This window comes from Pacificimonas pallii, assembly GCF_019204005.1.
Lineage (GTDB): Bacteria > Pseudomonadota > Alphaproteobacteria > Sphingomonadales > Sphingomonadaceae > Pacificimonas > Pacificimonas pallii.
In genome coordinates this window covers 1-113,699 of record NZ_JAGSPA010000004.1, presented here as the reverse complement: position 1 = coordinate 113,699, position 113,699 = coordinate 1, and the positions used below count along the sequence as shown (strand labels likewise).

Genomic DNA, 113,699 nt, shown 5'->3' with positions numbered 1-113,699 from the left:
GGCCGAAGGCGTTGGTGTTGGCGACCGCTTTCTTGGCCATATCGAACGCTGCCGCGTGCTGCTGCACCTTGTCGACGCGGCGGAGAATGACCCGGCGGCGGCCTATCGCACCGTTCGCACGGAACTTGCCGCTTATGGCGACGGCCTCGATGAAAAGCCGGAAATCGTCGCCCTGACAAAATGCGATACGCTGGATGCCGAACTGATCGCAGCGCAGCGCGCGGAGCTTGAGGCCGTTTGCGGGCAGGCCGTATTCGATGTCTCCGCCGTCTCGGGACATGGCATGGACATATTGATGGACGCCCTGTGGGAGATGGCGCTGGGCGCGCGCGACGAGGAACTGGGGGTCAGCGAGGAGCCAGAAGCATGGACTCCCTGAAGCGCGCGCAGGCGCGGTTTTTCTCTCTTCCTTCAGGGAGGCGAAAAGCGCATGCCGGATAACATTCCCGATTCCCTGGTGGTCAAACTCGGGTCGGCATTGCTTATTGATGATCGCGGCGACGTCCGCAGCACCTGGCTGGCGTCCCTGATCGACGACGTCGCCGCACTTCGCGCTGGCGGCACGCATATCATTATCGTCTCCTCGGGCGCCATTGCCCTTGGCGCGCGGCGTCTTGGCCTCGCCGATGGCGGCCGCGCGAGCCTTGACGACGCGCAGGCCGCCGCGGCGGCAGGCCAGATCGTGCTGTCCGGTCTCTACGCGGATCTGCTGTCCGCCAAGGGCCTCGCGGCGGCGCAGATGCTCGTCACGCTCGGCGACCTGGCCGACAGGCGGCGTTATCTGAACGCCAGCGCCACCCTGTCGCGCCTGCTGGCGCTGGGCGCGGTGCCGATCATCAACGAGAATGATTCCGTCGCCACGGAAGAAATCCGCTTTGGCGACAATGACCGTCTGGCGGCCCGTATCGCGCAGGCGGCGGGGGCGGAACTTGTCGTCCTCCTTTCCAATGTCGCCGGGCTGTATGACGGGGATCCGGCGCAGGCGGGCGCACGCCGCATTGGCAGTGTCGAGCAGGGCGCAGACATCACCGCCGTCCTCGGTCCTTCGACCGGCCCGGGCTCTGGCGGCATGGCCGCGAAGGTCGAGGCCGGGCGGATCGCCGCGGCGAGCGGCATCGCGCTCGCCATCGCCGATGGGCGCGGCCCGAACCCGCTGAAACAATATCTGGATAGCGGCACCGGTACACTGTTCGCGCCAGCCGATGCGCCCGCCGCCCGCAAGGCGTGGCTGCTTGGTCATCTCGACATGCGCGGCAGTGTCACCATCGACGCCGGTGCGCGCGACGCGCTGTCATCGGGCCGCAGCCTGCTCGCCGCCGGTATCACACGCATTGAGGGCGATTTTGTCCGCGGCGATGCCATTGAGGTGGTGGGCGAGAATGGCGCGAAAGTCGCGCGCGGCCTTGCCAGCTATGACGCGGATGATATGCGCAGGATCGCCGGACGCAGAACGAACGAGCAGGCCGTCCTGCTCGGCTACACCCCCCGCGCCGCCGTGGTGCACCGAAACGATATGGTCCTGTTATGAAAGACGAAACATGCGCGGCGTTGATTGCCGACCTGGGCATGAAGGCCCGCCGCGCCGCCAAATCCCTTGCCCTTGCAGATAGCGCTGGGAAAGCGGGTGCCGTCCGTGCCGCCGCTGCCGCCATCCGCGACGAGGTGGACGCGATCTATGCCGCCAACAAGCAGGACATTGCGGATGCCAGCGCGCTCTCCGATGCCATGATCGACCGCCTGCGCCTCGACCCCGCACGCATCATGGCCATCGCCGATGCCGCCGATGCCATTGCCGATCTGGACGACCCTGTGGGCGAAATCATCAAAAGCTGGAACCAGCCAAACGGTCTCTCCTTCGAACGCGTGCGCGTGCCCCTGGGCGTGGTTGGCATCATCTATGAAAGTCGCCCCAATGTCACCGCGGACGCGGCGCTGCTGTGTCTGATGGCCGGCAATGCGGCCATCCTGCGCGGTGGCAGCGAAGCGGTGAATTCCAACAGGGCGATCCACGCCGCGATCCTGCGCGGCCTCGACGACGCCGGCCTGCCTGCCGACGCGATGCAGCTGGTCCCCACACAGGACCGCGCCGCCGTCGGCGCCATGCTGCGTGCCGTCGGCCTTATCGACATCATCATCCCGCGCGGCGGCAAGACGCTGGTCGCGCGCGTGCAGGAGGAGGCCCGCGTGCCCGTCCTGGCGCATCTCGACGGCATTTGTCACACCTATGTCCACAGGGCCGCGGACCTCGACATGGCAAAGCGCATCGTCCTCGATGCCAAGATGCGCCGCACGGGCATTTGCGGCGCGACGGAGACCCTGCTGATTGACCGCGCCGCCGTTGATATCGCGCCCGCCATCATTCTGGCGCTTCTCGAAGAGGGCTGCGAAGTTCGCGGCGATGTCGCCATCAACGGCATGGACCGGCGTGTGAAGCCCGCCCGGCCAGAGGATTGGGATACCGAATATCTGGAGCCCATCGTTTCGGCCAGACTCGTCGATGGCCTTGACGATGCCATTGCGCACATCGCCCGGCACGGCAGCCATCACACCGATGCCATCATCACCGAGGACGGGGCGGCGGCACAGCGTTTCCTGGCGGAAGTCGACAGCGCCATCGTCATGCACAACGCCTCCACCCAATTCGCCGATGGCGGTGAGTTCGGCTTCGGCGCAGAGATCGGCATCGCCACCGGCCGCCTGCACGCCCGGGGCCCCGTCGCGCTGGAAGGGCTGACGACCTACAAAACCACGATATGCGGTACCGGGCAGACGCGCGGATAGGCACATCCTTCTGGCCAATCCGGCCTGATACATTTAGGTATCGCCGCTTTCCTACAGGGCCGGAATAACATGACGAATCGTCTGATCGCCGCTTTTTGCGCACTGCTTTGCCTGTCGCTGGCCGCGCCCGCGACGGCCGGACCATGGCTTGATGCCGGCGACCGCCAGGCGCGCAATGATGTTGAGCTTCTGAAAAGCGCCGGCCTGATGCCCGGGCCGGTCAACGCCTGGCCGCTGTCCTGGCGGCAGGTGGACGTCGGCCTCCGCATCGCGCGGCAGGATACCCGCCCGCCGCACATCGAAGCCGCGATTGCCCGCCTTGAGGCGCTGAGCGAACGCGCCCTGCAATCGCGCCGGGTGGAAGCAGAGGTGCGCCTGACGACCGACCCCTCGCTCACCCGTGATTTCGAAGACAGCGCGCGGGAGAATGTCGACGTCTCGGGCAAAGTCGAATTTGACATGGGCCGCCTTACCGTCGCCGTCGGCGGCGGCTACCGCGAAGGCCAGGACGGCAGCGATTTTCACGCCGAGGAAAGCTACGCCGCCCTCGCGCTCGGCGAATGGGCGCTCTACGGCGGCTATGTCGAACGCTGGTGGGGCCCAGGCCAGGACAGCGCGCTGCTTTTTTCAAACAATGCCCGTCCGATCCCGCAGATTGGGATTACCAAATTGTCGGCAGACCCGATTGATTTCCCCGTCCTGCGCCTCCTCGGACCCTTTAAATTTGACGCATTCGTGGGGGTGCTGGCGGAAGAACGCCAGGACTTCGACAATCCGGTCGTGATGGGTTTTCGCGCCGCCTTCGAACCCGTCCGCGGCCTCGAAATCGGCGTAAATCGCGGGCTCCAGCTTTGCGGTGAGGGACGGCGGTGCGACGCCAAAATCATCGGCCGCGCGCTCTTTCCATTCGGCGGCGCAGAGAACACGGCCGGAATAAGCGATGACGAGCCTGGCAACCAGCTTGGCGGCTTCGACGCCAGCTACACTTTCCTTGCGGGCGGCACCGGTATAAAAGTTTACACCGAGTGGGAAGCGGAAGACGAAGCTGGAATATTCCTGCTGGATCGCTTCGTCCGCCTTTTCGGTGCAACTGCGAGTGGAGCAATTGGCGATGCCGGAGCCAATTGGCAGGTGAATGTCGAATATACGGATACGCTGTTACGCGCTTATTTCGACGCCAACGATTTTCTCAGCGGGCGGCCACTTCGGGGCCGTGCTTATACCAACATTATATTTACGGACGGGTACACATACCGTGGCCACACAATCGGCGCCAGCATTGGCGGCGATAGCGATCTACTGACAGTGGGCGGTTCCTACACCGATAGTACCAATCATCGATATTATGCAGCTTTCCGAATGCTTGATCTTAACAAAACCTCTGTGAATGAGCCCAGTTATCGCACACGATTTCGTGAGAAGATTACATTTCTCACCGTGGGAGCTCTTATCCCGACATATTTCGGCGATATCTCCGGGGAACTGCGTTGGCGAGATGACCAGCCGGATACACCCGGAAGTGCCCCGTCGGCCATTAATGCAGAGCTAAGTTGGCGTAGCCGGTTTTAGCCCAAAATCCATCCATACAGGGTAGCATACCCTCTGCAGAAGCGGATAAGGGGTAGCTCGAGGCTTACCGTCCGATAGCCTTTCCGAACCGGTCAAGAGAAGTTGATCACTCGCAATCACGCGCCGTCTGCCTTAGAGACACCCGACACAATCCACGTACACAGGCTGGTTATGCACGCTTCCACCGCAGTAGCGGTCCTTATGTCCGTTTATCGAAACGATACCAAAAACGCTTTTGCTGCCGCCGTACGGTCCGTTGTCGAGCAAGAAGGAGTCGAACGCGATATCCGCATATATTTGGCGATAGACGGGCCATTGAATGAGGCAGTATCTCAGTGGATTTTTGAAAATGAAGATCATTTTTATGTGGTCTCCCGCAGTGCTCGAAACATTGGACTTGCGAAGTCGTTAAACCGGCTAATTGGTATGCTTGGAAACGAGAATTACGTTTTTCGAATGGACAGCGACGACTTATGCCTAGCAAATCGCTTTTCATTGCAGATTGATTTCCTTGACGGTCGCCCTGATGTCGACATTCTGGGAGGTGCGATCATTGAACACGATGTCGATAGCGGAGCATTACGGCTTTGCCACTATCCACTTACACATTCAGATATTGTGAAAAAAATGGTGCGCCTCTGTCCGTTCGCGCATCCTACGGTAGTGTTTCGCAGAAAGGTGCTAACCTCTGGTGGCGGCTATCCTGAAATGATGGCGACCCAAGATCTGGCTATGTGGTTTGCCTGCCTCCAAAATGGGGCCCGCTTTGCAAACCTGCCGGCCCCTCTCGTGATAATGGATGTGAGCCGTGCATTCCTCGGTAGACGCAGTCTGAAAAAGGGGTGGCATGAATTCGGGATATATCTAAATGGAATTCTAGACACACGAGGGTATAGCTGGACCATCATTTATCCTCTGGTCCGCCTGGTAGTTCGTTCTGCCCCTGTTTGGGTTCGCAGGCTGGTCTACAGATCATCTTTTCGGCGTCCACAAACGACTCTTGGTGACAAGACACAGCTTGCTTTAGAAGCCAGAGACATCCTAGGAAAAAGACAGCAGAATGTTTGAAACATCGGTTACCGCGGCAGAGCCTGAGGTACTTACCTGGGATACCGTGATCGCTGCCCTTAGAAGGTGGTGGTACATACCCTTGTCAATCATGACAGTCTCGCTTGTTGCAACGATCATTTACTTACATTCCGCCACCCCCACTTATCGCGCTTCGATGGTCGTAAGTCCAATTTTCAGCGATGATAATGGTGCTGGCGGTGGCTTGGCACGCTACACCGATCTCGCTTCTTCAATTGGTTTGGACATTGGTGGGCAGAACAACCTAACGCACTTTTCGTTGTTTATGGAAACGCTGCAATCCTATGAGCTTGCCGAACGACTGGGACGCGACCAACAACTTCTGCCCGAACTCTATCCGGCTCTCTGGGACGCCGACGCGCAACGCTGGCGCGACCCAGATTCCGTTCGCTCCGCGCCTGTCCGCTGGATTCGGGCGTTGCTGAACCGCCCGCCAACTTCATCGCCAAATCTCGTCGATCTCCAGAAGTATCTCAAAACCGATCTGACCGTTGATGATCCGCCAACCCCTTTCAAGACAATCTCATATAGCAACTCGGACCCTGAATTTGCTGCCGCGTTTTTGCAGTCAGTATATGAAAATGCAGACAGCGCCGTGCGTGAAAATGTGCGCCAACGCGCTACGCAGGAAGCCAGGTTTATTGAAGGCCTGTTAGCGGGAAGTTCTGTATCAGAACACCGGCTGGCATTGTCAGATCTGCTTGCTCAAAAACAGAGGCTTATCATGATGAGCAGCATTGATTTACCCTTCTCGGCTCAGCTTCAACAGCCACCGGTGACTGCGAACGACCCGGCAAGCCCGAGACCTTTGCTGCTGATTGTAATGAGCATATTCTTCTCCATTGTGCTGGGCTTTTTTATAGTGATCGCCTTATCATCGAAGCGGTCTAACGAACAGCCTTCATAGGCTGACTGCTCGCTTGATGTTAACAAATTACAAACTTAGAAGTAGCCTAAGACACATTCTAATTGCTTATCTATTTTCTATTTTATTCTTCTACCCTTATGGGTTTGCTGTATCTGGTGATAACTATTTGCGGATTTCAGATTTTTTTGCTGTTCTGTCGTTTTTTGTTGGCATTGTAATTATAATGAAACGGGGATCAATTTATCGTTATCCAGTATTTGAGTTGTTGGTTCTTCCTCTCGCTGTTTGCGAAATAATTTATCCCATGCTATCGATACCCGGATTAGGTGCCGGTTTGTCAGGCCTCGGGAACAGTCTGCGAATGATCTTGCTTTGGGGCCCTGCCCTTGTGCTTATATGGAGCACGTCCAACAGGGATTTTTCACTATATGACAGCAGTGTTTGGAAATTATTTACTTTCGCATTGCTAGCCAATTTATTCTACGGGTTTGTGCAGATGCTGTATGCTATTGGCATTGCTCCGGCCACGCTCATTTTTACATCTCACCTAGAGCGCTTCGCTGTAGACAGCCATTTTCGAATTATCGACTATATCCGTGCTGCTGGCTTCTTCGGGAACACAAGTGGCCTTGCAGCATTTGCTATGATATGTCAAAGTTACTTCTTTGCGAGATTCATTTCTAGGAACACAACAACTGACTTATATTTAGGACTCATTTCTGCTATACTTTCTGTGATGACATTATCTCGAGCATCAATGGTTGGGACGTTGCTGATATTGACCTTTCTTTGGCTTCGATTGGATCTGCGAAAGAAATTTATTTCAGTTGTAGCTTTTCTGGTTTTTATGATTCCGTTTCTTTTTCTCATCGACGAGTATGTAGGCATCGACCTACTATTTCATCGTTATGAGGTCTTTTTCGAGTTGGGCGCCAGTGGAGTTTTGAGCGATAGCTCGTTCTCTCTACGGTTTTACGAATTCTGGCCTAGGGTTATCGAGAAATTAGATGCCTATCCGTTGGGTACACTGTCTTCTCCAGGTGAGAAAATTGGCCTTATAGATTCTGGATACCTGACATATTACGCACAAGGTAGAATGCCATTTTTACTAGCATCGATAATACTGCCGCTAGGCCTTATAATGATCGGTACATCATCGTTCCTTAAAAAACGGAATGAAGGATCTATTCAATTGGGTTTTATATCACTTTACATTTTAGGAGCAATGGTGGTCTCTATACCACTCCGCTACCCTTTTATCGTTTTCTTTATCGTCTATGCATGCTGGAATCATAGCAAAATTAATTTATATTCTAGCACAGCAAAAAAGATTGTTTCAAAGTGAAAATCCTATTTATTATTTCACGACTCAAAAGAAGTGGCCCTGTAAATCAGGTATTTAACATCGCTAAAAACCTGCATTCAATTGGAGCTGATGTACGTGTAGCCGCGCTTTCGCGTTCGAAATGCGAATCGAGAGAGCAGGATTTCAAGGATGTCGGTGTCGACGTCCAGAATTTAGATCTATCTAGGTCATCATTTTTATTTGAAGGTCATGCTGCCATAGCGGAGCAGGTGAGGCTCTTTCAGCCCAAAGTGATACACACACATGGCGTTCGCGCAGATTTTTTAATGTCCATGACAAAATATCGCCGGAGAACAGTTGCCACATTACATAATAATCTATTTGAGGATTATGTACCCCGCTACGGACCAATCCGCGGCCGTTTTCTGGGTTACATTCATTTATTCGCCCTACGTCGGCTAAAGTCCGTGGTGCTCGTGTCGGCCGCTGCGAAAAAGAGGCTGCGTTCACATTTAGCGGATACGACGGTTGTCGCTAACGGCGTGGATATGGATGTTTTTTTTCACGCCTCTCCTGAAGAACGGGCTGCAGCAAGGTCTTCACTCGGGCTTAGCCAGAATGCCTTCGTCGCCGTCTCCACCGGTCATCTATCCAAACTGAAAGATCCACGAACAGTCATTATGGCGTTTCAATCGGCGCGCTTAGGCCCTGATGCTTGTCTATTGATGGTCGGCGATGGCGAAGAGCGCGGTCAATGCGAGGCACATGCGAGCGATCAGGTAGTCTTCTGCGGTAGACAACAGAATATCAGACCCTATCTAGCTGCGGCCGATGTGTTCATGTCGGCATCCACTACAGAAGGGATGCCGACCGCGCTGCTAGAGGCCCTCTCGATCGGGATACCAGCCTGTATCTCAGATATTGCAGCTCATTTAGAGGTACTCTCGGTGCGCACCGATGCAGGAGAGGTTTTCAGGGTAGGAGAAGTAGACGACGCAGTTCTTGCACTTCGGCGATTGCTACCAGTCTCATCCCTGAGACGAAAGGCAGCACGAGAAATTGCTACTCACTTCTCTGCAAAAGACTGCGCGAAAAATTATCTAGCCCATTATGAGAAGATACTTCCTTTATAAAATCCGATGACCCGTTTAAGAGACGATCGGAAGGTCTGATAACAGCGTTGTCCTTGAACTTGTGATTACGAAAAAATTGCAGCTTCATATGCTTTCGCAACTTGTTCTGGCGAAAACCTAGATGCAGACACGCGAATTGATTTTCGATCCCAGTCGCTTTCTGCGGCCTTAAGCAGAGCTTCCGCTATGTCTCGCGGCCTTCGTGATCTCACTAGATAACCATTTTGGCCATTTTCTATGATTTCTTCGGGCCCAGATTTACAATCGACCGACACGATTGGCGTCCCGAACGCAATCGACTCAATCAGGCAATTCGGAAAGCCTTCATAGATCGATGTAAGCGCAGTCACATCTGCAGCGATGTAACAACCAACAACATCTGTAACCTGTCCGAAAAATTTCACTGCATCTTCCAAATCTAGCGCCTTTGCCTTTTTAGCTAAAGCTGACCGCTCGGAACCGTCCCCGTAAATTGAAAGCGAGGCTGTTGGTAGTTTAGCTTTAACGTCTGCAAATGCGTCAAGCAGCAAAGATACATCTTTAACCGGCTCAAGCCGACCTACAAAAGAAATTCGAAAGCCTTCTTCTTTTTCTTGAAACTCTTCGCGCCGCTGCCAAATTTGCGGCGCGACGGCATTATGAATTATCGAAATTTTTTCAGGATCTACAGCGTAATTTTTGATCAGATCGCTTGCCATACCATGCGACTGCGCAATGACGTGATCGGCCTTTGGAATCGCCCCCCGCGCGAAGGCATGCACAACAGCGCCATGCCAGACCGATTTTTCAGCAGAAAACTGCTGGGAAAGCGTGCTGATATTCCGTAATATAAATCTCGGCTTCCTGCGCAAAAGTCGTCTGAGAGGGATAAGGATCGCGAGTATCTGATGATTGAACACCAGTATCTGGTCGGCAGCATCACGGCATAAAAATCGATATAGCGAGGGAATTGCGTATCGCGCTCGCTTAACGCCGAGAGACATGACTGTGACTTTGGACGACAGGTCCGTTCTCATAGGTCCGATTTCGGAATCCATTACAATAACGCGCACGGCATAGCCCATGTCAGCAAACTGATTGGCCAATACGGTGCACATACGCTCGGCTCCACCCCGGCGCAGACTGCTAATCAGAAGGTCCAAGGATTGGTTCACGAAAGGACCGCTAACGCCCGCTTGTCCCAGCTAAAGTCCTCAACAAGGCGGCGATAAGCTTGTTCCTGCAGTCTTGTCCTCAGTTCAGGTCTGTCCAAGTCAGAGATCGCCTGGACCCATTGGTTGATGTCATCAGCGACAGGCATCAGTGCCGTCTCGCCAGGTGTGAGTATTTCGTGAAGCACAGGTGAGTCGGAACAGATAATGGCTCTGCCTGCTGACATGTATTCGAAAAGCTTCAATGGTGACATCCACTTGGCGGTATCGCCACTACCGCCATGGACAGCAACTCGAGCCTGATAGGGCGCGAGTAGGACGTCGCACTTTTGCATCAGCTTGCCCACGTCTCGTGGGGCGGCATGCCCTAATAGATGAAAATTCTCTCTGCCGCCGACTCTCGCCTGCCACTTCTCGACATCCTGAGGAGTTCCTCCGTAAATGACATAGTCAATTGACGGTGTTCTTTTGGCCATTTCGAAAATGATGTCGATGCCGCGCCCCTCGTAGAGACCACCAAAATATCCCGCAGTTCGTACTGGACCGCGCGCGGCTTTAGGTGCCATACTGACATCAGCGCCGTCATGGGCCACGATAACGCGGTCACTCGGAAATGAGCCCTCAGTCTCGAACCAGCGCTTTAGCGGACCGCTGATGACTACCATCTTCCGGAACGCTCGCTGACGCACCAGCCAACGAAACATTATTCGTTCTATTACAGATTTATCTGTAATCGGTCCGTGCATCTCTAATACCGTTGGGATCCCATTAGTGATAGCGAAGGCACTTACGGCGATTGATCGGGAGTAAAGTAGGTCTACACTCGCCGCCTTGGCCTTTCTCGCTACATCCAAAGCGAAAAAGAATGCCTTCCCACGGATCGGTGGCCAGGCGGCACGCTGTATTCCAAAAATGTTCTCTGCTCCATAATATTCAAATACGTCCGTCAAACTTTCCTCTGTGTCGGACGGCAAAAAAAGCGTTACGTCGTGGCCAGCACGTGCAAAAGCGGCGGACATTCGCATGACATGTACACTATTTGCAGCCCGCGATGGCACTTGTGACACAGCGGCATAGGCAATCTTCATGATGGAAGACGCATCTTTGGCGGAACGAATTGTCCATATATCTGATGCAAGGTATTTTCGCCAAATGTCCTACCCGAGGAAAACAGGCTCGCACCCCAATCTTTCTGGGGGATGCTAAAGCCCTTTTTTCGCCGATTCAAAATGGCGGCAGGCAACTCATCGCGTTGCGAGGCCATAAGGAGGCCCTTTAATCTTCCATCCCGATAGCGGTCTGCTTCAGAGACACCGAAGCCAAATTCGATCAAATTAGTAGAAAGTAACGGAACGCGGGTTTCCAAGGAAACCATCATCGCAGCCCGGTCAACTTTGGTCAAAATATCATCCGGCAAGTAAGTGTGAAAATCGAGATACTGGAGACGAGTTAGAACTGGTAAGTCTTGGCGATAAAAGGCGCGATATTGCCAATAGTCGTCATAATCTTCCGGAATTTCCCAATAGTTACGATAATCCATTTTCTCCCGTGCGATCAGCCCCCCCATCAAGCGTGCATAAAGATCAAAGCCTTTAAGGAGGTGATCGTACTCTAATCGCTCTGCTATACGAGCCGATAGTGGTGCCGGCGTATGGCTAGCACGTATGCGCAACTTTCTGGTTAAAGGTTGAAAAAATGAAGGGAACCGCATTTTTCGTGATTCAGCTCGAGAAAATCGACGGTACCAGTTATATCCGCCAAATACTTCGTCGCCACCATCGCCTGTTAAAGCAACTTTAACGTTCTCTGCAGCCAATTTAGAAACACAATATGTTGGTACGGCCGAACTATCGGCGAAAGGTTCGTCGTAATTACGAATGACATCCTCAACAATATTGCCCGCCTCCTCTTCAGAGAGAACATACCTGTGGTGGCAGGTCTGATAGCGGTCGGCGACCATTTCCGCAAAAGCAGTTTCATCATGCGAAACGCTATCAAAGCCTATGCTAAACGTCTGCTGACGAGCGCCGTGATGTGCGGCGGCAGCTGTCACCGCACTAGAATCGATGCCGCCACTTAGGAAAAAGCCGATTGGTACGTCGGCAATCATCTGTTCTCGTACTGAGTCTCTAAGCTGGCCACGCAACTCAGTCGCAAGCGAGCCAGTGCTCCGGCTGCCTATACTATCATCGAGGGACCAGTAGGAAATATCTTGTCGGCAGCTGCCTTCGAGGTCGATTTCCAGGTAGTGCGCCGGAGACAGCTTTTCTACATTTTTATACAAGGACTTAGGTGTGGGCACATATCCATAGGTAAGAAAGTCATAAAGAGCGCTCGGGTCATGTGTCAGAGAACCAGGCTCGCTATATTCAACGATCGCCTTTAGCTCCGACGCAAAGGTAATCTCCGAGTTGCCGAAGCCCACATAAAGTGGTTTGATACCAACCCGGTCGCGCGCCAAGTACAGCTTTCCGCGAACAGGGTCGTAAATCGCGAAGGCGAACATGCCCTCTATGCGGCCAAGCAAACCCCGGATCCCCCACTTATCAAACCCGTGCAACAAAACTTCGGAATCCGTTGTACTTTCAAAGTCATAGTCGAAAGCGAGCTGCGCGCGCAATTCGCGAAAATTGTAGATTTCGCCATTATACGCGAGCACGTGTCCCGAGCGCTTATGTACCATGGGCTGTACGCCGTGAGAGGATGTATCGATGATGCTCAACCGGCGATGTCCGACGTACGCACGCTTGTCCTGCCATTCGCCCCACGCATCTGGCCCGCGATGAGTAAGCGTATGCAACGCGTTACGGCAACGGTCGGCCGTTGAAGTGCCAATCGGCTGCGGTTCTAAGCCCAGCCGCGCCACACCAAACAGTCCACACATTGCGCTCTTCCTTCAGGAACGGGCCAACCGACTGCGTAAGTACGTAATCGCTGACCCCCTTACGATCTCCCACGGGGCTTTCAGGTGTTTGCGCGCTGCAGTTTCAAAGTCTGCTACAGACAGAGGGTTATCATAAGGCGGGCTCAGCGCGTCAAATGTGTCGTGTATCGCATACTCTAAAAGCGTCTCATCAGTCATTTGCATAAGTTCCGGCTTTTGAGAGTAGTTCATGAAAGGCACAAAATGCCACGAGATCCGCTTGCCAACTTTGGATTTGTTTAGAGCCTCTGTAATCCGGAACATAGTAGGGGCGGCAGACTCGATGAACCGATACAAACGTTCGGGGTCTATTCGTTTGGTCAGCGGCCTCATCGCATACTTCCATCTTGCCATCTGAAAGAGATCGCGAGAGTAGGAATGCACGAAAACAGCGCCTTCCGGTTTCACAAACCGCAGAATGTGATCGAGAATGCCCTTTGGATCCGGCGTGTGCATGATCACACGATGACAGAAGACAATATCGAAGCTCTGCGCTTTAAAAGGAAGGTCGGCAATGCTGGCCTGAACAAGGCATAATTCAGGCCGCTGGCCGAGATTGGCAGCTGCGACATCCACTCCTGCAAGGTCAACGGCGACCACTTTGGCGCCCATTGAAAGAAGAATTTCCGTGTCAGGCCCGGCGCCGCAGCCGCATTCAAGAACGGTCTTTCCTCGAAAATACTCAACAGGCCAACCGGTGCGTTTGAGTATGGTATTCCGCCTGTCGGAGGTTCCGTTTTTGGAATCTAGCTGGAGCGTAGCGTGTTCCGTCCGAAGCCTTTCAAAATTGCCATGGGAATACGAACTGCCAGGCGTAAATCTAGGGATTCCAGCCTCCAGGGACACCGAATGCTCGCCGAAGCGCAGCCGCCCCGGCTCCAATACCCCGTCATGTCCATCGACTGAGAAAAAATTTAAGAACTGATCAATCACGTGCTTTTACTTCTCTTCGTCAGCGAGTTGAGTCACGCAGGCGAAATTATAAAACAATGATTGTCCTTTCAGAGCCCTTCTCAGGACTTGATCACGGAAAGTTCTCGTCCAAGCAACTCTGACCGGAAGTTGATGCTCAGATCGAACGATTTTAAAACCTGAATCTGAAAGATATGACTTGAATTCTTCCGCTGTCCATTCGCGAATGTGGTATGGGTTTCGAGGTCTTTTGGAATCTTCATTGTAGAGGCGCGCACGATCGGGAGTTGAAAATAGTGCCACGCCATTCGGTTTGAGACGTCGTTTGACATAGTCCAGAAGACGGTCGGGGTCCGTCAAATGTTCGATGACGTCGGAGCTGATAACCAGATCGGCTTTTTGCTCCGGGTGTGCCTCGGCAGGAGAGTCAAAATCATCGCCAACCCAATTTCCCCAAGCGTATCGGTCCTTGCAAAAAGCGATAGCATTGGGCTGATCGAAGCCGGTAAACTCGACTTCCGGATGCCTGTCATGCAGCCAGGCCAGCTTACTTGCGGGGCCGCAGCCAACATCGAAGACCGTTTGAAACCCGTTCTCGAAGATCAGCTTCGATGCCAGCGCATATACTTGGTGCTGATATCGGAGCGAAATTCCGAGGCGCTTCTCATCCCAGTATGTTGCTTCCTGAGTATCGAATGTCAGCCTCGCTTCGTTGCCTTGGTAATCGCTAGGCAAAAAATAACGATTACTCATCGACGTCCGCGCACCTTCGCGGCGCGTAGAGAGAGAGACATCATAAAACCCCAAACTAAATAGAAAACGATGTGGGCAGCGCCAGCACCGACCAAGCCATACTGAACGGTTAGCAGATAGAGCGCCGCAAAGTAAATGGCGGCGGCTATCGCGATCGCCGCGAGTGAGCGTTCCTCATATCCCATGGCTGTCAGAGCGGGATAAAAAGCAATCGTTGAAATCGCGATGTGGACGCCAACGGCATACAGGATAAAAACCGGAACTGCGCTCAGATAATCTGCCCCAACCGTGTACGTAATCAATGGCACAGCAGCAGCGTAGAGAACGATCAGCATCAACGTTGCAGCCAAGAATGTCATTAAGGTGATCTTTAAAAACAGGCGCCAGAAACGCGTGTCTGCGCCAGCGGCGGAAAGAGATGCGAATTCAGGATAAATGACGACGTTTACTGGATCGATAGGGCGGCTGAGGGTCGACCCAAACTGCTTAGCGACTTTGTAGATGCCAGCACCGCGAGGGTCCAGGATTGCGCCAACAACAAGAACGTCCAATTCGCGAATAGCCATTTTCAGACTGGTCACCAGATTGGTTACAAACAAAAATTTAAGCATGCGCCATCGGCCGCCGTCCACGTCGCGCGATGAAGAACGTAAAAATTGCGCCAAATTCAGACGGCGTATCAACCGAATGCCAACCCAAATGAGCGTTCCGTTCTTTATCAGATCCGCAACCAACCACGACAGAACGAAGTACGAGAACCCAAAATCGGCCGCGAAACCTATGATGCTCGCGATGGCCTTCAAGGCTGCAGCCAGGACATTCAATTTCGCCAGCAGACCGAAATTTCGTTCCAGCTGGAGTAAACCCGTGGTTACGCCGACAATGTTGGTAACGATAACCAGCGCGTATATCTGCACCAGCACAATATCACTATCCGACCATCCGAATTGACCGGCGACTAGCGGCGCAAGACCAACTGCGACAAGTGCGCCTGCGGCTGCCGTTGAAACATCCGCGAAGAAACATAGTTTTACGACCGTCCGCAGTTCCTCGACATCGTTTCGCTCGCGCGCCGCTGTGCCGAACCGTACCAAGGCCGTCCAGGATTGGAAGTTCAGAAGGCGATCGACGACAGTGACGTAGGTGACGATCAAGATCAAAACACCAAATAAATCGGGTTCCAGCGTTCGAGCCGCCGCCACGACGGACAACAATCCCAAAACACCCGCGATCATGTTTCCGGAGAAGACAGCTGCCGCATTCCGGATCAATGCTTGAGCCAGAGGTGAAAATGACGAAAATTTCACCCGCTCAATCCTGTCCTTGGCTAGTGTGGCCATATCCATGACTACGCAAAACGCGTCTAACCCGGACACGGCGGGTATAAAAGATTCTCATGGTTTGGTGGAGCCGAGGGGGCTCGAACCCCTGACCTCTACACTGCCAGTGTAGCGCTCTCCCAGCTGAGCTACGGCCCCATCATAGTACCGGACACAGGTGCATCCGGCTGGAACGCGGGCACATATCGCTGCCCGCGCATGCTGACAAGCCTGTCAGCGCATTCATCCGCCCATGACAGCGGCGGGCACCGCCGGGGCGGCACCCGCGGCGGTGACAGACTTACGTCTCCGGCTGTTCGTCGTCGCCCTTCGACTTCGCCACCTCGGACAGGTCTTCGTCGCCGCCCAGATCGTTCTCGTCATCGGGGCTGCCCTCATCGTCCTCGTCAATGTCGAGATCGTCCTCTTCCAGGCTTTCCGTCTCCGCGGCTTTTTCCTTGGAGGTTTTCGCCGAATCGAACGGCAGGGGCTGCTTCGATTTCAGAACCGGCTCGGGAGTCCAGACATGCGCGCATTCGATGCACGTCACGGGCGAATCCTCGCCCAGATCGTAAAAGCGGGTATTGCATTCCGGACAGGTACGTTTGGTACCCAGGTCCACCTTAGCTGCGGCTGCCAAAATTCGTCTCCATTATGTGGTGGCGGGCCAAGCGGTGTGATTCGCGGCCTGTCCAAGTTGACGGGCGCGCTTGCCACGCCCGGTACGCACTGTCAAAGCCCCGCAAGAATGGGCCTGCACGGCGCAGGTTTCAAGGGACCCCGATGACTGCCGCAATGACCGCGCCCCCGAAACCACTTTCCCTGTCTGCCGAAAGGGCGCTTTCGGGCACGGTATCGGTGCCGGGTGACAAGTCGATTTCGCACCGTTCGCTCATGCTCGGCGCGGTGGCCAGCGGCCGAACGACGATCACGGGCCTGCTGGAGGGGGAGGACGTTCTTGCCACCGCCGCGGCGATGACGAAGATGGGCGCGGTGATCGCGCGCGGCGACACCGCGTGGACGGTGGACGGCGTCGGCGGCGCTCTGCTGGAACCCGAAAGCGCCCTCGACCTTGGCAATAGCGGCACGTCGGCGCGGCTTCTGATGGGTCTGATCGCGGCGCACCCGATCACCGCCACGCTGATCGGCGACGACAGCCTGCAGGCGCGCCCCATGGGCCGGGTCACCGCGCCGCTTGGCGATATGGGCGCGACGTTCGCGTCGCGCGGCGGCCGGCTGCCGCTGACCATCACCGGCGCGGCGCAGCCCATGCCCATCGAATATACCCTCCCCGTCGCCTCGGCGCAGGTGAAGTCCGCCGTTTTGCTCGCCGGTCTGAACACACCGGGCGACACCATCGTACATGAGGGCGAAGTCACGCGCGATCATTCCGAACGCATGCTGCGCGGCTTTGGCGCCGAGGTCGAGGTCACCGAAACGGATCGCGGCCGCACGATCCGCCTGCGGGGCCAGCCGCATTTGTCCGGGCAGGCGATTCGGGTGCCGGGCGACATCTCCTCGGCGGCGTTCCCTATCGTTGCCGGCCTGATCGTTGCGGGAAGCCGTGTGACGGTGACGGGCGTCGGCCTCAACCCCACCCGCACGGGCATTTTGGAGGCGCTCGGGCTGCTCGGCGCGAACGTCGGGGTATCAAAGGATGGCGCCGCCGGAGCAGAACCTGTCGGCGACATCACGGTCGAGGCGGGTCCGCTGACCGCGGCGGACATTCCCGCTCGCCTGGCACCGCTGATGATCGATGAATATCCGATTCTGATGGTCGCCGCTGCCTTTGCCGATGGCGATACCGAGATGCGCGGGCTGGCGGAATTGCGCGTGAAGGAATCCGACCGTCTGGCCGTGATGGCGGAGGGCCTCGCGGCCTGCGGTGTGCCGCTGCGCCTGCTGGACGATGGCATCGTCATAACGGGCTCGGGCGGGCGGGCCATCCCGGGCGGCGCCCGAATCGACAGCCACCTCGATCACCGTATCGCCATGAGCTTCGCCGTTCTTGGTCTCAATGCGGCGGCGCCCGTCCTGGTCGACGATGCCCGGCCGATCGAGACGAGCTTTCCCGGCTTTGCAGCGCTGATGCAGTCGCTTGGCGTATCAGCCCATGTAGACGATCAGGAACGTTAGCGCGCCCAGATAGACCAGCCCGGCGGTGCGCAGGGCATCGGCCCACGCCTCCCTGTCCGTCTGAACCTGGCGCATGCCAAAGGAAATGGACTTGCGGGCATAGCTGAACATGATCTGCGGGCGCCTTCCTTTTCCTGGTCCGATTTGAATGTCTTAACAAACCGTAAACGCCGCGAAACCAAAAAAGATGGTTAACGACTGAGAAACTTTTTCGGGCGGCGGCACCGAGCGCGAAAACGCCCGCCGCTAGGCCGTCAGAATGGCGGCGATGCGATCCGCCGCATGTCCGTCGCCAAACGCCGCTGAGAATGCGGGTCTTTGCCCGTCGTCGAGGAATTGTTCGGCGGCGGCCAGGATCGCCTCCGGATCGGTGCCCACCAGCCGCGCATGGGTTCCTGCGAGCGCCTCGGGGCGTTCGGTGACGTTCCTGCAGCAGATCAGCGGTGTGCCAAGGATGGCCGCTTCTTCCTGCACACCTCCTGAATCGGTGATGGCCAGATCGGCCCGGGCCAGCAATTGCACAAAATCGGCATAAGGGATTGGCGGCACGACCTCGATTCCATGCCCGGAACCGAGCGCTGCCAGTTCATCGGTCGTGGTCCGCGGATGCGCGGGATAGATCACATGAACATCGCGGCGACGTGCCAGCTCGGCGGCGGCGCCCAGGATTGCCCGTGTTCCAGCGCCCTCGCTCTCCCGCCGATGCACGGTCAGCACGACCAGTTTGCCGCCGGCGCTTTGCGACGGCCGCGTGCGCTTACGCTGGTTACGGCCCGGCAGGATCAGGCGAAGGGCATCGACAATGGTATTTCCGGCAATGTGAATGCGATCGGCGGCAATCCCCTCCGCGGCCAGATTGCGGCCCGCAAGCGGCGTCGGCGCGAAATGCTGCGCCGACAGTCGGCCAATGCCTGCCCTTATGAACTCTTCCGGAAATGGCGACAGCCAGTCGCCGCTTCTCAGGCCCGCCTCGACGTGATGGACCGGAAGCCCTGACAGGACACCCGCCAGCGCCCCGGCAAAGGCGCTGGCCGTATCGCCCTGGACGATCACACCACCAGGTGCATGCGCACGCAGCATGCGCTGCATGTCGGGCAGCATTTTCAGGGGTGCCGACACGCCGCGCTGCGGACTGCGCTGGACGGCAGTGTCAGGAATGGCGAATGCCGCCAGCGCCGATGGCAACAGATCGGGATGCTGCCCGGTATCGTAAATACGGGCGCCGGCGCCGCGGGCGCGCAAAGCGAGATAGACGGGGGCGAGTTTGATGGCTTCGGGCCGCGTTCCCATGACGATGCAGAAATCGGCCAGATGGCTACCCTTTCGTTGACTTGCACGCTCCGGGTCCGCCGCCTAGGCGAAACATTATGGTTCTCACAAGTCTTCACACGTCGCTGGTTATCGCCGTCGATGGCCCCGCCGCATCCGGCAAGGGCACCATCGCAAAGGCGCTCGCCAGTCATTATGGTCTGCCGCATCTGGATACCGGCGCACTCTACCGCGCCGTTGCGCTGTCGATAATCCGCGCGGGCGATGATCCTGCGGACGCCGAGGGCGCGGCGCGGCATGCGCGCATGTTCGGCGATGATCTGCTTCACGACCCTGACATCCGGTCGCGGCGGACGGGCGCCGTCGCTTCTGTGGTCTCCGCACATGGCCGCGTCCGCGACACGTTGCTGGCGCGGCAGCGCGCTTTCGCCGCGCAGCCGGGCGGTGCGGTCCTCGATGGCCGGGATATCGGAACCGTCATCGCGCCCGATGCCGCCGCCAAGCTGTTCGTTACCGCAGGCATTGACGAACGCGCGCGTCGCCGCACGGCGGAGCTGGCCGCACGCGGCCATGATGCGGAGCTTGAGGCGGTAAAGACCGACCTGATCGCTCGCGACGAGCGCGACCGCGACCGCGATGTGGCCCCGCTCCGGCCGGCACCCGGCGCCACGATCCTCGACACCACCGCACTTGGTATTGAGGACGCGGTTGCGGCGGCGATCGAAGCCGTCGAGGCGGCGCGCGGTGAAGCCGTCCGCCCGGGCACCTGAACCGCAAAAAGCTGGCCGCCGTGCCGCTTTTCCTTGCTTATCGCGCCCGCGTCGCCTATGCGCACGCTGGTCCTGAGAGCGGTGAAAACATCGCCATTGGGCACCAGCGTCAGGAATAGTGGGCGGCGGGGATGACCCCGAGACCGTCCGCTTTGTCTGTTCTGGTAACATCAAAAATAGGGGCAATCCCGCTCCAGACCACCGGAACCAACCGGTCGGCATGAATATACATATTTAAGGAATTACAGAACTTTATGGCTACAGCAGCACAGCCCACCCGTGACGATTTCGCCTCCATGCTCGAAGAGAGCCTGGGCGGCAGCGAGACCTTCGAGGGTCGCGTCGTCACCGGCACCGTCACCAACATCGAAAATGACATGGCGATCATCGACGTTGGTTTGAAATCGGAGGGCCGTATCGCGCTCCGCGAATTTGCCGCCCCCGGTCAGAAGGCCGACCTCAGCATCGGCGACGAGGTCGAGGTCTATGTCGACCGCGTCGAGAATGCCCATGGCGAGGCCATGCTGTCCCGCGACCGCGCCCGCCGCGAAGCCGCCTGGGACCGTCTCGAATCCGAGTTTGACGAAACCGCCCGCGTCGAGGGCACGATCTTTGGCCGCGTGAAGGGCGGCTTCACCGTCGATCTTGGCGGCGCCGTGGCCTTCCTGCCCGGCAGCCAGGTCGATGTTCGCCCCGTGCGCGACGTCGGCCCGCTGATGGGCATGCCGCAGCCGTTCCAGATCCTGAAGATGGACCGCAAGCGCGGCAATATCGTCGTTTCGCGCCGCGCCATCCTCGAGGAAACGCGCATGGAGCAGCGTTCCGACCTCATCCAGTCCCTCACAGAGGGCCAGGTGGTCGAGGGCGATGTGAAGAACATCACCGATTACGGCGCGTTCGTGGATCTCGGCGGCATTGACGGCCTGCTGCATGTCACCGACATGAGCTACAAGCGCGTTGGCCACCCCTCCGAAATCGTCAATATTGGCGACAAGGTGAAGGTGCAGATCGTTCGCATCAACCGCGAGACGCAGCGCATCTCGCTCGGCATGAAGCAGCTGGAATCGGACCCCTGGGACGGCGTCGCCGCCAAATACCAGATCGACCAGAAGGCAACGGGCCGCGTCACGAACATCACCGACTATGGTGCGTTCGTCGAACTGGAGCCGGGCATCGAGGGTCTGGTCCACGTTTCCGAAATGTCCTGGACGAAGAAGAACGTCCACCCGGGCAAGATCGTCTCCACAAGCCAGGAAGTCGATGTCATCGTTATCGAGGTCGACGAAGAGAAGCGCCGCATCTCGCTGGGCCTGAAGCAGGCGATTTCGAACCCCTGGGAAGATTTCGCCGCCGCGCATCCGGTCGGTTCGATCGTCGAGGGCGAAGTCAAGAACACCACCGAATTCGGCCTGTTCGTCGGTCTCGACGGCGACGTCGATGGCATGGTGCACATGTCCGACATCGCATGGGGCGTCTCCGGCGAGGAAGCGCTCGACCTGCATCATAAGGGCGAGACGGTGAAGGCTGTCGTCCTTGACGTCGACGCCGACAAGGAGCGCATTTCGCTTGGCATCAAGCAAATGGACCAGGCCGAGGAAGGCGCGTCGAGCGTCGCCGTGGCCTCCAGCGTCAAGAAGGGCGACACCGTTACCGGCGAAGTCGTCGATGTCCGCGACGGCGGTGTCGAAGTCTCCATCGACGGCGGCGCGACGACCGGCTTCATCCGCCGCAGCGACCTCAGCCGCGACCGCGACGAGCAGCGCCCGGAGCGTTACCAGGTCGGTCAGAAGGTTGACGCGCTGGTCACCGGCTTTGATCGCTCGAAAAAGCCGAATCTCTCGATCAAGGCGCTGCAGATCACCGAAGAGAAGGAGGCCGTCAAACAATACGGGTCTTCCGACAGCGGTGCATCGCTCGGCGATATTCTTGGCGAGGCACTTGGCAAATCCAAGGACGACGACAAGTCATAACGCCTTAGGAACAGTTAGCCTTTGAAAGCGCGTCCCGGTGAATTTCGTCGGGGCGCGCTTTTCATTGATAAGTTTGATTTAGGTTAGTATGGACTTTTGTCTGATGGCTTGCTGATAGCGTGGGGTCAAAAAAGGGGACTTACATGATCAGATCCGAACTCGTGGCTGCGGTCGCGGAAACTCACCCTCATCTGTCCGCGCGCGAAGCGGAACGTGTGGTCGGTACGATCTTCGAATCGATTATCGACGCACTGGCGGATGGCCGCCGTGTGGAACTGCGCGGTTTCGGCGCGTTTTCGACACGCGCACGCGATTCGCGCACGGGTCGCAATCCGCGCACGGGCGAAGCGGTGCACGTCGATGCGAAGCGCGTTCCGCACTTCAAGGCCGGCAAGGATCTGCGCGAGCGCCTGAACCGCTAGGCAGCTACCGGAACGGATGCGCGCCCGCCCCGCCCGGAGCGATTCCGGCCGGGGTCACGTCCCGGTGCCGACCAGCACGGCGAACAGAAGCGCGCCGAACAGAACGGCCGCGCTATCTGGCGCGGCGCCTTTGCGGATGCTAGGCTGTATCGATGCGGATCATCACTCTCGTCGTTTACATCGTTATCGGGCTCTTTGTGGCCTGGTTTGCCTCCAATAATTTCGGCCGGGTGCCGATGTGGCTGCCCGGCGGCTACGAGGCGAACTGGCCGCTCGCCGTATATCTGATCGCGGCGATGCTCCTTGGGGCACTGCCGCTATCGCTGATGCACTCGATCAGCCGCTGGCGCTGGAAACGGCGTGTGAAGAAACTCGAAGCGCAGCTGACGGACCACGGCACTTCGCCTTCATATGGTTCAGGGCCCCATGATTCCGGGCGCCTCGACCCGCCGCCCGTCACAGAGCCGCGGTCCGCATTCACCTCTTCGTGACAGGAAACCCATGACGGGAAACCCGGTCTTTTGCGCGGTCGACACGACCGACCTTTCTGATGCCTGCCACCTCGCCAGAGCGCTGGCGCCGCATGTCGGCGGATTGAAGCTTGGCCTTGAATTCTGGAACAGTCACGGCGCGCCGGGCGTCGCGGAGGTGATGGCGCGCGCGCCGAAGGCGCGGCTGTTCCTCGACCTGAAACTGCACGACATCCCGAACACCGTCGCGGGTGCCATTCGCGCGCTTGGCAATGTCGATTTCGATATTCTGACGGTGCACGCCGGCGGCGGCAGCGCCATGATGCGCGCGGCAAAGGCCGCCGCGCCCGGCCACGCCGCGGTCGTCGGCGTCACCGTGCTGACCAGTCTGGATGACGATGATCTTTCGGCCATGGGCGTGCCAGGCGGCAGCGGCGCACAGGTCGCGCGGCTCGCCGCCCTGGCGCGGGACAGCGGTCTTGACGGCATTGTCTGCTCCCCAAGGGAAGTGGCCGACCGGCGCGCCGACTGGGCGGCAGGGCTGTTCGTCGTTCCCGGCATCCGCCCGGCGGGGAGCGACATCGGCGACCAGAAACGCGTCATGACGCCCGTCGAGGCACGCGACGCCGGGGCGGGCATTCTTGTCATCGGCAGGCCGATCACCGCAGCCCCCGATCCCGCCGCGGCGGCACAGGCCATCGCCGCCGTCCTGTCCGCCCGCGCGCGCTAATCATGCCTGTCGACGCAAAAATCTGCGGCATTCGCACGCCCGGCGCGCTGCACGCGGCCCGCATGGCGGGCGCCAGCCATGTCGGATTCGTGTTCTTCCCCAAAAGTCCGCGTAACATTACGCTTGGCGAAGCCCGCGGCCTGTCCGCCGCCGCCGACGGTATGATGCGCGTCGGCCTGTTCGTCGACGCCGATGACGACCTGCTTGCCGCCGCCGCGCCCATGCTCGACATTCTGCAGCTGCATGGAGGCGAAAGCCCCGCCCACGTGCAGGCGGTGAAATCCCGTCATGATCGTCCCATATGGAAGGCGCTCGGCATTTCCACGCGCGCCGATCTGCGCGCGGCAGAGGCATATCGCGGAGCCGCCGACATGCTGCTGCTCGACGCCAGGCCGCCAGAGGACAGCGACCGGCCCGGCGGGTGCGGCGTACGATTCGACTGGCAGCTGCTAAAGGACGCCAGGCCGGACATGCCCTGGGGTCTCGCCGGCGGCCTCACCCCTGAAAATGTTGCCGAAGCGATCACTGCGACCGGCGCACCCCTTGTCGACACCTCCTCTGGTGTGGAAGACGCACCGGGACAGAAATCCGCGGCCAAAATCGCCGCCTTCATGGAAGCCGTGCACAGCGTATGACCAATCCGAATTCACGTCCCTCAGGCTCATTGCGCGCCGGCCCCGACGAACGCGGTCATTTCGGCCAGTTTGGCGGGCGCTACGTCGCCGAAACCCTGATGCCGCTGATCCTGGAGCTGGAACGGGAATATCGCCGCGCGCAGGCCGATCCCGCCTTCCAGGCCGAATTCGACGATTTGATGAAGCATTATGTCGGGCGCCCCTCGCCGCTCTATTTCGCAGAGCGGCTGACGGACGAAATCGGCGGGGCCAGGATCTATCTGAAGCGCGACGAGCTGAACCACACCGGCGCGCACAAGGTCAACAATTGCATCGGCCAGATCCTGCTCGCCCGCCGCATGGGCAAGACGCGCATCATCGCCGAAACCGGCGCGGGTCAGCACGGTGTCGCCACCGCCACGGTCTGCGCGCGCTTCGGCCTCCCATGCACCATCTTCATGGGCGCCGAGGACATCCGCCGCCAGCAGCCCAATGTCTTCCGCATGAAACTGCTGGGCGCGGAGATCGTCAGCGTCACCGCCGGACGCGGCACGCTGAAGGACGCCATGAACGAGGCGCTGCGCCACTGGGTCGCCCGCGTCGAGGATACATTCTACATCATCGGCACGGCCGCTGGCCCGCATCCCTATCCAGAGCTGGTCCGCGATTTTCAAAGTGTCATCGGCACCGAGGCCCGCGCACAGATTCTGGAACGCGAAGGCCGCCTGCCCGACGCGCTGATCGCCTGTATCGGCGGCGGCAGCAACGCCATCGGCCTGTTCCACCCCTTTCTGGATGACAGGGACGTGCGCATCATCGGCGTCGAGGCGGCGGGCCGCGGCCTGGATGGCGACGAGCACGCCGCCAGCCTGGCAGGCGGCAAACCCGGCGTCCTGCACGGCAACAAGACCTTTCTGCTGCAGGACGGGGACGGCCAGATCACGGAGGGGCACAGCATTTCCGCCGGTCTCGACTATCCCGGCATTGGCCCGGAACATAGCTGGCTGCACGACATCGGCCGCGTCGACTATATGAGCGCGACCGACGAACAGGCGTTGGACGCCTTCCAGCTCCTGTGCCGGACCGAGGGCATCATCCCCGCCCTGGAACCCGCCCACGCCATCCACGTCGTGCGCGAAGTCGCAGCGGAAATGTCCCGCGACCAGATCATCATCGCGAACCTCTGCGGCCGCGGCGACAAGGACATCTTTACGGTGGCGGATGCGCTGGGGGTGGAGATATGAGAAACACTGAAAACGCCGCCTCTCCCCCTTGGGGAAAGACCGAGAGGGCGCGCTCGGCGCGGCCGCGCCCTCCCCTAATCCCTGCCCGTCGGGGAGGAGAAGGACATGACTGACCGCCTCTCCGCCGCCTTTGCAAGGAACCGCGCCGCGCTTGTCGCCTTTGTGACGGCAGGCGATCCAAGCCCTGCGCACACCCCCGCCATCCTCGACGCTCTTGTCGATGCGGGCGCGGATGTCATCGAGCTCGGCATGCCGTTCACCGATCCAATGGCCGATGGTCCGGCGATCCAGGCGGGCAGCATCCGCGCGCTGAACGCGGGCACCACGCTGAAAAGGACGCTGCGGATTGCGGGCGATTTTCGCGCGCGGCACCCGAAAACGCCGCTGATCCTGATGGGCTATCTCAACCCGGTCCTGGCCTATGGCAGCGCCTTTGCGGCGGATGCGGCAAAGGCAGGCGTCGACGGCTGTATCCTCGTCGACCTGCCACCCGAAGAGCATGAGGAGGTTGGCCCTGCGTTTCGCGATGCCGGGCTGCATTTCATCCGGCTTGCGACACCAACGACAAATGAGGCACGCCTGCCCACCGTCCTGAACGGCGCGTCGGGGTTCCTCTATTATGTCTCCGTCGCGGGCGTCACGGGAACCGCCTCCGCCGCGACGACCGATGTCGGCGACGCTGTGGCGCGCATCAAGGCGCATAGCGACCTGCCCGTCGCCGTCGGCTTCGGCATCCGCACGCCCCGGCAGGCCGCGGCCATCGCGCGGGTCGCCGACGGCGTCGTCGTCGGCAGCGCGATTGTCGACCTGATCGGCGAAAATCCGGATGACCCCGCACCCGCCGTACACGCCTATGTGCAGAGCCTGTCAGAGGCGATAAGAGACGCCACATGAGCTGGCTCAACAATCTTCGCCCCCGCCTGAAATTCCTTCAGAAGAAGGATTCTCCCGATAATCTGTGGATGAAATGCCGCGGCTGCGGGCAGATGATTTTCCAGCGTGATCTGGCGCAGAACCTGCACGTCTGCCCGCAATGCGATCATCATGAGCGTATCGGCCCGGTCGATCGCTTCACACAGCTGTTCGACGGCGGCACCTACCGGACCATCGCCACGCCAAAGGTCGCGGACGACCCGCTGAAATTCCGCGATCAGAAGCCCTATCCCGCCCGGCTGAAGGCCGCCCGTGCGGCAACGGGCGACAATGAGGCGTTCCTGGTCGCGCGCGGCGCGATCGGCGGCGTCGATACCGTCATGGGCGTCCAGAATTTCGCCTATATGGGCGGCTCCATGGGCATGGGTGTCGGCTCGGCCTTTGTCGCGGGCGCACGCGAAGCGCTGAAGCATGGCCTGCCCTATGTCGTCTGCACGGCGTCCGGCGGCGCGCGCATGCAGGAGGGGCTGTTCAGCCTGATGCAGATGCCGCGCGCCACGGTCGCCATCGAGGAACTGAACGAGGCGGGCCTGCCCTATGTCGTCGTCCTCACCGACCCGACGACGGGCGGCGTCACCGCCAGCTACGCCATGCTCGGCGACATACAGATTTCCGAACCGCGCGCGCTCATCGGCCTCGCCGGACAGCGCGTGATCGAACAGACCATCCGCGAGAAACTGCCAGAGGGCTTTCAGCGCGCGGAATTCCTCTTGGAACACGGCATGATCGACAAGGTCGTGCACAGAAAAGACCTCGCTGCCGTCCTCGGCCGCCTGCTCGGCATGATGACGGGTCAGGTGAAGGACGCGGCGTGATGGGCGCGCTTCCCTCCACCGCGTGCGGGGGAGGGTAATATGCCCCCCATCATCGGCGATGGCGCACGCTCCGACGACGATGCCCTGAACGCGCTTCTGGAGGAGGCGCGCCGCCTGCATCCGCAAAGCATCGACCTGTCGCTTGGGCGGCTGGAGGCGCTGCTTGAGAAGCTCGGCAATCCGCATCTGCACCTGCCGCCGACATTCCACGTCGCGGGCACCAATGGCAAAGGCAGCGTGTGTGCGTTCCTGCGCTCCGCGCTTGAGGCGGCGGGATATAAGGTCCACGTTTATTCCAGCCCGCACCTCGTCCGCTTCAACGAGCGGTTTCGCCTTGCCGGACAATTGATCGAAGATGGCCCGCTCACCGCATTGATGCGTGAAGTGATGCAGGCGAATGACGGCGCGCCGATCACCTTTTTCGAGCTGACCACCGCCGCCGCCTTCACCGCGTTCCACCGCACACCCGCCGACGCACTTGTGCTGGAGGTCGGGCTTGGCGGCCGTTTCGACGCGACGAATGTCATCAGAAACCCCGCGGTCTGCGGCGTCGTGCAGATCGCCCGCGATCATGAGAAGTTTCTCGGCACCGACATCCTCGGCATCGCCTTTGAAAAGGCCAGCATCGCCAAGCCAGGCGTGCCCATCGTCACCGCGCGCTACCCCGCTGCCATCGCCGCAAAGGTGGGCGAAACCGCAGCGCTGGCGGGCGGAAAGCTGATCCCGCGCGGCCTCGACTGGGACGCGACCTTCTACCAGGGCGAGCTGCATTACCGCGACAGGGCCGGCAAGGTTACGCTGACGCCGCCGCGCCTGCCCGGCGCGCACCAGCATGACAATGCCGCGCTGGCGACCGCCATGCTGCGCCATCAAAGCGCGCTCGCCATCCCCGAATCAGCCCTGCGCGCAGGCCCCGGCTGGGCAAGCTGGCCCGGTCGGTTGCAAAGGCTGGAATCAGGGCCCCTTGTTGACCTGTTGCCCGCAGGCACCGATCTCTGGCTCGACGGCGGGCACAATCCAGCCGCGGGCCGCGCCATCGCCGACTTCCTGCGCCGCATCAACAGGACCGATCGCCCCGTGCACCTCATCACCGGCATGATCGACGGCAAGGACGCGCGCGCCTATTTGAAACCGCTCGCCGCCCGCGCGGAGACGCTGTGCGCCGTGCCGGTATCGGGTCACCTGACCCAGCAGCCCGGCGTCCTGGCGGAAATCGCCGGTAACCTTGGCCTGACAGCACGCAGGGCCGCGGGCGTGGCGGAGGCTCTGCGTACAATCCCCAGCGCCGCTGACGCCGTGCCCAATGGGATCGTCCTTATCTGCGGATCGCTCTATCTTGCGGGCGAAGTGCTTGCGGAAAATGGTCCCCTGCCGACGTGATGGACGTCGTTCACCGGTCCTTTCCGCCCATTGCCAATGCCGATATCCGCGTCCTGATCCTGGGCAGCATGCCGGGCGCGCGTTCGCTGGAGCTGGGGCAGTATTACGCCCATCCGCGCAACCAGCTCTGGCGGATCATGGCGGCGATCACCGGAAGGGACATGGTGACATTATCCTATGATGAAAGATGCGCGGCGCTTCTCGATCACGGCATCGGCCTCTGGGATGTTTTTCAGTCCTGCACCCGAAATGGCAGCCTCGACACGGCCATTCGCAACGCCCGGCCGAATGATCTGATGGCATTTGTGAGCGCGCATCAGCATCTGCGAATCATCGGCTTCAATGGCGGTAAGGCGGCGAAATCCGGCCGCGCGGTGCTGCCGGAAACGACCGCCAGGATCATTGACCTGCCGTCGTCAAGCCCTGCCTATACGCTGCCACTGGCTGCGAAGATCGACAGCTGGCTCCCCATCCGCGACGCGCTCGTCAGGTGACCGTGCGCTGCGCCGGGACATCATCCGGCGCGTTCTCGGTCCCGGCCGTCCCGATCGCTTCATCCACCAGACCCGTTCGCATCATCCACCAGTATAGCAGGATGCCCGGCACGGCGGCGACGGTCGTAAGCAGGTAGAAATCCACATAACCGATCCGCTCGATCAGCTCGCCTGCGTCACGCGGCGCTCACGAGCCCACTCAAGAATCGATAAGAAAACCGCAACACCGCCAATGGCGGCTGTGATGTAAAAAATCTGCGCGTAACCGACACGTTCTATCCCCTCACCAAGAGCTGCCCGACCAAGTGAGCCTACCAGAAATGTAAGCGACGAGAGCAACGCATATTGCACCGCACTATACTGTCTGGAGGTCATCGCAGAGAGATACGCTACGAACGCTGCTCCAGCGATACCACCCGCGATATTCTCACCCGATATCGCAAGCATCAGGCGCGCCAATCTATCGTCAGCACCAAATAAACTGCATAGCGAGTAGAACCCGCTATATTGACCGAAAACATCAAGACCTGCGCCGCCGCTGGCAAGGTCGGCATAAAGCAAATTACTTGCTGCAGCAATCACGGCACCAAAAACAACCGTGGCCATTCGTCCAATCCACGCGAACAGGACGGCGCTGAGCGTGATTCCCAACATTGTCATTCCAACTCCAAAGAATTTGGAAGCGACCGCCACCTCATCATTCGTATAGCCAAGCTCACCAAGATAGAATGGGTATGCGAAAGGGCCCCATATTGAATCGGTGATGCGATAACTGAGGATGAGAGCAAGGACGAGGATGGTTGCCCAGCGCAGGCGGCCGACGAGCTCGCCAAGCGGCAGAATCAGCGCGCTATATCCGTGATCTAGCACTCTTCCTATGCCGCCACCGTCGCTGACCGTCTCCGTAAGAATATGCCGCCCCGAATGCCGGAATTTTTCAAGAACCGCAGCGATGATCGCAGGAACGATCACCGTTGCGACAACAATCAGCGGCCCATATGTCCGAATAAAGATGGTTGGGTCCGGACGGGCCTCAGATTCAGCGCCGAGTGATCTCACCATGAATACAAGCACCGTCGTCAGCGCCCAACACCAAAGAGCGGAAACGATCGCCAATGCCCATGCGCGAAGTCTGGGAACAATTGCACCAGCTTGCCGCAACTCGCTCGGTCCCTCGGAATCCAAGGGCCGCGGTGTATCAGGAGCAAGGAATGTCGCGACGAGTACGAGCAACATTGCAACACCGAAAAGAAAGTAAACGTTAGGCCATCCAATTCGCGCAGCGAGCACCAGCGCAAGAGCGCCGCCAGCAAGCGACGCGACACGGTAACCGAGCTGGTAAACCGTCGATAAAAGATCGAGCGTGGCGATGTCATCGGCCACGTCTACACGCCAAGCGTCAATCACGATGTCCTGTGTCGCCGACGCGAAAGCCCCGATTCCTGCCAGAAGGCTGAACCAGCCTAAAGCACTCTTCGGGTCGAGCTGCGATAATATGATCAGAATTGCGCCGATCAAAGCTTGAGCAAGAACTAGCCAACCGCGTCTCCGGCCAAGTCTTTCAAGACCGGGCAATCTCACGCGATCAATAACGGGCGACCAGAGAAATTTAAAAGCATAAGCCAGTCCGATAAGCGAGAAAACGCCCATCGTCTCCAAATCGACCTTTGCTTCTGATAGCCACGCGTAAAGTGTGCCTAGCAACAAGGCGTAGGGCAGCCCCGCTGCAAATCCGAATGCGAGCATAATGCCCAATTTTCGATTCCGAACAGCGGCAGCAAGAAGCTTTAAGCCGCGAGGGCGTTCATTACTCATCGGTCCCGACTAGCAGCAAAAAGATCGCCACGTAAGCGATTGTGCGGCGATCACCCGCAAAAGCCGATAGCTGCGCCGCGCCGCGCGAAGGTATAGACATCGGCGCCATGGACATGCCCGCGCCCCATTTGCGGCCGACCGAAGGCCAGAAGGACCTCGTCCGCCGCGTGATCGCGGGCAGCGACATGCGCAGCGATGCGACCTCCACGATCGATCCGTCCGTCTATCTGGACGAGGCGCGCCATGCCGCCGAGCGGGACAGGCTGTTCCGCGCGATGCCCGTCGCCCTCGCCCCGTCCGCATTGCTGCCTCACCCCAATAGTGCCGTTACCCATGACGGCTTTGGCGTGCCGATCATCCTGATGCGCGACAAGGACGGCCGCATCGGGGCCCATCTGAATGTGTGCCGCCACCGCGGCACGCGCCTGCTGGATACCGACCAGATTGTGACAGGGCCGCGCATTGTCTGCCCCTATCACGCCTGGGCCTATGGGACGGACGGACGCCTCACCGGACTGCCCCGGCCGGAGAGTTTTCCCGGGCTGGAGAGACAGAGCCACGGCCTGATGCCGCTGCCCTGCCGCGAAGCCGGCGGGATCGTCTGGGCCGGGCTGGACGGCGAACGCGACTATGATTTCAGCTATGCCGAGGGGCCGCTCGCGGCGGATTTCGACGCGCTCGGCCTGTCCGGCATGACACTATATGCGCGCCGCACGCATCAGGTGGCGGGAAACTGGAAACTCATCATGGACGCGTTTCTGGAAAGCTACCATGTCCAGCGCCTGCACAAGGACACGCTGGCACGATTTTTTGCGGATGGCGAGGGCGCTGGTGACATGATCGGCCCGCATCAGCGGTCGCTCGTGACCCGCATGAAGGACGCCGGCAACCTTGATATCGAGGACTGGCCCGCCATCCGCCAGGCCGGGACGTTCACCTATCAGATGCTGCCCGGCACCGTCGTCATCTGCTCGCCGGATTATGTCAACGTCATGACCCTGATGCCGCAATCGCCATCGGAAACGCTGGTTGAGGATTTCATGCTGATCCCCGAACCGCCGAAGGACGCCGAAACCGAGACCCATTGGGCGAAAAGCTGGGCGCTGCTGGACGGGCAGGTATTCGGCAAAGAGGATTTCGGTGCGGTCGCGCTCGGACAGCGCGGGCTCGCCTCGGGCGCGGTCGGCGAAATCCTGCTTGGTACCCTGGAACAGGGCGTGAAGCGTTTTCATGAAGAAGTTGACCGCATAGTCGGATAAGGGCGGCGCGACATGCTTGTCGAAACCGCCCTCCTGATTCTCAGCGCCATCGGCACCGCCGTGTTCGCCATCTCCGGCGCGCTCCTTGGCCTGCGGAAGGGTATGGACATTGTTGGCGTGTCGTTCGTCGCCACCGTCACCGGCGTTGGCGGCGGCACGGTACGCGATGTGCTCCTTGGCGCGCTGCCGGTCGCATGGGTGCAGCAGCCGACGGATATCGCCATCTGCATCGTCTGCGCGTTCCTGGTCAGCGCCCTCAACGCTGCGCTGCTGGGTCAGCGCATGACATGGCTGCTCTATGCCGACGCCGCGGGCCTCGCCCTGTTTGCCGTCCTCGGCGCGGCCAAGGCCGACGCCGCTGGTGCGCATGTCCTTGTGGCCATCCTGTTCGGTGCGATGAGCGCGTGTTTCGGCGGCATCATCCGCGACATCATCTGCGGCGAACGCCCGATCCTGTTCGCCAAGGAAATCTACGTCAGCGCCGCCCTCCTCAGCGCGGCGGTCTACCTGTTGATCCCGGAAAGCATGGGATTTGAAATCCGCGTGGTCGCGGGCGTGCTGTCGGGTCTTGCGCTGCGCATCCTCGCCATGCATTTCGCATGGACCCTGCCCTTCCCGCGCTACCGCCAGCCTGTCAGCTAGGCGCCGGAAAAATGAAAAGTTGAAAAAGGATATCATCAAGATGCGATTTGTATTTCTGGGGGCGACCATGCTCGCCCTGATCGGCAGCGGATGTGCGAATGAGCCGACACGCGCCATGGCAAGCGGCGCGCAAAACCTGTCGGCACAGGACGCGGCACTGGCAGCACGCGTCGATACCTATTTCGCGCCGCTTGTCGAAACGCGCGACATTTCGGGAACACTGATCGTCAGACGCGGCGGCGTTACCGTCCTCACGCGGCATCTGGGTTATGCCGATTGGGCGAAACAGCGTCCCCACACCCCCGCCACACTCTACAGCACAGCGTCCGTCACCAAGGGCGTGACGGCGGCCGTCATCATCTCGCTCATGCGGGACGGCCGTCTGGACATGGACGAAAGCCTCGGCACCTATATGCCCGCAATGTCGGTCTATCCCGCGCTGACGGCACGGACGGTCCTGCAACATCGCGCGGGCCTTCCCAGAGAGTTTCCCGATGATTACGATCCCCGCAGCCAGACCACCGCAGCGTGGCTGGCGGCGGATTCCGCCCGCGTCGGTCCTGGCGGGGAGGAGGCCTATTCCAATGTCGGCTACGCCCTTCTCGCCGAGCTTGCCGAAGCTGTCGGCGGGCAATCCTTCGAAAAGCTGGCGCAGGCACAAATACTGTCCCGTGCCGGGCTCGGCAGCGCCGTCATCCAGCAGGAGACGGCGGGATCGCTGGCGGACGGCGCGATCGGATATTCCGCTGGACCAGAGCCCCTCGGCGTCATGCCCTCGATCACCGCGCCGCCCGAAGCGGGGGCCACCGGCCTCATCATGACGGCGGACGATCTTGCGCGCTGGGCTGAGACGCTCGCAGGCAATGCCTATCCCGAGCTTACCGAAAATGACGGCGCGCTTGGGCCGGTCCATGTCGGATCAGGCGACGGCGGGCGCTATGTGTCAGTACAGGGGAGCCTGCCGGGTTACACGGCCAATGCGGTGTCCTGGATGGACCGCGATGTTACGATCGCCTTTGCGGGAAACCTGTTCAGCTATCCGGCGCTCGACCTTAACAACACGCTCATCGCCCTCCTCTCGGACGAGGCGATGACGCCGCCCGCGAAACGTCCCGGCCCGGTTGCCATCTCAACGGATCATCGGGCGCTCATCGGTATCCATGATACCGCCTCGTTCGGCCGTCTGCGCATTTCCGCGGCCGAGGATGGAAACATCTTCCTTTCCATGCCGGACAAGGCGGCGCACTGGCGCTTTCATCTGACGCCCATCGAAGGCGGCGTCTTTCACTGGCGTTCTTTCGACCAGCTTGTCTCACGGGATGAAAAGGGAACGCTGCGCATCGCGCCCCGATAGAGTGGGCGGCAGGCGAAAAGGGATTTATCCCTTTTTCGCCGGTGCCTTCCGTTTCGCGGCGGGTTTCTTCTTGGCGGCAGGTTTCTTCTTCACGGGCGCCTTCCTGCGCTTTTTCGCCGGACCCTTGGCGGCGCGTTCGTCGATCAGGGTCGCGGCCTCTTCCAGCGTCAGGGTCATCGGGTCGGCGCCGCGTTTCAGGCTGGCATTGGTTGTGCCGTCCGTAACATAGGGGCCATAGCGCCCCTCCATCAGGCGGATTTCATCGCCTGATATCGGATGCGCGCCCATGATTTTCAGCGGTTCAGCCGTCTTGCGGCCACCCGATTTCGCCGCCTCGGCCAGCTTTACGACGGCGGCGTTCATGCCGGTTTCAAAGACCTCCTCGGTGCTGGACAGCTTCGCATATTTGCCGTCGTGACGCAGATAGGGGCCATAGCGGCCAATCGCGGATTCGATGTCCTTGCCGGTTTCGGGATGCTGGCCGATGACCCGCGGCAGGCCGAGCAGCTTGACCGCCATGTCGAGATCGACGCCGTCCGGGTCCACGTCCTTGGGAATGGACGCGCGCGGCGGTTTCTTTTCCTCGCCCTCCTGCACGAACAGACCGAAACGGCCCGAGCGAAGGGTGACGAGTTCGCCGCTGACCGGATGTCCGCCCAGTTCCTTCGGATATTCACCCGCCGCTCCGGCATCGTCGCCGCTGCGATTGCCGAATTCGCGAGTGAACTTGCATTCGGGATAGTTCGAACAGGCGATGAATGCGCCAAACTTGCCGCCGCGCAGCGCCAGGCGTCCGTCGCCGCAGCTGGGGCAGGCGCGCGGATCGGTGCCGTCCCCCTTGTCCGGGAACAGCATCGGTTCCAGGAATTCATCGATCGATGCCATCACCTCAGACGGCTGGCGCTCCATGATCTCCTCGGTCTTGGGAAAGAAATCCTTCCAGAAGGCGCGTAGGACGTCCTTGTAATTTTCGTCGCCGGCAGAGATTTCATCCAGCTGCTCTTCCAGCCCGGCGGTGAAATCATATTGCACATAGCGTTCGAAATAGCGCTCCAGGAACGCCGTCAGCAGGCGGCCTTTTTCCTCGGGATAGAAGCGCTTCTGTTCCATGCGCACATATTCGCGGTCCTTCAGGACCTGCAGGATGCTGGCATAGGTGGACGGGCGGCCAATGCCGAGTTCTTCCAGCCGCTTGACCAGACTCGCCTCGGAAAAGCGCGGCGGCGGCTGCGTGAAATGCTGTTCCGCGCTCGCCTCGCTACATTCGGGCGCCGCGCCCTTGTCGATCTTCGGCAGGCGGCGGTCATCATCGCCCGCGTCGTCTTCGGGTGCATCGTCCACATCCTCGCGGTAAAGCGCGAGATATCCGGGAAACACCAGCACCTGGCCGCTGGCGCGCAGCTCCACGCGGCCATGCGCGTCATGCAGCGTCACGGTTGTGCGGTCGAACTTGGCGGACGCCATCTGGCTGGCGAGCGTGCGCTTCCATATCAGGTCATAAAGACGCCGTTGCGCCTCTGGCAGGCGGGACAGCCGTTCCGGTCCCTTCGACAGGTCGGTCGGGCGGACCGCCTCATGCGCTTCCTGCGCGTTTTTCGCCTTTGATTTATAGACACGCGGGCTCTTTGGCAGATGCGCCGTGGTGTAGCGGTCCGCGATGACATCGCGCGCCTGCGCAATCGCCTCGCCCGCCATTTCGACACCGTCGGTACGCATATAGGTGATGTGCCCGGCCTCGTAGAGCGCCTGCGCGGTGCGCATCGTGTCGGACGCGGACATGCCAAGCTTGCGCGACGCCTCCTGCTGCAGCGTGGAGGTGGTGAACGGCGGATAGGGGTTGCGCGTGACGGGCTTGGTCTCGACGGCGCTTACCGAATAGCGGCCCGCCTCGACATCGGCCTTGGCTTCATTGGCGACGGCGGCGTTGCCAAGCGAGAATTTGTCGAGCGGATTGCCCTGCCATTTCACCAGCCGCGCCGGGAAGGTCTGGCCGCCGGGCAGTTTGAACGTACCGAGCACGGTCCAGTATTCCTGCGGATCGAACGCTTCGATATCGCGCTCCCGCTCCGTGATCAGGCGCAGGGCGACGGACTGCACGCGGCCCGCCGATTTTGCCCCGGGCAGCTTGCGCCACAATACCGGCGACAGCGTGAAGCCCACCAGATAATCGAGCGCGCGGCGCGCCAGATAGGCATCGACCAGCGGCGTATCGAGCTGACGCGGGGCCCCCATGGCGGCGGTCACGGCGGCCTTGGTGATCTGGTTGAACGTGACGCGTTCCACCGTGTCCGGCAGCGCCTTCTTTGCTTTCAGATGCTCATATAGATGCCACGAAATCGCTTCCCCCTCGCGGTCGGGGTCGGTCGCCAGGATCAGGCGATCGGCGGCCTTCGCCTTCGATGCGATTTCGCGCAATTGTTTGGACCGGTCCGTCTGGACCTGCCATTTCATCGCAAAATCATTCTCCGGATCGACCGAGCCGTCTTTCGGCGGCAGGTCGCGAACATGGCCATAGCTGGCGATGACGTCGTAATTCGATCCAAGATATTTGTTGATCGTCTTCGCCTTGGCGGGCGATTCGACGATCACGAGACTCTTTGCGATGACCGTGCTCCCTCTCGGTTGTCGGGCGGGGCATATAGACAGGATGCGGGTCCCGGCAAGGGCACCGCCATACAAAACATATTGGCTGCTTTCCAATTGGCATGTGATTTCCTAAGTCCTACACCATGCCTATGGACATCCTCTCCGCACCCTGGTCCTGGCTCTTTATCGGCTATCTGCTGGGCTCGGTCCCGTTCGGGCTGGTGCTCACCAGAATTGCGGGCAAGGGCGACATACGGTCTGTCGGTTCCGGAAATATCGGCACCACGAATGTCCTGCGCGCGGGCGGCAAGGGTCTTGCCGCCGCCACGCTGCTCCTGGACGTCGGCAAGGGCGCGCTCGCCGTCTGGCTGGGCAGCCAGCATGCGCTCGGCGGCGACATCATGGGCGGCATGGGCGCGTTTCTGGGGCATCTGTTCCCGGTCTGGCTGCTGTTCAAGGGCGGCAAGGGCGTGGCGACGATGCTCGGCATCTGCTTCGCGCTGGCGTGGCAGATCGGGCTCGTTTTCGCGCTGGTCTGGCTGGGGACGGCGGCGTTGACGCGCTATTCCTCGCTGGCGGGTATTCTTGCCGGCCTCGCCGCGCCCCTTGTGCCGCTGTTGCAGGGACGTTGGGACGCGGCGCTGCTGCTCGGCGGGATGGCGATGCTGGTCATCGCCAAGCATGAGGCGAATATCGGACGACTGCGCGCGGGCACGGAATCGAAAATCGGCGCGAAAAGCTAGGCTGTGGCGGGCGGGCTAGAGGGGGAACGGCTCGCGAAGCTGAGACTGGCGCGGACGGCCAATGTCGGCCCGGTCACATACCGCGCGCTGATGTCGCGCTTTGGCAGTGCGTCGGCCGCGCTGGATGCGATACCGGAACTGGCAAGGCGGGGGCGCGGGAAAAAGCTGATCCCGGCAAGCGCCGCCGATGCCGAACGCGAAATGGCACAGGCCGCCGCTCTTGGCGCCGAGATGATCTTTCTGGGCGAGGCCGAATATTCGGCCATTCTCGCCGAGGTCGAAAGCGCGCCGCCGGTCATTACCGTACGCGGCGACCCCGCTTTGCTGCAACGCCGGGCTGTCGCCATCGTCGGCGCGCGCAATTCCTCCGCGGCCGCCCGCCGCTTCACGCGGGAACTGGCGCATGACCTCGCCAGATCGGGCCTGATCGTGGTGTCCGGCATCGCGCGCGGCGTCGATGCGGAGGCGCATCAGGGCGCGCTTGCCGACCAGAGCGGCGCGGGCGGTACGATTGGCGTGATCGCAGGCGGCATCGACGTCAAATGGCCGCGTGAAAACGATGCCCTCCACGAAACGCTGTACCGGCGCGCGCTTGTTGTGGCGGAACAGCCCTATGGCATGGAACCCCGCGCGGCACATTTCCCGCGCCGCAACCGTATCATCAGCGGGCTGAGTCTGGGCACGGTCGTCATGGAGGCGGCCCCGCGTTCCGGCTCGCTCATCACGGCACGCATGGCCAACGAGCAGGGGCGCGAAGTCATGGCGGTGCCGGGCTTCCCGCTCGACCCGCGCGCGCAGGGCTGCAACGGGCTGATCCGCGACGGCGCGACATTGGTGCAATCGGCGGCGGATATCATCGAATCGCTGTCGCCGATCGCAGACGTGCCGCGTATGGCGGCGGACCTGTTCGATTACCGCGCCGCAGCGATTGAGGATCCGGATGACGAGGCCCGTCACAGCGTGGAGGGGCTGTTGTCCCTGACGCCGGTGCCGGTCGACGAACTGGTGCGCATGACAGCGCTGCCACCGGCGGTCATCGCGACCGTGCTGCTTGAACTTGAACTGGCAGGAAGACTGGAACGCCATGCCGGGGCGAAGGTCTCTTTGAACGGCGCATGACCAGCATATGACCGGCCGCCTGACGCCCAATGTGCTGCTCAGTGCTTACGCGTCCGGCGTGTTCCCGATGGCGGAAAGCGAACGGGACAGGGATATCTTCTGGGTCGACCCAAAGGAACGCGGCATTCTTCCGCTCGACCAGTTCCATTTTCCGCGCAGCGCCGTGAAACTGCTGAGGCAGGAACGCTTCGAACACCGCGTCGATAGCGCCTTTCACGATGTGGTCGCCGCCTGCGCCGACCGAAGGGGCGGCACGTGGATCAACGACGAAATCCGCGACGCCTACAGCGCTCTTCATGACGGCGGCCATGCGCATTCCATCGAATGCTGGCAGCAGGGAAAGCTGGTCGGCGGCCTCTACGGCGTCCGGCTTCAAGGCGCGTTTTTCGGGGAAAGCATGTTCACCCGCGTCACCGGCGCGTCGAAAGTCGCACTCGCCCATCTGGTCGCCCGCATGCGCATGGGCGGATTCCAGCTTCTGGACACGCAGTTCCTGACGGATCATCTGGCACAATTTGGTGCCATCGAAATCCCGCGCGCCCTTTACCGCCAGCGCCTGCGGCTCGCGCTCGGCGCGCCAGCTGATTTCGGCTATTTCACCAGGATGGTGTCCGGGCCGGTTTCCGGCCAGTCCATCTTACAGGCGCTGACCCAGACATCGTAATTTGGATGGTCGAAGCTGTTTAGCGATGGCGTATTCGCATATAGCCAGCCGGAAAACACGCGCGCCGGGTCCGCGCCTCTGCGCGGCGTGTAATCGACCTGCAGAAAGCCGCCGACAAACTTTTGCGCTGCCCAGGGCGGAGTCGCTTCGCAGGCCCGGACGGCAATGGTCAGGCCCCGATAGCTCACGGTCTTGCCTGGATTGGTTTCGATGGTCTCGGTTGCCTGGCTCGCTTTGTCGAGCACGCCGATAATGACGGTGCGCTCCGCCATGGGCGTCGTGCCGGACCGGGCATCCGGCCCGCCACCGGATTCATCATTCGACTGGGCCGCGGCGGCGCCGGCAAGCAGCCAGGCCCCGCATATACCGGCCATTATCCCGGACATAGGTCGTACCGCCATCGGCGCTACAGGCTCCCGTCTTCGGCCATATCGGCGGCAGGGTCTTCAAGATTGCCAAAACCGCCTTCCTGCATGCCGGGCCCGGCGGGCGCGTCATCCGCACCGGTCTGGTTGATATAGCTGCCGATCAGGCCGAGCATGTCGACCGACCCCTGCGTATCGAGGATCTCGTCGCCGCTCATCAATGTTTCCGGCGCACCGCCCGGCGTCAGCGCGATATAGGTGCCGCCCAGAAGGCCTTCCGACGTGATCGACGCGCTGGAATCGGTGGGCAGGCGATAGCGCCCGTCAATGGACAGGTCGAGCTTTGCGCGGAACGGAAAATCTTCTTCCAGGGTCTGACCGGTCACGCGGCCCACGGTAATTCCGGACACGCGTACATCCGTGCCCACGGCAACGCCCGCGGCATTTTCGAACAGCGCGCCGACGGAATAGGAATCATCACCAATTTCGGCGGTGGTTTTCTGATAAAAGAAAAGCCCGGCAAGAACGGCGATCAGCAGGACCGCCGCACCGACAATGGCTTCGACCAGATTTTGACGGAACAGCTGGTTCACGCGGGGTCGCCGCGCACCGGATCGTCACCGGGCGACCAGGCCTCATAATCACCTGTCGTCCTGGGGCGCTGACCGCTGCCCGGCATACCGCCGGGGCGGATATAGGCCTGGGGGGAACCGGTCAGGTTCGGTTGATGGGGCTTCACCCACGCCCGCCGTGCCTCGGCGGGAATCGGCGCGTCATGGGTGCGGTGCAGCCATCCGTGCCATTCGGACGGTATGCGGCTGGCTTCGTTCTCGCCGGAATAGATGACCCAGCGGCGCTCGCGCTGCCCGTTCTTGGCGGCCTTGCTGTAATAGATGTTGCCGGCGTCATCGCGGCCCACCTCCTCGCCATTGGCGCGTGACCACAGGCGCGTCCCGATCGTCGGACCGTCCCACCAGGTGAAAATGGATTTGAAAATGCCCATGGGGCGGACCTCGAAAAAGCGAAGGGGAAGCGGAGTGCCCCTTAAGCCGCCATCACGGTCATTTGGCAAGAGATTCCCCGTTCGGACCCGCCGGGACGGCTGGTGCTACAGGACCGGTTGGTAGACGACCCTGTCGCCGGGCTTCGCGCCAATTCGCGCGGCTTCACCGCCATTCAGCTCCAGAACCGCCTTCACCGCGCCGCGAGAGGCATAGCTGCTGGTCGTCAACGGCAGTGTATCCGCATGAATGCTTTCGATTGTGCCGTCGGGCGCGATAAAGATGATGTCGAGCGGGATGTAGGTGTTTTTCATCCAGAACGCCGCCGGTCGCGGCGGATCATAGGGAAACAGCATGCCCGCATTCTGCGCCATGTCCTGCCGAAACATCAAACCGCGCGCCTGCTCCTCCGGCGTTCTGGCGACTTCCGCGCGATACGCCTGCGGGCCACTGGCCGTTTCGATGGACACATCGACCACCTTAGCCGTGGTGGCGGCTGATGTGTCCTCCGCCGGGGCGCAGGCGGCAGGCGCGATGACAGCGAGTACCATGGCAGCACCGGCTGCGCGTATCGCTGTGATCATACCGCCGAACCGGCGCTCGCGGTGCGCGGCATGTCGATGTCGGTCGCGGTTTCAGGCGGTTCGACGATCACGGCAAGCGGGCCTTTGCTGCGCTGGACGATCCTGGCCACGACCATCTGGCCGGGCTCAAGGTCCGTCAACCCGCCGCGGCGGACGGTCTCCATATGAACGAAAATATCGCGATCGGTGTCATTCGCGGCGACCAGGAAACCATAACCTTTCAGTCTGTTAAACCATTTCACCGAGCAGGATTCGGGTGGCCCCGCACTTTTTATGAGGGAAAGCGGGTCATCCCTCTCCTTGGCCCGCTGCGCTTCGGCTTCAGGATCGGGGCCAATCGCGGTGGAAAGATCGACCTCCGTGACGGCAAGCGCCTGACGTCCTCGGGGGCGGTCCACCGCGATGCAGCGGACACCTGCCCCCTCGGGAAGCGCACGGCGACCAATATCGGCCAGACAGGAGAAGTGGACAAGAATGTCGCCATCATCATCTTCCGGGACGATGAAGCCATAGCCACGCACAAGATCGAACCACTTCACGCGGCCCGAAATCTCGAAACTGCCTTCGGCGGCGTGGCGGTCCTCGCCGCCAGCGAGGACATCGCCGCCGCTCTGGCGGGCATGATTCACCTCATTGGCTGACGCGCTCACAGAATTTGCCTCCAACATAATATAATTACGCTCCCGTCCCGTTATAGCACGCCGAAGCGCCGTCTTGAACATGAACTATGATGTCTTTAGCCACCGCAGCGAAGGAGACGTGTGATGCAGATCACGGGTGAGCAGGAAATTTCGGCTTCGCGCCAAAAGGTTTGGGCCGCGCTGATGGACCCTGACGTGCTGGCACGCTGCATCGACGGCGTCGATGCGCTCGACAGGACCGATGATGGCTTTGCCGGTGTCATGAACGCAAAGGTCGGCCCGGTCCGGGCGAAATTCAAAGGTGCCGTGGCCATTACCGAATCGCAGGAACCCTCACGCTATGTCCTCGTCGGCGAAGGCAAGGGCGGCGTCGCGGGCTTCGCCAAGGGCAGCGCGGAGATCGACCTGACCGAGGCCGGGCCCGACAGGACGCTCCTCACCTACACCGCGAACTCGCAGGTCGGCGGCAAGCTCGCCCAGCTCGGCGCGCGCCTGGTCGAGGGGGCGGCGAAGGGATATGCCGAGCGCTTCTTCGAAAATTTCCGCAGGGAGGTCGAAGAGCCGGCCGCCATGACCGGACCCGGCCCGGCGGACGCGGCCGCACCGGCCGGGGCCGCGCCGGTGACGGCACCCCTTGGTACCGTCGATGAGGCAGAGCCATTCCGTTCGCAGTCGCGCGGCGCGGGGCCGATCATCTGGGCTGGCGTCGTGGTCGTGATCGCCATCGGGATCGTCGCAGCCCAGTTCCTTTAAGCGGGCTTTGCAGTGACCGACCTTTATCGCACCGCCCGCGACTGGCTCAGCGCCGGACACCGCGTTGCCGCTGCGACCGTCACCAGGACGTGGGGCTCCGCACCGCGCGGGCATGGCGCGCATTTGTTCGTCAGGGACGACGGCCTGTTCGAGGGGTCCGTCAGCGGCGGCTGCGTCGAGGGCGATGTTGTCACCGAAGCGATGACCGCGCTTGAGACGGGCATGACAAGGCGCCTCCACTACGGCGTTGCCGATGCAAAGGCCTGGGAGGCCGGGCTGGCCTGCGGCGGTGAAATCGACATTCTTGTGCAGCCGGTCGGCGGCGCGGCGTTTTCGGCGGACCTGCTTGACAGGATCATTGCCGCACGCGCCGATGGCCGGACACTGACCCTCTATACGGACGAGGACGGCCGAACATCCGCCAATGAAGGTGACGGCGCCTTTCGCCGGCTTTACACGCCGCCGCTGGAACTGCTGCTCGTGGGGGCCGTCCATATCAGCCAGGCGCTGGTTCCGATCGCCCGCACGCTCGACTACCGCGTCCGCATCGTCGATCCGCGCGGCGGTTTTGCGGCAGGCGAGCGCTTTGCCGGAATCGACGTCGATGCGCGCTGGCCGGACGAGGCACTGGCGGACTGGCAGCCCGGTGCGGGCAGCGCGGTGGTCACCCTGACCCATGATCCGAAACTTGACGACCCGGCATTGATCGCGGCGCTGCGGTCCGAGGCGTTTTACATCGCCGCGCTCGGATCGCGGCGTACGCACGCCCAGCGCGTTGAACGCCTGACGGGGGCTGGCTTTGACGAAGCCGACATTGCGCGCATCCACGGGCCCGCCGGTCTCGACATCGGGGCGGCCACACCCGCGGAAATCGCACTGTCGGTGGCCGCGCAGATGGTGGCCGCCTGGCGGGCGCGGGGCTGAATGAAATTTGGTGATTTCCCTATCGGAGAATGTGTAGGCGCCGCGCTCGCGCACAGGATCGATGTCGGCGATGTCAGGCTGGAAAAGGGCCTGATCGTGACGCGTGCGCATGTGGCAGCCGCGCGCGCGGCGGGCCTCCATGTGCTGCCGGTCGCCATTCCGGATAAGGATGACATTGCGGAAAACGAGGCCGCCGCCCAGCTTGGCGCGGCGCTGTGCGGTGCCGGTCTCGACGCAGACGCCGCCGTGCATGGCCGCGTCAATCTAAGGGCGCGGGCGGACGGCCTGTTCATGGCGGATCACGGCACCATCGACGCCGTGAACGCCGTGGACGAGGCCATGACCCTTGGCACGCTGACGCCGCATGAACGGGTGCGCGCGGGCGATATCGTCGCCACGGTGAAGATGATCCCCTTCTTCGTGAAGGGGGCGAATGTCGACAGTGCCAGCAATCTCGCCTCGCCGCTGGCCCTATCGCCGTTCAGATCCATGCGTGTCAGGCTTTTGCAGACGCAGCTTGCCGGTACGTCGGAAAAGATGCTTGCGAAGACCGAACGTGTCACTCGTGCGCGCATCGATTCGCTGGGTGGTCTGCTGACACGCGCGGACATGGTCCCGCATCAGCGCGCGTCGGTGGCGGCGGCCATCGGCGCCGCCACCGGCGCGGATACCGACCTCATACTCATCGCGGGCGCCTCGGCAACGAGCGACCGGCGCGACGTGATTCCCGCCGCGATCGAGGCGGCTGGCGGGCATATCGAGCGGCTTGGCATGCCCGTGGACCCGGGCAATCTGCTGCTGCTGGCCGAAGCGGGCGGCACGCCCATCATCGGCCTGCCGGGCTGTGCGCGCAGCCCCAAACGCAATGGCTTCGACATGGTGCTGGAGCGCGTGTTCGCCGGTATCGGCGTCACCGGCGCGGATGTCGCCGCCATGGGCGCGGGCGGCCTGCTGGCAGAGGTCGATCGCCCCGATCCGCGCGGCGCGCAGGGCGGCAGGCGCGTCGAGACGGTCGGTGCCCTTATCCTCGCCGCCGGTACCTCCAGCCGCATGGGCCGCAACAAACTTGTCGAACCGCTGGGCAGGGATACCGTCATCGGCACCACGATCGCCGCCGCACATGACGCGGCCCTGCCGGTACTGGTGGTCACCGGCCATGATGCCGGACGCACCCGCGCCGCGCTTCCCGCCAATGTCCTGACCGTTCACGCGCAGGATCATGCGGACGGCATGGGCGCATCGCTCGCGGCGGGCATTCGCGCCGTCCCGCCTGACTGGGATGCCGCCATCGTCATGCTGGGCGACATGCCGCTGGTGGAGGCCCGCCTGCTGCGCGCGCTGGCGGGGGCCGCGCGGGACAGCGGCAGCATCTGCCTGCCCGTTCATAGCGGCAAGCGCGGCAATCCCCTATTATGGGGCCGCGATCATTTCGCGGCGCTGGCCGGGCTGGCCGGTGATGTCGGCGGCAAGGCCGTTCTGGCCGAGCGGCAGGAACACATCATCGAGGTGGACGCGCCTTCGGATGCCATATTCATGGACGGCGATACGCCGGACGCGCTCGATGCGATCCGGCAGGCGTATGAAGCGCGGGCGCCCGGTTAGCGGGGCTTTCGCTGGTCCGGCGCACATATTCGAATGCAATACCCTAAAATCCGATCATCCTGAGCGCAGTCGAAGGATGATAAAAGTAAGTGTTTGGCATCAGCCAGCGGTGAAGCCAGCCCGCCTACGCGCCCTCCGCGATCCAGGCGTCGATATTCTCTTCCAGCACGTCGAGCGGCACCGGCCCGGTCTCCAGCACAGCATCGTGGAACCCGCGCCAGTCGAAATCTGCGCCCCTGGCGGCGGCGGCGTCCATCGCCCGCTGGCGCAGTTCCATGATCTTAAGCTTGCCGATCATATAGGCCGTCGCCTGCCCCGGATAAACGGTGTAGCGCTCAATGGCCTTCCTGATATCGCCGTCCGGATTGGGCGTGTTTTCGGTCAGATAGGCAATCGCTTCTTCCCGGCTCCACCCCTTATGATGAATGCCGGTATCGACGACCAGGCGGCAGGCGCGCCACAATTCCATGCCCAGGCGCCCGAAATCGGAATAGGGGTCGGTGTAAAATCCCATATCCTTGCCCAGTTCCTCGGAATAGAGGCCCCAGCCCTCGGTATAGGCCGTGAACCCGCCAAAGCGGCGGAAGGACGGCAGCGTCGTCATCTCCACCTGCAACGCCCGCTGCAGATGGTGCCCCGGTTTCGCCTCATGATAGGCAAGCGCCTCCAGTTCCGTCTTCGACTGGTCGCGCAGATTATACAGGTTGATGTAATAGGTGCCGGGGCGTGACCCGTCCGGCGTCGGCGCATTGTAAAATGCCTTGCCAGCGGATTTTTCGCGGAAGGCCTCGACCGGCTTGATAATGAAGTCCGCCTTGGGCAGCCGCCCGAAATAATCGGGCAGGCGCTTATCCATCTCCGCCAGCTTCGCATTGGCCTCGGCCAGATAATCCGCACGGCTGGTATGGAACATGGCGGGGTCGTTGCGCAGCTTGACGAAAAACTCCCCGCGCGTGCCGGTGAACCCGACCTGGGTCATGATCGCCTCCATCTCGGCGTGGATACGCGCGACCTGCTCCAGGCCCAGCTGATGCACCTGGTCGGCGGTCATGTCCGTCGTCGTATAAAAGCGCAGCCGCTCCTGATAATAGGCGGCGCCATCCGCAAAGCGGTGTACACCGTCAACATCGGGCGCGGTGGCGGCCTGCCGCTCCACCATCGCCGCCAGCCGCCGATAGGCCGGACCGACGGACTCGATCAGCGCCGCCTCACCCGCCGCGATCAGCGCATCCTTTTCCGCCTGCGGGATGCCGAGTGCGGCGACTTTCTTCTTCAGGTCGGCATATAGCGCGGTCGGCTCACCTTGCGAAAAGGGCGCGCCGTTCATCAGGTTCGCGATGTCGCTCTTCACATAGGGAAACACCCAGTCCGGCGGCATGACGCCGTTCCTCTCGCGGGTCTCGGCCTTCGCGATCAGCGAATCGATCACCGGCCCCAGCCCGCGCAACCGTTCGACATAGGCGTCCGCCTGCGCGCGGTCGCGCACGACATGGATATTGATCAGAAAGGCGGGCATGTCGGAATGCGCGCCGTTCATCTGGTCGAAGACATATTCATTGCCGCGAAACGGAAATGCCGCGGCACTGCGCTCCATCATGGCCGCGAACAGGCGGTAGGACATGCGCGAATCCTCGGACAATGCCGCGTCCGAAAAACGCGCGCGCATGTCCGCCAGCCAGCGCTGGTCCTCCGCGAACCGTTCCACCGCACCGGCGTCGCTATAATCGCTCCATCGGCCATAATCGGCGTCGATGATCCCGCGCCGCGCCTTTGTTTCGGGCGAACGGGCAAGCACGGCCGCATTGTAACTTTCAAAGAATGTCGCCAGCGCGGCGTCGGCCGGCACATGTTCCGCAGCGCCCGTCGCAGCGACCGCGGCATCGGCGGGTGCCGTGGACGCCGTGGGCGCGGCCCGGTCGGGCGCGGCGCACGCGGTGAGAAAAATTGTCCCGATCAGGAGCAGGGCGCGTGTCATATCCATATGTCCGAGAAACTGATGAAATGATGGCGGGACCCTAGGCGTGCGAGCCGCTTTTGGCTAGGCGGGCGCTCATCATGTCATCCCTGTTCACCCTCGCCCGCCCGCTCATCTTTGCCATGGACCCGGAGCGCGCGCACCGCGCCACGATCGCGGCGCTGAAGACGGGCATGCTGCCGCGCCGCGACGTTCGCGATTCCCGCCTCGAAATGACGGTGGCGGGCCTGCGCGTGCCCAACCCGCTTGGCATGGCCGCCGGCTTTGACAAGGACGCCGAGGTGCCGGGCCCGCTCCTGAAGCTCGGCTTCGGATTTGTCGAGGTCGGCACGCTCACGCCGCTGCCGCAGTCCGGCAATCCGAAACCGCGTATCTTCCGTCTGGAGGCGGACCGGGGGGTCATCAACCGTCTCGGCTTCAACAATGGCGGCATCGACCAGGCCATAAAACGCCTGCGCAGGCGCGCCTTCAGACATGGAACCGGCCGCATCGGTATCAATGTCGGCGCCAATAAGGATAGCGAGGACCGTATTGGCGACTATGTCACTGGCGTCACGAAAGCCGCGCCGGTGGCGGACTATCTGACCGTCAACATCTCCAGTCCCAATACGCCGGGGCTGCGCGCGCTGCAGTCGAAGGACGCACTCGCAGAGTTGTTGTCGCGCACTCTGGACGCGCGCGGCGGCCGCGATCTTCCCATGTTCGTGAAGGTCGCGCCTGACCTCACCGACGCCGATGTCGCCGATATCGCCGAGGTCGCGGCAGCCAGCGGTATCAACGGCATCATCGTTTCCAATACGACCATCGACCGCCCGGCGTCGCTGCGGTCGGACCGCGCCGATGAAATCGGCGGACTTAGCGGCCAGCCCTTGATCGCGCTGGCCCTGCGACGGCTGAAGGATTTCCGGCAGGCGCTTGGCCCGGATATGCCGCTGATCGGCGTTGGCGGCATCTCGAACGCCGACGACGCCTATGCCCGCATCCGTGCCGGGGCGTCGCTGATCCAGCTGTACAGCGCCATGGTTTATGAGGGGCCGGGTCTGCCGCGCCGCATTCTGAAAGGTCTGGTCAGCCATCTGAACGCGGACGGTATCGCCAGGATTTCCGATGCGGTCGGCGCGGACGCGCCGCGCTGAGCGCTATCGCCGGTGAATTCTCACCATTGTCTCCGCCGCCCATAGCTGCCTAGAACATGGGCCATGAAAAAACTCGCATCGCTCTTGCTCCTCGCCGGAATCGCCGCGTGCGCGCCGCCGCAAAGCTCCTCGCCCTTCGCGGCGGAAAAACCTGCGCAGGCGGAAACCCGCAGCGAGGAAAGCTACACCGCGCTGGTCAGCGCCGCGCATCCGGAGGCATCGGCGGCGGGCGCTGAAATTCTTGCCGCGGGCGGCAGTGCCGCGGACGCGGCGATCGCGACGCTCGTCGCCCTGACTGTCGTGGAACCGCAATCCTCCGGCATTGGCGGCGGCGGGTTCCTGATCTACCACGACGCGGAATCCGGCCGCACCTACGCACTTGACGGCCGCGAAACCGCGCCGCGCGCCGCGACACCGGACATGTGGCTCGACGAAAATGGCGAGAAGAAGCCGTACCGCGCCAGTCAGGCCGGCGGCATGTCCGTCGGCATACCCGGCAATCTGCGCCTGATGGAACAGGCGCATAAGCGCTTTGGCAAATTGCCGTGGAGCCGCCTGTTCCAGCCCTCCATCCGGCTTGCACGCGGCGGCTGGGAGGTCTCCCCCCGTTTTCATGCGATGCTGGGGCGCAGCGGCCAGCGCGCGCGGATGACCCAGTGGGCGCGCGCCACCTTCTATAATGCTGACGATACGCCCCGGGCGGTGGGCACACGCGTCACAAACCCGGCACTCGCCAATTTCCTGGAACGGATTTCGCGGGAAGGGCCCGGCGCTTTTTATTCCGGCCGTTCCGCGCGCAGCATCGTCGATGCCGTCACCAACGCGCAGATCAACCCGCAGGTCATGACCACCGCCGATCTTGGCGATTATACCGCGATATGGCGCGATCCCGTCTGCGGCACCTATCGCAGCTATCGGATATGCGGCATGCCGCCGCCGTCTTCCGGCGGCACCACCGTCATCGCCATGCTGAAACAGCTTGAGCGGTTCGACCTGGCCTCTTTGGGTGCGGACAGTCCCGAAGCCTATCATCTGATCGCGGAATCCATGCGCCTCGCCTTCGCCGACCGGGAAGCATATCTTGGCGATCCCGATTTCGTCAGCGTGCCGACCATGGGCCTGATCGCGCCTGCCTATACGGCGGCGCGTTCGAAACTGATCGATCCCGCACGCGCCGCCGCCAGGGTGACGCATGGCACCCCTGCGGGCGCACCCGATCATGCGCCTGTGCGAAGCCCGGACGATGGCGGCACGTCGCACTTCGTCACGGCGGACAGATCGGGCGACGTCGCCTCGCTCACCTCGACCATCGAAAGCGTGTTCGGCTCTGGCCTCACCGTGAACGGCTATTTCCTGAACAACGAGCTGACCGATTTCAGCTTCTCGCCGGCATATGAAGGCCGCGCGGCTGCCAATGCCGTTGCGCCCGGCAAACGGCCGCGCAGTTCCATGTCGCCAACCATCGTCTATGCGCCCACGGGTGAAGTCGCCTTTGCCATCGGCGCGGCGGGCGGGCCGACGATCATCGCGCAGACCGCAAAGGCGATCATCGGGGTCATCGACTTCGGCCTGTCTGTGGAGGATGCCATCGGCATGCCGCAGGTCTATGCCGCGCTCGGTCCGACGATACTGGAATCCGATACGGTGGCCGCGGCATTCAAGGACACGCTGACCGCGAAAGGCCACAAGGTGCGCCTGTCCGAACTGCCGCTGAAAGCAAACGGACTTGCCCGTGCCGGACGCGGCTGGATCGGCGCCGCCGACCCGCGCAGCGAAGGCACGGTTGAGGGCATCAGGTGAACATAATGACTGGGGAGCGCAGAACGACATGACCGAACCTCAGGACTGGCCAAATCTGGTCACCATGTTTCTCGACCAGGCGGAGGCGAATGGCGAACGGCCTTTCCTGTGGGCGAAGTGGGATCATGAATGGCAGTCGATCAGCTGGATCGAAGCCGCCTATCAGGTCGCGCAGGTGGCGGAGGGGCTGATCGCGGCGGGCATCAAGCCTGGCGACCGCGTCGTCCTGGTCAGCGAAAACCGCCCGGAATGGTGTATCGCCGACCTCGGCATCATGGCGGCGGGCGCGGTGACGGTGCCGACCTACACGACCAATACCGAACGCGATCATCTTCATATATTGGAGGATTCGCACGCGGCTGCGGCCATCGTCTCGGATCAGAAGCTGGCAAGAATATTGCTGCCGGCTGCCTACCAGTCGGACGCCTGCGATCTTGTCATCGGCATGGAAAGGCTGAAGATCGGACAGTCATCCGGCGCGCGGGTCCGGGAATGGCGGGAGTTGTTTGGCGACTGCCCCGGCGACCTCGCCGCCCTCCGGCAGCGTATGTCAGGCGTCGAGCGCGAAGATCTCGCCTGTCTGATCTACACCAGCGGCACGGGCGGCGCGCCGCGCGGTGTCCGGCAGCATCACGGCGCGATCCTGTGCTGCGTCGCGGGCGCGTTCGACATTCTCGCAAATGATTTCGGGCTGACGGAGAACGAGACTTTCCTGTCGTTCCTGCCGCTCAGCCACGCCTATGAACATTCGGCAGGTCAGTATCTGCCCATTATGGCCGGCGCGCAGATTTATTATTCGCAGGGCCTCGATAAGCTGGCCGCCAATATCGAAGAGACCAAACCGACCATCATGGTCGTCGTCCCGCGCCTGTTCGAGGTGCTGCGGACCCGCATTTCAAAAGGCATCGAAAAGCAGGGCGGTGCGGCGAAATGGATGCTCGAGCGCGCACTCAATCTCGGCCGCCGCCGCGTGCATGCGGGCAAGACATCGCTGGTCGATAAACCACTCGACATGATCCTGGAAAAAACCATCCGGGGGAAGGTCCGCGACCGTTTCGGCGGGCGGCTGAAGGCGATGGTATCGGGCGGCGCGCCGCTCAATCCAGAGGTTGGCTTGTTCTTCCAGGCGCTCGGTGTCACGCTGCTGCAGGGCTATGGCCAGACCGAGGCTGCGCCCATCGTAAGCTGCAACCGCCCGTCGCGCACGATCAAGATGGACACGGTCGGCCCGCCGCTAAAGGGCGCCACCGTCAGGATTGCGGAGGACGGCGAAATCCTGGTGCAGGGCGAACTTGTCATGCATGGCTATTGGAATAATCAGACCGAAACCGACCGCGTGCTTGTCGATGGCTGGCTGCACACCGGCGATATCGGTCATATTGACGAGGATGGCCACATCGTCATCACGGACCGCAAGAAGGACCTGATCGTCAACGACAAGGGCGACAATGTCGCGCCGCAGCGCGTGGAGGGCATGCTGACGCTTCAGCCCGAAATTCTGCAGGCAATGGTCGCTGGCGACAAACGCCCCTACCTCGTCGGCCTTGTCGTGCCCGATCCCGAATGGGCGATGGCGTGGGCAAAAGAGGCCGGCGCGCCCGCCGACATGGCCCAGTTGAAATCCATGCCCGAATTCCACCGCGCCGTGATGGGCGCCGTCGACCGTGTGAACAAGGGACTCAGCGTCATCGAACGCGTCCGCCGCGTCATCCTTGCCGACGCCCAGTTCACCGTCGAAAACGAACAGATGACCCCCAGCATGAAAATCCGCCGCCACGTCATTCGCGACATTTATGGCGAGCGGCTGAACGGACTTTATAAATAGCAGGCGTGCGTTTCTCGCGCGCGCTCGGTCCCGAACATGTTGGTTATCATTTCGGCCTGCTGTCCGCTCAGAGAGGACTTTCGGGCACATTTCTGGCAGGCATTCTGGTCATCCTGTCCCTCGTCGCCGCATGGATCGCGGCGCGGCGCCGTCCCGGTAAGGGGCACGGGCTGACGGCTCTGGTCTGTCTGGCCCTCACCGTGAACAGCGCAGTGCCCGCTTTCACGGCGACTGAACGATCTGTGTTCCAGCTTGGGGACTTCATCCGGTTGGAAGGGCTGGCCGCCTTTGCTATGATGTTCACGCCGCAATCGGTGCCAACGCTTATCGGGGTCATCTGGGCGGCATCCCGCGTGACGGCCGCGAAAGATCATGATCCCGGAATCAACCGCTAAGATATGCCAATTTCCCCGGACATGATTCGGTTGGAGCTCCTCCGCCTCGCAGCGGCGCGCGCACCTCTGAAAAGCTTCTGCCCGTCCGAAGTGGCCCGTGCGCTATGGCCGGATGTCTGGCGCAATCACATGGAGGCTGTGCGGGCAGAGGCGGAGACGCTTGTCGGGGAGAATCTGCTAATCTGCACGCAGGGCGGCACACCCGTCGATATTGCCTCTGCCAAAGGCCCCATTCGCCTCACCAAGGCCTAAGCCGCGCGAAGCCGGTCGCGGTCCAATATATGCAGGCCGCGGCGGCCTTCGCGGCGGATGGCGCCGGTCTCTTCCAGCGCACCGAATTCGCGGCTGACCGTTTCGATCCTCATATCCAGCAACTGGCCGATCTCGGCACGGCTGAACGGCAGCTCGATATAATCGGGACCGGCGCGGCACACCGGCGCGCGCGCGTCCAGGTTCAGAATCAGGCCCGCAAGCCGCGCGCCCGCGCCGCCCATGCGGCTGCGGTCCAGCCGCGCTGCGGTCAGTTCATCGAGCGTACGCCGCAGCAACTCGGTCTCCAGTACGCGATCGTTCGCCAGCGCCTTTCGGAACGCCTCCAGCGCGACAAGACACAATTCACTGTCCACCAGCGCGGTAATCTGCACTGGCGATGGCCCGCCAAAGGGCGAACCCACAAAATCCCCCGGATAGGCCATGCCGACGATGCGCTCTTCACCATCCTCGGTCAGCGTCGCGAGTTTCAGCGCGCCCTTTGTCACCGTCGCGCAGTTCGCCTCCCTGTCACCCTGCCAGACCAGCGTCTCGCCCCGAAACAGCCGTTTTTCCCTTCCCGCGCTTGCGAAATCGGACAATGCATCGGCGTCGAGGACATGGCAAAGCGCCTGGCTCTGTACCGAGCAGTTCCGGCACCGGTCCGCTGTTTCCATCACCTCATCCCTTTTTCCACACAAAATTGATTCCGGTCAAAGTGAACCCGCCGCGCGCTGCTAGCAAGGGGGCGCGAAGCGGCCGACGGTCGCGGCGATGTAAGGAACGCGCGCATGAGTCAGGACGTCTTTCCTAAATATGATGATCTGATCCGGGAACTGGGAACCGCCGAGCGGCCGGACCTCCGTGACAATATCTGCACCGAAGCGGCGCTCCTGACGGCATCGGACGCACCACGGGCCGCGGGCGCGCCAAAGCATATCGGCATGCCGCGCCCCGCATCAAAGGCGGTGATGTCTTGAAGCAATCCATCGCCTTCGTGGCACTCACCGCCTTGTGGAGCCTTTCGGCCTGCGCGCCGCAGGCTCCCGTAAACACTGGTCAGGACCAGCTTATGGCCGTCTCCCGCGGGGGCGCCATCGCCAATACGGTCTGTGCGGAGTGCCACGCGATCGAGGCGGCGGAGTCTCCGCACCCGAATGCACCGCCCTTTCAGGTGATCGCCGAACGGTACCCCCCTGAAGCGCTGGCGGAGGCCTTTGCCGAAGGCATTGATGTCGGGCATCCCGACATGCCGAACTTCATGTTCGAACCCGGTGAAAACGCGGATCTGATCGCGTTTCTGCAATCGCTGAGAAAGACGGAGCCGCGGCAATAAGTCCATCACGCGGCCGCCTGTTCGTCCAGGCTTTCAAGCGCAGCGAGGAATGCGCCCCAGTGGCTGTACAGCAAATATTGGCCGGCCCCCTCGACCATGGTTACCTGCGTATGCGGAACGGCGCGGCAATACCCCTCCTTATACGCGGCGGTCGCGACGAGATCGCCGTCACCCAGCACGATCCGAACGGGCACCGTCAGTGACGCGCCGTCTGCCGACCAGTCGGTCAGGACAAGCGGGCAGTCCTTGACGAAACCGCCGCCGCCCTGGGCCGCCGTGTGCCGCAGGCCATCGACGATGGCGGCATAGGCGTCCGGCATGGCAAGAGCGGCCATGTCGGCGGGAATGTCCCGGTGCAGCGCCTCGATAAACTGGTCATGCTTTCCCGCCTTGATCAGCGCCGTGCCCGCCCGGACCACGAATGTCAGCGCCGCCGGCGCATGGCGCGTCGTGCGCGCGACAAGCCGCTGACGCGGCGGCAGCGCCTTCATCATCCTGTCGTCCCAATAGGGCGCATGGCTGATAAGCATCAGGGCACGCGTGCGCGCCGCTTCGGCCAGTGCGAAATGCTGCGCATAAAGGCTTCCTGCGGCATGTCCGGCGGCGATGACGCGCCCGATATCCAAATGGTCCAGCAATGCCCGCGCGTCCCGCGTCACCTGCGCGACAAGCTCGCGTCCCTCTGCCTTCACCGGATCGGACAGTCCGAAACCCGGCCGGGAAATCGCAATGACGCGCCAGCCGCGCTCGACACAGGCCGCCGCGCATTTGTCGGTCAGATAGCAGCCGTAAAGCATGTTGTGGAAAAACAGCACGGCACGGCCATCCGGGTCGCCATGTTCGACATAGGCGAGCGAGCGCCCGTCACTCAGCCGCAGCGACGTTTCCCGCCGGGCGGCAACCGGCTTCAGATGCGGCGCCACACGGCTGCGCGCCGCCTGACTATAAGCGTAATTGGCCGCGAAACCGCACACCATCTTGATCAGGCCCGCAATGCCGTTCGCGCCGGTTTTCTGCGTGATCTGGCGCACCTGCGTGCGCACCGTGTGCATGGACACGCCGCGCCGTTCGGCAATTTCAGCGACCTGCAGCCCCTGCCCCAGCGATGCGGCGACCGCAGCCTCCGCATCGCTCAGGCTGAAGGCGCTGCCAAACGCCGCCGCCGCGGCCTCGTCAATGCGCAGGCTCACCGCGCTTAACAGATATTGGCTGCGCGGGCCCGTCGCGGCGCTTTCGACCTGCGTCGCGAGCAGGCATTCCGGCGCGTCGGCATTGCCGATGTCGCACGGCACGAACAGGAACGGCGGCGCATCCCGCTCGCATGTCCATGTCAGCAATCGCCGCACGGCGTGCGCCGACAGGGTGGACTCGCCAAGCGCCGCGCGCGCCCTGCACGCGGTGACGGCGATCGCGTTCCGATTTGCCGCCAGCACGGTTCCCGCCCGGTCGATGACGATCCCGATGCCGGGGGTCATCTCGGCCAGCTGTTCAGGCGTCCGCTCGGCCGCGCGCAGACGGTCGGCCTGCTCCAGAATCATCTGCGAACGTGCGAAATGCTGCGGCATCACGGTATCCTCGAACCGCGCGCTCCCGGCGGCGTTCAGTTCGGTCAGAAACTCGTCCCATGCCTGCATCAGCGCGTCATAGCGCTCGGGCTCGACGGTGGCGGCATAGCTCTCGTCGATCAGGCGTTCCGGATCTGGCGTCTCCGTCAAATGACGGCCCCCCGCGCGAAATGTCATCGCGGCTGCGTACAGAAAAACCGCCCGCTTCGCCATTGGCTAAGTTGGCGGGGCGACCCGGCCCCGTCCCCGCGCTAACAGCGAGGCTGCTCATGCCCCGTTCGCTCCCTCCCGCCCTCGCCGGTCCCTTCTGGATTGTCTGCTCCTCCCTGCTGTTCGCCGCGGGCTGGACGTTCATCAAGCTGGCGGGCGCGGATATTCATCCGTTCGCCGTCGTCTTCTGGCGCTGCCTGATCGGCGCGCTGCTGCTCAGCCCCTTTGTCCTGTCCGGCCATGTGAAAATGCCGCTCGGCAGGATGGGCGGACATATCGGCCGGGCGACCTCCGGCATTATCGCGATGTTCTGCACATTCTACGCGCTCGCCAATGCGCCCATCGCCACCGTGCAGGCGATCACCTTTGCCGCGCCCGTCTTCGCCACGGTCGGGGCGGTGCTCTTTCTGGGCGAGAAGGTGCGCATGCGCCGCGTCGCAGCGCTTGGCATCGGCTTTGCAGGCGTGATGGTCGTGCTTCAGCCCTGGTCGCAGCCGCTCACCATCGGCGTCTCCGTTGCTGTCATCGCCGCCCTCGCCATGGCCGTCACGACTATCGCCATCAAGAAGCTCGTCGGTTTCGACAGGCCCATGACCGTGGTCGCGTGGAGCTTCGTGCTTCCCATTCTGCCCAGCCTGTTTGCGGCCAGCTTCGTCTGGACCTGGCCCCAGCCGCGGACCTGGCTGTATCTCCTCGGCATTGGCATTTTCACGCTGGCGGGCCAAAGCGCCATGGTCCGCGCCTTCAGCCTGGCGGAGGCGAGCGCGATCATGCCCTATGACTTTGTGCGTTTCGGTTTCATTCTTGCCATCGGCGTCACGCTGTTTGGCGAAGCGCTGAGCCCCGCCGTGCTGATCGGCGGCGGCATCATCCTGGCGAGCGCCATCTATCTGGCGTATCGCGAGGCGCAGCTGGCGCGTACGACAGGGCCCGCGAGCGCCAAACCACTGATTTAGACGGCGCGCCTATTCCGCGCGCTGATATTCGAACAGTTCATGGCGGACGCCGTCTTTCGTTCCGACCCTTAGCCCGACCCGCATCTCGTCGTCACCGGCGCGCTGCAAGGTGACGCCGTCAAACCACGCCGTATCGTCCGAAATGGCGACCAGCGGGAACTCGACGATCTCGTCCTTCTCTTCCCAACCGGTAAGGTCGCGGTTGAAGTGCTTCAGACGGTAAACCAGCGAGCCCTCGCGCTCCTCGATCAGGATGAATTCGTAAAAGCCCGCTTTGCCGTCCTTGACATAGCGGAACATCCCCATCATCTGCCCGTCCGTGGCGGCGGCGTAGACCTCCTCCGTCTCACCGCCCAGCCCCTTGCCGACCCAGTGGCCCACCAGCCATTGGAGCGATGCCAGGGTCGCTGGCGGCGAAACCGCGCCCTCGTCCAGCGATCGCACATCGGGTGTCCCCGTAAACGCCATAAGCGTCAGGCTGAGCGCGACGATCACCGATTTCATGGCGACTTCCGATCCAGTTCATCTCCGGAAACACGGGTGACATGTAGCACATTTGTGCTGCCGGGTGTACCAAAGGGGACGCCCGCCATGACGATCATGCGGTCACCGGCCTCGACGAGCATGGTCCTCAGCGCCATGCGCTTTGATTTCGCGACCATTTCCTCAAAATTGCCGACATCACGCGTCTGCACGGCATAGACCCCCCATAACAGCCCGATGCGCCGCGCTGTCTCGCGTTTCGGCGTCAGGACAAGCAGCGGCACGGGCAGCCGCTCGCGGCTGGCCCGGCGCGCGGTCGAGCCGGACGACGTGAAGCAGCTGACAAGCGCGCATGGCACCGTCTGCAGCACCTGCCCCGCCGCCGTCGACATCGCGTCCGCCGTGGTCGGCTGCGGCATGGTCTCGGTGAAATGCACATGACGCCCGAACTCCGGATCGGCTTCCGCCTCCAGCGCGATGGCATGCATCATTTTCACCGCCTCGATCGGATAGTCGCCTGCCGCCGTCTCCGCCGACAGCATCAATGCGTCCGCGCCTTCGTAAATCGCATTGGCGACATCGCTGACCTCGGCGCGGGTGGGCGTGGGCGATGTAATCATGGAATCCAGCATCTGCGTTGCCACGACGACGGCCTTGCCGGCACGCCGCGCCAGCTGCACGATCTCTTTCTGTGCGCGCGGCACCTGTTCCGGTGGCAGTTCGACGCCCAGATCGCCGCGGGCCACCATCAGGGCATCGGACATTTCCAATATGTCCTCCAGCCTGTCCATCGCGCGCGGCTTCTCGATCTTCGCCAGCAGCGCCGCGCGCCCGGCGATCAGCCGCCGCGCCTCGGCCACGTCGTCCGGACGCTGCACAAAGCTCAGCGCGATCCAGTCGACACCCTGGTCCAGCGCGAAATCCAGATCGCGGCGATCCTTTTCGGTCAGGGCGGGCAGCGGGATGACCGCGTCGGGCACATTGATGCCCTTGCGGTCATTCAGCTCGCCATCGTTCATGACGGTCGTCTCGATCCGGTCATCGCCCGCCATATCGATGTGCAGTGCCAGCTTGCCATCGTTCAGCAGCAGGCGCTGCCCCGCCTCGACGGCGGTGAAAATCTCCGGATGCGGCAGGTAAACGCGCGTCTTGTCGCCCGGTGCCTCATTCTGATCCAGGATGAAACGCGCGCCCTCATTCAGATGGACCGGCCCGTCCGCGAACGTTCCGATGCGGATCTTCGGCCCCTGCAGATCGGCCAGAATCGTCATCGGACGCCCCAGCTTTTCCTCCAGCGCACGAATATGGCCGATGACGGCGCGGTGATCGTCATGCGATCCGTGGCTCATATTGACGCGGAATGCGTCGGCACCGGCGCGGTACAGCGCCTCGATACGATCGGGCGCGTGCGATGCCGGCCCCAAAGTTGCCAATATGCGGACCTTGCGCCTGCGCGGTTCGATGTTCACCTATAGCCTCCCGAGACTGATAGGCCGGAGCCTTTGCCGCCCCGGCGCGAAAGTGCAAGCGAAGGATTCATGATGACTGACAGCGCTCATAACAGCGTAGACGCCGCCACCCGCACCGAACTGGAGGCCGCGGCCTTTCGCCGACTGGTCGATCATTTGCGCCGCCGCACCGATGTCCAGAATATCGACCTGATGGGGCATTCCGGTTTTTGCCGCAATTGCCTTGGCGACTGGTATCTGGAAGCCGCCGAAGCGCGCGGTGTCGAAATGTCGAAGGACGAGGCCCGCACCGCCATTTACGGCATGCCCCCCGCGCAGTGGAAAGACCGCTACCAGCGGCCCGCGACGGAGGAACAGCTGGCACGGATGCAGGACAGCGTGGCGAAGAACCGCTGACGGTTTCCGCGGCGCCTGGAAACGCGGCGAGCGTCCGGGCCGCTTTTGGCTTGAGACTGGCGGCCCGCTCGCCTATCTCACGCGCCCGCCGCTCATTCCGCGCGCAACCGATCCGATGAAAGATATTGCCATGGCCGACGCCACCCATTCTTCCGAACAGCTCCGCCTATTCATTGAGCGCATCGAACGGCTTGAGGAAGAAAAACAGGCCATCGCCGACGATATCAAGCTGGTCTACGGCGAAGCGAAATCGGAAGGCTTCGATCCAAAGATCATGCGCATGGTCGTCCGCCTGCGGAAAATGGACCGCGGCGACCGGCAGGAACAGGAAGCGCTGCTGGAAACATATAAGGCGGCGCTGGGCCTGGAAGAGTAGCGCCGGTCTTACGAAAGGGTTCCAGCCGCAATCACCTGAATTCCATCATCCCGAGCGTAGTCGAGGGATGATGGGGTTTTGAGCATTGCATCCACCAACACACGTCATACCGGCCTGCGCCGGAGTGACGAGCCCATTATATTTCCGCTCACCCAGCGCCCTAGGCCGCCTGCGCCATCGCCAGAAACTTCTCGCGCCGCTGCCGCCGCAGCTCGTCCGCGTTCAGGCCTTCCAGCGACGCCAGCTCGTCACCGATCGCGTCCGATAGCGTAGCGAAAACCGCCGCCCGGTCACGGTGTGCGCCGCCCAGCGGTTCGCCGACGATACGGTCGATCAGCTTCAGTTCCTTCAGTTCCTTTGCGGAAATCCGCATGGCCGCCGCCGCATTCTCCGCCTTTTCCGCCGCGCGCCACAGGATGGAGGCGCAGCCCTCGGGCGAAATCACCGCGTAGAAGCCGTGCTCCAGCATCAGCACGCGGTTTGCCGCCGCCAGCGCCAGTGCGCCGCCGGACCCGCCCTCGCCGGTAATGGTCGCGATCATCGGCACGCCAAGGCGCAGGCAGGCCGCGGTGCCCTGCGCCAGCGCCTCTGCGGCGCCGCGCTCCTCCGCTTCGATGCCCGGAAACGCACCGGCGGTATCGACGAAGGTCAGCACGGGCAGGCCGAACCGGTCCGCCATCTGCATCAGGCGCACGGCCTTGCGGTAACCCTCGGGTCGGCCCATGCCGAAATTATGCTTGAGCCGGCCTGCGGTGTCGCGGCCCTTCTCATGTCCGATGATCATCACCGGACGGCCGTTGAAGCGCGCCATGCCGCCCATGATCGCCTCATCCTCGGCGAAATAGCGATCTCCCGCCAGCGGTTCGAAATCGGTGAACAGCGCCTCCGCAAAGTCCGTGAAGTGCGGCCGGTTCGGATGCCGCGCGACCTGCGCCTTCTGCCAGGGCGTCAGATTCGCGTAGATGCGCGCCAGTTCGCTATCGACCTTCTTGCGCAGCTTGCGCGTTTCGGCGGCGATGTTGACCGGGCTGCCCTCGGCGCTGCCTTCAAGCGCGTCGATGCGCTCCTGCAGCGCGGCGATGGGTTTTTCAAATTCGAGAAAACTAACCAATTTCAATTCCCGTATGACAGGCTGTGCCATCCCGCTCCCCGCGCTCTGCAAGCCGCCAACATAGCCTCGGGGCTGGCAGGACAGGGGGTCCGGAATGTCACTGCGATTGCATATAAAGCGCTAGGACCCGGAAACTCGCCGGTCAACGCCTGTCCGTCCCGTCGGCCAGCGGATGTTTCGCGTTCACAAGCGCCACGAGGGTGTCCGACTGGACATGCGTATAGATCTGCGTTGTCGCAATATCGGCATGGCCGAGCATCGTCTGCAACGCGCGCAGGTCCGCCCCGCCCTCCAGCAAATGCGTGGCAAAGGCATGGCGCAGGACATGCGGGCTGACCCGTTCGGGCGGGATCCCCGCCTCTGCGGCGCATGCGCGGACAATCTGGAACAGACGCACCCGGGTCAGATGCCCCTTACGCGACGGGAACAGATAGACACCGCCCTTCGGCAGGGTCGCCGCCCATGCCCGCGCCGCGTCGGCCGCGCGCGCGCCGATGGGCACCATGCGCTCCTTGCCGCCCTTCCCGCGCAGCACCGCGAAGGGCTGCCCTTCCCGGATCGCCGCACGCGGCAGCGAGACGAGTTCGGTCGCGCGCAGGCCCGACCCGTACAGCAGCTCGAGCAGCGCCTGGTCCCGCAGACCGGCGGATTTTCCGGTCGCGCCGCGCGCTTCTGCAACATGAAACAGGGCCTCGATCTCGGCGCGTGACAGAATTTTCGGCAGCGACCGGCGCGGCGCCGGACTGGGCAGGTCGTCCGCGGGATTGTCGGCGCGGTGCCCGTCGCCCTGCAGGAATTTGAAAAACCGGCGCACCGCCGACAGCTTCCGCGCCAGCGTCGCCGGCGCGGCATCCGCCCAGACCAGCGGCAATGTCTCCAGCGTCGCCGCGTCGGCACCCGCCAGGCTGCCGGAAAGCGCGGCGCTGGCCTGCTTCAGGTCGCGCGCATAGGCGGACACGGTATTCTGTGCCGCGCCGCGTTCGGCGCGCATCATGTCTAGGAACAGCGCGATCGCCTCCGGATCTGCAGGCGTCCCTGCCGACATTATACCCTGCGCAGATAGGCCTCGACGGCCAGCATGCGTGCCTCGTCGCCCAGACCGACCTGCCGCCATGCATCGAGGATGGGGCGCACGTCGCGCGGGCGCACTCCGGACCAGCCGCCCTGCAGGCCGATGGCCGACAGGACGGCGACTTCACCGCGCCGTCCCTTTTTCGCCGCACGGGCCAGCGCCTCGGTATGGATATCCTCGCGACTGTCGACACCGAAATCCTCGAACAGGCTGCTCCATTTGCCGCCGCTTATCCGGCCAAGCCCGGCCAGCGAGGACAGGATACTGCCGATGCCGGCGCGCGCGCGGGTCTCATCCTCTTCCGCAAGCGTGCGATAGGCGGCGCGGAACAGGTTCGGCTCCAGCGGCACGACACCGCCGCGATCCGCCAGCACCAGCATTGCCCAGCCTTCCAGTTTCAGCGGGTCATCGGCGGCCGACAGGACCGGCCACCACGCCAGCGCCTGATTGTAGCGGCCCGCCGACAGCATCGATTCAATGAGCGCGGGTGCCTCCTTGGCAAGCGCACTGCTCGGCTCGATCCTGGCCGCCGCCGGTCCCGTCGCGATCAGTGCAGCATGCCGTTCGGTCGGCGTCTCTGCCGCGTCCCAGATTTCGCGCATGGCAGTAATGCGTTCCGTCGGCGTTCGTCCGGCATAGGCTGCCCGCATGCTCAGCACGGACTTCGGGACTTCACCGTCTTTCGCGCGGGCCGCCTGCAGCGCGGATATCGCCGCCATCTCGCGTGCGGACACGATTCCGGCGGAGGCCGCGGGAATCGCGGCGGCCGCGCGCTGCGCCACGGGTGTCTGCGCGCTCCGAAAGGCCCAGCCGCTGGCCGCCACGGGCGCGTCGGCCCATGCCTCGGCGGGAATTTCAAGCTCGGCTGCGGTCGCCATGCCGACGCGATAGGCATTCAGGCGTTTGTCGTCTTCCCAGTCGATATTCGCCGCCCGCCCGACACCGCCCGCCAGGCTGGTCACCCGTTCGGCGAGCAGAATGTCGAAATCACTGGCCTGTTCCGCGCGGCGCAGGCGGTTGAACAGGGTCGCGGAGGTGCCCTCGTCACCTTCCAGACCGCTGCAAACCGCCGCCATCAAAAGCCAGAAATCGTCTTTCGATATCACCTGCGCCGTCGTTTCCAGCGGACATAGTGCTGGAATATCGGCGGCGGCGACATGCACCTGGCTCGCAACCTGATACAGGCGCGGCGTGAACGCATCGACGGGCAGACCGTCAATCAACAGCTTGGCGCCGTCGACCTCCCCCATCTTCAGGAGCAGGAGCGCTCTTTCCGCCACCCAGTCCGCATCGCGGATTTCGCGCGGCGTCTCAACATGGCTCAGGAGCGCGCGGCGCAGCACGATGTGCGCCCAGCGCGACGCGGGCGGCGCGTCCAGCCTGCGCATCATCGCCGCCATGAAGCCGCCATGTGATCCGGCGAATGTCTGCGGGCCATAACCACCGCGCGCCGGTGTCAGCGGCCCTGCGCGGGACATGTCGCGCACCGATTTCGGTGCGGTATCGAGCGGGTCTGGCGGTGCGGGGGGCAGGGCGGCGACAACGGCCGGCGGGCCCGTTTCGGCGGGCCCGGCCTCTTCCGCCGCCTGGTCCAGCGGCGACGGCGTCGCAGGTTCGGCCGCGGGCATGGCGGACGGCGCAGCGGTTTCCGGTGCGGGCGGCTCATCGAAAATGTCGGGCAGCAGGCTTTGCTGCGTGAACGCGGGCGCCGCCAGCACGGCCGCAATCGCGGCGACCGACAGCGTGCGCTTATAGGCCGAGCGCATCGGCGCTGACTTCCTGTTCGACTTCCGTCTGCGCGGCGGGCACATCCTGAAACCCGAACCACAGCGCCATCCCCACCAGCACAAGCAGGATCAGCAATAGCAACAACATTAGCAAACGGCCCAAAGAACTTCACCTTCCAGTAACGGGATACGCGCACATATACCCGGCACCACTCGCATGGGCCGACAGTCATGTGTATAGCCATCCTCGTGAGCCAGAGCGAACCGAAAAACAAGGACGGGCCGCTGGTCCTCGTCGGCCTGATGGGGGCCGGGAAATCCACCATTGGCCGCCGCCTGGCCGCGCGGCTGAATATCGGCTTCGTCGACGCCGATGACGAGATCGAACTGGCCGCCGGGCTGAGCATCGCGGAGATTTTCGAGCGCTACGGCGAAGCGCATTTCCGCGATGGCGAACGGCGTGTCATCGCCCGTTTGATGGAAGAAGGCCGGCAGGTCATCGCGACGGGCGGTGGTGCCTTCATCGATCCCGACACGCGCAGCGCGATCCTCGCCAATGCCATCGCCATTTGGCTGGATGCGGACATTGCGACGCTGGCGGAGCGCGTGGCGCGGCGGAACCACCGTCCGCTTCTGGTCGGCAAGGACCCTGCCACCGTCCTCAGAGACCTCGCGGACATAAGAAACCCGTTCTATGCGCAGGCCCATATCCATATTTCCAGCACGCCGACGCCGCATGTGCGTACGGTGGAGCGGGTGGTGGACGAACTCGAAAGCCGAAAGCTGATATGACCCGCATCGATGTCGCCCTTGGCGGGCGCAGCTATCCCATCCTGATCGAGAGCGGCCTTCTTTCCCGCGCGGGCCAGAGCATCGCCGCGCCCGGCGGCGGCCGCGCGCAGGTGATCGTCACCGATCAGACCGTCGCCGCGCATCATCTGGACGGCTTCCTGCGCGGTCTCGACCGGCCATCGGAAACCATCGTCCTCGCCGCAGGCGAAGCGACCAAAAGCTGGGCGAATCTCGAAATACTATGCGAACAGCTTCTCTCGTTCGGCGTGGAACGGGGAGACAATATCATCGCGCTTGGCGGCGGCGTCATTGGCGATCTCACCGGGTTTGCCGCGTCGATCATCCGGCGCGGCTGCCAGTTCGTACAGGTTCCGACCACGCTCCTCGCGCAGGTCGATTCCTCCGTCGGCGGCAAGACCGCCATCAACAGCCGCGCGGGCAAGAATCTGGTCGGCGCCTTTCATCAGCCAAGCCTGGTGCTGATCGACCCGGATGTGCTGACGACACTACCGGCAAGGGAATTGCGCGCGGGCTATGCCGAGGTCGCCAAATACGGCCTGATCGGCGACGCGCCGTTCTTCGACTGGTGCGAGAGGAACGCCGCCACGCTGCTGGCGGGCGACACCGCCGCCCTGACCGAAGCCATCGCCGTCTCCTGCCGCAGCAAGGCAGCGGTCGTCGCCGCCGACGAACGCGAAACGGACGACATGCGTGCGCTGCTGAACCTTGGCCATACGTTCGGCCATGCGCTGGAGGCGGAGGGCGGCTATTCCGGCGACCTGCTTCACGGCGAAGCCGTCGCGATCGGCATGATCCTGGCGTTCCGCTATTCCGCGCGTCGGGGCCTGTGCGGCAGTGCGGATGCAGACCGTGTTGCCGACCATTTCGCCGCGCATGACATGGCGGTCGCGATCCCCGGTTTCGCGCGCGACCCGGACCGTCTGATCGGCCATATGCGGCAGGACAAGAAGGCGCGCGGCGGCCAGGTTCCGCTGATCCTGGCACGCGGCATCGGAAAGGCGTTCGTCGCGCATGACGTCGACCTTGCCGATGTGCGCGCCTTTCTTGCCGAAGAGATCGCAAAGCTATGACACCCCCCTTCATCACCGCATCCGCACTCGGCGTTCCGCACGGGTTTTTCGGCCGTCAGGGCGGCGTATCGACCGGTCCGATGGCGAGCCTCCAATGCGGCTTCGGCGCGGATGATGACATTGAGGCGATCCGGCAGAACCGCGCGCGCGCCGCCGCCGCCATCCTGCCGGGTGCGCCCCTTTCCTCGGTCAGGCAGGTGCACGGCACGCGGGTCATCACGGTAACGGACAGCATCGCCGAGGATGCCCGCCCAGAGGCCGATGCCCTTGTCACCGACCGGCCCGGCCGGATTCTCGGCATATTGACGGCGGACTGCGCGCCTCTCCTGTTCGCCGACGCGAAGGCGGGCGTCGTCGGTGCGGCCCATGCGGGCTGGAAGGGCGCGTTTGCCGATATTGCCGGTGCCACCGTCGCGGCCATGTGCGCGCTTGGCGCGACGCGGGCAGGCATTGTGGCCGCCATCGGGCCGTGCATTGCGCGCGGCAGCTATGAAGTGGATGCGGGCTTTTACCAGCGCTTCTGCGCCAGCGACCCGGAAAATGACCGCTTCTTCGCGAACGGGACGCGGGCGGGCCACCACCAGTTCGATCTGGAGGCTTTCAATGCGGCGCGCCTTGCGGCGGCGGGCATCTCGAATGTGATTTGTCTCGGCCGCGACACCTATGCCGAAGCGGAACATTATTATTCCTATCGCCGCGCGACCCATCGCGGCGAGCCGGATTACGGACGGCAGATCAGCCTGATCGCACGCCCGGACGATCCGGCGTCACCCGGCACCATCTAGCGGGCGGCACACCGCGACGGTGCGCTTCGACAGCAGCAGCATCGCACCGTCCTCGGCAAGGAACGGAAAGAAAGAGCGTGTATCGTTAAGGCAGTCGAGCACGCGCTCACCGACCCCGACAAAAATATGTCCCGTCAGGTTCGTGCCGTCCTCCAGAACCACTTCGACCGCCTGTTTGCTTTTCGTCCGCACGCGGCGCTTCATGCGGACCCCGGCCCGCACGATGCTTTGCGTCACGGCCTCGGGCACGCTGCCATCGTCCGCCTGCCCGAAACCCGATAGATCATCTTGCGTTTCCATTACAGACAGGCCTCCAGCAGGGGTTTCTCAAATCCGTATCCCTTCGCCTTTTCGAGCGCATGGGGACGCAGGCCGAGGGAGCGGTACTCGCCAATGATCTTGCCATCCTCATCCTCGTCAAGATACTGGAATTTAAATAATTCTTGCGTGATGATTATATTCCCTTCCATGCCGCAGACTTCGGTGATGGATGTACAGCGGCGGGAACCATCGCGCAGGCGCTTGACCTGAACGATGACGTCGACGGAATCGGCGATCTGGCGCGAAATGGCTTCCTTGGGGATCTTGATGTCGCTCATCAGGACCATGTTTTCCATGCGGCCCAGGCATTCACGCGGGCTGTTGGCGTGGAGCGTACACATGGACCCGTCATGGCCGGTATTCATGGCGGCCAGCAGGTCGAAGGCCTCGCGCCCGCGAATTTCGCCAAGGATCACACGGTCAGGGCGCATGCGCAGCGAGTTGACCACCAGATCGCGGATGGAGATGGCGCCCTTGCCCTCCAGATTTGCCGGCCGCGTTTCCAGCGGCAGCACATGCGGCTGCTGCAGGCGCAGCTCGGCGGCATCCTCGATCGTGATCACGCGCTCGCCGGGATCGACCATCTTGCTGAGGGCGTTCAGCATGGTGGTCTTGCCCGAGCCCGTGCCGCCGGAGATGACGATGTTGAAGCGGCTGGCGGCCATCACCTTCAGCGCGGTGCACATGCGGTCATCCATCGCGCCCCAGTCGCGCAGATTTTCCAACGTGATCGGCTTTTCAGAGAATTTGCGAATGGAGATCGCCGTCCCCTTCAGGGACAAAGGCGGCACGATGACGTTGACGCGCGATCCGTCTTCAAGCCGGGCATCGGCCAGCGGCGTGGTCTGATCGACGCGGCGGCCGACACGGTTGACGATGCGCTGGGCGACCTGGTTCAGATGTTCTTCATCGCGAAACCGGATATTTGCCAGTTCCAGCTTGCCCGCTTTTTCGATGTAGGTCTGGTCCGGACCATTGACCATGATGTCGGTAATCGAATTATCGGCCAGCAGTTCTTCCAGCGGGCCAAGGCCGAGCAGTTCGTCGACCAGCACCTTTTCCAGTGCGATCTGCTCGCGCCGGTTCAGTGTCAGCCTCAGCTCGGCCAGCACTTCGCCGGTGATCGGGCCGAATTCGGCGGACAGCTCACTGTTCGAAAGCGCCGCCGCGGCCTCAGGATCGATGCGCTCCAGAAGGCGCGGCATCACCTGTTCCTTGATCCTGTAGATCGACTGCTCGAAACTGCCATGCTCGCTCAGCGCCCTGCCACCGGACGTGCGGCCGCGTTCTTCGAGCCGTTCCATGGCCGCGTGGACAGGGTTTGCGATGATTTCGGTGATCGGCTCCAGCGATGCCTCATCATCCTGAAGCGGCTCGTCGGGTTCCTCTTCGAATTCCGGCACCGCCGCCGCAGCGGCGCTTCCCGCGCCGCGCATCGGCTGCGCATGACCGAAGCCGCCCTTACGGCTGATACTGGCTCCGATTGTTCCTGGTTTACGACCAAACGAACTCATGAACATGTCCCCGGACTGACCAAACCCGCACTGCGCAGGCAATCATTCAGTATCAGCGTTTAACGGCACAGGCTTTCGGAAGTCCTAACCATGACGCTCACGCGCCTTTCCGGCGCGTCCCTCCGTGGTTGCGGGGGCGTCCCTCTTTTGGACCCGCCATACCGGCAAATTTGTCCGGACAATGTCGAGCGGGCGTGCGCGGCAGGGTCGGCGCCGCGCGAGCCTCGCCTGCGCGCCCATATTGACGGGTTGGGAGGAGGAATGGTGCCGGCTATCCGACTCGAACGGATGACCTACCGCTTACAAGGCGGTTGCTCTACCAGCTGAGCTAAGCCGGCACATGGGAGCTTCTGGGCGCTGTCTCTGCGCGGGGCGCGCCTCAAAATCAAGTCACTGAAAGGGCTATTCAGCCTCCGCCTTGATACGAAGCGCATGAATCGGATTGTCCATCAGGCCGCCGAGCGCGGCATAGATGGCCCGCTGCCGCGCCACCCGCGATTGCCCGGCAAAGGCGGGCGCGGTGATCTCCACGGCAAAATGGCTCTCGCCCGACCCGTCATGCCCGGCATGGCCAAGGTGCTGCTCGCTTTCATTGATCACGGTCAGCGACGTTGGCGACAGCGCGTCCCGCAGGCGGCGTTCGATCTCGGCGGCGACGGTCTGAGGGGCGGACATGAGCGCGCATCCTTCTTCATGATTGCGATTTGCCGCCTATATGGGGCGGCGTGAGTGATGCGAAAGACCAGAGCCGGAACGCGGCGGCCGATTCGGAAGGCCCAAAGCCGAAGAAGCGCCGCGAACGCTTCCACGGCCGGGTGACGCGCGAGCGCCCCGCCACCTGCGCGCGCCGCGGCTGCCGCGAGCCTGGCGAATTCCGCGCGCCGCTCGCGCCCAACACCCCCGCCGCCCGCGACGGTGCGCCGGAATGGCAGTATTTCTGCCTCGACCATGTCCGCGAATTCAATGCGGGCTATAGCTGGAAAGGCGACATTCCCGGCCCTACAGACCGCTGGGACCGCGCCGCAAAAGGCTTCGCCGCTAACGCCTATGCGGGCGCCTTCGCCGACGAGCTTGGCATCTTCGGCAGGGACGCATTCGCCGCCGGCAGGAGCTCTGTGACGCGCTGGTCACCGGCAGAACGCGACGCGCTCGGCATCTTCGACCTTGGCGAAAGCGCCAGTGCCGCGGACATCCGCGCGCGTTACAAGGAGCTTGTGCGGCGCTATCATCCCGATTCCAACGGTGGCGACAGGTCGCATGAGGCGCGGTTGCAGGCCGTCCTCGATGCCTATACGTCCCTGAAATCCAGCTCTGCCTTTACCGACTGACTTCCCCTTAAAGGATCCCCATGGCCAGCCAGCCCGTCCCCAATGACAGTGACATGACCAACGCGACCATCATGAGCGCGCCCGATACCGAGGTGGACGCGCGTCAGACGTTCGGCGTCGATATCGACATGAAAATTCCCGCCTTTTCCAAGGCGGACGAGCTGGTTCCCGATCTCGATCCCGATTATGTCTTCGACCCGGAGACGACCCTGTCGATCGCCGCGGGCTTCGCCTTCAACCGCCGCGTCATGATCCAGGGCTATCACGGCACCGGCAAATCCACCCATATCGAGCAGGTCGCCGCGCGCCTGAACTGGCCCTGCGTGCGCATCAACCTCGACAGCCACATCAGCCGCATCGACTTGATCGGCAAGGACGCCATCGTGCTGAAAGACGGCCAGCAGGTCACCGAATTCCGCGAAGGGCTGCTGCCCTGGGCGCTGCAAACGCCGACCGCGCTTGTGTTCGATGAATATGACGCGGGTCGCCCGGACGTGATGTTCGTGATCCAGCGCGTCTTGGAGGTGGAGGGCAAGCTCACCCTCCTCGACCAGAACCGCGTCATCCGCCCGAACCCGTTCTTCCGCCTGTTCGCGACGAGTAACACCATCGGCCTCGGCGACACCAGCGGGCTTTATCACGGCACGCAGCAGATCAATCAGGGCCAGATGGACCGCTGGAACATCGTCACCACCCTCAACTACCTCCCCGCCGCGACCGAAATCGACATCGTCCACGCCAAGGCCGGAAAGATGTTCGCAGGCGACGACGGCAAGGCCAGGATCGAAAACATGGTGAAGGTCGCCGACATGACGCGGCAGGGCTTCATGAACGGCGACATTTCGACAGTCATGAGCCCCCGCACGGTCCTCACCTGGGCCCAGAACGCCGGCATCTTCGGCACTCTCGGCTTCGCCTTCCGCGTCAGCTTCCTCAACAAATGCGACGAACTGGAACGCCCGATTGTGGCGGAATACTACCAGCGGGTCTTTGGCGAGGATCTGCCGGAGAGCGTGGTGTCAAAGGCGCGGGGGTAAATTCGACGGAAAAGCATCAGGTGTAACGAACGGTAAATTCGCTCCCCCTTCCAGGGCTTCGTTCACTACTAAGAATTTTGTTGCATAATTGGAATTAATTTGATTCTAGACCCTGAAAAGGGAACGTTATGACAGTTTGTGTTTCTGTGAAAGTACATGATTGTCTTATTTTTGCTGCAGATAGCGCTTCGTCGTTGGTCGGTTCTGCATCGAATGGCGATCCTGTGGTTCTGAATGTGTACGATCATGGGAACAAAGTTTTCAATCTTTATAAAGGAAAACCGATTGTCGCCATGACTTGCGGCATGGGTCATATGGGCTATGCATCCATAGGTAATTTAGCCAAAGATTTTCGCCGGATGATCACGAAAGGTGTCAATGGCGATAAAATCGATCCAGAAAATTATACTATTAAAGAAGTTGTAACGCGCGCTCACGCATTCTTCTCAGAAAAGTACGTGCAAATTGACCCTAGTCCGGCAAGCCCGCATGGATTTGAGTTTTGGATCGGCGGATATGGAGCAAACTGCGATAATGCAGAGATCTGGAAACTTGTGATTTCCGATGGTGAGGTGTACGATCCGGAGTTGATAGCTGACGAAAGCCAAAGCGGACACGTGTCATGGGGTGGTCAGCCGAAACCCATTCAACGGCTCATTTTAGGCTATGATGCGGAACTCGCTGATGGGTTGGTGGAAGCCGGTATACCAGAAGGGACTGTCCAGCCCCTCTTAGCACAGGTTGGGCAACGATTGCTGACGCCGCTCGTTCATGCAGCAATGCCAGTGCAGGACGCTATCGCTTTGGCGGATTTTTTGGTCGATTTGACGAAGCGATACTTTGCCTTCTTACCAGGGGCTGACATTGTAGGAGGTGATACTGATATTGCCACGGTAACGAAGCATGAAGGCTTTAAGTGGATACGGAGAAAGCATTACTACGACGCTCACCTAAACCCTACGGAGACAGATCATGCCTGATCGTAAAGAGTCACCTTCCGAAGTGCGGGTTGTTCCGGGCAAAACAATGCCAAGCCCCCAGTATCATTATCAGCGATATGAGGGTCGGTCTGGCTCTGCTTCCGCTAATCCTTTAAAAACTGAAGGCAAAAAATTTAACGAGCTTCAGAATTTTGTTCCCACAGGAAGCTAGCGACCTTGAGGTTCCGGGCACAGGTTCACAGGTTCCGGGCAGGTTCCGGGGGCAGGTTCCGGGGACACCACACTAAATTCCCCATGTCAGCAGCCCGTCAGTTCAATAATGATACCGGCACTGCGCGATCTCCAGCGCCTGCGTGTCGCCTTTGCCACTGACCCGATAAACCAGCCGATGCTCGCGGTCGATACGGCGGGACCACCAGCCGCGTAGGTTGCCGCCCAGCGGTTCGGGTTTGCCGGTGCCGCGAAAGGGTGTGCGGCGGCATTCCTCGATCAGGGCATTCAGGCGGGTGAGCGTCTTTCCGTCCTCGGCCTGCCAGGATACATACTGCGCCCAGCCGCGCGAAGAGAAAACCACCTTCACGGCTTGATCAGTTCATGTTCCTCACCGCCGCCTGCGTCCAGCTCCGCAATCGCTTCCAGCAAGTGTTCGGCGTTCTTAGGCGAACTGAGCAAATACAGCGTCTCCTGCATGCTCTCCCACTCGCTTTGGGACACCATGACGACGCCCTCGGCCTTCTGCCGTGTCACGGTCACGGCAATCTTGTCCGCGCACACGCGGTCCATGACCGATTTCAGATTGGCGCGTGTATCCGAGTAGCTGATGGCCTGCATGACATTATCCTCTCACGGTTAAATATGTGCAGATATATGTACAATGTCAATTGCCCTCGCCCCCAACACGCGCCCGCACCCTCACCACCGCCAGCAACCGCCGCCCGCGCTATTCCCTGCCGATATGTACGAAATCCACCAGCCCGTCATGGTTCGTACGGTAGACACGCTGCGATGTGCCCGCGATGGCGGCGGTGCCGCGCGCATGGGCCTTGGCACGGTACAGCGCCTCATCCGCCCGCTTCAGAAGGTCGGAATGGTTCTTCGTGCCGCTGGTCAGGGCCGCCGCGCCCATCGTGGCCGACACCATGATGGTGTCGCCTTCATCAAATATGGGAATGCGCAGCGCTTCCAGCATTTCTGAAATCGTGCCCTCCAGATCGCTCAGCGTGCGCGCATCATCGATAAGCACGACGAATTCATCACCGCCCAGCCGTGCCGCGATATGTCTATCGAACGGCGCGGAGCGCAGGGCCTCGCCGATCTGCCGCAGCACGCTGTCACCCGCCAGATGACCCAGCCGGTCGTTGACGTTCTTGAAATTATCCAGGTCGAGCAGCAACACGGCGAAGTCGCCGCCATTCGCGCGGGCGGCATCGGCGCCCTTGTCCAGTTCTTCATAGGCAAAGGCGCGGCTGTAGAGTCCGGTCAGTTCATCGGTATAGATGCGTCGGCGCAGGTCCTGTTCCATCCGGTAGCGGGCCGTGATGTCCTGAAACACACCGATCAGGGCAGTGGGCGCGCCGTCCTTCATTTCGCGAATGCCCATCGCGCGCACGCGCTTCTTCACACCGTTCGCATCGACGAAATCCAGTTCGTGATCGAAGGGGGTGCCATCTGCGACGCATTCGGCCACAGCCGCCTCGGTAATCCGGCGTTCCTCGGGGGGATAGAATTCCAGCGCATTGTCGAGCATCTCGGTATTGCCCGAAAGCCCGTGGATCGCGGCTGTCTGCTCCGACCAGTTCACCTCATCGGTGGCCAGGTCCAGCCGCCATGATCCGACTTTTGCCATCCGCTCGGCGAGGCTGAACTGCCTGTTTGTGCGCTCCAGGGTTTCGATCAGCCGGGCATTGCCCTTATTGGTCTTCGCCAATTGCTTTGCCATGCGCCGGTTTCTCGCCAATGCGGCGGCCAGCGGGAAGGCGAATAGCAAGAGGACCAGCAGGTAGAATTGCAGGAACAGGACCTGTCCCGCCGTACCCGCCTCGCTCAGCCGCACCGGTCCCGACCCATATTCAGTCAGCACGGTGCTGATGACCGCGATCAGAAACACGGTCATACTCGCGCCCACCATGCCCATTCTGTAGGCAGCGATCATGACCACGACCGGCGTCAGAAAGAGGATCGGATAGGTCGTTTGCGCGAAGACAGGGACGACGACTGCCAAACTCAGCATGAAAAGGCCCGCAATTTCGAGGCGCGGCCATTTGGCGCCATAATGGCCCCATTCCCTGCTGCGGATCTTCGCCAGGAAAACCAGCATCGGTGCCACGATCATAAGGCCCAGGAATATGGTCATTCCCCACGACATGAAAAATGCCCCGCTGCCCTGGGTTAGCAGCGTGGCCGTCGCCGCACCGACAGAAGCGGCCGCGAGCATGCAGGTGGTGAAACCGCTGACGCCCCTAAATGTGTAAAATTGCAATTTTCCGCGTGCGAAGCGGTCAAGCAGCGCGGCCGCGCTCAACGCCGCCAGCACGTTTGCCATGGCGAACGCCAGCACCGTGCCGGGCGGCGCCATCATGGCCATACTCACGGCCGCGCTGCCCGTGAACAGGGCGGCAAGATAATAGATCCGCCGGTTCTTTTTTGTCAGGAGTAGCACCGCGAGGGCAAGGCCGCTTGCCGGCCAGATTATCGGCACGCTCCCGCCAATGGACAGGAACTGCATCGTCAGCATCGCCGATCCGGCATAAGCCAGCAAAAAGAGCAGTGGCCCCAATATTCTCGATGATTTCAGAAACATATGCATGCAATTATATATGGTCAACATCGTTAATAATCAGCAAACTGGCAAAGATAATTGATCCAAAGCGGATCATTCCCAATGAAAATATATTTCCAATTTTCATTGGTATTATTCTTACATAATTCTATGTAAAATTAAGCACATGCGTAAATCATCTGTGAATATTATTATATAATATCTATATTTCTTTCATAGAATTCTTGATAAATTCAAAGTCGAAATGAATTTTCTTGCCATGTTCCGTCGGTGCAGGAATGGCGTGGACGGAATGCACATCATTCCTGCACGGCCTGGCTCCCGGCTTCGGTGTCCTTTCCCGCGCACCCTGCATAAAGACACCTTGCGCTTCCGCTCCCGCGCTCTGCCCCCCCCCGTGTCATTTCCGCAGGTTGCAAAATAGGGTTTCTTCACCGACAATCCGCCGATGCATGACATCCGATCAGCCGCCCTGCGGTGCTTTCCCGTTTCGAACCGGCACGCCGCTGCCGATAAGGCTGCGCGCGCGGCATTCTGGCCGCACCATCTCACCAGCGGACATAGTGTGAAGTGAGTGTGAAGTTACAAGGTCGGAGCCGATGAGCGCGAAGTCAGATTCCCCTGTTGAGGATTTCCGCCATGCCCTCGCCGCCACGCTGCGCGCGATGGGACATGTGGATGAGTTCGAGCTGAGCTACACCGCCGACAAACCCTCTTCCTCGGCAAATTCCGCGCGCGTGCCGCAGCCGCCGCGCGCCATGCCCGCACGCGAAATTGCCGAATGCCGGGGCTGGGCCGATACGTTCGCGCTGAAACAGCGGTATCATAACGCGGCGGCGCATATGGCGGCGCAGCCCGCGGCGGGCGCGGCGCGCGATGTCTTCAACGCGATCGAGCTCGCCCGCTATGAGGCCATTGGCGCGAACGCGATGCCGGGGACTTCAGCCAATCTGGACGCAATGGTCAGCGCGCGCACGCGTATCGATCCGATCGCGCGGGCACGCGATGCGGATGAAGTGCCGCTATCGACCGCTGTCGGCCTGATCGTACGGGAGCGGCTGACGGGCGCGCCGGTACCGGAACAGGCGGCGCTCGGCGTATCGCTGGTACGCGACTGGATCGAAGACCAGGCGGGCGAGCATCTGGATGACCTGCCCGCACTGCTCAACGACCAGAAAGCCTTCGCAAGGCTGACACGAAGTATCCTGCGCGATCTGGAACTTGAGGGCGCGGAAGAGGATGACGACACCGAATCCACCGAGCCCGATGATGATCAAAACGATGATCCCGACGATTCGGACGGCGACGAGGATGAAGAGGACGACGACAATGCCGCCGGTCAGGACAGTGCGCTCGACACGCGTTCCGAAGATTCCGACGGTGAACCGCAGGAGGGCGACCAGGACGCCGAAATGGACTTTGACGACCTGGCCGATGCGGAAATGGGTGACGAGGCGGATGAGGGCATGCAGCCTTTCCGCCCCAACATGCCGTGGACCGACCTGCCAAAGACGTTCGATTACGGGGCGTTTACTGCGGAATATGACGAGATCCTGGGTGCCGAAGAGCTGTGCGATCCCGAGGAACTGACCCGGCTGCGTAGCTATCTGGACCAGCAACTGACCAGCCTGCAGGGTGTGGTGGCCAAGCTCGCCAACAAGTTGCAGCGCAAATTGCTGGCGCAGCAGAACCGGGCCTGGGACTTCGATCAGGAGGAGGGCATGCTCGATGCCGCCCGCCTGGCCCGCATCATCACCAACCCGACAAGCTCGCTGAGCTACAAGGTCGAGCGCGATACCGATTTTCGCGACACGGTCGTCACGCTGCTGATCGACAATTCGGGATCGATGCGCGGACGGCCGATTTCCATCGCCGCCATTTGCGCCGACATTCTGGCCCGCACGCTGGAACGCTGCGGTGTGAAAACGGAAATTCTCGGCTTCACGACCCGCGCCTGGAAGGGGGGATCGAGCCGCGAAAAATGGTTGCAGGAAGGCCGCCCGGCACAGCCCGGCCGCCTCAACGACCTGCGCCACATCGTCTACAAGCCCGCCGATGCACCGTGGCGGCGCGCGCGCAAGAATCTGGGCCTGATGATGCGCGAGGGGCTTTTGAAGGAAAATATCGACGGCGAGGCGCTGTTATGGGCGCACAGCCGGATTGCCAGCCGCCCGGAGGAACGCCGCATCCTGATGGTGATTTCCGATGGCGCCCCGGTCGACGATTCCACGCTCAGCGTGAACAGCGGCAATTATCTGGAAACCCATTTGCGGCAGGTGATCGACTGGGTGGAGACCAAAAGCCCCGTTGAGCTGATCGCCATCGGCATCGGCCATGACGTGACCCGCTATTACAAGCGTGCCGTCACCATCATGGACGCCGAACAGCTGGGCGGCACGATGGTGGAGCAGCTGGCACAGCTGTTCGAGGATGAAGGTCCGGGGCAGAAACGTGCGGCCTGAAAGCGGGAAAGGAGGGCTTTGCCGGTCCGTGACTCCGGCTCTCGGCGGTATGACGCGTGATGTTGGGCGCAACCCCGCCACATGAACCGAATCTGCACGCTCCATTCAGGCAACTCTCAAACCCGTTCAGGCAGTGTCCGATTCGTGGTCGCAGGTTCAACGATGGTCCCCTGTTTCACCTGCGATCACACCCCTTCTCGAGCGGGAAGGGCATGTATCAGAAGGAGCAACGACATGCTGAAGCCAATTCTTATCGCGACCGTCGCCGCAGGCGGTTTCGCAGCAGCAGCCCCCGCCATGGCGGATGACGATGATCGCCGCTGGAATCAGCGCTACGAACGCGGATATGACGATAGCCGCTGGGCAGACCGCCGTGCCTATCGGCAGGATCGGCAGGATCGCCGCGCTCACCGCGCCTACCGGGCCGGCTATGACGATTATCGCCGCGGCTATGAACGCAACGCCAGGCAGTTCGGCGCGAAATTCGCCCGCAAGGCCTATAAGCGCGGCTATCGGGATGCGCGCCGGGAATATCGTCAGGCGGCGCGCTATGACCGCCGCTACGAGGACAGTTACCGCCGCCCGATCCACTACCGCTCGGCGCGCGATGTCCGCGGCGGCTGGTACGGTCAGAACGGGCGCTATTATCAGAGCTACGACAGGTGCAGGCGGTCGAGCGGCAAGGTGAATGCGGGAACGATCATCGGCGGCGTCATTGGCGGCGTGCTCGGCAATGAAGTCGCCGGACGCGGCGACAAGACGATCGGCACGATCATCGGTGCCGCCGCCGGTGGTGTGCTTGGCCACGAGGTCGGCAAGGGCGATGACCGCAAGCGCTATTGCTATTGAGCGGGAAACCGGACTGAGGCCGGGGGAGCGGTGCCATCGCGCCGCGCCCCCGTCTCATGCCCCGGACATCATGGCGCGCCGCGCGCCAGCGCGGCTTCGGCCGCCCGCTGCGTCAGGGGATGATAGCCATCCTTCGCTGTCGCATAGGCATCCCGCGCAATTTCAAGGCCCCAGTCACCCTGATCCACCAGCCCTTCGTAAAGCGGGCTGAGAAACAGGTTGCGACCGACCTCATTCAGATATGCCTTCAGCGAGGGGACGGCGGGCTCGTAGCGATTGTTGATGGCAATCTCGTACCATGCCGACCGCACATAGGCATTGTTCGATGTCGACAGGCCCAGCGTCTCGTCGAGCTCCTGCAGCCGGGAATCCGTCTGTTCCCGCGGCAGGCCGCGCAGCAGGCGCAGCCACTGCTGCGTCGCCCAGCCGCGGGTATCGATATCGGCGGCGGCACCGCCCGCAACAAAAGCGTCCCGGACGGCATCGACATCCGCCAGCACGGTCGATCTTTGGGCAATGGCATTGTCCGGCAGGCCCGGCTCATAGGCCCACTCGTCGACCTTCAGCTTCGCCTCCAGCTCCGCATCGCCCTTGATCAGATTGGCGCGCAGGTCCGCCAGAAAGCCCGCGGTTGTCTGCGGCTGAAAGGCATTGCGGTCGAAATAGGCGCGCAGATACGCGTCCCAGACCTCCCGCCCGACGGTGCGCTCCAGCGTGCGCAGAAAGGTCATTCCCTTGAAATACTGGATGCGCGCCGGTCCGTCGGAAAGGTCGCTGTGCAGGCGGGTCGTCGGCGCATCGGCGCCCTCTTCATCAAGGATCCTCAGCATCTCCTGATAGTCAAGATCGGCGTAAAGGTCGGCGCGGTCCTTGCCATAGAGGCCTTCCATGATGCGATTCTCGAAATAGGTCGTGAAACCCTCGTTCAGCCAGCTGTCTTTCCACGTCGCATTGGTGACCAGATTGCCGGACCAGCTGTGCGCCAGTTCATGCGCCACGACATCCGTGTTCGACCGGTCGCCGGTAATCAGCGTCGGCGTCAGAAAGGACAGGTTCGGGTTTTCCATGCCGCCATAGGGAAAGCTTGGCGGCAGCACGAGCATGTCATAGCGGCCCCAGCGATAGGGGCCGTACAGCGCCTCCGCGGTGTCGATCATCGCCTCGATATCGGCAAATTCATCCGCCGCCGCGTCAACGATTTCCGCCTCCGCATAAACACCCGAGCGCGGCCCAAGCTCCCGGAAATCAAGGTCGCCAATGGCGATGGCGATCAGATAGGGCGGTACGGGGTTTGGCATTTCGAACCGGTAGGTCATCATGCCGTCGCCCGCATCTTCCGGCCCGCCGCTGGCATCTTCCGTCAGGCTCAGCGCGCTCATGACCGGAATCACGCCCTCGGGCACAGTGATCTCCGCCGACCAGGTCTGGCGAATGCCGGGGCTGTCCTGCGTCGGAATCCAGGTGCGGTTGAGGATCGCCTGGCCCTGACTGAACAGAAAGGGCTGACGCCCGCCCGCCGTCGCTTCCTTCGGAAGCCATTGCAGCGCCGCCGCAGCGGGAGCGGATGTGTAGGTAATGACCACCTGCTCCGCGCCGTCCAGCTGGATCGTCAATGGCGCGCCGAGCAGCTCGTCCGCTTCGCCGACCGACCATGCCAGCGCCTTGCCGTGCGCATCGGTGACGCTGTCAATCTCCAGACCACCATCATCCAGCACGACGGCCTCGCCGCCATCGGCAACCTGCAGGTCGAGCGTGGCCGTTCCGGACATGCGCTGCGTTTCAAAGTTGGCCGTCAAATCCAGATCGACATGCGTCACGCGGGCCACGTTTGGGACAGCATAGGTCCACGCGTCCACCGCCTCTGGCGCGGTCAACACGTCAGCTGGCGCGGCGCGTTCGGACCGTGCCTCATCCGTGCCGGTCTCAGGCGAGCAGCCCGCAATAAGCGCGGCGGTCATGGCGGCTAGAAATGCAAAACGCATGAGAAACTCCGGATGCTAAGGTAAATTATCGGCTGACCGCGTAAAGCGCGACAGCGGCGGCGTTGGATACGTTCAGGCTTTCAATCGCATCGCTGATGGGCAGGCGCGCGAGGATATCGCAATGCGCGGCGACGTTCTGGCGCAGCCCGTCCCCCTCCGCGCCCAGCACCAGACAGGTCGGCAGGTCGCGCGTCGCATCCGACAGCGTTCGTTCCGCTTCACCGGCCAGGCCGATGCGCCAATAGCCCGCCTCCGCGATCTCTTCGAGCGCGCGGGACAGATTCGTCACGCGGCACCATGGCACACGCTCCAGTGCGCCTGACGCCGCCTTGGCCAGCGCGCCCGACTCGGGCGGCGAGTGACGGTCCTGCGTGATTACGCCCGCCGCACCGAATGCCGCCGCCGAGCGGATGATCGCGCCGACATTGTGCGGGTCGGTGACCTGGTCCAGCACCAGCAGCGGTTTCCCGCCTTTCAGCAGCTCGTCAAGGTGCACCACCGGCAGCGCATCGACCTCGATCACCAGGCCCTGATGCGGCGCGTCGCCCGGCACCATCCGCGCCAGCGCCGCGCCGTCGCCGCGCTCCACGGGCATATCGGAGGGCAAGTGATATTTCTGCGCGACTTCGCCCGTCACGAACAGCTTGCGGCAGACGCGTCTGGGATTGTCGAGCGCCGCCTCCACCGCGTGCCGGCCGTAAAGACGGATCGCGCCCGCGCCGCGTTTCGCTTTCGACGCCTCGCGCCCTGCCCTGCCCCTGCGTGCCATGACTTGATTCCTGAAAAGAAGGTTTGCCGCAACGATCTGGCGCGCGGCGCGGCGCAAGGCAAGCGCTCGCGCATTCCGGGCGCTATGGAGTTGACAGTGAACATGCGCTTCGCCATCTAGCGCGGCCTTGCCAGAACACCTCTGTGGAGGGGTGGCCGAGTGGTTAAAGGCAGCAGACTGTAAATCTGCCCGCGTATGCGTACACAGGTTCGAATCCTGTCCCCTCCACCATGTTTGCGGTAAGCGCTTTGCGGGGCACAGGCCCTGTTTTGCGGGCGTAGTTCAATGGTAGAACACCAGCCTTCCAAGCTTGTGATGCCGGTTCGATCCCGGTCGCCCGCTCCACCGCAAATTCCATCCCGCCTCTTGCGGCGCGGCATTTCGGCGATATGGTTATCATGATAAGAAAGGAGCATGCCATGGATGACCGTTTGCATGTCTTTGCGAAAATCACGCCTAAATCCGCACATTTCGCAGCCGCCAGAACCGCCATTCAGGACATCGTTTCCCGGACGCGGGCTGAGCCCGGTTGCCTGGCCTTCGCGCTGTTGGAGGGCCGGGACGATCACTGTCTGTATCTGATCGAGCAATGGACCGGCCAGGATGCTCTCGATCACCATTATGCACAAAGCTACACGGCTGCCGTCTTCGCGAAATATGACGGCTGGCTGGCCTGTCCGGTCGAGGTCACGAAGATGCGCGGCGTCACCTGATGTTCTTTTTGAAAGACCTGCCAACGCAGCGGATGCTGCAACGCTATGCCGCCGAACATCCCGAAATGGATGTGGATAAAGTCGCCGCGGCCCTGACGATGATGCGGCGGGCGAGTGTCCTCATCCGTGCGCTGGACGCCTATTTCGCCGCGTTCGACCTGTCATTGCTTCGTTTCCTGATCCTGATCGTCATCGACCGCGAGGCTGCGGATGCGCGCCTGACCATCGGCGACATTGGCAGGCGCATCGATGTGTCAAAGCCGGTCATGACGCGAACACTGAAGCGCCTTGCCGACGGCGGCCTGATCGACATTGCGCCGGATGGCGCCGACAAGCGATCGAAAGTGGTGACACTGACAGCGGCAGGACAGGACAGGCTCGCCCGTACCCTGCCCGGTTATTTCAAAATGATCAGCGGCGATATGGCGACCGCCATGTGACCCGCCATCGCGTCCGGCGCCCTCTCTTCATCCGGATGTTCGCCGTTCCGCCAGCCAGGGCCAGGCTGCCGATTGCGCCGCGCGATACGCCTTTGCCAAAATCCTGCGTGACCACGACGCCATGTCTGCTAAGCGCGCATTCGGCAAAAGCGGCAATGAGGATATTGCCGGCTGGACGGGGACGGAACGCATGGCGGTAAAACCGGTCGATACGAAGCGCGCGCCGACCAGCCCCTATTTTGCAGGCGATCTCTACGGTGAACTCGCGCTGATGCAGGCGGAGACCTCGCGGCCGAAAGTCACCGCGATGTTGCCGGGCATGATTGCCTGTGTCACGGCCAGCCTGGCCGCCGCCTGGCTAAGCACCACATATGGCATGCCGATCATCCTGATGGGGCTGCTCGTCGGCCTCGCGATGAACTTCATATCGCGCGACGAGCGCACACATCCGGGCCTGGATTTCGCATCGCGCACACTCCTCAGGATCGGCATCGTCATCCTGGGGACGCAGGTCACGCTCCAGCAGATCGCCGCGCTTGGCATCACGCCGTTCATGGCGCTGCTGGTCGTAATGGCATGTGCGTTCGGCGCCGCCATTCTGTGCGCGAAAATGGTCCGGCAGCCCGTTGAATCGGGCGTACTCGCGGGCGGCGCCACGGCCATTTGCGGCGCCTCCGCTGCGCTCGCACTTTACGGTGTGATCGGGAAAGAGCGGCTCAGCCAGGCACAATTTTCCATCACGCTGGTCGGCATTTCGCTCGCCAGCGCGCTTGCCATGTCCTTCTACCCCGTCCTGGCGGCGGAAATCGGCCTTGATGACCGGCAGGCAGGTTTCCTGATCGGCGCGTCGATCCACGACGTCGCACAGGCCATTGGCGGCGGCTTTGCCTATTCCGACGAGGCGGGGCGCAATGCCGCCATCGTCAAACTGTCCCGCGTCGCGCTGCTTGCGCCCATCGTGGCGCTGACGGCGCTGTTTCTGAAACGGGCTGGCGGCGGCGACGAGGAGAATGGTGAGAAGGCCTTGCCATTGTGGAAACGGTTCGCGCTGCCCTGGTTCATCACCGGCTTCCTGGCGCTGCTGCTTGTCAATTCTCTCGTACAGATGCCCGCACCGGCCGCGCAGCACAGCCTGACGGTGTCGAAAGCGATGCTGCTTCTTGCCGTCACGGCAACGGCAATGCGGTCGCGAATGGACCTGATCATGAAAAGCGGCTGGCGCACGCTGATGCCTGTGGTGGCCGCGACGCTTGCTTCCCTGCTTGTGGGAATCGCGGCGGCGTTCATGATCTAGGACAAATCCGGTCGGCGCGTCCCCGGCCTGTCAGGCGACGAGTTCCGCCTTGAACGCCTGGCCATCTTCATCGCCGAGCGCGAGGGTGCGCAATCGGCGGATCCGCGCGGCCGACCTGTCCGTGGGCGCGCATTTTTCGTAGTCGGCCAGAATGGCTTCGAAATTGGTCAATCCCCGGTCGAAAGTATCGCCGTAACCCTTGATCAATCGCTGGCATCGCACCAGTTCCAGCGCGATGTCGCGATCCTCCGCAACCGCCCGTTTCACGGTTTCAAGCCAATTGTCGATTCGGTTCTGTTCTTCGACGAAACGTAGCGAGGACCGCCGAAACCTGCGCATCCCGGCAAGCGCGCGCAGCAGCAGATACCAGCGCAGGCGAGAGGTGCGGACATGCCTGCCATTCTGGAAAAACCGGCCGAGGAACCGGCTTATCCACCGCGTTCGAAGAATGGTCCGTCCGACCGCGGCAGGCAGGGTTTCGCAGACTTCGCGCAGCCGCGGATGCATGAATTCGGTAATCGAGACGAGCTGCCCGGGGGTTGCGCCAATTTCCTGGTGAACCCTTGTGGTTCGGCTTGAGCGAACCTTGAGGTCCGCGACGCGCACGGTGTCCTCATAGCTCATCCACAGGGCAAGATAGCGCGCAACCTCGTCGGTCAGGCTATGGGGCTCCTGATCGAGGCGCGCGATCGAGCCGACCCGGTCGAGATAAAGATCCGCATAGGCCTGATCCTGATAGTCCATCAGCCGCTGCGCCCCTATCCTTGCGTGGCGACGGGCCATGTGCGGCAGTTCGGTGTCGATGCGTTCGGCCAGACGCCGGCCCGCCGCGGTCGTCGGTACCGGTTCCGCAAGTGCCGGTTCTGCGGGCAATGGTTCGGCGGCGGCGGCGCTGTTTTCCCGGGCAGCCTGATAACCAAGCCGGAACCCCGCCAGATTGCTGTCAACGGCAATTCCGCTCGCGCGGATGACGTTTTCATATGCCTCGAGCGGAAACGGCATGGCTTCGCTACCGGCCAGCGCCCCGAACATCACCGAACTGACGACGCTGTTCGATTGCCGTGTGGCCCGGTCCATATCGAAGCCGATGAACTTCCGTGAATTCCTCCGCGCCGCCGCTAGGATATTTTCGCTGCTGCGGCGTCCGTCGCCCATCGCCGATTTTTCGGAAATGGCGAAGATCCGGTGGGTCGAACCGATCAGGGTGGTACGGTCGGCGGATGAAAAACCACGGAGAACCGCCCGCCCCGTTTCCATCAATTCCGAAGCCAGCACGATGTCGACATCGCCCGGCACCGGCATCTGCGCCATGATCGGCTGCCGCGTCGTTGCCGCCCTGGTCAATTCCACATAATATACGGTCGAGCCGGTCCGCTGCGCCACGCCGGGTACCGACGTTCTCTGGGCCAGCCGGCCGGACGCGACGGCGAGATTCTCGATCCACTCGGCCAACACGCCCCCGCCCTGCCCGCCAAGCGCCAGGATCGCCACGCTCAGCCGTTCGCGCTGCGCCGGTTCGGGCATTAAAACGCCCTTTCCAGCCGGGCGCGATCATGCCGGCCTTGAAACCAGCCGATGATGGCGCCGCGCGTGGCCGCCCAGAACCTGTCCCAGCGTGTAGGGTTCGAAATGATCGCCGCGCGATAGAAGCTGGGGCAGAGCACGGCCGCGTGGCTGACCTCGCCGCACAGCCCGCAGCCCACGCAGCTATTATCAACATGCGCGACCGGATCTTCGCGCAGGGGATCGGGATTGGGCCTGATCGACAGGGACGGACATCCCGATAGCCGGATACAGCTATGGTCGCCGGTGCAGGTGTCCGGGTCGACGCCGAAGCGTTCGCGCACGACCCGCTTTTTATCCTTCAGGGCCTGACGCACGACCCGCTTTTCGCGGCGCTGGCGGGTGAGCATGCATTCCGACTGCGCCACGATTACCTTCGGACCCGTGTCGGGCGTCTGCATCGCTTCGCGCAGCGTGTCGCGCATATGTTTGATATCATAAGTGTCGTCGATGGTCTTCACCCACTCGACCCCGACGCCCCGCACCGCACGGGCGATGGGGTTTCGGGTCTTTCGCGCGGGATTGTCGGCGCGCGAGGACAGGATGTCCTGACCGCCGGTTGCCGCAGAATAGCCATTGTCGATAACGATCGTGACCGCATCATCCTTGTTGAACACGGCGTTGCCGATGCCCGATGTCAGTCCGTTATGCCAAAACCCGCCATCGCCCATAATGGCGATCGCGCGCTTCTCGCCAGCCTTGAAGGCCGACGCGCCCGCGCTTCCCAGGCCGTAGCCCATCGTGGTGTTGCCGATATTGAACGGCGGCAGGATGGAGAAGAGATGACAGCCAATATCGGCCGAGACATGGGCCGGGCCAATTTCCCGTTCGAGCAGCTTCATGGCAGTGAAGATCGGCCGCTCGGGACATCCGGTGCAAAAGCCTGCCGGGCGCGCCACGATATCGCTGGCGACCGCCGGTACGCGGCTGGGCATCCGCTCGGCAATGACCATATCCCGCGACCATTCCCGCAAGAAATCGCGTAGTCCCTCGCCGATGACGCTCGCGGTATATTCGCCAGCGCGCGGCATGATGTCCTTGCCGACGATCCGGGTCGTTAGACCGGCCCGGCGGATCAGCGTGTTCAGTTCGTGTTCGATAAACTCCGGCTGTCCCTCTTCCAGCACCAATATGGCGCGCTTGCCCGTGCAGAACGCGGCCACTTCTTCCGGAATGAGGGGGTAGGTGACATTGAGGCAGTAGATCGGCAAATCGCTGTCACCGAAGCTGTTCGACAGGCCGAGCAGTTCCTGCGCACGGTTGAGGCTGTTGTACAGGCCGCCCTGGACGATGATCCCGATATCGCCTTCATCCGGCCCGAAATGCTCGTTGAGCCGATTGTCACGGACAAAGGCGATCCCCGCCGGCCACCGCTTTTCGATCTTTTCAATCTCATGAAGAAAGTTGGCGGGCGGCAGGACGATCCGCTCGACATCGCGCACCGGCGAGGCCGCCGCTTCGGAAACCGTCATGCGCGGCCGCTGGTTGTCCTTCGCGACAAATTCCCCGGTCATGTGGCAGGAACGGACCCGAAGTTCCAGCATCACCGGCGTGTTCGACGCCTCGGAAAGTTCGAAGGCCTGTTCGACCATCGCCACAATGCTGGGCAGGTTCGGCCGCGGATCGAGCAGCCACATCTGCGATTTCATGGCAAAGGCGTGGGTGCGCTCCTGCATGATCGAGGAGCCCTCGCCATAATCCTCGCCCACGATAATGAGGGCGCCGCCCTTCACGCCGCCGGATGCGACATTGGACAGCGCATCGGACGCGACATTGGTGCCGACGACCGACTTCCACGCCACGGCCCCGCGCAGGGGGTAATTGACGGAGGCGGCAAGCATCGCGCCGGCGGTCGCCTCCGACGCGCTGGCTTCGAAATGGACGTCCAGCGATGCCAGCAATGCGCTGGCATCGGCGAAGACATCCATCAGGTGGCTGATCGGCGAGCCCTGATAGCCGCCGACATAGGCAACGCCCGACTGCAGCAGCGCCTTGGTGACGGCAAGGATACCTTCACCCCGAAACACCGCGCCCCGGCCAGCCTCCAGTTTCAGGACTTCGCGCTTGAACGACCGTTCCGCCATGCCGTCACATTCCGACGAGCGCAAGGACCCGCAGCGGACTGCCGGAGCCGCCTCGAATCTTCAGCGGCGCAGCCACCACGATCGCGCCGGTCGGCGGCAGTTCGTCGAGATTCTCCAGGCACTGGAGGCCGTAACGGCCCGCACCGTGCAACAGGGTGTGCGCCGGATAGGGCGGCTCCAGCAGATGGGCCTGCCCGGCATCCGTTCCGATCGTCTCGACGCCGAAGCCGAGCACATCGCGTTCCTCCACCAGAAACCTCACGGCGTCTGCGGAGGGGCCGGGGGTGTGCGCACCGTCCTCCCGGCGGTTCACATAATCGTCCGGCGATCGCTTCGACCAGTCGCTGCGAAAGAGCACCCAGCTTCCCGCCGGTATCCGGCCATGATCCTGTTCCCAAACGGCAATATGTTCGACATCGAGCAGAAAATCCGCATCGGCAGCGCATTGGGCGGAAAAGTCGAGGACGACAGCCTGGGCGATGAAGTCCTTCACAGGCAGTTCATCGACGGCGTTATTCTCCAGCTCACTGCCGCTGACCCAATGAACCGGCGCATCGAAATGGGTGCCTGTATGCTCGCCGACGGTGAAATTGCTCCAGTACCAGGCAACGCCGCGCGCGTCATAGCGGGAGATCTCCTCCCGCGAAAAGGGTGCGCACTGACCGAACTCCTCCGGCAGTATAAGCGTGGGCGTGTCCTCCGACAGCGTTTGGGTGAGGTCGACCACGCGGACCGCGCCGTCGGCGATCGCTGTGGCAAATTGCGCAAGCATCGATGAACTGGACATCTTTTCCTCCACTGGTCAAGGCCGGGAACAGGCTGGACGAGAAAACTTGCAAATGCAAGTATCTTTGCCGGGACGACATGTTCATGTGCCAGGGAATGACGATGTGACTGATGATCTGCGTCCGCTAGGCGATCCGGGATCGACGCAATTCGAGGTGAAATATTATCCCTTTTATCTGCTCAACCGCGCAGTCGGCAGGTACAATACGGTGATCGAGATGGAACTGCGCAAGATCGGATTGGACATCCCCGGCTGGCGGGTATTGATGATCCTGGGCGAACAATCACCGCGCCCCATCGCGCAAGTGGCGAAAACGGCGGTCATCAACATCTCGACCATGACACGCATCGTTGAAAGGATGGTCGCGTCGGAACTGATTGAGACGGTGCCATGCGGTAAGGACCGCCGCGTCAGACAGCTTGCGCTTACCGGCAGCGGGCATGAAAAGCTCGCCGCGGCGAGAAAACTCGCCGAACCCGTCTATCGCAAGCTGGTAGACGGCTTCTCCGCCAGCGAGTTCGCTGATCTGATCGATTATCTGAATCGCCTGTATACACGGCTTGACTGATGCATCGGCGCTTCGGCAACCACCTGGCCTAGCTGGCAAGCCAGCAGAGAACTTCGATCGCGTAGCCTTCGCAATCCTCGCAGATAAAGCCGTAGAAGGACTGAGCTTCATTGACTCTGGTCACTTTCGGCGTGCCGATTATCGGCACGCGATCGCGTCTGGCACGGCCATGCCAGTCGTCCACCGCGCTCCGGTTTTCGGCGATCAGGCTGAGCATGACCGGTTTGTCTTTTGCAGGCCGCAGCGATCCGCCGCCGCCGACCAGGCCGAGGGATGCGCCTCCCGCCAATGAAAACAGATGAACCCATTCGGTGGATGTCGCCGGGGTGCGCTGCAGAAACGCCTCGTAGAACGCCGCGGCCCGGGGCAGATCCTCGTAGTAGAAAAAGGTGATGGTGCCCGTGATTGCGGTCATAACCATTCCCCGTTCGCATATTGCCAGCCCGCCCGCTGGCTCACGCCGACGGCGCGGCGCTCAGCTTTCCGGGCCGGTGTCCATGCTCAGAAAATGAATATATTCGATTTTCCCGTTTTTTAGCAGCGCATATCCCATGAGTTCGGACGTGTTCACCACCGCGCTGCCCTTGTCGCGCGCGCGGATGACATGGTGCGTGAAAATCTTGTCGCCGCTTTCAAAACCCATTTCGAACGGCAGGACGATTTCGACTTCGTCGACCTGCGAATGTATCCGCCGGAAATGCGGGACCATATTCGCGACGCCTTGGACCGACACCTTATTGTTGACGACAATCGCGGCGTCCGCTGTGAAAAAGCGTGAAAACGCGTCTTCGGTCAACGCGTCCTCGTCCTTGATCGCCTCGTTCCACCAGGCGAACATATCAACAAGGACATTGCTGCTCTCATCATGCGCCGAAGCTGGAGATGCCAACAGCAAAAACGGCAGGACGAGGGTCATGAGAAGACGTTTCACCAGGATATACTCCATCTTTATTTCCAGGATAGAGTGTCCTTGCGAACACCCTCTTTATAAACAAGATTGATCTTGTGCCACGCCCAGCGCTCGGTCAGCGGATCCGCGCGCAGCGATATCAGGTCGGCATATTTTCCCGGCTCCAGCGTACCGATACGGTCGCCATAGCCGATGGCCTCGGCGGAAACGGCCGTCCCCGCACGGATCGCATCCATCGGCTTGAAACCGCCCTCAATCAGATATTCGATCGAATTGCCGATGGCACCGTAATAGAGCGTGTCCAGGCCCAGAGTGACCCTGACCCCTGCGTTAAAGGCAGCAAGAGCCTGGCCCTGCTGGGTTTTATTGGATGGGAAGAAATCGCGTTTCGCGCGGTGCGATTCGCCATCCTCATAAGGCCGGTCGACCGTCCGCACCTCGGGGTTCTTCTCAAGATATTCGAAATAATGCTTGCGGCCATATTCAATCCAGTCGGCCGGGCCGGTGGCGACATTGTCGAGATAGTCCCATGTGCTTTCGTCGGGCCGGAAGCCGACATAAACCAGCGGCGTAAGGCTGACTGAGACATCGTGCTTCACCAGCAGGTCGATGATTTCCCTGGTCATCGGACGCGCGTGCTCAATATTGTCCGCCCCCGCCAGGACGGCCTGCTTGATCGACGATCCCCAGCGCCCGGTCGCATGCACCGTGACCTTCATGCCCCAGCGATGCGCCTCGCCGATGATCGCGCGCAGTTCCTCGTCGGTGTACATTGTCTCGGTCGGCGAAAGGTCGAGCAACAGGATCTTGAGCCATTCGGCACCGGCGAGGGCTTCGCGCCTGACCTTCTTTTTCGCTTCCCACGGGCCGTCGACCCAGCTGTCCGATCCGCCATGGCCGCCCGTGGGCGTCAGGCCCGTACCGCCATAGATAATCCGCGGGCCCGGCACGATGCCCTTTTCGATACCTTCTCGAATGAACAGGTCGACCGGATTGTCCTCAGTCCCGGCGGACACCATTCGCATGGTCGTGACGCCGGAAAGCAGGGACGCACGGGCATCGCGAACCATATAGAGCATCTGCTCCGCGCCCGGTGCCTGGCCCTGGGCATTGAGGCCGGACACGCCGTCGAGCCCGGCCGCGCCATAACGCAGATTGAGATGGCCATGCGTGTCGATCAATCCAGGCAGCACGGTTTCCGCCGACGCGTCGACAATCGTCGCGCCCGGCGGAATGACGACATCGGCCCGGCTGCCGACCGCCTCGATCAGCTTGCCCCTGATGACGATCACGCCGTCACGAATTGGCTCCCCACCGCGGCCATCGATAATCTGCCCAGCCATGATGGCTGTGACATCGCCGCCAGCCGGGACGGCCTCGCGCGCCTGTGCCGCCTGTGCCATCAACAGGCTGGCAAACATGGCCGCCATAACCAGGATACCGCGCCTGGATCGTCTCGCCAAACCAGCCAGATCGCGCGCGACCCATTCCGTAACCGCCATTTGCAACACCCCTTGTCAAACGCCATCCCAAGCCATTCTCGCAACTGTGGATGGCAAGCATCATTGTTTCAATAACACATTATGTCCCCGGCCATTGCCTCACGTGCAACGCCCATCAGATATTGTCGCCGGGATGGCCGACACGGGCACGGGACGGACCGGCCATCTCGCCTCGAATGGCTGCAGATTTTCCGGAGACACTCTCCCAGCGGCGATCAGCGATGCGGCCGCGTTCGCATAGCACAGGCGCCCCTGACAAAACCCCATCCCCACACGCGACAATAATTTCAGGGCGTTGGGGCTGGTCACTTCGGGGTGCGTAGCGAGGATTTCCCGGACGGTTTTGCAGGTCACCTTCTCGCAGCGGCAAAGAATGCTGTCTTCCGTGGCCATTGCGCCCAGCAGTCCGGGGGGAAGAGCGGACAGGCGATTGAGGTAGGCTGCGAACCGCTTTTCCCGCGCCAGGCCGCGCCGTGCGCGCGCGCCGACACGTGATAATTTGCCGATGCCATTCAGCGACAGCGAAGATGCCATACCCAGTCCGGCCAGCGTTCCCTCATGCCGGCTGGCATCAGCACCGGCCATGCCGGTTATCTCCCCAGCGACATATAATCCGGAAAGGCTGCTTTCCATCGCCGCTGAATGATCGACGATCCAGCCGCCAGCCGCTTCCAGCCAGCGCACCTTCGCACCGGCCTGACGCGCCAGTTCGGACGAAACCTGAAAGCCATAGCACAGCCCAAGACGGTCGACGGTGAACCGCTTGTCCTCGGCACCGGCGGTGCCGCTTCCCCGATGATCGACAGGCGTGAGTGACACCTCGGACAATTGGGCCGAGCCCTCCGCCGCATTCACCCTGTGCCTGAAGAATATCCGCGTACCCGCGCGCCTGATCCGCCAAAGGCTATGCGCGGCGGTCAGGAACACCCGCCAATGGGTCAGCAATATCAGCGGCCGCCGTAGCACGCCGAAAAGGAAATCTCGCCGGGACTGCGCGAACGCGACGGCCTTTACCGACGCTCCGGCCGCGATCATTTGCGACGCGACCAGAAGCATGAAGGGATGCGTGCCGGAAAACAGGACGGTTTCGCCAGCGAGCATTTGCTGTCCCTTGAGCCAGCCCTGTAGCGCGCCGGCACCCATGACGCCGGGCAACAGGCTGCCGGGAAAAGGCACCGGGCGCTCGTGGCAACCCGCCGCGACCAGAACCCTCTTCGCCTTCACGCTGCCAAGTGTGTTTCCGGACAGGGTACTGATTTCGAACCCGGATGCTGCCTCCGCGGGTTCTATGCCCAGCACGGTGGTGGAGAACAGCCAGGTGACCTCCTGCGTTTCGACACGGCGCAGCAGCGCCTTGAGCGCGCCGTAAAGTCCCCCCGGCAGCCAGCGCCGGATGATGAACGAGCGCGGCGGCTGACGCATGATCTGCCCGCCGGCGCGCGCCTGCTCGTCGATAATGGCAACGCTTGCGCCGAGACCTGCCAGCACCTCCGCGGCCGCCAGACCGGCGGGACCGGCACCGACGATCACGACGTCATATGCTCGGCTCTCTGGAATTTGCGTCATTCCGGCTGCCCGCTGCCGCAGGTGGAGATGCGCTGCCCGGGCCGGGCAGGTGTCAGACAGGCCCGTACGCGATGAACCTGATCCGAACCGGAATCGTCGGTCACGGCAACAAGGCAGTCATAGCAGACCCCCATATTGCAAAACGGCCCTCTTCGGTTTCCCTCCCGGTCGGTCGAGCATCCGACCTTGCCCGACAGGATCAGGCACGTCGCCAATGTTTCGCCTTCAAATGCCGTGACCGGAATATCGTCGATGAAGAGCGTGAAACTGTCGCCGCGAACGACTCCCGCATGAATCCGTTTCGCCATGGTTCAGGCGCTCGCCATGAAATTGTTGATATGATCGAAGCGCGCGGGACTGTAGATTGAAATGTCATGTTCCGTGCGCCGGGTCACCATCAATTCGGCAATCAGCGCCGCATAGGCCGGACCAAGCGTGAAGCCCGAGCCGCCAACCGCTACGAAATAGCCCGGGCTTTGCGGCACCTCACCCAATAGCGGCAGTTCGTCATGCGTGACGCCGACCGTTCCGGTCCAGCAGCGCAATATATGCAGGGCGGCAAGAGCGGGCACAGCCTTCGTCGCCAAAGCGATATTACCTACTATCTTGTCGAGCTGCGCACGAGGACGGCGGCGGTAATCGGGGACGCCGTTCGACCGTTCGAACCGCGAAGACCATCCGCCTCCGATCAGGACGTTGCCCGCGGCGACCTGCTTTAACGACAATTTGGCACCGGCGCGCTGCAGGAGATGCGGCAGGAACGCTTTGGTACGTTCGGTGACCGACATGGTGAGAGGAAGCGGAAAAACCGGCAGATGAAGATGCGCAAGGCGGCCGGCCTCGGCGGCAAAAGCACCCGCCGCGTTCAACACCATGCCGATCCTGACAGTTTCAATTTCCTCACCCGGACTGTTTCTCAGCTGGGCGATCCACCCGGTGCCTTCAGGTTTCAGCAAAACCACTTCGCAGCCCGTTTTCAAAATAGCGCCATGCCGTTTCGCAGCGCGCGCATATGCCGGTGTGACCAGACGGGGATTGGCATGGCCTTCCTCGGCGAGATAGCTGGCCATTTGGACATCCTCACCCAGATATGGTGCCAGTTTGCGCAGTTCCGCCGCGGTCAGCAACTCGCTGTCGATACCAAAGCTGCGTTCAAGCGCATTCTTCTGTTTCAGCAACGCGACCTCGGCGTCGGTAACGGCCAGCATCAGCCCGCCATCCATCGTGATTTCCAGATCCGCCCGAAGCTCGCTCTCAAGCGTCTGCCAAAGCTGGATCGCGAACGCGTTCAGCGGCAGAATACGCGCGAATTCCCCGCCTTTGTCACTGCCATGTTGCAGCAATCTGTGTTCGAGTTGAAAGTGGAGCGATCCTGCGTTCTGGCCGGATGCGAGACTGTTGATTTCGTTGCGTTCGGCCAACAGGACCGAGCTACCGCGCTTCGCCAGATAATATGCGCTCGCACAGCCGGTCAAACCGCCGCCAATGACAAGCGCATCATATGATTTCATCGGTTAAACACGTGGTTTCAAATTATTCCCAAAGATGTGAGCGACTGCCTCACAATGGCAACCTCCTCCTCACGAAGCGGCAGGATCGGTCGGCGCGGATTTCCTCCGGGCAGGCCCTGCAGGTTGAGGGCCGTTTTCATGATAGCCTGGGCGGAACCAAATCTCGCCATATAATGATCATCAAACCAGTCATTCATGATCTGCTGGTCCATCGCGCCGTAAGCAAGCGCCTCTTTTATGTTCCCGCGCCAGAACTCGTCGAAAAATTGCGGCTGATTACGCCCCAGAACGGCTCCGGCGCCCATTAGACCATCGGATTTTCCGGCCTCCAGCAGGGCAAGTCCGCGCTCGTTCATCGGGCTGCCGAATATGCGGATCGTCTGGTGAAGTTCATCCGCAGAATCGAGGAATTTCCGCTCCACACCGGTGGAGTTCTTAAGGGCGACCACCTTATCCAGTTCGCTCAATCGTTTCAGCAGCGACAGGGAAAGATCGACCCCGGTTCCGGGCGGCCAGTTATAGATGCATATGGGAAGATCGACAGCGTCATTGATCTCTTCGTAAAACGCGTAGATGCTTTCATCCGGCGGCTTCACATAGGGCGGCGGCGTCACCAGGATCCCGTCAAAACGGCAAGCCTTTGCGATTGCTGCCAAGGAGATGACTTCCGCTGCGGTGAAGGCATTGCACCCTGCCACGAGAGTCATCTTACCGCCAAGCACATCGCCCGCGATTTTGAATAGCTGTCCCTTTTCGGCATTGGTCATGGAAAACCATTCCCCGGTGGTGCCGGCGACAACGACGCCGTGCATCCCTTCCTGGTTCAACCATTCAAGCAGGTCGGCGAACATCCTGCCGTCGAACGCGGAGTTCTCGTCGAAAGGGGTCGTGATTGCCGGGATATATCCTCGCCAATCGATTGAATCCCTGTCCATACAATCTCCTTTGCCCCCCATGCTATTTTTGACCGAAGCAAACAGCGAATTTGAACAGGCTGGCGGCCACCAACATGGTGTATTATCAAAATAATACAGTCAATCTAGTTGTCTGGTCGCACGTCTCCAACTACAAATATTTTGTATTTCCGTTGCCTATGACGCAATTAAGGACGTCCCTTTATGAACTTCAATCTTTCGAGATTACGCTATCTTTACGAGGTGAGCCTGTGCGGCTCCATGCGGGCGGCAAGCGAGAAAATGAACGTCGCGCCGTCATCAGTCAGTCGGCAAATCGCCATTTTGGAGGACGAGCTCGACGCACCTGTGCTCGAACGCGGCCGGGGCAAAGCCAAGCTGACCGATGCCGGGGCGATGGCGGTTGAATATTATCGCGAGGATCGCGCGCGCAAGGAAACCCTGGCATCCCATCTCGACGAGATACGCGGGCTACAGCGCGGTTGCGTCCGGCTTGCCATTGGCGAGGGCTTTGTCGGCGACCTGTTCACAGAGGCCATGCATGCATTTCTAACCAGATATTCGGCCATCGACCTCGACGTCAGGGTGACCGGCACGAACCAGGTTCTTTCCATGGTGGAAGAGGACGAAGTGCATATCGGCATGGTCTTCGATTGCCCCACCCTGCCGCGAATTTCGATCAAGCATAGCTACAGTCTGCCTCTGAAGGCGGTGATGTCGCCGGACAATCCCCTTGCCCAAAGCGAGATGGTCGGGCTCCCCGATCTGGCATCGAGCAAATTTGCGCTTCCGCCGCCAAATTTCAGAATTCGTGAAGTCATCGAAAGAGCCGCTTTCGATGAGAAGATCGCGCTGGCGCCAGCGATGATATCGAATTCCCTACTGATCCTGAAAAACCGTGTCATGGCACCGGACTGCGTCACGGTCCTGCCTGATTTTGCGATCTTGAAGGAACTGAAAGCAGGACATCTTGTTTCGGTTCCGATCAGAAGCAAAAGCCTTTCGAACACTTCCGCCGGCATCGTTACCCGGCTCGGGCGTCTGCTGCCGCTGTCCGCGCAAGCGTTTCTATCCAATTTGCGCGGCAGCTTTCAGCGTGAGCTGGGATAGACAGCCTGTTGCCTGGGGAGCAACATTTCCTGCGCTGCGATGACATTGCCATTGGATTGACGAGCCCGATAAGGTCGTTCCGGACACGTCTGGGGGCATTTGAATCCAGATGGTCTTTGATAGGGGGGTGTGGCTTTGCAAAACCGGAAATGGACGTCCAACGCCTATTTTCTTGCCGCCGCCATCGGGAGCGCCGTTGGCCTCTCAAACATCTGGAAATTCACTTATGTCGCGGGCGACAATGGGGGCGGCGCCTTTGTCCTCATTTACGTTCTGGCCCTGTTTTGCATCGCCCTTCCCGCGCTGATCGCGGAGTTCCTGATCGGCCGGAGAGGCGGCGCGGGCGTGATAAGGACCATGCGGAACCTCTCCGCCGGTGATGGCATTTCACCTCGCTGGCGGGCGTATGGCTGGCTTGCGATCTCTGCGGTGTTCATTGCGCTCAGCTTCTATTCGGTCGTGGCGGGATGGACATTGGACTATTTCCTCACATCGCTTTTTTCCCCGCGCGATTTCGTGTCTGAAACAACCGCCGCAGAAGATCTGGGAACGCTGCTTGCGTCGCCGGGTCGCATGATGGTTGGCCAGGCCATGTTTCTTCTCCTGACTGCCGGTACGGTTGCGCTTGGCATTAAGGGAGGGCTTGAAAAAATGCTCGGCTGGATGATGCCGGGGCTATTCATCCTGCTGATCCTGCTTGTCATTTACGCTGTCTTCTACGGCGACATGGCCCAGGCGCTCCGCTTTATGTTCTTCTCGGATTTTTCGGCACTGACACCGAAGATCGTGCTGATGGCTTTCGGCCAGGCGTTTTTCTCTCTTGGTGTGGGGGCAGGCGTATTGATGACGATCGCCTCCTACATGGATAAGGAAACGCCGCTGGTTCGATCGGCGATCGTGGTGGCGGTCGCGGACGGCACCGTCGCCATCGTCGCCGGTCTTGCCATTTTCCCTATCGTGTTCGCAAACGGGCTGTCGCCGACCGAAGGTCCTGGCTTGATCTTCGCGACGTTGCCGGTCGCTTTTGGTCAAATGCCGGGGGGCGCCTTTATCGGCCCACTTTTTTACCTGCTCCTTGCCTTTGCCGCGCTCACCTCTTCGATAACCCTGCTTGATGCCGTGGTCTCCAGCATCGAAGACATCACCAGATATTCCCGCGCCGCGCTGACATGGGTGATTGCGTCGATGATTTTCCTCCTCGGCCTGGCGACGGTGTTCTCGTTCAATATCTGGGCCGATGTTCGGCTGCTGGCGGCTGTGCCGGCTTTTTCGGAGAAAACCATTTTCGACCTGCTCGATTATCTCGTGTCGAACATTATGCTTCCGGTCGGCGGTATCAGTGTTGCCCTTCTGGCCGGTTGGGGCCTGTCAAGATCGAGCCTGCTTGATGAACTCGCAACGGGCGACACTTTACTGTTTCAGTGCTGGTTATGGCTCGTACGGCTCGTGGTGCCGGTTACAATCGGTGCGGTGTTCCTGCTCAATCTGGCTTGATGAGCCCGCAGCCATCGGCGTGCCGCAAGTAAATTACGCCGCGATGCACTGGGCGCAACGAATGCCGACACACGCTGTTATTGAAACAACATGCCGATCTCGTCGAATTATAGAAGGTCGAGTTCCGGTATCGAGGGGGCCGGCAAGGTTTAATCCGCGACATGGCGCTTTCGGCTCATATGTCACGGTCGCTGATAATCGAACACCTATGGGGAAAGAACTATGAGATTCGCCAAAGCGAGAAATGGCAAAGCCATTTACACCGGGCTCCTGTCTGCAAGCGTCATCGCGCTATCCACCAGCGCAGCCGCGCAGGAGCAGGTTGAGGGTTCGCCTGGCCAGAATCAGACCGATGACGCGGCCGACGATGGCGGCATCGCCGAAATCGTTGTCACAGCCCAACGGCGCGAGCAGAAGCTACAGGATGTTCCGATCAGTATCTCGGCCTTTAATGAAGATACGATCGAGAAGAACATGTTCGACGACGTGGGGGACTACATCTCGCAGACCCCCAATGCGAGCTTCATCTCAAATGGCGCCCGTTCCCGCCGGGAACTCAGCATTCGCGGTGTGACCAACTTCCTGGCGGTGGATTCGGCGCTGCGCACATCGACCTTCGGCTTCTATGTCGACGGATTTAGCGTTTCGGGCAGCAGTGTGAACCCGCCGATCATGGATATCGAACGGGTGGAAATTCTCAGAGGCCCGCAAGCGACTTACTTTGGCAGGAACGCGGTCGGCGGCGGCATCAGCATTACATCAAATCGTCCCGATAATGATTTTTCCGGGTCGCTGATGGCGGATTACAGCCGCTTCGACACCGTCGATCTCGAAGCTGTCGTCAACATTCCCATCGTGACCGACGTTCTTGCGGCGCGCTTCAACGCCAAATACTTCAAAACCGACGGCAATATCAAAAACATCAACCCGATTGGCGGCGGCAATGAAGCGACCTACAAATATTTGAAAGGCTCGCTTCGGTTTACCCCCACTGACAGGCTGACGATCGACGTGATCGGCAGTTACGTTGATGAAGAGAGCGGCATGCGGTCCGGGGTTCCCTCCGGTGTGTTCTCGACCTTCGCGGGCGATGTTCTTTATGCAAGCTTCCCGGACCGGGATGGCGATGGTCGGGCCGATCCCGATCCCGACGGTGTCGGTTTTTATCCGGAAAACCGCAACCGGACCAATTTCAACAGCCCGCAATCGGTCGGCACCGAATTTAAATATGTCGTTGCCAACGCCGAATATGAATTTGACGATCTGCTGCTGACAAGCATCACGGGATATCTGGAATCCGACTTTTTCCTCGCAGGCGATATCGACGGCGGGAGCGGCGATTATTTCAACGAATTCCGCGAAACGCCGCGCAGTAGCTTCAGTCAGGAATTGCGGGTGCAGAACACCGGCAGCGGCCCGTTCCTGTGGAATATCGGCGTGCTGTACGCGCTCGATAAAGGAACGTCGGAAAACAACACTTTTGTAGGTGCGGCTATGCCGTTCGGTCTGCCCGACGGCTTTCTGATCGACCAGAGCCTGTCAGAGGGACGCTCTGAGAATTTCGCGGTTTTCGGACAGGTGGACTGGGAAATCTATGACCGCCTTACGCTCTCATTCGGTGGCCGGTACAGCATCGAGAAGATCAAGCAGGACGAGACCGGCTTTTCCGGTGTCACCGTCACGGTCGCCTCGATTGACGAGACGTTCAAGGATTTCTCGCCGCGCTTCGCCATTGGCTATGACGTCAATGAGTCCACGCGCATCTACGGAACGGTTTCGAAAGGCTTCAAATCAGGGGGCGTTCAGGTCAGTCCCTTCCCTGGTGCGGAAGCCTATGATCCGGAAACGATCTGGAATTACGAGCTGGGGATAAAAGCCGATGCCTTCGACCGGCGGTTGCGGTTCAATGCGGCGGTTTTCTACATGGACTGGAAAGACCTGCAGACCACGTTTCAACAGGCAGGCACCGATCCGGATGGCAATCTGATCCTGTTCGGCGGTATCGAGAATGCGGAAAAAGCGGTTTCCAAGGGCATCGAACTTTCCGCCAATGCGCTGGTGACCGACGGCCTGACCGTGAATGCGAGCGTCGGCTATCTGGATGCCAAGTACAAAACCTTCGTCTCCTTCATCGATGGTGAGAACCGCGTGCTCGACGGGCGGACCATCCCCAACTCACCCAAATGGACGCTGGCGGCGGACGTCGAATATGCGTTCGATGTGAATGACGACATGGAGGCCTATGTTCGCGGCGAATGGAATTATCGCGACAGCATTCGCTCAAGCAATTCCGCGCTGATACGGACCGGTTTCCCGTGGGAGGTGCCCGCCTGGGACGTTTTCAACATGCGCGCGGGGATTGAGACCGGGCGGTATACCTTCTCCGTCTATGCGGAAAACCTGTTCGACAGCAATTACTATACGAACGCTTACCAGAAGGCGTTTACCGGCGGCCTGCATATCGAACCGTCCTTCCGGAACTACGGTGCCAGGCTGAAGGTCAAGTTCAATTGACCGCCTGACGCTGGTCATCAGGGGGCTCCGCGAACGGCAGATCGTCAATCCTCGCCTGCGCGGAGCCCGAACTTCAGGAGTGAGCCGTGATGCGCATGAGTGGACCGAACAGGCTGTATCTGCTGCCCGTTTTCGCGGCAATGTTTCTGCTGCTGACGGGTTTCGCGGACAAATCGTCATTCGATGCGACCGTCGATCGCTATATCGAAGAATGGACCGAATTCTATCCAAGCCGCGCTTATAGCGAAGGGCATCAACCCTCCGCCGCCCGGTTCGAGGACTTCGCGAAACCTCGTATCGATGAATGGGTCGCGTATAACCGTCAGGTCGCGGGCGGACTGACCGCCGACGATATCGCCGCGCTTCCGTTCTCCAAGCAGATCGATGCCCGCGTGCTCATGCGCCAGATTCGATCCGAAATCGAACAGTGGGAACAGGACCGGATTCTGAGCGACCAGCCGCTATGGTATGCCGAAACCATCTCTCAGGCGCTGACGCATTTGCTGGTGCGTGACGATCTTTCGGATGCGGAAAAACGCGCGGCGATGCGCGCCCGACTGGCCGGCGTCCGCGCTCTTGCGCAGCTAGGGTCACGCAACCTGACCGCAGGCAATCAGGATAAAACGGCGGATGCCATCAGCATCCTCAGGCAAACAGCCGGTTTTTATGAAAGCCGTTTACCCGCGATCATTTCCAGCTGGGGTTCGAACACGGAAACCGGGCTTGGCGGCGCCGTCAGCGCCATACGAAGTCTGGCCGATCATATCGAAGCGCGGGTGTTGCCGCACGCCTCCGTGCCGCACAGCTATGGGCCGGAAGCCTATCGCCGCAAGCTGGAAATATATACCGACGGAACGATCAAGTCTGCGGAGCTGGCGCAAATCGCGCGGGCGGAAATTCGCCTTGTGCGCCGGATGATGATCGATGTGTCCCGGGAATGGTGGCAGGATACCCATGGCGGCGCGGTGCCAGCCGATCCTGAACTGCTCGGTCGCGCGATTGCGGCGATGGAGGACGACCGCGTCCAGAACGGCGCTGAATTGCTGAAGAGCTTTACCGAACTGACCGCCAAAGCCGAGACCTTCATTCGGGAGAACGACCTGGCGACCCTTCCCGACCCGCGAACCCTGTTCATCGCGCTTTCGCCGGAACATTTCTCAGGAGCTGCCGTTGGCGGCGTCTACCCGACCGGCCCCTTCAGTCCGCAGGCGGATACACTGTTCTACCTGCCCTATGTGCCCGACGATGCTCCGGCCGAGCGCAAGGCGGGCTTCTATCGTTCGTTCAACGATCACTTCAACACGATGATCATCTCTCATGAGATGTTCCCCGGCCATTACATGCAATATAAGACGGCAGTCCTCTATGCGCCGCCGGTGCGCACCCTGTTCGCCAACCAGACTTATGTCGAGGGTTGGGGCACGTTCACTGAAGAGCTGATGCTGGATGCCGGCTGGGCGGATGGCAACCGCCTCACGCGCCTGGCGCATCTGCGCAAACGCCTCGAAAACGCCACCCGCGCCTATACCAGCGTGATGGTCCATAGCGAAGGCTGGAGCGAGCGGCAGCTTACCGATTTTGCGACAACGGAGGGACTGCTGGCCCCGCAGTTCGCCACCAATCTGTGGCACCGCGTCGTTCGCGACCCGCTTCAATTGACCACCTACTTTCTGGGGTATCGGGCGTTTGGCGAATTATGGGCGGCGGAGCAGGCGAGGCTGGGGGACAGGTTCAGCACGCGCGATTTCGTCGATGGCGTGTTACGCGCCGGGCCGGTGCCAGTCGACGCTATGCCAGCGGTGCTGGCCGACAGCCGGAAGACTGTCCTGACCGGCATGTTCGAATGGTGGAACGCCGAATTTGCGAGCGACAGACCCTTCACTCAGGAGGGCTTTGGCCAGTATTTCACGGACGATATCGTGTTCGAGATAAATGGCCGCCGTTCACCGGCCGGGCTCAAATCGCTCACCGAACGCTTCAACGCCATCAAAGACGAGTATCATTCGATAGAAATCGTTCTGCCGATGCGCGAGGAGTTCGTCTCCGGTGACAGGATCTTCACCTATCATGTCAATCGCGGGAAGAAGGACTCCGCCGATCCGCCGGGCGGCTATACGCACGTGATGGGCTATGCCGAAATCAAGGACGGCAAGATCGACCTGATCAACTTTTTCCACTTCGATGAAGATGGGCAACCCACCGAATAGCATGCCCGCACTTTGCGGATAATGCCTTGGGATTACTGGGCCTCGCTGCCGTCCAGCTGCTGCTCGACCCAGTGATCCACCCAGCCTTCCATCGCCCATAGCGGCACATAGCCATTTTCCAGTACCGCCTGATGATAACCGCGAATATCGAAACGGTCGCCCAGTCTGGCACGTGCGTCTTCGCGCTTTTCCTGAATGCGGATCATCCCGACCTTGAAGCTGGTGGCCTGGCCGGGAACCGCGAGATAGCGATCGACCGCGCGGATGTTCGCCTCTCGCGCGCTGGGCGTATTCGCCTCAAGATAGGCAATCGCCTGCTCGGGTGTCCATCTTTTGTAATGCAGACCGCTGTCGACCACCAGGCGCGTCGCCCGCCATAGCTCCGCCGACAGGCGTCCGAAGTCCGAATAAGGGCTTTGATACCCACCCAGCTCCTTCGCCAGGGCCTCTGCATAGAGCGCCCAGCCTTCGACATAGGCACTGTTCGAATACCATAGGCTCAGCTTGCGCAGCTCCGGCATTTCACTGTCGGCCAGGATCGTCGATATCTGCATATGATGGCCCGGCAGGCCTTCGTGATAGATCAGCGCTTCCCGGTCATGCAGTGCCATACCGCCCATATCATCGAGCTTCAGGAAAACCCGTCCGGGTCTGCTGCCATCGGCCGTGCCTTCTTCATAGAGCGCGCCAGCCGATGATTTTTCGCGATATGGCTCAAATCGCCTGACCTCCAGGTCAATCGGCGGCGCGGCGTAAAAGGCCCGCGTGATATTGGCCTTCATGCGCGCAAGATCGGCGCGCGCCGTCGCCAGATAGGCCAGACGCCCCTCCTCCGTATCGGGCAGATAATATCGCGGATCGGTTTGCAAATGTGCGAAGAACGCCTGCAGATCGCCATCGAACCCGACCTGGGTGCGAATGGCGTCCATCTCCGTGTGAATGCGCTTCACTTCGCGCAAACCCAGCTCATGAATCTCAGCCGGCGTGAGGTCCGTGGTGGTGAACTGCCGGACCAGGAAGGCGTAATATTCATCGCCATCGGCAAGCTGCCAGACCCCGCCATCGACCGGCGAGGCACGCTGCTCCCGCTCCAGCTGCGCGATCAGGCGCTCATATCCCGGCCTGAAACTGGCTTTCAACGCTGCGGAGGCCCGGTGCAGAAGGGCGTCCCGTTCATCCTCGGTCACATCCAGCGCCGCGACCTTCTCCCTGAAATCCGCCCATATCAGATTGTCGCCATCGGCATCGAACGGAGCGCCCGTAACAAGCGCCCGCGCGCCCTCAAGCAGGCGCGGATAGACCGTGCGCGGCCCGTACAGGCCGCGCGACGTACGCGCCTCCATATGCTGAACGAAATCACCCAGTAGAGGCCCGACCGCTTCCAATCGCGCAATATAGGCCTCGGCATCGACTTTATCCGCGACCGGGTGTTGCTTGGTGAGGGTGCCCGGGATGCTCAAATGCAGGCCGACGATCTGGTTCAGCGGATAATGGTGGTAGCGCCACCGGTCGCGCTCCAGACGGAGCTGCAGCTCATCTTCCAGCACGCGGTAATGTAACAGCGCGCGCGGACTGAGCCGTTCGGGATCGAATTGCGCCCTCAGCGCGGCAAGCTCGCGCCGTGTTCGCTCGGCCTTGCGGTCCAGCGCGTCGCCGGACATATCGTCCCAGCGGTCGCTGTCGCGGTCCAGCCCGAGGCTTGCCGAAAGCATCGGGCTTTCCGCGATATCGTTCTCATAGATCGTACCGAGCAGCGCGTATAATTCCTGGTCCTCCGCAGCCGCGGGCACCGCCGCGAGCGATGCTGTCATGGTGATGCCGATCATCAGGATATTGCCGGGGAGCTTCATGGGGTCTCTTTCGGAAAAAGGCGGCGAAACAAGGGTTCGCCGGTACAGGGACTTGACAGGGGCGGCGGCTACCCGCCGATTCAGCCGGGCAGTGCGGCGGTCGCTTCCACCTCGATCAGGAATTCCGGCATGGCCAGGCTGTGAACGCCGATCCAGGTGTTCGGCGCCGGTGTGATATCGCCGTAGAATTCGCCCAGCGCCATGCCCACCGGCTCGAGATATTCGGGCTTATGCTGCACGACATAGGTTCTGATACGGACGAGATCCTCAATACCCGCGCCGGCAGCCGTCAGTACCGTTTTCAGGTTTGCCAGCGCCTGACGGGCCTGGGCCGCTATATCGCCCTCCCCCACCAGATTGCCGGCCCTGTCCCAGGCCACCTGACCCGCGCAGTGGATGGTGAGCTGCCGGTCCGTCCGGCACGCATGGGAAAACCCGAATGCCAGGCTGTCGTACATATGATCGGGGTTCACGGCATCGTGGATCACGGGCGGTCTCCTTGCGGGCGGTTAAAGATGGTCGTCAAAATAGGCGCTGATCCGGGTATAGACATGCTGCTGCACATCGCTCAGGCCATGATGCTGACCGGGATAGATCATCATATCGAATTGCTTGTCCGCCCGGATCAGGGCGTCGGCGAATTGCAGCGTGAAACCATATTTTACATTCTCGTCGGCGGTGCCGTGGATCAGCAGGAGCTTACCCTCCAGCCGGTCGGCGAAATTGATCAGGTTGGTTTGGTAATAGCCTGCCGGATTCTCATCGAGCTGGCCCATCCACCGTTCAACCCCAACCGATTGATAGCGCGACAGGTCGATCACCGGGGCTACGCTCACGCCGACCTTGAAATGCGGTGCGCCCTTGGTCATCAGCGCGTTGGCAAGATAGGCGCCGCCGCTCCAGCCCCAGAAGCCGAGACGTTCGCCATCGACATAAGGCAGGGATTTGAGATAGCGGGCGGCCTCCAGCTGATCGTTCACCGCATATTTGGCATAATGGCCATAGGTGAGATTCTTCGCCGCCTTGCCGCGCCCCGCGGTCGTACGGTTGTCGACGCTGAAGACGATATATCCCCGCTGCGCCATATATTTGTGCCACAGCAGCCGCGATGGCCCGCGCCAATTGCCCCAGCGATTGGTCACCACCTGCGAACCGGCATTCCCATAGCCATAGGCGATGACCGGGTATGTCTTTCGTTCGTCGAAATGGCTCGGCCTGATCATCATCGCATTCAGGCGGATACCGTCCGACGTCTCGATCTCGAGGAATTCGGGCTGCGGAAGCGCATATTCGGCGAGCTTTTCCGTCATCCCGCCGTCGAGAAGCGCGAGGTGCGTCCCATCTGTGCGCATGAGCGAGATCGTCGTCGGCGTTCGGATGTCCGAAAATCTGGCGATCGCAAGGTCGCCGTCTGGCGATACCTGCCATTCATGCCAGCCGGGTGGCCCGGATATTTTTTCAAGGCCGCTGCCATCGAGTTTCACACGGTAGACGTGCTGGTTTATGAAGCCGTCTTTCTTGGCGTAGAAATAGAGCCACCCGCGGGCTTCATCGACCGAGATAAGGGAGGAAATTTCCCAGTCCCCTTCGGTCAGCTGCCACTTCTCACCGGACTCATCGAACAGATAGGCGTGGCGATAGCCGCTTTCTTCCGATGTCCACACGAACCCCTGACGGCTCGACAGGGCCAGCAGATCGTCGGTGATATCGATCCATGCCCTGTCGGTTTCCCGGTGAATCGCGCGACTGGCCCCCGAGCGGCTGTCGGCCAGCAGCAGGTCGAGGGTCTTGTGATCCCGGCTCAGACGCTGGATAATCAAATTCCTGGAATCGCCCGACCAGGTGATGCGCGGGATGTAATCATCCGGATTGTCGCCTGTATCGACCCATGTGGTGCGGCCGGCCCGCAAATCGTAAACGCCAATTTTAATGCGCGCGTGCCGCTCCCCCGTATTGGGATATTTCAAGGCGTTGACGCTGTTATATTTGCCCAGCTCGTCGACGATATGGAAGGTTTTGACATCGCTCGCATCAAGGCGCCAGAATGCGATCCTGCTGCCGTCCGGGGACCAGTGCCAGGCCCGCCACGGTCCGAATTCGGTACTGCCATAATCGAATATCCCATTGAAGATATTCGCGTCGCCATCGGATGTGACCGCTTGCGGACGCAGGTCTCGAAGGTCGGCGACATATAGATTATTATTACGGACATAGCCGACATGGTCGCCGCCAGGGGACAGCTCGGCATATCGGGTCGGCTCGTTTTCACCCACCAGAGGCCGCAATGCGCGCGATTGTATGTCATAAATGTAATGAACCGCCTCCGCGGCTCCATCCCAGGTCCGGACCTCTCCTTCCGAGAGCAGTTTGAAACGGTCGTTCCGCGTACAATCGCGCCAGCCGATATGGAGCGGACGGCCTTTATATGACAGCTGGCCCGCTGCGATGACCGGCTTTGGATCGCCGCCATCGACATCCTGGCTGTGAATGCCGGCAAGTCCGGTCTCCGGATCGCGGGACAGATAGGAGAAACCGGCGCCATCCTCATTCCAGCAGGTCTGCGCGATCGCTGGCCCCTGCGCGAGGTCTCCTGCGAAAATGGCGTCGAGCGAGAGCGGGGTTTTGGCCTGCGTACCGGCGGCGCCAAGCAGCAGAAGGCCTGTCAGGACCCAGATCTGCGCGGCGCGCGCCCTCATAGATATTCGACCAATTCCAGCTGATGGCCAAACGGATCAAGAATATACCAGGAAAGCGATGGATCGCCGGGACCGTCTTCTGACCGGATCGGCCCGGCCATGGCCCTGCACCCATGTTTCACCATATAACCGACCGTCGCTTCGACGTCTTCGACTTCCAGGCAAAGATGGCGGCTGCCAACATCGCAGTTGCGCGGCGGCTCGGTTCGCGCATTGTCCGGTTTGGCATAGGCGAACAGCTCCATACGAAGATTGTCGGCAAGTTCCACCATCGCGATCTCAAGGCGTGCACCCGGAACATTCACATGCGCATCCGTCCAGTCCCGACCGTCTTCCATGGGCGGGATCTCAGCGGCATCGAACGGCCCCATGCGATAGAGCTGCCGGGCGCCCATGACATCGGTGTAAAATCCGAGCGCCGCTTCAAGGTCCGAAACGGTCAGCGAAACATGATCGACCCGCTTGAAGATCGGGGCCTGGTTTATCGTCATGACACTCTCCACCCGAAGCCGCGCGAAGCAAGAGGGCACCGCCCGCCGCTTGCGCCATTTTCGATCAATGAGAGATGTCCCCTCAAAACGAAATAACACATTTTCAACCTTCTCGTTGCCGAACCCGCAACATCGGCATCGGCATGAGTGAATGGTCGCGCCTGCGCAGCTGCGGTTGGACCGCGATCTCATGAATTGCTAAGCATTCGCTATCCAGAACGCACTCGCTGACGGGCTGCGGTTGGACCGCGATCTCATGAATTGCTAAGCGAATCTCACGTCCTCGAAACAGGACAAGTTGCTGCGGTTGGACCGCGATCTCATGAATTGCTAAGCCTTCCGATGCAGCGCATTCGCCGCCGCGTTGCTGCGGTTGGACCGCGATCTCATGAATTGCTAAGCGGCTCCCGTGCTGTAAGACTTTTCATGGACGCTGCGGTTGGACCGCGATCTCATGAATTGCTAAGCAGAGGATGAAAGAATGTGTTCCAGCGGTCGGCTGCGGTTGGACCGCGATCTCATGAATTGCTAAGCGTCGTATGAACTGTCAACGCAAACAATAAAGCTGCGGTTGGACCGCGATCTCATGAATTGCTAAGCCGACCACGGCGCGCGGTCACCATCCCGTCGGCTGCGGTTGGACCGCGATCTCATGAATTGCTAAGCCGTACTTTGCGTCACACACGAACCAATGACGCTGCGGTTGGACCGCGATCTCATGAATTGCTAAGCAGCGCAGATAATTATTGAAGAGCTCGGCATGCTGCGGTTGGACCGCGATCTCATGAATTGCTAAGCATCGACGACCATTCAGCAGTCAGACTGGCGGCTGCGGTTGGACCGCGATCTCATGAATTGCTAAGCACCGCCGCCCAAAGCTGTTCGCTACCCGTGCTGCGGTTGGACCGCGATCTCATGAATTGCTAAGCGGGTAAAGTGGGGTATGCCCGCTCTGTATAGCTGCGGTTGGACCGCGATCTCATGAATTGCTAAGCCGCCCTCGTCGTCATCCGCTGCCTCTTCCTGCTGCGGTTGGACCGCGATCTCATGAATTGCTAAGCGTCAAGAATATCGGCAACATCTTCAAGCGGCTGCGGTTGGACCGCGATCTCATGAATTGCTAAGCTCTTGGAACGAAGGCGCGCGGATACAAGGAGCTGCGGTTGGACCGCGATCTCATGAATTGCTAAGCAACGTTCGGCACAATCGCCGCCGTAGTGTTGCTGCGGTTGGACCGCGATCTCATGAATTGCTAAGCAGTTGCAAAGCGTAAGGACGAACCGGCCAGCTGCGGTTGGACCGCGATCTCATGAATTGCTAAGCAATATCGCTCGGAGCACGATGCTCGACGCCGCTGCGGTTGGACCGCGATCTCATGAATTGCTAAGCCCTATCTGGCGACGGACGGCGACAATACGGGCTGCGGTTGGACCGCGATCTCATGAATTGCTAAGCTTCATCGCCAACGAGACACACGGCGCCATGCTGCGGTTGGACCGCGATCTCATGAATTGCTAAGCGGATCACCTGCTTGGTAATTGAAAAGGAAAGATTTTCTGTCATTAACAATGGCGGAAAACCAGTCCGCATAGCTAGAATAATGCCAGCTGTCCGGGGCTTTTCTTGCGTCTGAGTCGGCGCTGGGACGAAAATCGGACGATGTTCTCATATTGTCTATCCGTGAATCCCAAGAGGTGAACATCGCCTTCAGGCGGCAATCCCCGTTCGATTCGACCAGACAGCGTTTCGAACTGTTCCTTGCCTGAACAAAAGCGGGCATAAACGGAAAACTGGCTCATTTCGAAGCCTTCGTCTAGCAGGAATTCGCGAAATTTGGTGGCCGCGTGCCGGTTCGGTTTTGTATCGACCGGCAGGTCGAACATACAGATGATCCACATCAGGCGATATCCACTCAATTGGGTTGAATGCGCCGCACCTGTATGGGCGGCGGAATCCGCGCGCGGTTCAGGCACGGCCCAGAGCCGCCAACTGCACAGGTGGCGGCGATGCCGGCAGGTCGAGCTGAGCCGCGTTCCCCATGAAGGCCATGGCCAAAGAGTGGGCGGCGCGGCGAATGGCAACCGCGACTGGACTGACCCCATGCGGTAGATGCAGGTCCTCCGCCAGCAATCCGGCCAAGCGGGCTTTTACCTGGCTATCGACATCCATCATCCCCGACGCCGCCATGTTCCGCACCGCCATATCGACATAGGGTCGGAACGGCTCGATGAGATCATCCGCCAGCGCAAAATCATTGTGGCCCGCACTGTGATGCACGGCAATGGTCGGGTGAAGTCCGCTGGCCACAATGGCCCGGGCACATGCCGCGCGCATGACGGCATAACCGTAATTCAGGAGGGCATTGGTTCCGGGCTTGTCCCGGTCGCGCCGAAATTCCCCGCCCATCAGCCGGGCCCAGTATCGCCGCGCCGCCTGCGCCTCGATATTCTCAGGGTCACCTGTGCGGACGCGCCGCGCCATATGCTCCAGAGCCTCCGGTGAGTGCCCGGCTGCCGCCAGAACGGCGGCCTGCGCACGGATTTTCGCCTGTATCAGCTGTTTCCATAGCCGCTTTTTGAGCGGCAGGGCCGCTGTCAGCTGCGCCCGCATCCGCGCGCCCTGCGCATGATGACCGGACAGGGGCCACAGACAGGCCACGGGCTGGTGATTCCTACCGCAGAGCACACCGAAAACACTACGTTCGGCGAGCGCGGCGATCAGATTCGCCGACAGGGTGGTGCCGTGGCCATGCACGATGAGCGCGCTGATATCATCCAGCGGCACACGACCTACTTCTTCGTGGTCCCGGCTGACCAGCAGAAAGCCGCGGTGCAAGGACAGATGCTGGCCATTATCCGCAATATCGACGACCCGGTCGATGCTCATCTTTTGCGCCTCCCAACGCTATCATGCTGTATTTACGGGATACAGGTTAAGCGGAGGTGTTCGGTCCCGGTAGCGACCAACAGCGTATTATTTTGGCGGTCCTGGATCCCAGACCTGGCCCAGTTCGTCGATACGTATCTGGCGGGCATTTGCCTTTTTAAGACCGCCAGCGGTGGGCGCGTAATATTTGAAAGGATCGTCGGCATCCGCATCGCGTCGCTTCAGGTCGCCCGCTTCCCTGTGTAGCACTAGCGTGATTTGCCCGTTTTGGCCGAATTTGACGACACGGCCAATCACTGTCCCTTCGGAAGGATGGTCAAAGGCGACCATGTCATTTTGATGCAGCTTCAGAACGCGCCGAGCCGCTGGATGAGGGCGCGATTCCTGCCCGCCGACTTCAGGCTGATGCGCGTCATACATGGTGATGATGCTCGACTCTGGCGCGCCATCGCGCGTCTTCCATTTCGTCACCCACTTGCCATCCGGCATTTCCCAAACGTCGTAGCGATAATTCGCATCGCCTTTATAGCCTTTGTAAGCACGACCATCCCGATCGCGGATCTTCACCGTCTTCAGCGGTTCGGTCACGCGCACGTGACGAATACCCCTGTACATGGGATTGCCATGCCTGTCGGTGACACCCGGCGCACCGGTTAGGGCAAAGCCGCGCAACGCCTGCTCCCATGCCCTGCCCTTAAGCCCGCGCGTCGCGGTCCACAGGGCGTTGCGCAGGTCGGGGTCGCGCACCTGCATGATCTTCTTTTCGTTGGTCAGCGACAATAGCGGTACGCGCCGCACGACGATTTCATTGCCCTTCTCGTCCGTCTCCCCGGTCAGGCCATAGGCCGTGTCGTTGTGAAGCTGGCCCGCCGTCTCGTCCCTGCCGATGCGCTGCTGCTGGCGCGTACCGGGATGGCCACGGTCGGGCTTGTGGCTGACCGTGACGCGGTTGACCAGACGCTCCAGATCCTCGCGAAATCCTTTCCACGGCTCCGGCATGCCGGCAAAGATATTATCAAGGCCCTGGTCGTCATTCGCGCCCGCCGCTGTGGCCACGCGCTGCATCAGCGACTGATCCGTGACCGCGGTGACGAAGGCGTCGATCATGTGGTGGCGGTGGTCGAGGCGATTTTTCGCTTTGTTCAGACTGACATCCGCACCGACCATATTGTGATCAGGGAGCAGGCTGTTCAGCCCCCATTGCCGCCGCAGCATTTCCGTCAGCCGTCCCGGAATCACCCGCACTTTCTGGCTGCCCGGACCGGTTTCGGGATAAAGCGCGGCAAGATAATCCTTCGCCAGCCGCGACAGATATTGCGTGTCGGTCAGTTGCCGCGCGAGGAAGCCGCCCTGATCGGCAAAGCGCGACAGCGCGTCAGGCGCGAACCGCCAGCGTTTGTTCGGCGGCAGTTTGGCCGCGCGGCTGGCGATATCCTCCCAGTCCTGTTGCCCGCCAAATGCGTCATAGGGCGTGCGGTTGGATTTCCGGCGGTTTGCCGCCGCCATGCAGACCAGCTGGTTCGCCCCGCTGTCGTCCAACGTTTCGCGGATCGGCAGGATATGATCGATATCGGTTACGCCGGAAAACAGCATTTCAATACCGATGGGCGTCCCCGTATAGATGCAAACCCGCGCCTTTGGATCGGGATGCAGCTCTTCCCACAGTCTGAGGGTCGCACGGTTACGGCCATTATTGGCGACGCCGATTTCTTGCAGCTTTTCCCCGCGCCGGATCGCCTCGTCGCGATTTTTCGCATTGCGGCGGTTCAGCTCCTTCTTGTCATCTTCAGACAGTTTCAGGTCGCGCGCCAGTTCAACGACGATTTCCGCAGGCTTTCCGTGTTTTGCGATGATCGCATTGACGACCCGGCGCAGCTGCCCCATGCCGATGTGCACAGTGGGGTTGGTGATGCGCCCGAACCGCTTTTCGTCACACTCGTCGGGGTCTTGAGAGCCGGGCGGAATGTTGCGCTCCAGAATCTCGCCATAATAAGGCAGGGTCTCGAAAATCTCGCCGGTGCGAAAATCGCTATGGTGGCCAAGGTCGGGACTTAATTCGACAGCCTTGGCTTCCGGAATGACAAAACCGTCGTCCGTCTCCCGCGCCATCAATTCCTTTAAGATCGCCGCCGCCGCGGTTGGTCCGACGCGCCCATATCCTTCCGGAAGCCTGGCCGCCGCGATCTCCCGCGCCTGTTCGTCATCGACATCAAGCTCCGCCATCAACCAGGGCACCAGAACATCCAGTTCTTCCTCGTTAAGCAATCGCTCGACGATCCTCCACTGCCGGTCCAGATCGAATTCGCGCCAGACAGGACCAAGCCGTTTTACCAGTTCATGCTCGATCTCGTCGCCGACCAGCCCCTTGCCGCGCTGTTCTTCGCCCTTGAAGCGCGTGTTCTTCAGGCTTTTCGCCGCCTTTCGCAGTGATCCCCATGTCACCGACTTCTTGGTCGCCGTCGCGGACCGGAACGTGCGCAGGATATTGTCCCGCTCTTCCATGGTCAGCGCGCGGGGCTCTTCCCCGGTCAGTTCGACAGTCAGTTCATTGATCGACTTCACCAGGCGCAAACGCTGGAACAGCGGGTGCGCTTTTGCCATGCGCGGCTCGTCATTATAGGTACAACGGCCCACTTCGGGCGCTTTCAGCGGACGCTGGTAAAAGATCACGTCGTATAGGCGGTCCCGCGCTTCATCGGTCAATATATCAGGATGATGGCGGGCCTGCGCCTCCCACAACGCGGCGAATTCGGCCTCCAGATGCCGCCGCGCAGGATAAAAGGCATAGCCATCCTCATCATCCGCCTTCCTGACCCGTGTCCGCCCGCTGTTCGCATGGCGCATGGCCAGAAACTGCCCAAAGGTCTTCGCACCCGCCTCTGCCATGGCGTCATCCAGCGTCTCATGGCCTTGCGCGACGATGCCCAAATCCTCGTCCGAGCCGCGCTCCGCCTTGCGGTTGGACTTGAACCCACGCCGCTGATTCAGGTGAAACAGCGCCCGGCCCAGAAAGGCGGGCGGTACAGCCTGCGTCAGCGCCTGTGCGCGGATTTCATAGGGGTCGACCAGTTTCAGCGACTGACGCTCGGCCTCGTCCTCAGGCATCAGCCCCAAGCGCACCAGTTCCGCCAGCAGAACCTCCCGCCGCCGCAAATAACGGTCCCGCCGCCGCCGCGCCGCCCGCGCGTTGCGCCGGTCCACCGCCAGCGACGTCCCGGACTTCGCCTCGCGTCCATCGGAATAGATCCGGACGCCGCCGTCAAGAATTGCTGCCGTACGCCCTCTACTGTTCAAACGAACTATGATCCAACCAAGGGAATCAGTACCTAGGTCCAAGCCAAGCCGATATGAGATTTCTTCCTTCATCAAGGCCCCCCAGTAGTTGCTTTCAGCAGCCGATGCCGAGTAGGCTCATTTCGAACCAAGCATAAACATTGTCAATCAAGAAAAGCATCCTTAGTTTATAGGGGATGTTTTTCAAATTTAGCCTTGCAGATGCATTCACTTTTTGTATGCTTGTCCGATCGCCGATGTACGGGTGATCCGTCCTGGGTCCAAACCAGAAACGGATCACCCTCTCTTCCCAAGAGATATCAGAGGCGTAGGCCAAGCTTCCAAACCTTGGCCACAATTTACAACTATCGCACTCTATTTGGAAAGCGTCCTTAGTATGTAGCTGCGAGTAGACCGTGATCTTTTGAATGCTAGCGATAACCGAGTTGTAGCTCAACCGCAATTTTCTATGTTGCACGAAAAGCTATCTTCGTTGTAAACTTACCTATTCATGAGATCGCGGTCTGGTCGCTAGCAAGTAGCTTAGACTGCAACAAATCAGGGCGGGGCCTACGGGCTCCGCCTTTCTCATTGTCAGTTCCGTCGGCGACGCGCCTCGATCCCGGGTCTTTGCTGCCAAATTCCTGTCAGCCTTCCGATTGCCTGTCCAGGACTGAACGACCCGCGAACGGCCCCAAAAATGTTCGATATTCTTCGTCTGTTGATGGACGATTACGGTTGAGCCGCGTTCGGCCCAGCGCCGGAAGCGGTTGTAGAGCGTATCTCCGGCCCATAGACGTACTCGGAATAATCGCCCCAGCGACCGCCGCTCCCTATCCATGGACAATGCCAGAGAGCCCGCGGCGATCATTTCCCCGCGGTATTTCACGAACATCCTGCGACAGGAGCGCTTCGATCCGCGCCCATTGCTCATCCGAAACTCGGAAGAGAGCCGCGGATCATGCCTCCCAATGGCGGTTAGTGAATTATGTTTCGGCGCTGATGGAAATCCCGTTCATGGGTCTGGCCCTGCGCCAGTGGTATCGCCAAGGCTATAGATATTTATAAATAACATTGTGCGGAAATGTGATATCTCACATTTATTTCGTTAACGAAATCATTACCCGCTGAAGTAAATCCGGAAACTATAATCGCTCATCAGCTTGCGCACACCGCCTCGCTTTGAAACTCATCATAGTCTCAGCGGGCTACCGACGATTAAATATTTGTTAAACATATACTTATTCGGTAGACAAACGACAGCCAGGCATGTTTGAATGAATTTACAGAAGAGTAAGTGACGTGCACGTCGGCGCTTGGCATAAACATCTGGGGCAGCGGTTCAACGCCAGCCAGACATTGCATCGCCTGCGTGAGCCGCGCGGAACTGACGCCCTTCTTTCGGTGCGGACAGCGGGAGAATGCGGATGGCGTTACGTTTCGGCCGAAAGCTACAGTCTCCGCTTCTGTTCGCGCTTCTGATGCTTCTCAC

105 protein-coding genes, 4 tRNA genes, 1 pseudogene and 1 CRISPR repeat array (1 of these 111 running past the window's edge) are annotated in these 113,699 nt (G+C 61.2%); of the genes and pseudogenes, 57 read left to right on the top strand and 53 right to left on the bottom strand.

What is annotated here, in order from left to right:
* From obgE to KCG44_RS14600, 8 genes are all read left to right on the top strand, one after another.
* A protein-coding gene (gene obgE, locus KCG44_RS12390) for a GTPase ObgE (protein WP_218446424.1) crosses the window boundary here: on the top strand, positions 1-379 show its final stretch. It extends 659 nt beyond the left edge of the window; only the last 379 of its 1,038 coding nucleotides appear in the window; its start codon lies off the left edge, out of view; its stop codon occupies positions 377-379.
* Between the two features lie 51 nt (positions 380-430).
* The gene (gene proB / locus KCG44_RS12385; RefSeq protein ID WP_218446423.1) at positions 431-1,528 is read left to right on the top strand and encodes a glutamate 5-kinase; all 1,098 of its coding nucleotides are present in this window, start codon (positions 431-433) and stop codon (positions 1,526-1,528) included.
* Positions 1,525-2,781 carry a glutamate-5-semialdehyde dehydrogenase gene (locus tag KCG44_RS12380; RefSeq protein ID WP_218446422.1) on the top strand — a complete coding sequence of 419 codons (1,257 nt, stop codon included), beginning with the start codon at positions 1,525-1,527 and terminating at the stop codon, positions 2,779-2,781. Before proB ends, KCG44_RS12380 begins: the two co-directional genes overlap by 4 nt.
* A gap of 69 nt (positions 2,782-2,850) precedes the next feature.
* Positions 2,851-4,350 (top strand): capsule assembly Wzi family protein, encoded by a 1,500-nt coding sequence (locus KCG44_RS12375; protein WP_218446421.1) that lies wholly within the window; start codon positions 2,851-2,853, stop codon positions 4,348-4,350.
* Positions 4,351-4,551: 201 nt separating this feature from the next.
* Positions 4,552-5,418, top strand: a complete 867-nt coding sequence (locus KCG44_RS12370) for a glycosyltransferase (protein ID WP_218446420.1) — start codon at positions 4,552-4,554, stop codon at positions 5,416-5,418.
* Entirely contained in the window at positions 5,411-6,346 is a 936-nt protein-coding gene (locus tag KCG44_RS12365; RefSeq protein WP_218446419.1) for a GumC domain-containing protein, read from the top strand. The genes KCG44_RS12370 and KCG44_RS12365 overlap by 8 nt, the downstream gene beginning before the upstream one ends.
* A gap of 16 nt (positions 6,347-6,362) precedes the next feature.
* Positions 6,363-7,652: a hypothetical protein gene (locus KCG44_RS12360; protein WP_218446418.1), complete on the top strand. Its 1,290-nt coding sequence runs from the start codon at positions 6,363-6,365 to the stop codon at positions 7,650-7,652.
* The gene (locus KCG44_RS14600; RefSeq protein ID WP_218446417.1) at positions 7,649-8,746 is read left to right on the top strand and encodes a glycosyltransferase family 4 protein; all 1,098 of its coding nucleotides are present in this window, start codon (positions 7,649-7,651) and stop codon (positions 8,744-8,746) included. Before KCG44_RS12360 ends, KCG44_RS14600 begins: the two co-directional genes overlap by 4 nt.
* Before the next feature lie 65 nt (positions 8,747-8,811).
* On the opposite strand, the gene KCG44_RS12350 is transcribed toward KCG44_RS14600, so the two are convergent.
* The 8 genes from KCG44_RS12350 to KCG44_RS12315 form a co-directional block, all read right to left on the bottom strand.
* On the bottom strand, positions 8,812-9,900 hold the full coding sequence (locus KCG44_RS12350; RefSeq protein ID WP_369411985.1) for a glycosyltransferase: 1,089 nt from the start codon (positions 9,898-9,900) through the stop codon (positions 8,812-8,814).
* A complete protein-coding gene (locus KCG44_RS12345; protein ID WP_218446415.1) occupies positions 9,897-10,985 on the bottom strand; it encodes a glycosyltransferase family 4 protein in 1,089 nt (362 codons plus the stop codon). The genes KCG44_RS12350 and KCG44_RS12345 overlap by 4 nt, the downstream gene beginning before the upstream one ends.
* Positions 10,982-12,781, bottom strand: a complete 1,800-nt coding sequence (asnB, locus tag KCG44_RS12340) for an asparagine synthase (glutamine-hydrolyzing) (RefSeq protein ID WP_218446414.1) — start codon at positions 12,779-12,781, stop codon at positions 10,982-10,984. The genes KCG44_RS12345 and asnB overlap by 4 nt, the downstream gene beginning before the upstream one ends.
* Positions 12,782-12,793: 12 nt before the next feature.
* Positions 12,794-13,753: a class I SAM-dependent methyltransferase gene (locus KCG44_RS12335; protein ID WP_218446413.1), complete on the bottom strand. Its 960-nt coding sequence runs from the start codon at positions 13,751-13,753 to the stop codon at positions 12,794-12,796.
* Positions 13,754-13,759: 6 nt separating this feature from the next.
* Entirely contained in the window at positions 13,760-14,485 is a 726-nt protein-coding gene (locus KCG44_RS12330) for a class I SAM-dependent methyltransferase (RefSeq protein ID WP_218446412.1), read from the bottom strand.
* Positions 14,482-15,825: a lipopolysaccharide biosynthesis protein gene (locus KCG44_RS12325; protein ID WP_218446411.1), complete on the bottom strand. Its 1,344-nt coding sequence runs from the start codon at positions 15,823-15,825 to the stop codon at positions 14,482-14,484. Before KCG44_RS12325 ends, KCG44_RS12330 begins: the two co-directional genes overlap by 4 nt.
* A 62-nt stretch (positions 15,826-15,887) precedes the next feature.
* Positions 15,888-15,963, bottom strand: a tRNA-Ala gene (locus tag KCG44_RS12320).
* Between the two features lie 142 nt (positions 15,964-16,105).
* Positions 16,106-16,444, bottom strand: a complete 339-nt coding sequence (locus KCG44_RS12315) for a TIGR02300 family protein (RefSeq protein ID WP_218446410.1) — start codon at positions 16,442-16,444, stop codon at positions 16,106-16,108.
* Positions 16,445-16,587: 143 nt separating this feature from the next.
* Here KCG44_RS12315 and aroA point away from each other — a divergent pair, with 143 nt between their 5' ends.
* Positions 16,588-17,940: a 3-phosphoshikimate 1-carboxyvinyltransferase gene (gene aroA / locus KCG44_RS12310; protein ID WP_255536556.1), complete on the top strand. Its 1,353-nt coding sequence runs from the start codon at positions 16,588-16,590 to the stop codon at positions 17,938-17,940.
* Here aroA and KCG44_RS12305 read toward each other — a convergent pair.
* Together KCG44_RS12305 and wecB are read right to left on the bottom strand one after the other, a co-directional pair.
* The gene (locus tag KCG44_RS12305; RefSeq protein ID WP_218446409.1) at positions 17,911-18,051 is read right to left on the bottom strand and encodes a hypothetical protein; all 141 of its coding nucleotides are present in this window, start codon (positions 18,049-18,051) and stop codon (positions 17,911-17,913) included. The genes aroA and KCG44_RS12305 overlap by 30 nt on opposite strands.
* 135 nt (positions 18,052-18,186) lie before the next feature.
* Complete coding sequence (gene wecB, locus KCG44_RS12300; protein WP_218446408.1) at positions 18,187-19,230, bottom strand: non-hydrolyzing UDP-N-acetylglucosamine 2-epimerase; 1,044 nt, start codon at positions 19,228-19,230, stop codon at positions 18,187-18,189.
* Between the two features lie 104 nt (positions 19,231-19,334).
* Between wecB and cmk the strand changes: the two genes are divergently transcribed.
* From cmk to KCG44_RS12245, 11 genes are all read left to right on the top strand, one after another.
* Entirely contained in the window at positions 19,335-19,979 is a 645-nt protein-coding gene (gene cmk, locus KCG44_RS12295) for a (d)CMP kinase (protein WP_218446596.1), read from the top strand.
* 254 nt (positions 19,980-20,233) lie between these two features.
* Complete coding sequence (gene rpsA, locus KCG44_RS12290; protein ID WP_218446407.1) at positions 20,234-21,949, top strand: 30S ribosomal protein S1; 1,716 nt, start codon at positions 20,234-20,236, stop codon at positions 21,947-21,949.
* Positions 21,950-22,092: 143 nt separating this feature from the next.
* Positions 22,093-22,371 carry an integration host factor subunit beta gene (locus KCG44_RS12285; protein WP_218446406.1) on the top strand — a complete coding sequence of 93 codons (279 nt, stop codon included), beginning with the start codon at positions 22,093-22,095 and terminating at the stop codon, positions 22,369-22,371.
* A 152-nt stretch (positions 22,372-22,523) separates the two neighbouring features.
* Positions 22,524-22,862, top strand: a complete 339-nt coding sequence (locus tag KCG44_RS12280; protein ID WP_218446405.1) for a lipopolysaccharide assembly protein LapA domain-containing protein — start codon at positions 22,524-22,526, stop codon at positions 22,860-22,862.
* A 10-nt stretch (positions 22,863-22,872) separates the two neighbouring features.
* A complete protein-coding gene (gene pyrF, locus KCG44_RS12275) occupies positions 22,873-23,571 on the top strand; it encodes an orotidine-5'-phosphate decarboxylase (protein ID WP_218446404.1) in 699 nt (232 codons plus the stop codon).
* Between the two features lie 2 nt (positions 23,572-23,573).
* Positions 23,574-24,206: a phosphoribosylanthranilate isomerase gene (locus tag KCG44_RS12270; protein ID WP_218446403.1), complete on the top strand. Its 633-nt coding sequence runs from the start codon at positions 23,574-23,576 to the stop codon at positions 24,204-24,206.
* Complete coding sequence (trpB, locus tag KCG44_RS12265) at positions 24,203-25,429, top strand: tryptophan synthase subunit beta (RefSeq protein WP_218446402.1); 1,227 nt, start codon at positions 24,203-24,205, stop codon at positions 25,427-25,429. Before KCG44_RS12270 ends, trpB begins: the two co-directional genes overlap by 4 nt.
* 105 nt (positions 25,430-25,534) lie before the next feature.
* Positions 25,535-26,323: a tryptophan synthase subunit alpha gene (trpA, locus tag KCG44_RS12260; protein ID WP_218446401.1), complete on the top strand. Its 789-nt coding sequence runs from the start codon at positions 25,535-25,537 to the stop codon at positions 26,321-26,323.
* The gene (accD, locus tag KCG44_RS12255; protein WP_218446400.1) at positions 26,320-27,177 is read left to right on the top strand and encodes an acetyl-CoA carboxylase, carboxyltransferase subunit beta; all 858 of its coding nucleotides are present in this window, start codon (positions 26,320-26,322) and stop codon (positions 27,175-27,177) included. Before trpA ends, accD begins: the two co-directional genes overlap by 4 nt.
* A gap of 39 nt (positions 27,178-27,216) precedes the next feature.
* Positions 27,217-28,557, top strand: a complete 1,341-nt coding sequence (locus KCG44_RS12250) for a bifunctional folylpolyglutamate synthase/dihydrofolate synthase (protein WP_255536555.1) — start codon at positions 27,217-27,219, stop codon at positions 28,555-28,557.
* Positions 28,557-29,051 carry a DNA-deoxyinosine glycosylase gene (locus tag KCG44_RS12245; RefSeq protein ID WP_218446594.1) on the top strand — a complete coding sequence of 165 codons (495 nt, stop codon included), beginning with the start codon at positions 28,557-28,559 and terminating at the stop codon, positions 29,049-29,051. The genes KCG44_RS12250 and KCG44_RS12245 overlap by 1 nt, the downstream gene beginning before the upstream one ends.
* On the opposite strand, the pseudogene KCG44_RS12240 reads toward KCG44_RS12245, so the two are convergent.
* Positions 29,044-29,226 (bottom strand): annotated as a pseudogene (locus KCG44_RS12240) (hypothetical protein); the annotation flags it as partial. The gene KCG44_RS12245 and the pseudogene KCG44_RS12240 sit on opposite strands and share 8 nt — an antisense overlap.
* Positions 29,214-30,866, bottom strand: a complete 1,653-nt coding sequence (locus KCG44_RS12235) for an AmpG family muropeptide MFS transporter (RefSeq protein ID WP_255536554.1) — start codon at positions 30,864-30,866, stop codon at positions 29,214-29,216. The pseudogene KCG44_RS12240 and the gene KCG44_RS12235, both read right to left, overlap by 13 nt.
* Before the next feature lie 107 nt (positions 30,867-30,973).
* Here KCG44_RS12235 and KCG44_RS12230 point away from each other — a divergent pair, with 107 nt between their 5' ends.
* The 3 genes from KCG44_RS12230 to KCG44_RS12220 are packed head-to-tail and all read left to right on the top strand — an operon-like array spanning position 30,974 to position 34,121.
* Positions 30,974-32,125, top strand: a complete 1,152-nt coding sequence (locus KCG44_RS12230; RefSeq protein ID WP_218446399.1) for an aromatic ring-hydroxylating oxygenase subunit alpha — start codon at positions 30,974-30,976, stop codon at positions 32,123-32,125.
* 12 nt (positions 32,126-32,137) lie between these two features.
* Entirely contained in the window at positions 32,138-32,767 is a 630-nt protein-coding gene (locus tag KCG44_RS12225) for a trimeric intracellular cation channel family protein (RefSeq protein ID WP_218446398.1), read from the top strand.
* 40 nt (positions 32,768-32,807) lie between these two features.
* A complete protein-coding gene (locus KCG44_RS12220; protein ID WP_218446397.1) occupies positions 32,808-34,121 on the top strand; it encodes a serine hydrolase domain-containing protein in 1,314 nt (437 codons plus the stop codon).
* 24 nt (positions 34,122-34,145) lie between these two features.
* On the opposite strand, the gene topA is transcribed toward KCG44_RS12220, so the two are convergent.
* Positions 34,146-36,710 carry a type I DNA topoisomerase gene (gene topA / locus KCG44_RS12215; RefSeq protein ID WP_369411984.1) on the bottom strand — a complete coding sequence of 855 codons (2,565 nt, stop codon included), beginning with the start codon at positions 36,708-36,710 and terminating at the stop codon, positions 34,146-34,148.
* 140 nt (positions 36,711-36,850) lie between these two features.
* On the opposite strand from topA, the gene plsY reads away from it, so the two are divergent.
* Genes plsY through aat form a run of 3 tightly spaced genes read left to right on the top strand, consistent with a single transcriptional unit; the run spans position 36,851 to position 39,233 of the window.
* Positions 36,851-37,450 (top strand): glycerol-3-phosphate 1-O-acyltransferase PlsY, encoded by a 600-nt coding sequence (gene plsY, locus KCG44_RS12210; protein ID WP_218446396.1) that lies wholly within the window; start codon positions 36,851-36,853, stop codon positions 37,448-37,450.
* A 3-nt stretch (positions 37,451-37,453) separates the two neighbouring features.
* On the top strand, positions 37,454-38,569 hold the full coding sequence (gene dprA / locus KCG44_RS12205) for a DNA-processing protein DprA (protein ID WP_369411983.1): 1,116 nt from the start codon (positions 37,454-37,456) through the stop codon (positions 38,567-38,569).
* Between the two features lie 7 nt (positions 38,570-38,576).
* Complete coding sequence (gene aat / locus KCG44_RS12200) at positions 38,577-39,233, top strand: leucyl/phenylalanyl-tRNA--protein transferase (RefSeq protein ID WP_218446395.1); 657 nt, start codon at positions 38,577-38,579, stop codon at positions 39,231-39,233.
* Here aat and KCG44_RS12195 read toward each other — a convergent pair.
* From KCG44_RS12195 to KCG44_RS12175, 5 genes are all read right to left on the bottom strand, one after another.
* Positions 39,161-39,619, bottom strand: coding sequence for a DUF2155 domain-containing protein (locus tag KCG44_RS12195; protein ID WP_218446394.1), 459 nt, complete (start codon positions 39,617-39,619; stop codon positions 39,161-39,163). The two genes, aat and KCG44_RS12195, sit on opposite strands and share 73 nt — an antisense overlap.
* 20 nt (positions 39,620-39,639) lie before the next feature.
* Positions 39,640-40,191: an outer membrane lipid asymmetry maintenance protein MlaD gene (gene mlaD / locus KCG44_RS12190; protein ID WP_218446393.1), complete on the bottom strand. Its 552-nt coding sequence runs from the start codon at positions 40,189-40,191 to the stop codon at positions 39,640-39,642.
* Positions 40,188-40,601: an NADH:ubiquinone oxidoreductase subunit NDUFA12 gene (locus tag KCG44_RS12185; protein ID WP_218446392.1), complete on the bottom strand. Its 414-nt coding sequence runs from the start codon at positions 40,599-40,601 to the stop codon at positions 40,188-40,190. Before KCG44_RS12185 ends, mlaD begins: the two co-directional genes overlap by 4 nt.
* 105 nt (positions 40,602-40,706) lie before the next feature.
* A complete protein-coding gene (locus KCG44_RS12180) occupies positions 40,707-41,183 on the bottom strand; it encodes a DUF192 domain-containing protein (RefSeq protein ID WP_218446391.1) in 477 nt (158 codons plus the stop codon).
* Complete coding sequence (locus tag KCG44_RS12175; protein ID WP_369411982.1) at positions 41,180-41,833, bottom strand: cold shock domain-containing protein; 654 nt, start codon at positions 41,831-41,833, stop codon at positions 41,180-41,182. Before KCG44_RS12175 ends, KCG44_RS12180 begins: the two co-directional genes overlap by 4 nt.
* A gap of 114 nt (positions 41,834-41,947) precedes the next feature.
* Between KCG44_RS12175 and KCG44_RS12170 the strand changes: the two genes are divergently transcribed.
* The 3 genes from KCG44_RS12170 to KCG44_RS14450 are packed head-to-tail and all read left to right on the top strand — an operon-like array spanning position 41,948 to position 45,103.
* Positions 41,948-42,577: an SRPBCC family protein gene (locus KCG44_RS12170; protein ID WP_218446389.1), complete on the top strand. Its 630-nt coding sequence runs from the start codon at positions 41,948-41,950 to the stop codon at positions 42,575-42,577.
* 12 nt (positions 42,578-42,589) lie between these two features.
* On the top strand, positions 42,590-43,501 hold the full coding sequence (locus tag KCG44_RS12165; RefSeq protein ID WP_218446388.1) for an XdhC family protein: 912 nt from the start codon (positions 42,590-42,592) through the stop codon (positions 43,499-43,501).
* Positions 43,502-45,103, top strand: a complete 1,602-nt coding sequence (locus KCG44_RS14450) for an NTP transferase domain-containing protein (RefSeq protein ID WP_255536553.1) — start codon at positions 43,502-43,504, stop codon at positions 45,101-45,103.
* 124 nt (positions 45,104-45,227) lie between these two features.
* Here KCG44_RS14450 and KCG44_RS12155 read toward each other — a convergent pair whose 3' ends face one another.
* On the bottom strand, positions 45,228-47,078 hold the full coding sequence (locus KCG44_RS12155; protein WP_218446387.1) for a DUF885 domain-containing protein: 1,851 nt from the start codon (positions 47,076-47,078) through the stop codon (positions 45,228-45,230).
* 80 nt (positions 47,079-47,158) lie between these two features.
* On the opposite strand from KCG44_RS12155, the gene KCG44_RS12150 reads away from it, so the two are divergent.
* The 5 genes from KCG44_RS12150 (at position 47,159) to KCG44_RS12130 (ending at position 52,486) form a co-directional block, all read left to right on the top strand.
* The gene (locus KCG44_RS12150) at positions 47,159-48,214 is read left to right on the top strand and encodes a quinone-dependent dihydroorotate dehydrogenase (RefSeq protein WP_218446386.1); all 1,056 of its coding nucleotides are present in this window, start codon (positions 47,159-47,161) and stop codon (positions 48,212-48,214) included.
* A 63-nt stretch (positions 48,215-48,277) separates the two neighbouring features.
* On the top strand, positions 48,278-50,014 hold the full coding sequence (ggt, locus tag KCG44_RS12145; protein ID WP_218446385.1) for a gamma-glutamyltransferase: 1,737 nt from the start codon (positions 48,278-48,280) through the stop codon (positions 50,012-50,014).
* 28 nt (positions 50,015-50,042) lie between these two features.
* A complete protein-coding gene (locus tag KCG44_RS12140) occupies positions 50,043-51,839 on the top strand; it encodes an AMP-dependent synthetase/ligase (protein WP_218446384.1) in 1,797 nt (598 codons plus the stop codon).
* A gap of 5 nt (positions 51,840-51,844) precedes the next feature.
* On the top strand, positions 51,845-52,234 hold the full coding sequence (locus KCG44_RS12135) for a hypothetical protein (protein WP_218446383.1): 390 nt from the start codon (positions 51,845-51,847) through the stop codon (positions 52,232-52,234).
* Between the two features lie 3 nt (positions 52,235-52,237).
* Positions 52,238-52,486, top strand: a complete 249-nt coding sequence (locus tag KCG44_RS12130; protein WP_218446382.1) for a DUF3253 domain-containing protein — start codon at positions 52,238-52,240, stop codon at positions 52,484-52,486.
* On the opposite strand, the gene KCG44_RS12125 is transcribed toward KCG44_RS12130, so the two are convergent.
* Complete coding sequence (locus KCG44_RS12125) at positions 52,483-53,160, bottom strand: Crp/Fnr family transcriptional regulator (RefSeq protein WP_218446381.1); 678 nt, start codon at positions 53,158-53,160, stop codon at positions 52,483-52,485. The two genes, KCG44_RS12130 and KCG44_RS12125, sit on opposite strands and share 4 nt — an antisense overlap.
* Positions 53,161-53,274: 114 nt before the next feature.
* Here KCG44_RS12125 and KCG44_RS12120 point away from each other — a divergent pair, with 114 nt between their 5' ends.
* Both KCG44_RS12120 and KCG44_RS12115 read left to right on the top strand, forming a co-directional pair.
* Positions 53,275-53,463 (top strand): hypothetical protein, encoded by a 189-nt coding sequence (locus KCG44_RS12120; RefSeq protein WP_218446380.1) that lies wholly within the window; start codon positions 53,275-53,277, stop codon positions 53,461-53,463.
* Positions 53,460-53,819, top strand: coding sequence for a c-type cytochrome (locus KCG44_RS12115; protein WP_218446379.1), 360 nt, complete (start codon positions 53,460-53,462; stop codon positions 53,817-53,819). Before KCG44_RS12120 ends, KCG44_RS12115 begins: the two co-directional genes overlap by 4 nt.
* A gap of 5 nt (positions 53,820-53,824) precedes the next feature.
* Here KCG44_RS12115 and KCG44_RS12110 read toward each other — a convergent pair whose 3' ends face one another.
* Complete coding sequence (locus KCG44_RS12110; protein ID WP_218446378.1) at positions 53,825-55,534, bottom strand: alpha/beta fold hydrolase; 1,710 nt, start codon at positions 55,532-55,534, stop codon at positions 53,825-53,827.
* 119 nt (positions 55,535-55,653) lie between these two features.
* Between KCG44_RS12110 and KCG44_RS12105 the strand changes: the two genes are divergently transcribed.
* A complete protein-coding gene (locus KCG44_RS12105) occupies positions 55,654-56,550 on the top strand; it encodes a DMT family transporter (RefSeq protein ID WP_218446377.1) in 897 nt (298 codons plus the stop codon).
* Between the two features lie 9 nt (positions 56,551-56,559).
* Here the strand turns inward: KCG44_RS12105 and KCG44_RS12100 are convergent, their stop codons facing one another.
* Together KCG44_RS12100 and pyk are read right to left on the bottom strand one after the other, a co-directional pair.
* Positions 56,560-57,054, bottom strand: coding sequence for a DUF6265 family protein (locus tag KCG44_RS12100; RefSeq protein WP_218446376.1), 495 nt, complete (start codon positions 57,052-57,054; stop codon positions 56,560-56,562).
* Positions 57,051-58,502: a pyruvate kinase gene (gene pyk, locus KCG44_RS12095; protein WP_218446375.1), complete on the bottom strand. Its 1,452-nt coding sequence runs from the start codon at positions 58,500-58,502 to the stop codon at positions 57,051-57,053. Before pyk ends, KCG44_RS12100 begins: the two co-directional genes overlap by 4 nt.
* A 72-nt stretch (positions 58,503-58,574) precedes the next feature.
* On the opposite strand from pyk, the gene KCG44_RS12090 reads away from it, so the two are divergent.
* Together KCG44_RS12090 and KCG44_RS12085 are read left to right on the top strand one after the other, a co-directional pair.
* Positions 58,575-58,898 carry a DUF1244 domain-containing protein gene (locus KCG44_RS12090; RefSeq protein WP_218446374.1) on the top strand — a complete coding sequence of 108 codons (324 nt, stop codon included), beginning with the start codon at positions 58,575-58,577 and terminating at the stop codon, positions 58,896-58,898.
* Positions 58,899-59,028: 130 nt separating this feature from the next.
* Positions 59,029-59,274 (top strand): DUF2312 domain-containing protein, encoded by a 246-nt coding sequence (locus KCG44_RS12085; protein WP_218446373.1) that lies wholly within the window; start codon positions 59,029-59,031, stop codon positions 59,272-59,274.
* Between the two features lie 160 nt (positions 59,275-59,434).
* Here the strand turns inward: KCG44_RS12085 and KCG44_RS12080 are convergent, their stop codons facing one another.
* The 4 genes from KCG44_RS12080 to KCG44_RS14445 form a co-directional block, all read right to left on the bottom strand.
* A complete protein-coding gene (locus KCG44_RS12080) occupies positions 59,435-60,385 on the bottom strand; it encodes an acetyl-CoA carboxylase carboxyltransferase subunit alpha (RefSeq protein WP_218446372.1) in 951 nt (316 codons plus the stop codon).
* Positions 60,386-60,527: 142 nt separating this feature from the next.
* Positions 60,528-61,430, bottom strand: coding sequence for a tyrosine recombinase (locus KCG44_RS12075; RefSeq protein WP_255536552.1), 903 nt, complete (start codon positions 61,428-61,430; stop codon positions 60,528-60,530).
* Positions 61,430-63,223 (bottom strand): hypothetical protein, encoded by a 1,794-nt coding sequence (locus KCG44_RS12070; protein WP_218446370.1) that lies wholly within the window; start codon positions 63,221-63,223, stop codon positions 61,430-61,432. Before KCG44_RS12070 ends, KCG44_RS12075 begins: the two co-directional genes overlap by 1 nt.
* The gene (locus KCG44_RS14445) at positions 63,207-63,332 is read right to left on the bottom strand and encodes a hypothetical protein (protein ID WP_255536551.1); all 126 of its coding nucleotides are present in this window, start codon (positions 63,330-63,332) and stop codon (positions 63,207-63,209) included. The genes KCG44_RS12070 and KCG44_RS14445 overlap by 17 nt, the downstream gene beginning before the upstream one ends.
* 83 nt (positions 63,333-63,415) lie before the next feature.
* Here KCG44_RS14445 and KCG44_RS12065 point away from each other — a divergent pair, with 83 nt between their 5' ends.
* From KCG44_RS12065 to pgeF, 3 genes are read left to right on the top strand one after another with little or no spacing between them, the layout of a single operon-like run.
* A complete protein-coding gene (locus tag KCG44_RS12065; RefSeq protein WP_218446369.1) occupies positions 63,416-63,976 on the top strand; it encodes a shikimate kinase in 561 nt (186 codons plus the stop codon).
* Complete coding sequence (gene aroB, locus KCG44_RS12060) at positions 63,973-65,067, top strand: 3-dehydroquinate synthase (protein ID WP_218446368.1); 1,095 nt, start codon at positions 63,973-63,975, stop codon at positions 65,065-65,067. The genes KCG44_RS12065 and aroB overlap by 4 nt, the downstream gene beginning before the upstream one ends.
* Positions 65,064-65,852, top strand: coding sequence for a peptidoglycan editing factor PgeF (gene pgeF / locus KCG44_RS12055; RefSeq protein ID WP_218446367.1), 789 nt, complete (start codon positions 65,064-65,066; stop codon positions 65,850-65,852). The genes aroB and pgeF overlap by 4 nt, the downstream gene beginning before the upstream one ends.
* Here the strand turns inward: pgeF and KCG44_RS12050 are convergent.
* The 4 genes from KCG44_RS12050 to KCG44_RS12035 form a co-directional block, all read right to left on the bottom strand.
* Positions 65,835-66,152, bottom strand: coding sequence for a hypothetical protein (locus tag KCG44_RS12050; protein WP_218446366.1), 318 nt, complete (start codon positions 66,150-66,152; stop codon positions 65,835-65,837). The two genes, pgeF and KCG44_RS12050, sit on opposite strands and share 18 nt — an antisense overlap.
* Positions 66,152-67,687 (bottom strand): TadA family conjugal transfer-associated ATPase, encoded by a 1,536-nt coding sequence (locus KCG44_RS12045; protein WP_218446365.1) that lies wholly within the window; start codon positions 67,685-67,687, stop codon positions 66,152-66,154. The genes KCG44_RS12050 and KCG44_RS12045 overlap by 1 nt, the downstream gene beginning before the upstream one ends.
* Before the next feature lie 262 nt (positions 67,688-67,949).
* Positions 67,950-68,025 (bottom strand) — tRNA-Thr (locus KCG44_RS12040).
* Between the two features lie 64 nt (positions 68,026-68,089).
* Positions 68,090-68,362 (bottom strand): BolA family protein, encoded by a 273-nt coding sequence (locus tag KCG44_RS12035; protein ID WP_218446364.1) that lies wholly within the window; start codon positions 68,360-68,362, stop codon positions 68,090-68,092.
* A 50-nt stretch (positions 68,363-68,412) separates the two neighbouring features.
* Between KCG44_RS12035 and KCG44_RS12030 the strand changes: the two genes are divergently transcribed.
* The 3 genes from KCG44_RS12030 (at position 68,413) to KCG44_RS12020 (ending at position 71,032) form a co-directional block, all read left to right on the top strand.
* Complete coding sequence (locus KCG44_RS12030; protein ID WP_218446363.1) at positions 68,413-69,015, top strand: J domain-containing protein; 603 nt, start codon at positions 68,413-68,415, stop codon at positions 69,013-69,015.
* A 20-nt stretch (positions 69,016-69,035) separates the two neighbouring features.
* Positions 69,036-70,052: a cobaltochelatase subunit CobS gene (cobS, locus tag KCG44_RS12025; RefSeq protein ID WP_218446362.1), complete on the top strand. Its 1,017-nt coding sequence runs from the start codon at positions 69,036-69,038 to the stop codon at positions 70,050-70,052.
* A gap of 128 nt (positions 70,053-70,180) precedes the next feature.
* Positions 70,181-71,032: a hypothetical protein gene (locus tag KCG44_RS12020; RefSeq protein WP_218446361.1), complete on the top strand. Its 852-nt coding sequence runs from the start codon at positions 70,181-70,183 to the stop codon at positions 71,030-71,032.
* Positions 71,033-71,306: 274 nt separating this feature from the next.
* Here the strand turns inward: KCG44_RS12020 and KCG44_RS12015 are convergent, their stop codons facing one another.
* The 3 genes from KCG44_RS12015 to KCG44_RS12005 form a co-directional block, all read right to left on the bottom strand.
* On the bottom strand, positions 71,307-71,573 hold the full coding sequence (locus KCG44_RS12015) for a Txe/YoeB family addiction module toxin (protein WP_218446360.1): 267 nt from the start codon (positions 71,571-71,573) through the stop codon (positions 71,307-71,309).
* On the bottom strand, positions 71,570-71,824 hold the full coding sequence (locus KCG44_RS12010; RefSeq protein ID WP_218446359.1) for a type II toxin-antitoxin system Phd/YefM family antitoxin: 255 nt from the start codon (positions 71,822-71,824) through the stop codon (positions 71,570-71,572). Before KCG44_RS12010 ends, KCG44_RS12015 begins: the two co-directional genes overlap by 4 nt.
* A 109-nt stretch (positions 71,825-71,933) precedes the next feature.
* Positions 71,934-73,793: a sensor domain-containing diguanylate cyclase gene (locus KCG44_RS12005; protein ID WP_218446358.1), complete on the bottom strand. Its 1,860-nt coding sequence runs from the start codon at positions 73,791-73,793 to the stop codon at positions 71,934-71,936.
* A 578-nt stretch (positions 73,794-74,371) separates the two neighbouring features.
* Between KCG44_RS12005 and cobT the strand changes: the two genes are divergently transcribed.
* Both cobT and KCG44_RS11995 read left to right on the top strand, forming a co-directional pair.
* Complete coding sequence (cobT, locus tag KCG44_RS12000) at positions 74,372-76,234, top strand: cobaltochelatase subunit CobT (protein ID WP_218446357.1); 1,863 nt, start codon at positions 74,372-74,374, stop codon at positions 76,232-76,234.
* A 234-nt stretch (positions 76,235-76,468) separates the two neighbouring features.
* The gene (locus KCG44_RS11995; RefSeq protein WP_218446356.1) at positions 76,469-77,083 is read left to right on the top strand and encodes a glycine zipper 2TM domain-containing protein; all 615 of its coding nucleotides are present in this window, start codon (positions 76,469-76,471) and stop codon (positions 77,081-77,083) included.
* 68 nt (positions 77,084-77,151) lie between these two features.
* On the opposite strand, the gene KCG44_RS11990 is transcribed toward KCG44_RS11995, so the two are convergent.
* Both KCG44_RS11990 and rlmB read right to left on the bottom strand, forming a co-directional pair.
* A complete protein-coding gene (locus KCG44_RS11990) occupies positions 77,152-79,065 on the bottom strand; it encodes a M1 family metallopeptidase (RefSeq protein WP_218446355.1) in 1,914 nt (637 codons plus the stop codon).
* 25 nt (positions 79,066-79,090) lie between these two features.
* Entirely contained in the window at positions 79,091-79,834 is a 744-nt protein-coding gene (gene rlmB / locus KCG44_RS11985; protein WP_218446354.1) for a 23S rRNA (guanosine(2251)-2'-O)-methyltransferase RlmB, read from the bottom strand.
* A 145-nt stretch (positions 79,835-79,979) separates the two neighbouring features.
* Here rlmB and KCG44_RS11980 point away from each other — a divergent pair.
* The 5 genes from KCG44_RS11980 to KCG44_RS11960 all read left to right on the top strand — a co-directional run bounded on the left by KCG44_RS11980 (position 79,980) and on the right by KCG44_RS11960 (position 82,281).
* A tRNA-Tyr gene (locus KCG44_RS11980) sits at positions 79,980-80,065 on the top strand.
* A gap of 40 nt (positions 80,066-80,105) precedes the next feature.
* Positions 80,106-80,179: transfer RNA gene (locus KCG44_RS11975), tRNA-Gly, on the top strand.
* A gap of 74 nt (positions 80,180-80,253) precedes the next feature.
* Positions 80,254-80,547 carry a putative quinol monooxygenase gene (locus tag KCG44_RS11970; RefSeq protein WP_218446353.1) on the top strand — a complete coding sequence of 98 codons (294 nt, stop codon included), beginning with the start codon at positions 80,254-80,256 and terminating at the stop codon, positions 80,545-80,547.
* Positions 80,547-80,987, top strand: coding sequence for a MarR family winged helix-turn-helix transcriptional regulator (locus KCG44_RS11965; protein WP_218446352.1), 441 nt, complete (start codon positions 80,547-80,549; stop codon positions 80,985-80,987). Before KCG44_RS11970 ends, KCG44_RS11965 begins: the two co-directional genes overlap by 1 nt.
* Before the next feature lie 190 nt (positions 80,988-81,177).
* On the top strand, positions 81,178-82,281 hold the full coding sequence (locus KCG44_RS11960) for a YeiH family protein (RefSeq protein WP_218446589.1): 1,104 nt from the start codon (positions 81,178-81,180) through the stop codon (positions 82,279-82,281).
* Positions 82,282-82,311: 30 nt separating this feature from the next.
* Here KCG44_RS11960 and KCG44_RS11955 read toward each other — a convergent pair whose 3' ends face one another.
* From KCG44_RS11955 to KCG44_RS11945, 3 genes are read right to left on the bottom strand one after another with little or no spacing between them, the layout of a single operon-like run.
* Positions 82,312-83,805, bottom strand: a complete 1,494-nt coding sequence (locus KCG44_RS11955) for an indolepyruvate oxidoreductase subunit beta family protein (RefSeq protein ID WP_218446351.1) — start codon at positions 83,803-83,805, stop codon at positions 82,312-82,314.
* The gene (locus KCG44_RS11950; RefSeq protein ID WP_218446350.1) at positions 83,805-85,928 is read right to left on the bottom strand and encodes a ferredoxin family protein; all 2,124 of its coding nucleotides are present in this window, start codon (positions 85,926-85,928) and stop codon (positions 83,805-83,807) included. The genes KCG44_RS11955 and KCG44_RS11950 overlap by 1 nt, the downstream gene beginning before the upstream one ends.
* A gap of 4 nt (positions 85,929-85,932) precedes the next feature.
* Positions 85,933-86,715 carry a cyclase family protein gene (locus tag KCG44_RS11945; protein ID WP_218446349.1) on the bottom strand — a complete coding sequence of 261 codons (783 nt, stop codon included), beginning with the start codon at positions 86,713-86,715 and terminating at the stop codon, positions 85,933-85,935.
* A 103-nt stretch (positions 86,716-86,818) separates the two neighbouring features.
* On the opposite strand from KCG44_RS11945, the gene KCG44_RS11940 reads away from it, so the two are divergent.
* A complete protein-coding gene (locus tag KCG44_RS11940; protein ID WP_218446348.1) occupies positions 86,819-87,283 on the top strand; it encodes a MarR family winged helix-turn-helix transcriptional regulator in 465 nt (154 codons plus the stop codon).
* Positions 87,284-87,311: 28 nt separating this feature from the next.
* Here KCG44_RS11940 and KCG44_RS11935 read toward each other — a convergent pair whose 3' ends face one another.
* The 7 genes from KCG44_RS11935 to KCG44_RS11905 form a co-directional block, all read right to left on the bottom strand.
* A complete protein-coding gene (locus tag KCG44_RS11935) occupies positions 87,312-87,698 on the bottom strand; it encodes a VOC family protein (protein ID WP_218446347.1) in 387 nt (128 codons plus the stop codon).
* A 60-nt stretch (positions 87,699-87,758) separates the two neighbouring features.
* Positions 87,759-88,214 (bottom strand): hypothetical protein, encoded by a 456-nt coding sequence (locus tag KCG44_RS11930; RefSeq protein ID WP_218446346.1) that lies wholly within the window; start codon positions 88,212-88,214, stop codon positions 87,759-87,761.
* 17 nt (positions 88,215-88,231) lie between these two features.
* On the bottom strand, positions 88,232-89,695 hold the full coding sequence (locus KCG44_RS11925; protein ID WP_218446345.1) for an amidohydrolase family protein: 1,464 nt from the start codon (positions 89,693-89,695) through the stop codon (positions 88,232-88,234).
* A 99-nt stretch (positions 89,696-89,794) separates the two neighbouring features.
* The gene (locus KCG44_RS11920; RefSeq protein WP_218446344.1) at positions 89,795-91,261 is read right to left on the bottom strand and encodes an NAD(P)/FAD-dependent oxidoreductase; all 1,467 of its coding nucleotides are present in this window, start codon (positions 91,259-91,261) and stop codon (positions 89,795-89,797) included.
* Complete coding sequence (locus tag KCG44_RS11915; protein ID WP_218446343.1) at positions 91,258-91,569, bottom strand: (2Fe-2S)-binding protein; 312 nt, start codon at positions 91,567-91,569, stop codon at positions 91,258-91,260. The genes KCG44_RS11920 and KCG44_RS11915 overlap by 4 nt, the downstream gene beginning before the upstream one ends.
* Positions 91,570-91,572: 3 nt before the next feature.
* Positions 91,573-92,772, bottom strand: coding sequence for an NAD(P)/FAD-dependent oxidoreductase (locus KCG44_RS11910; protein WP_218446342.1), 1,200 nt, complete (start codon positions 92,770-92,772; stop codon positions 91,573-91,575).
* Positions 92,773-92,789: 17 nt separating this feature from the next.
* Complete coding sequence (locus tag KCG44_RS11905) at positions 92,790-93,707, bottom strand: dihydrodipicolinate synthase family protein (RefSeq protein ID WP_218446341.1); 918 nt, start codon at positions 93,705-93,707, stop codon at positions 92,790-92,792.
* A gap of 183 nt (positions 93,708-93,890) precedes the next feature.
* Here KCG44_RS11905 and KCG44_RS11900 point away from each other — a divergent pair, with 183 nt between their 5' ends.
* The 4 genes from KCG44_RS11900 (at position 93,891) to KCG44_RS11885 (ending at position 101,011) form a co-directional block, all read left to right on the top strand.
* Positions 93,891-94,796 carry a LysR family transcriptional regulator gene (locus KCG44_RS11900; RefSeq protein ID WP_218446340.1) on the top strand — a complete coding sequence of 302 codons (906 nt, stop codon included), beginning with the start codon at positions 93,891-93,893 and terminating at the stop codon, positions 94,794-94,796.
* A gap of 135 nt (positions 94,797-94,931) precedes the next feature.
* Positions 94,932-96,290, top strand: coding sequence for a sodium-dependent transporter (locus tag KCG44_RS11895; RefSeq protein WP_218446339.1), 1,359 nt, complete (start codon positions 94,932-94,934; stop codon positions 96,288-96,290).
* A 222-nt stretch (positions 96,291-96,512) separates the two neighbouring features.
* A complete protein-coding gene (locus KCG44_RS11890; protein ID WP_218446338.1) occupies positions 96,513-98,804 on the top strand; it encodes a TonB-dependent receptor in 2,292 nt (763 codons plus the stop codon).
* Positions 98,805-98,893: 89 nt separating this feature from the next.
* Positions 98,894-101,011: a DUF885 family protein gene (locus KCG44_RS11885; RefSeq protein ID WP_255536567.1), complete on the top strand. Its 2,118-nt coding sequence runs from the start codon at positions 98,894-98,896 to the stop codon at positions 101,009-101,011.
* 32 nt (positions 101,012-101,043) lie between these two features.
* Here KCG44_RS11885 and KCG44_RS11880 read toward each other — a convergent pair whose 3' ends face one another.
* The 7 genes from KCG44_RS11880 to cas9 form a co-directional block, all read right to left on the bottom strand.
* Positions 101,044-102,861 carry a DUF885 domain-containing protein gene (locus KCG44_RS11880; protein ID WP_218446336.1) on the bottom strand — a complete coding sequence of 606 codons (1,818 nt, stop codon included), beginning with the start codon at positions 102,859-102,861 and terminating at the stop codon, positions 101,044-101,046.
* A gap of 80 nt (positions 102,862-102,941) precedes the next feature.
* A complete protein-coding gene (locus KCG44_RS11875) occupies positions 102,942-103,349 on the bottom strand; it encodes a RidA family protein (protein WP_218446335.1) in 408 nt (135 codons plus the stop codon).
* A 21-nt stretch (positions 103,350-103,370) separates the two neighbouring features.
* The gene (locus KCG44_RS11870) at positions 103,371-105,557 is read right to left on the bottom strand and encodes a S9 family peptidase (protein WP_218446334.1); all 2,187 of its coding nucleotides are present in this window, start codon (positions 105,555-105,557) and stop codon (positions 103,371-103,373) included.
* Entirely contained in the window at positions 105,554-106,048 is a 495-nt protein-coding gene (locus tag KCG44_RS11865; protein ID WP_218446333.1) for a VOC family protein, read from the bottom strand. Before KCG44_RS11865 ends, KCG44_RS11870 begins: the two co-directional genes overlap by 4 nt.
* A 168-nt stretch (positions 106,049-106,216) precedes the next feature.
* A CRISPR array of direct repeats spans positions 106,217-107,568; the repeat unit is 36 nt; unit sequence GCTGCGGTTGGACCGCGATCTCATGAATTGCTAAGC.
* A gap of 72 nt (positions 107,569-107,640) precedes the next feature.
* The gene (gene cas2 / locus KCG44_RS11860; protein WP_218446332.1) at positions 107,641-107,946 is read right to left on the bottom strand and encodes a CRISPR-associated endonuclease Cas2; all 306 of its coding nucleotides are present in this window, start codon (positions 107,944-107,946) and stop codon (positions 107,641-107,643) included.
* A gap of 67 nt (positions 107,947-108,013) precedes the next feature.
* Positions 108,014-108,934 carry a type II CRISPR-associated endonuclease Cas1 gene (gene cas1 / locus KCG44_RS11855; RefSeq protein WP_218446331.1) on the bottom strand — a complete coding sequence of 307 codons (921 nt, stop codon included), beginning with the start codon at positions 108,932-108,934 and terminating at the stop codon, positions 108,014-108,016.
* Between the two features lie 87 nt (positions 108,935-109,021).
* Entirely contained in the window at positions 109,022-112,300 is a 3,279-nt protein-coding gene (gene cas9, locus KCG44_RS11850) for a type II CRISPR RNA-guided endonuclease Cas9 (protein ID WP_218446330.1), read from the bottom strand.
* Positions 112,301-113,699 lie beyond the last annotated feature (1,399 nt).

What these genes read in the sequence shown, in the direction of transcription:
- cobS (WP_218446362.1), top strand. Translation starts at nt 69,036, where the DNA reads ATGGCCAGCCAGCCCGTCCCCAATGACAGTGACATGACCAACGCGACC.
- KCG44_RS12100 (WP_218446376.1), bottom strand. Translation starts at nt 57,054, where the DNA reads ATGAAATCGGTGATCGTCGCGCTCAGCCTGACGCTTATGGCGTTTACG.
- KCG44_RS12050 (WP_218446366.1), bottom strand. Translation starts at nt 66,152, where the DNA reads ATGGAAACGCAAGATGATCTATCGGGTTTCGGGCAGGCGGACGATGGC.
- KCG44_RS12330 (WP_218446412.1), bottom strand. Translation starts at nt 14,485, where the DNA reads ATGAGTAATCGTTATTTTTTGCCTAGCGATTACCAAGGCAACGAAGCG.
- cas9 (WP_218446330.1), bottom strand. Translation starts at nt 112,300, where the DNA reads ATGAAGGAAGAAATCTCATATCGGCTTGGCTTGGACCTAGGTACTGAT.
- ggt (WP_218446385.1), top strand. Translation starts at nt 48,278, where the DNA reads ATGAAAAAACTCGCATCGCTCTTGCTCCTCGCCGGAATCGCCGCGTGC.
- pyrF (WP_218446404.1), top strand. Translation starts at nt 22,873, where the DNA reads ATGACGGGAAACCCGGTCTTTTGCGCGGTCGACACGACCGACCTTTCT.
- KCG44_RS12280 (WP_218446405.1), top strand. Translation starts at nt 22,524, where the DNA reads ATGCGGATCATCACTCTCGTCGTTTACATCGTTATCGGGCTCTTTGTG.
- plsY (WP_218446396.1), top strand. Translation starts at nt 36,851, where the DNA reads ATGCCTATGGACATCCTCTCCGCACCCTGGTCCTGGCTCTTTATCGGC.
- KCG44_RS11935 (WP_218446347.1), bottom strand. Translation starts at nt 87,698, where the DNA reads ATGACCGCAATCACGGGCACCATCACCTTTTTCTACTACGAGGATCTG.
- KCG44_RS11885 (WP_255536567.1), top strand. Translation starts at nt 98,894, where the DNA reads ATGCGCATGAGTGGACCGAACAGGCTGTATCTGCTGCCCGTTTTCGCG.
- rlmB (WP_218446354.1), bottom strand. Translation starts at nt 79,834, where the DNA reads ATGGCACGCAGGGGCAGGGCAGGGCGCGAGGCGTCGAAAGCGAAACGC.
- KCG44_RS12090 (WP_218446374.1), top strand. Translation starts at nt 58,575, where the DNA reads ATGACTGACAGCGCTCATAACAGCGTAGACGCCGCCACCCGCACCGAA.
- KCG44_RS14445 (WP_255536551.1), bottom strand. Translation starts at nt 63,332, where the DNA reads ATGTTGTTGCTATTGCTGATCCTGCTTGTGCTGGTGGGGATGGCGCTG.
- wecB (WP_218446408.1), bottom strand. Translation starts at nt 19,230, where the DNA reads ATGGGAACGCGGCCCGAAGCCATCAAACTCGCCCCCGTCTATCTCGCT.
- KCG44_RS12285 (WP_218446406.1), top strand. Translation starts at nt 22,093, where the DNA reads ATGATCAGATCCGAACTCGTGGCTGCGGTCGCGGAAACTCACCCTCAT.
- KCG44_RS12220 (WP_218446397.1), top strand. Translation starts at nt 32,808, where the DNA reads ATGCGATTTGTATTTCTGGGGGCGACCATGCTCGCCCTGATCGGCAGC.
- KCG44_RS11965 (WP_218446352.1), top strand. Translation starts at nt 80,547, where the DNA reads ATGTTCTTTTTGAAAGACCTGCCAACGCAGCGGATGCTGCAACGCTAT.
- aroB (WP_218446368.1), top strand. Translation starts at nt 63,973, where the DNA reads ATGACCCGCATCGATGTCGCCCTTGGCGGGCGCAGCTATCCCATCCTG.
- KCG44_RS12045 (WP_218446365.1), bottom strand. Translation starts at nt 67,687, where the DNA reads ATGAGTTCGTTTGGTCGTAAACCAGGAACAATCGGAGCCAGTATCAGC.
- KCG44_RS12035 (WP_218446364.1), bottom strand. Translation starts at nt 68,362, where the DNA reads ATGTCCGCCCCTCAGACCGTCGCCGCCGAGATCGAACGCCGCCTGCGG.
- KCG44_RS11970 (WP_218446353.1), top strand. Translation starts at nt 80,254, where the DNA reads ATGGATGACCGTTTGCATGTCTTTGCGAAAATCACGCCTAAATCCGCA.
- KCG44_RS12230 (WP_218446399.1), top strand. Translation starts at nt 30,974, where the DNA reads ATGGACATGCCCGCGCCCCATTTGCGGCCGACCGAAGGCCAGAAGGAC.
- KCG44_RS12195 (WP_218446394.1), bottom strand. Translation starts at nt 39,619, where the DNA reads ATGTCCGGGATAATGGCCGGTATATGCGGGGCCTGGCTGCTTGCCGGC.
- KCG44_RS11925 (WP_218446345.1), bottom strand. Translation starts at nt 89,695, where the DNA reads ATGGCGGTTACGGAATGGGTCGCGCGCGATCTGGCTGGTTTGGCGAGA.
- KCG44_RS12270 (WP_218446403.1), top strand. Translation starts at nt 23,574, where the DNA reads ATGCCTGTCGACGCAAAAATCTGCGGCATTCGCACGCCCGGCGCGCTG.
- asnB (WP_218446414.1), bottom strand. Translation starts at nt 12,781, where the DNA reads ATGTGTGGACTGTTTGGTGTGGCGCGGCTGGGCTTAGAACCGCAGCCG.
- cobT (WP_218446357.1), top strand. Translation starts at nt 74,372, where the DNA reads ATGAGCGCGAAGTCAGATTCCCCTGTTGAGGATTTCCGCCATGCCCTC.
- KCG44_RS11920 (WP_218446344.1), bottom strand. Translation starts at nt 91,261, where the DNA reads ATGACGCAAATTCCAGAGAGCCGAGCATATGACGTCGTGATCGTCGGT.
- KCG44_RS12225 (WP_218446398.1), top strand. Translation starts at nt 32,138, where the DNA reads ATGCTTGTCGAAACCGCCCTCCTGATTCTCAGCGCCATCGGCACCGCC.
- rpsA (WP_218446407.1), top strand. Translation starts at nt 20,234, where the DNA reads ATGGCTACAGCAGCACAGCCCACCCGTGACGATTTCGCCTCCATGCTC.
- KCG44_RS14450 (WP_255536553.1), top strand. Translation starts at nt 43,502, where the DNA reads ATGAAATTTGGTGATTTCCCTATCGGAGAATGTGTAGGCGCCGCGCTC.
- KCG44_RS12370 (WP_218446420.1), top strand. Translation starts at nt 4,552, where the DNA reads ATGTCCGTTTATCGAAACGATACCAAAAACGCTTTTGCTGCCGCCGTA.
- KCG44_RS12065 (WP_218446369.1), top strand. Translation starts at nt 63,416, where the DNA reads ATGTGTATAGCCATCCTCGTGAGCCAGAGCGAACCGAAAAACAAGGAC.
- KCG44_RS12020 (WP_218446361.1), top strand. Translation starts at nt 70,181, where the DNA reads ATGACAGTTTGTGTTTCTGTGAAAGTACATGATTGTCTTATTTTTGCT.
- KCG44_RS12250 (WP_255536555.1), top strand. Translation starts at nt 27,217, where the DNA reads ATGCCCCCCATCATCGGCGATGGCGCACGCTCCGACGACGATGCCCTG.
- KCG44_RS12375 (WP_218446421.1), top strand. Translation starts at nt 2,851, where the DNA reads ATGACGAATCGTCTGATCGCCGCTTTTTGCGCACTGCTTTGCCTGTCG.
- KCG44_RS12005 (WP_218446358.1), bottom strand. Translation starts at nt 73,793, where the DNA reads ATGTTTCTGAAATCATCGAGAATATTGGGGCCACTGCTCTTTTTGCTG.
- KCG44_RS11945 (WP_218446349.1), bottom strand. Translation starts at nt 86,715, where the DNA reads ATGTCCAGTTCATCGATGCTTGCGCAATTTGCCACAGCGATCGCCGAC.
- KCG44_RS12075 (WP_255536552.1), bottom strand. Translation starts at nt 61,430, where the DNA reads ATGTCGGCAGGGACGCCTGCAGATCCGGAGGCGATCGCGCTGTTCCTA.
- KCG44_RS11905 (WP_218446341.1), bottom strand. Translation starts at nt 93,707, where the DNA reads ATGGACAGGGATTCAATCGATTGGCGAGGATATATCCCGGCAATCACG.
- KCG44_RS12010 (WP_218446359.1), bottom strand. Translation starts at nt 71,824, where the DNA reads ATGCAGGCCATCAGCTACTCGGATACACGCGCCAATCTGAAATCGGTC.
- KCG44_RS12085 (WP_218446373.1), top strand. Translation starts at nt 59,029, where the DNA reads ATGGCCGACGCCACCCATTCTTCCGAACAGCTCCGCCTATTCATTGAG.
- KCG44_RS11955 (WP_218446351.1), bottom strand. Translation starts at nt 83,805, where the DNA reads ATGCCCGAACCGGCGCAGCGCGAACGGCTGAGCGTGGCGATCCTGGCG.
- KCG44_RS12235 (WP_255536554.1), bottom strand. Translation starts at nt 30,866, where the DNA reads ATGAGTAATGAACGCCCTCGCGGCTTAAAGCTTCTTGCTGCCGCTGTT.
- cas1 (WP_218446331.1), bottom strand. Translation starts at nt 108,934, where the DNA reads ATGAGCATCGACCGGGTCGTCGATATTGCGGATAATGGCCAGCATCTG.
- KCG44_RS12180 (WP_218446391.1), bottom strand. Translation starts at nt 41,183, where the DNA reads ATGATCACAGCGATACGCGCAGCCGGTGCTGCCATGGTACTCGCTGTC.
- KCG44_RS12155 (WP_218446387.1), bottom strand. Translation starts at nt 47,078, where the DNA reads ATGACACGCGCCCTGCTCCTGATCGGGACAATTTTTCTCACCGCGTGC.
- trpA (WP_218446401.1), top strand. Translation starts at nt 25,535, where the DNA reads ATGACTGACCGCCTCTCCGCCGCCTTTGCAAGGAACCGCGCCGCGCTT.
- KCG44_RS11915 (WP_218446343.1), bottom strand. Translation starts at nt 91,569, where the DNA reads ATGGCGAAACGGATTCATGCGGGAGTCGTTCGCGGCGACAGTTTCACG.
- accD (WP_218446400.1), top strand. Translation starts at nt 26,320, where the DNA reads ATGAGCTGGCTCAACAATCTTCGCCCCCGCCTGAAATTCCTTCAGAAG.
- KCG44_RS12105 (WP_218446377.1), top strand. Translation starts at nt 55,654, where the DNA reads ATGCCCCGTTCGCTCCCTCCCGCCCTCGCCGGTCCCTTCTGGATTGTC.
- trpB (WP_218446402.1), top strand. Translation starts at nt 24,203, where the DNA reads ATGACCAATCCGAATTCACGTCCCTCAGGCTCATTGCGCGCCGGCCCC.
- KCG44_RS11990 (WP_218446355.1), bottom strand. Translation starts at nt 79,065, where the DNA reads ATGCGTTTTGCATTTCTAGCCGCCATGACCGCCGCGCTTATTGCGGGC.
- KCG44_RS11880 (WP_218446336.1), bottom strand. Translation starts at nt 102,861, where the DNA reads ATGAAGCTCCCCGGCAATATCCTGATGATCGGCATCACCATGACAGCA.
- KCG44_RS11950 (WP_218446350.1), bottom strand. Translation starts at nt 85,928, where the DNA reads ATGGCGGAACGGTCGTTCAAGCGCGAAGTCCTGAAACTGGAGGCTGGC.
- proB (WP_218446423.1), top strand. Translation starts at nt 431, where the DNA reads ATGCCGGATAACATTCCCGATTCCCTGGTGGTCAAACTCGGGTCGGCA.
- KCG44_RS11900 (WP_218446340.1), top strand. Translation starts at nt 93,891, where the DNA reads ATGAACTTCAATCTTTCGAGATTACGCTATCTTTACGAGGTGAGCCTG.
- KCG44_RS11865 (WP_218446333.1), bottom strand. Translation starts at nt 106,048, where the DNA reads ATGACGATAAACCAGGCCCCGATCTTCAAGCGGGTCGATCATGTTTCG.
- KCG44_RS12345 (WP_218446415.1), bottom strand. Translation starts at nt 10,985, where the DNA reads ATGAAGATTGCCTATGCCGCTGTGTCACAAGTGCCATCGCGGGCTGCA.
- KCG44_RS12130 (WP_218446382.1), top strand. Translation starts at nt 52,238, where the DNA reads ATGCCAATTTCCCCGGACATGATTCGGTTGGAGCTCCTCCGCCTCGCA.
- pgeF (WP_218446367.1), top strand. Translation starts at nt 65,064, where the DNA reads ATGACACCCCCCTTCATCACCGCATCCGCACTCGGCGTTCCGCACGGG.
- KCG44_RS11960 (WP_218446589.1), top strand. Translation starts at nt 81,178, where the DNA reads ATGGCGGTAAAACCGGTCGATACGAAGCGCGCGCCGACCAGCCCCTAT.
- KCG44_RS12325 (WP_218446411.1), bottom strand. Translation starts at nt 15,825, where the DNA reads ATGGCCACACTAGCCAAGGACAGGATTGAGCGGGTGAAATTTTCGTCA.
- KCG44_RS12125 (WP_218446381.1), bottom strand. Translation starts at nt 53,160, where the DNA reads ATGGAAACAGCGGACCGGTGCCGGAACTGCTCGGTACAGAGCCAGGCG.
- KCG44_RS12365 (WP_218446419.1), top strand. Translation starts at nt 5,411, where the DNA reads ATGTTTGAAACATCGGTTACCGCGGCAGAGCCTGAGGTACTTACCTGG.
- KCG44_RS12380 (WP_218446422.1), top strand. Translation starts at nt 1,525, where the DNA reads ATGAAAGACGAAACATGCGCGGCGTTGATTGCCGACCTGGGCATGAAG.
- KCG44_RS12245 (WP_218446594.1), top strand. Translation starts at nt 28,557, where the DNA reads ATGGACGTCGTTCACCGGTCCTTTCCGCCCATTGCCAATGCCGATATC.
- KCG44_RS12120 (WP_218446380.1), top strand. Translation starts at nt 53,275, where the DNA reads ATGAGTCAGGACGTCTTTCCTAAATATGATGATCTGATCCGGGAACTG.
- KCG44_RS11995 (WP_218446356.1), top strand. Translation starts at nt 76,469, where the DNA reads ATGCTGAAGCCAATTCTTATCGCGACCGTCGCCGCAGGCGGTTTCGCA.
- KCG44_RS12140 (WP_218446384.1), top strand. Translation starts at nt 50,043, where the DNA reads ATGACCGAACCTCAGGACTGGCCAAATCTGGTCACCATGTTTCTCGAC.
- KCG44_RS11870 (WP_218446334.1), bottom strand. Translation starts at nt 105,557, where the DNA reads ATGAGGGCGCGCGCCGCGCAGATCTGGGTCCTGACAGGCCTTCTGCTG.
- KCG44_RS12360 (WP_218446418.1), top strand. Translation starts at nt 6,363, where the DNA reads ATGTTAACAAATTACAAACTTAGAAGTAGCCTAAGACACATTCTAATT.
- KCG44_RS12185 (WP_218446392.1), bottom strand. Translation starts at nt 40,601, where the DNA reads ATGGGCATTTTCAAATCCATTTTCACCTGGTGGGACGGTCCGACGATC.
- KCG44_RS12070 (WP_218446370.1), bottom strand. Translation starts at nt 63,223, where the DNA reads ATGCGCTCGGCCTATAAGCGCACGCTGTCGGTCGCCGCGATTGCGGCC.
- cas2 (WP_218446332.1), bottom strand. Translation starts at nt 107,946, where the DNA reads ATGTGGATCATCTGTATGTTCGACCTGCCGGTCGATACAAAACCGAAC.
- aat (WP_218446395.1), top strand. Translation starts at nt 38,577, where the DNA reads ATGACCGGCCGCCTGACGCCCAATGTGCTGCTCAGTGCTTACGCGTCC.
- KCG44_RS12150 (WP_218446386.1), top strand. Translation starts at nt 47,159, where the DNA reads ATGTCATCCCTGTTCACCCTCGCCCGCCCGCTCATCTTTGCCATGGAC.
- KCG44_RS12305 (WP_218446409.1), bottom strand. Translation starts at nt 18,051, where the DNA reads ATGTTCAGCTATGCCCGCAAGTCCATTTCCTTTGGCATGCGCCAGGTT.
- KCG44_RS12170 (WP_218446389.1), top strand. Translation starts at nt 41,948, where the DNA reads ATGCAGATCACGGGTGAGCAGGAAATTTCGGCTTCGCGCCAAAAGGTT.
- KCG44_RS11910 (WP_218446342.1), bottom strand. Translation starts at nt 92,772, where the DNA reads ATGAAATCATATGATGCGCTTGTCATTGGCGGCGGTTTGACCGGCTGT.
- aroA (WP_255536556.1), top strand. Translation starts at nt 16,588, where the DNA reads ATGACTGCCGCAATGACCGCGCCCCCGAAACCACTTTCCCTGTCTGCC.
- KCG44_RS11890 (WP_218446338.1), top strand. Translation starts at nt 96,513, where the DNA reads ATGAGATTCGCCAAAGCGAGAAATGGCAAAGCCATTTACACCGGGCTC.